Genomic DNA, 115,343 nt, shown 5'->3' on the forward strand with positions numbered 1-115,343 from the left:
GGGTAATCCAACGCAGTTCCGTAAACTCGTTAATAGCAGATTTACTACCAAAACGACCATAACCACTATTTTTAGAACCACCAAAAGGCGCCTGCGCTTCGTCATGCACGGTAGGACCATTAATGTGACAAATACCGCTGTCGATGCCTTTGGCAATGGCTAAACCACGATTAATATTTTGACTAAACACGGCCGATGACAAGCCATAATCGGTATCATTGGCTAAGCGTAGGGCTTCTTCATCCGAAGTAAACGTGGTCATGGTAACCACTGGCCCAAAAGACTCAGCGGCGTAAAGCTCCATCTCTGGGGTAATGCCATTTACCACCACCGGGTGCATCAACGGGCCCTCGACTTGTAGGGGCACAGGCAACGTTGCGCCTTTAGCCACCGCATCTTCCACTAAGGCTTTGATGCGTTGGGCGGACTCGGGGCTTTCTAGATAAGCAAAGGTGTTTTCATCGTCGTCCGGAGAGCCGGCCTTAATGGTTTTGATTTTAGCCACTAGCTTTTCTAAGAAGGCATCGGCGATATCGGCCTCTACAATCAAACGCTCCGTAGACATGCAAATCTGGCCTTGATTAAAGAAAGCCCCAAAAGCCACACCGGCTACGGCTTGGTCTAAGTCGGCATCGTTACACACCACCACCGGCGCTTTACCGCCCAGCTCTAATAATACGGGCTTGAGGTATTTAGCTGCTGTGGTGGCAATAATGCGGCCCACATGGGTGGAGCCCGTAAAGTTAATGCGCTTTACTGCGGGGTATGCAATGAGCTGCTCAACCACCTCAGCGGCATCTTTGGGGTCATTGGTGATCACGTTAATTACGCCATCACCTAAACCCGCCTCATGCAATACCTGCCCAATCAGAGCATGGGTGGCCGGGCTGATTTCAGACGCTTTAAGAATAACGGTATTACCACAAGCCAACGGCATGGCCACAGCACGTGTGGCTAAGATAACAGGCGCATTCCAAGGTGCAATACCTACTACCACCCCGCACGGCACGCGCATGCCCATAGACATATTACCCGCTACATCTGTGGGGATCAGGCTGCCATCAATTTGCGTGGTCATGGCAGCGGCTTCGCGCAAGATATTGGCGGAGAGATGCACATTAAAGCCATACCAAGAATTGGTGGAACCGGTTTCTTGGCGTGCGGTAGCAATAAACTCAGGCGCACGAGCATCCATAAGATCAGCCGCTTTGAGTAAGCGCATGCGGCGCTCGGTGGGGCCTAGGGCAGACCAAACAGGAAAGGCTTTTTCTGCCGCCTCTAGCGCCGCTTGCACGTCTTCTTTTTGTGCTGCGGCGGCTACCGTAGCTACCTCGCCGTTTAAAGGACTTAGGCGGCTGAAGGTTTTTTGACCAGCCGCGTCGCGCTGCTGGCCGTTAATGAGTAATTGAACCGTATTCATTGGTTATGCCTCCTTAAGAGAGATGTCATTCTCTAAGCTAATACCACTTTTGCCGGGGGCCAAAATATTGTTTGGATCTAAGGCTTTTTTAATGGCATGCTCAACCTGACGTTTTACGGGGCCATAAATCTCCGCCACTTTATCTTGGAAAGCCGTATTAACACGATATACCGAGTAACCCTCTTTAGCAAACTCATCAAGCAGCTCATTAAAGCACGCATTCGCACGCTCAGTTTCTTCGGGGTTAGTGCGGTCATAGAGCACATCAATCACGTGGTGCATATCACGCCAACCCACAATAAACTCGCCCACATAATCCAGGCCGTGTTTATTGAGAATCTTTTTGGCTAAGCCGCGCTGCTTATCGCACTCACTGCCTTTGGCTTGGGTAACGGGGGCAAACCACATAGAACCACCACCGCCACGCCAGTTATACAGCCCAAACTCTTGCAAATTGGGCACGCCTGACATGAGCTCAGCCCTATACTGGAAGGGCTGTGTGCCACCGGCTTCCTCTTCGGTAATCAATTTACCTTTACCGAGCTTTTCTACCGCGGCTTTAACAATATTCCAGTTAACATCTACCTGTTCTTGGGTGCCGTATAAAGCGGCATACACGTTCCAAGCACCTAAGCCTTTGTCTTTTTGAATTTGCTTCAAGATGCTATCAGGTGTGGCGCCGGGCTCAGTGGTGTACTCGCTGCGTTCGGTGTTAGCGGTGGAAGCCTCCCACAAAATATTGGCAATCACCACTGAGTTGGGAATTACTTGCGAAATACGTAAGGGACGGATCATTTCCACAATATCGGAAATATCGGACTCTTCTTCAAACTGAATTTCAAACGGCTTATATACCGGTGGCTTAGGCATGAGCCAAAAACCAAGCTTGGTACAGATACCATAATTAGACTGCGTAAACATGCCATCTAAAGTAGGACCATAGCCCCATTTGAACACCTGCCAAGCGGTATCGCCTTCTACACTACCCATACCGGTACGTAATACTTCACCATTGGCCAGTACTAGCTCCATACCGCACTGCATCATAAAATGCTCGCCGTAGGGGGTATAACCCACACCCCTATCCATGGTGTTACCTAAGGGGCCCGCAATGGCAGACGGCGCGGAGAAGGACAACATTAAGGGAATGTCATTTTCTTCTAGGTAATCATAGAGCTGCTTGTACGTCACGCCGGGCTCAACTAAAGCGGTACCTAAATCGGCATCCACATGAATGATTTTATTCATCTTTTTCAGATCTAAAATCACCTGTCCACGTGCTACCGGAGCGGCCGAGCCATAACCAAAGTTACGCCCAGTAGAAATTGTCCAAACAGGAATCTTATACTGATTACAGATTTTAAGTATGCCTTGAATTTCTTCAACGCTAGTGGCAGTTAGTGCCACAGATGGGGTGTGCTCAGCATCTGGCACTGACATCATAATTTTAACGTAAGGCTGTATTTGCGCCTTATCGTCTAACACATTTTCTGCACCCAGTAATTCAGTAAACTCAGCTACGGCTTTTTGAAAATCAGCTAGCTCTACACCTTGTGGTAAGACATCATTTTTCATAACGAATCCTTTTCTTTAGTATTTATTACGCTTCAAGCAAAAACGACACGTAGTGGCCGCCTGCTTCAGTATGATGCTCTTGCCACACCAAATGCGCACTCACATCACGGGCTAAATCAATAATCAAGGTCGCACTGGCATCATCGACTAATGCCACTAAACGCTTGGGCTGTTTATCTGCCAGTAAGGCTTGTAGCTGCGTGATAAATGGCATTTGTGTGCTGCTATGTAGCACCTGCTGCGCCGCTAAGGGTGTAGCTCTTTTAGCATTAATACCGGCTAAAAAACGCTTGCCCGCAGCATCTGGACTAATGACAGCGTATAAAGGAGCCGCTGCGCGGTGCTTAACATTGGCTTGAGCCGCAGAAGCCCAAAGCGAAGCCGAGGAGACTAAGGCGCCCCCTGCAGCCATGCCTTTGAGCACTTGCCTACGCTGCTTATTTGTATCGCTATGCATAATTGGCCTCCGCCCTATTTTTTAATGGTAGCTGCTTCTGCTTTTGCTGTAGCTGTAGCAGGTGCTTCAGAAATATACTTAGCAACCAAAGCCAACGACTCATCATCTATATGCGACTGAGGAAAAGCCGGCATGGCCTTCAAACCACTACGTGCGATGGCTGTAATATACGCTTCAGGCAAGTTACGCCCTTTGAGCTCAGGCCCCACCTGCCCTTCATCATGACAGTAAAAACAGCTGTTTTGATAAGCGCTAGGTCCATCTTTCCACAGCTTTGCCTCTTCGCTAGCGCCGGTTAAAGGCACGCTAAGCAAAGCGACGAAGGCCGCGCCTTTGCACCATGCAAATAAATTAGCTCTCATTGTTGACTCCTTTAGCTTGGTTGTCTTAAATATTAGCCTTAACTACTAATACGGCAGGCCCACGTAGTTTTCTGCTAATGCATACTGCGCATACTCTGAGTTGAGCAGCTGATTAAATTCAGCTGCCTGCATTTGGCTATCCCAACTGTCTAGATCGGGGAAGGTATGTAGCATTTGGGTCATGTACCAAGAGAAGCGCTCTGCACCCCAAATACGCTTTAAGGCACGCGCCGAGTAGCTTTCAATGCCCGCTTTGCTGTTGTTTTGGTAGAAATCAATGAAAGCGTCTGATAAATAGAGTACATCGCTGGCTGCAAGGTTTAAGCCTTTAGCACCGGTAGGTGGCACAATGTGCGCGGCATCACCTGCGAGGAAAAGGTTGTGATAGCGCATGGGCTCGGTCACAAAGCTGCGTAAGGGTGCAATACTTTTCTCAATGCTGGGGCCGGTAACTAATTTAGCCGCACGCTCAGGCCCTATACGGGTTTTGAGTTCATCCCAGAAACGCTCATCAGACCAATCTTCGATTTTATCGGTAAGGGGGACTTGTAAGTAGTAACGGCTACGCGTTTTGGAGCGTTGGCTACACAATACAAAACCACGCTCATGCTGAAGATAGAGTAACTCATCCGTCACAGGTGGGGTATCGGCCATTAAACCTAACCAGCCAAAAGGATACACACGCTCGTAGGTTTTTAGGATGTCAGACGGAATGGTTTTACGCGACACGCCGTGAAAACCATCACAGCCGGCCACAAAGTCACAGTCTAAACGATGCTCTTGGCCGTCTTTGGTGTAGGTGATGTAGGGACTGTCTGTGTCTACATCGTGCGGCACTACATTATCCGCTTCATAAATGGTGGTACCACCCGTAGCTGCACGGGCTTCCATTAAGTCACGAGTGACTTCGGTTTGGCCATACACCACCACGTGGCGATCCACCAGCTTTTCAAAATCAATGCGTACATTTACGCCATTGTATTCCAGCTCACAGCCTTCATGAATTAAGCCATGCTTTTCTAAGTTCTTAGTAACGCCAGCACGTTCTAAGCCTTCTACGGTTACACTTTCCAATACACCCGCGCGAATACGCCCTAACACGTACTCACCCGTTTTACGCTCTAAAATAACATTATCAATGCCATTTTTAGCTAAGATCTGGCCTAATAATAACCCTGAAGGGCCTGCACCTATAATTGCAACTTTTGTACGCATGGGTATCCTCGACTGAGTAGAGATTCAATAACTAACCCATTGTCGGTAATAATTAGCAATTCAGTAATGCTAAAAATGATCTAACAGCTATGCATTAATGGTCATATCGGCCGTGGGCCGACATCTACAGGGGGTGGGGCGGGTCATATCGGCCGTGGGCCGATATCTACAGGGGGTGGATTATACGCCTCCTTCATAGCCTACCTGTCGCCAGCCTTCAAACACTGCCACTGCCACGGCATTAGACAGATTCAAGCTGCGCTGCCCGGGAAGCATGGGCAGGCGTATGCGTTGAGGGGGTGCAAAGAGCGCCACTTGTTCGGGCTGTAGGCCGGCGGTTTCGCAGCCGAAGACGAACACATCGCCCTCAGCGAATTGCTGACTACCCAGTAAAGACGAGCCTTTGGTAGTAAAAGCAAAGCAGCGCTCAGCCGGAGCGCCGGTGGCGGCTAAGGCGGTGGGCAAATCGTTATGTACCTGCACCTTGGCCCATTCATGATAATCCAAACCCGCGCGCTTTAGTTTGCTGTCTTCCAGCCTAAAACCCAACGGCTCGACCAAATGCAACTGCGAGCCGGTATTGGCCGCTAAGCGGATGACATTGCCAGTATTTGGCGGGATGGCGGGTGAAACTAAAATGATGTGGAACACTGTTATCTCTCTATAAAAACCAAGGTACCCGGGCAAGGGTGACCCCATAAACCTGCTGTACGCCATGCTGCATGGCACAATGGGCGGCGCCGTGTAGGGTGCTGCCGGTGGTGTAGACGTCATCTACGATTAATAACGATGCGGGTGACGGCTGTTTGGGACTGAGACGCCAACTAAAGGCTTGCTGCGCATAGGTCCATCTATCGGCTAAATTACGGTTTTTTTGCGCCCGTTGGTTGGATTCCTCCACCACCGCAAAGGCACTATAAGCTAAACGTAACCCTAATAAACGGGCTACATAGCGGGCTAACTCAGCGGCCGGGTTAAATCCTCGACGGCGTAAAGCACTAGGCCGTGATGGTATATAAGCCACCACCGTATTCGGTGGCAAGGCACAACCATCACGCAAAATAGCCTGCACCATCATGCGCGCTAATACCGGCGCTAAACGTAATTGATGATGTGACTTAAAGCGCCAAATCAAACTATCTAAAGGCATCATATAATCAAAAGCTACTGCTAATTGCCGCAAAGCTAAGGGGTGATCCACACAACGTTGACACTGCGTCTCAACTCGTGGCGCTCCTCCCAACTGCGCTACTTTACACCGTTGGCAGCGCCAGCGCACCTGTTCATATCTATAGTGCCAATCATCTGTACACGCCGCACAAAGACCGCCTCCTTTAGTGCGACTTTTGCACAGCACACAAGCGGTAGGCACCCGCGCCCGCAGTACGTCTAACCACAATAAAAAACGCCACGTGTCGCTAGAAAGAATGAAATCAGCCATAATATGCCCTTAGGTATTAATCAATAAAGGCCCCCACATGCCCCAATCCCGCTCTATTAACGCCCAACACGTGATTGCTCAATTTAACCGCCGTGCACCTTTAGATGCGGCGCAATTTTTATACGGTGAAATTGCTCAACGCATGCTGCAGCGCCTGAGTTATATACGCCTACAACCAGAAAAAATTCTCGATGCGGGCTGCGGTGCAGGCCATGCCATCGATCCGCTGCGGGCGCGTTATGTGGATATGGAATACGTGGGGGTAGATCACAGCCCCGCGCTGCTAAAAGTGGCTGAACAGCGCCATGGCTATGAACCTAGTCTATGGCAAAGATTGCGTAAAAAGGCACAAAATAGCCCCGTATTCGTAGAAGCCGACATGGCTAAAACTGGCCTAGCACCGCAGTCTTTTGATTTGATTTGGTCGAATTTGGCCTTGCACTGGCACCCAGACCCTGAGCAGGTATTTGAAGAGTGGCGCCGTTTATTAGCGCCGGAAAGATTGGCGATGTTTTCCACTTTTGGCCCCACTACCCTGCAAGAGCTGCGCACAGCACTACACAGCGCGGATATACAAACAGCGACCTTGGATTTTGTGGATATGCATGATTATGGTGACATGATGCTGCAGCACGGCTTTAGCGATCCGGTAATGGACCAAGAAGTGATCACCCTCACCTACAAAACCGCTGAAGCGCTTATACAAGACGTGCAAGCCTTGGGTGGCAACCCTAACCCCCTACGGCACCCCATGGGCCGCGCTGATTTTCTGCGGCTACTCCAAGCCCTAGACGGCCAACGCCATATGGACGGCACCATACACCTCAGCATAGAAGTGGCCTACGGCCATGCGTGGCGCAGCGGCATTCAACGCCGAGGGAATGAGGTGTTTGTGCCCATATCAAGCATCGGTGGAAGAGGCCCCCTGTAGATGTCGGCCCACGGCCGATCTAATCACCACCAATTATTTGTTTTTCTGCTCTTCTTGCAACTGCCGACGGCGGGCGGAAGCATCTATACCTAGCTGCTTGAGCTTACGGTAGAGGTGGGTGCGCTCTAGGCCGGTGCGTTCGGAGACGCGAGTCATGCTGTAACTTTCACGCTCAAGGTGGAATTCGAAGTAGATGCGCTCGAATTCATCGCGGGCTTCGCGCAGAGGTAGCTCTAGGGAGATGGGGCCAAGGTAGGAAGGGTCTTCTGGGGTTTGGGGGATGGCGGCTGGATCGCGACCATGGGCGGCTTCCCATTGGGGGGATTGGTTAGGGGTTTTTAGGGCTCCACCTGCAGGCACTGCAGCGGCTCCGGCGAGGTCTTTGGGGACCTGTACGGTGCTGGTGAGGCCTTTGGTAACGGCATCGAGCAGCTTTTGCATGGAAATGGGCTTTTCGAGGAAATCAACCGCGCCTATGCGCGTGGCTTCCATAGCGGTATCTACGGTGGCGTGGCCACTCATCATGATTACCGGCATATCTAATAAACCCTGCATGGCCCACTCTTTGAGTAGACTCACACCGTCTGTGTCAGGCATCCAGATATCGAGCAACACAAGCTCTGGCCTACTGCGTAAGCGCGCGGCGCGCGCGGCGGCAGCATTTTCAGCCACTTCTACGGAGTGACCCTCTTCGTACAAGATCTCCGATAAAAGCTCGCGGATACCTACTTCGTCATCAACTACCAGAATTCTGGCCATAAACCGTCCCTACGTTTTTTAGGCATTTAATTTATTAACTACCCTGCTGATTTATTATGCCGATTTTCTGCCGTATTGGCTAGACACGTAAATAATATTGAGATACGCGCCCCCCCCTCTTGGCGATTGGCAATGTCAATTTTACCACCATGTTCGTCAATAATTTTTTTAACTATGGCTAAACCCAACCCCGTTCCCGTGGTCTTAGTGGTGATATAGGGCTCAAACACACGTGAAAGCATACTTTCATCAAAGCCAGGACCATTATCAGATACCACTAAACGCACTGCAGGCTGGGTATTATCTGGGCCTGTTTGCGTCAGACTAGTGCGCACCACAATACAAGGATTGGGCTGGCTTTGATCTTGCTCTAGGGCATCTGTGGCATTACTGAGTAAATTATGGAATATTTGCCGTAACTGTGTGGGGTCTCCTTCCACTAAAGGCAAACCATCAAACAAATTAATTTGTAGTTGTATATGCTGATTATACGCGGCGGTTTGTGTTTGTGGATCCCACCCGTATAAGTTTAACACGTCACTGATTAAGGCGTTGATATCCACCGCTTGCATTTGTGCTGGGGGGGTGCGGGCGTATTCACGGAAGTCTTCCACCATTTTTTTTAAGGAAGCCACCTGATTAATAATGGTGTTGGTAGACCGGGTGAGCATGCCCGCATCGCGTTCATCTAGTTTATCAGTAAGCCGCATGGCTAAGCGCTCAGCAGACAGTTGTATGGGAGTAAGTGGGTTTTTAATTTCGTGCGCCAAGCGGCGCGCCACCTCACCCCACGCCACTAAACGGCTGGCAGAGATCACATCGCTAATATCATCAAAAACCACTAAATAGCCATTGCGCTTTTCACCCACGATTAGACTGGTGCCCCGCGCTAATAAGGTGATGGTGTTGGGCTCTACGTCGTGCGTGGTGGCCACTTGGGTTTCAAACTGTTGCTGCCAATGGGCGCGCTCGGATTCCACCGCCGCATGCTCAGCAAAAGCATGCCAAATATGCGCATCAAAATCGGCCACAGCCGGGTTTTGGCTAAGACGCAGGCCCATAAGATCGGTTAAATCTACCTGTAAAATACTTTGTGCCCCTTCGTTAAAGCGCGTGAGTCTAAAGCCATCATCAAATACCAGCACACCTGAGGACAGGTGGCTAAGTACCGACTCTAAGTACACATTAGAGCGTTCCAACTGGCGACGGTTATTTTCTACGGCACGGCGCGCTTCATCTAATTGACGGGTCATGGCATTAAACGAGCGCGTGAGCTGGCCAATTTCATCACTGGCAGGCACTGTGTTTTCAGGTAGAGGCCTGTAATCCCCCACCCCTACCGCCTGCGTGCCTCCGGCTAAGGTAAGCAAGGGCCGTACTAAGCGGCGCGACAAAGCAATGGCCGCCGCCACCGCCGCAAACACCGCTAACACCAAGGCTAAGGTCAACGTAATATTATAAAGTTTACCCAAACCGGCACGAGATAACGCCAACTCTTGGTAATCTCTATAGCCTTGCTGCACTTGATTGGCTTGGCGAGCTAATTTTTCAGGTACGGGCTGCATCACTTGCAACCAACGTCTATCGGGATTCACGCCCTGTAAGCCCAAGGCGCTTGGATTGTTTTGATCTATTAAAGGCAGCACCACGCGCAGCCGTAACCCCATGTCATTGGGTACGCTTTCATCCACTTCTACTACGGCATAAGTATCGCGCACCCGCAACTGATTCATCACTGATTGCGGCGGCAAACTGGGCACTAAGGTGCCATAATCATCAGAAGAAAAAGCCACCAACCGGCCAGCAGCAGTAAAAATAATGGCATCGGCCACACCCACATTTTCACGCAACACGCTTAGCGCTGTAGCCACATCGCCATTATTTTGCTCTAAGCCCTTCACTAAACGCTGAGCGCGCTGCTCCACATCATTTAACTGATGATCTAAGGCGGTACGGCCTAAGCTCAAACCTGACTCTAAGGCCGTATCTACGCGCACGTTAAACCACGACTCAATGGATTTAGAGAGAAACTGCACCGATAAGATATAAATGACAACGCCAGGGATAATGCCTATGAGGGTGAAATACCAGGCAAAACGCGCTGTCATACGCGCACCAAACTGCCGCCTGCGTATTTGGCGCCACAGCCTTAGACTTAAAATAAGCACCCATAAAATCAGCGCAAAGGCTAACACCACGTTTAGCAGCAGTAACACATCATAATGCTGAGCAAAGCGTGAGGCATTTGCCGTAGACCACACCAATAAGCCTAATAAGGCCACCGCACTGATGCCCGCAATAATGAGAGCAAAGCGCAAGGTCCAACGAATTAGGGCTGGAGCGCGTCTACGGAGAAGCTGAAGTTTTTCCATGGGGTAACCAAAGACCAGGCGCGGCCATTGATGGCATCTACCTGTAAAGGCCTAGTGAGTAAAGAGGTGTCTAAGCGTAAGCGCAATCTACCGTGATAGGTTTTATCGGGGTCTAAATCCACCACATAGGCCACGGCCCAATTGCGTATATGACGCATGGGATAGGTAGCATCGGCTAAGGAGGGCTCAGGCAAAAGCAAATCGCCAGTGCCCACGCGCCATTGGCGAGTTAAGGTATTATAAACCACCCGCCACGTTTGGCTTTCTTTGATCTCTGTTTTATCAAACCACCACCAGCGCTCGGTGCTGATTTCTACGTCGGCCGTGAAATGCAGCGGCACGCCTTTTAGGGCGACGGCGCGCAGCTCATCGCTGAACTCAAAATCAATATCGGCATCGATGAAGAGTTTTTCATCGCTGTGATCGCGGTCATCGACCGCTCCTGCGTCACGGGAAGAGCCAGCGCCTATGAAGACGGTGATATCCTCTACCGTTTGAGGGTGTGCCACATTGAGTAGGCAAATACTGAGAATAATTACCGTGAGGTATTTAAGGCTGTTTATGTAATAACGCATAATAAAAACCATCACCGCCAGCCTGCTGGGGAGTATCAATGGCAGGCAACACTTGGCCGGGCGACTGCGGCAGTAAGGTGGCATCAGGGTGGTGTGCCATAAAGCGATCTATTTGCGCCTGCCCTTCGGCAGGAAACAAAGAACACGTAACATATAACAAATGCCCACCCGTTTTTAATGTAGACCATAGAGCCTTTAGGATATCAGCTTGTAGCGCGGCTGTAGCAGTAATATCGGTATCGCGGCGCAGCCAGCGGATATCCGGGTGCCTACGCACTATGCCTGAAGCCGTACACGGCACATCGGCCAAAATGGCATCAAAGGGCTGACCATCCCACCAACTGTCTAGGTCTTGGGCGGCGGCGGCTTGGTAATGCACTTGGTCTGAGTCTACGCCTAAACGCTGTAATCCTTCTCCCACCAAACTCAAACGCTGCTCATCTACATCTAAAGCTAACAGTTGTAAATCAGCGCGCTCTAAGAGGTGGGCGGTTTTACCGCCAGGCGCCGCGCAAGCATCTAAAACCCGCATACCATCAGCTACCGGCAGTAATTCCCCCGCAATTTGTGCGGAGCTGTCTTGCACTGACCACCACCCTTCAGCAAAGCCCGACAGCTGCTGCACCGGTTTGGGCTGCGCCAACACCACGGTGTAATTACCCGGGCTCCACGCCTCTATACCGGCCTCTTTAAATGTGGCTAAGAGCTTTTCTACGCTGCAACGGCGTCTGTTAACCCGTAGGCTCAGTGGCGGTGGCGTATTGGCGATAGTCAGAATCTCTTCCCAATTATGGGGGTACGATTTTTTGAGGCGGTTAATCCACCACTGCGGATGATTCCAGCGTGCGGTGGGCTTTTTCAGAGCCTGTGCCATTAATTTGTCATGCTCACGATCAAAGCGGCGCAACACAGCATTTAATAAACCTTTGGAGGCGCGCAAGGCGGGCTTGGATTGCGCCGCCTCTACAGCCTGGTCCACCACCGTATGTACGGTGTAGAGGGGGGCTGAGGAGTCGCGGCCATGGGCCGCTCCTACGAGTAAAATTAATTGTAGGAGGAGGGCGTTGAATAATGGGTCTTTGGGTTGTTTGGGAACCATGATGCGGCGCAGCTCTTGGGCCAAACCTAGGTGTCGCATCACATAAAAGCTATGCGCTTGCGAGGCCGCCCGCAAATGAGCCGGCGTGCGTGCAATCGCATCGCGCAGCGAGGCGCCTTCAAGCACTTCTTGAATTTGGGTGGCAGAGGCTAATAACACCTCTGATAAGGGGCTGCTTTTGGGGGTGGAATTCACTGGGGACTGCCGGAAATGGATGATGGGGGGATTTTATCATATTGGCGGGGCGTCATATCGGCCATGGGCCGATATCTACAGGGGGTATCGCCGATGATGTTGCCAATTCCCCCTGTAGAGGCCGGGCCGTGCCCGGTCTAACAACCGGTCTGATACCGGTCTGACCGCATTTATGCAATAATTACCCTTATTTACCTATTTCCCCGAAAGAGCCCTGCCATGATCCCCTTATTCTGTGCCCAAACTGTGAATGCTGAGTTTGATTTGATCACTCCTATGCAGCGGGTGGTGGAGAGTCATTGGTATGTATTAGGGAAGGAAACAGAAAGCTTTGAGAAGGAGTTTGCAGCGTATGTGGGGGTGGCGCATTGTGTGGGTTTGGGTAATGGCACAGATGCCTTGGAGCTGGCGCTAAAGGCGTTGGAGATTGGGCCAGGCGATGTGGTGGCCTGTGCGGCCAATGCGGGCTTTTATGGTAGTACGGCCATTCATTTGGTGGGGGCTACGCCGCTGTATGTGGAAATTGGCCCGCATAGGCTGGCGGTGTGTCCGGTGCGCTTAGAAAAGCAGCTGCACGCTTTGCAGGAGGCACAGCAGCCGCTGCCTAAGGCGATGATAGTGACCCATTTATACGGTCAAGCGGGGCCCATTGAGGGCTTAGTAAAAGTGGCGAAACAGTTTGGCGTCGCTATTGTAGAAGATTGCGCGCAGGCCCATGGTGCACGGGTGGCAGGTAAAAAGGTGGGCAGCTTTGGCGATATCGCCTGTTTTAGCTTTTACCCTACAAAAAACTTAGGTGCGCTTGGGGATGGCGGCGCAGTGTGCTCCGATAACACTGCCCTTATTGAGCGAGTGCGGCAGTTGCGCCAATACGGCTGGTCTACTAAATACACCGTCTCTGTGCCCGGTGGCCGTAATAGTCGCTTAGATGAATTACAAGCCGCGGTGCTACGCACCAAACTACCAAAACTGGATAGAAATAACGCCCAACGCCGTGCCATTGCGGTGCGTTATAACACCGCCTTTGCCCAAATAGCCGGTCTGACTCTTCCCGTTTCGGTGGGTGACGATTACGTGGCGCATTTATACGTGGTGCGCACGCCGCAGCGTGACGCCTTAGCTAAGCACTTGAAGGCTTTGGGTGTGGCCACCGATGTGCACTACCCCTTAGCGGATACCGCCCAGCCAGCCTACCCGGCACAGCCTGCCCTACCCATTAGTGAAGCAGCGTGTGAGCAAGTGTTGTCTTTGCCCTGCTATCCGGGCATGACGCAAGAGCAAGTGGATACCGTGATTGATGCGGTAAAAACCTTCTTTATCTCTGCCGTATGTTTTCGTTAATTATTCCGGTTTATAAAAACGAAGGCTCCCTGCCTGATTTACTGCAGGCGGTAAGCCAGCTGCATGCGCAGCTGCAGCCTTTTGAAGCGGTATTTGTGGTCGATGGCAGCCCAGATCGCTGCTATGAACTCTTAAAAGAGCAGCTCCCCTTGCAGGACTTTCCCGCGCAGCTATTATTGCTGAGCCGCAACTTCGGCTCCTTTGCGGCGATACGCCAAGGCTTGGCGGCGGCCAAGGGGGAATATTTCGGTGTAATGGCAGCGGATTTACAAGAGCCGCCGGAGCTGATTGTAGAGATGGCTCAGGCCTTACGTGCAGATGAAGCCGATGTGACCATTGGTGTGCGAGAGCAGCGCGATGATCCCTTTATGCAGCGCTTACCCGCCGAGCTATTTTGGGGAGCCTATCGCCGCTATGTGGTGCCCGCCATGCCCATGGGTGGAGTGGATATTTTTGGCTGCAACAAAGTCTTTAGAGATCAATTACTGCAATTAGAGGAGCGCCATTCCTCCTTGGTAGCGCAAGTGTTTTGGATGGGCTTTAGACGTAAAACCGTGCCTTATCACCGCCAAGCGCGTGAGCATGGCAGCTCGGCGTGGACGCTGGCAAAGAAGATCAACTATCTGATGGATAGCATTTTCTCTTTCAGTGATTTGCCTATACGTTTGCTGATACGCATTGGTGCTTTTGGCTCTATTATTTCTGGGCTGGTGGCGCTATTTGTGTTGTTTGCTCGGCTCTCGGGCGCGGTGTATGTGCCGGGCTATGCCGCTATCATGGTGATGCTCACTTTTTTGGGTTCGTTAAATTTATTGGGCTTAGGCATTGTGGGCTCCTATGCGTGGCGCACTTATGAAAACACCAAGGGGCGGCCCTTGGCGATTACCTTAAACACCCACCATTTCAAAACGGCAAAGCACCATGAGCACTAATTACTTCGTCCACGAACGCGGCTTGTGCGAAAGCCCACATATTGGTGAAAACACCCGTATTTGGGCTTTTGCTCATGTGCTGCCGGAGGCGCGTATTGGGGCGGATTGTAATATCTGCGATCACGTATTGATTGAAAACGATGTGGTGGTGGGCGATAGAGTCACGGTGAAATCCGGCGTGCAGCTGTGGGATGGCGTGCGTTTGGCCGATGATGTGTTTGTGGGGCCCAATGCCACCTTTACGAATGATTTATTTCCCCGCAGTAAGGTGTACCCCGAGCGTTTTGATCAAACCCTAGTGCAGCATGGTGCGTCTATAGGCGCGAATGCCACCATTTTGGCGGGTATTACCATTGGGGCGAATGCCATGATTGGGGCCGGGGCGGTAGTCACAAAAAACGTGCCACCCAATGCCATTGTGGTGGGGAACCCCGCGAAGATTATGGGCTATGTGAATACGCCCACTGGGCACTCCACCCGCAGCGCCGCCCCCACCGCTTTAGTGCCGGTTAGCCATCACACCCAAGTAGAAGGCGTGAAGCTGCATCAAATGCGTACCGTGCCTGATATGCGTGGCAGCCTTTCTGCTGGGGAATTCATGCGTGACATTCCTTTTACACCCGAGCGTTATTTTCTGGTGTTTGATGTGCCTACGGCCGAAACCCGCGGTGAGCATGCCCATTACCAATGCCATCAGTTTTTAATTGCGGTGCATGGCTCGGTGCGCGTAGTGACCGATGATGGCACGAATCGTCAAGAATTTGTGCTGGACTCGCCTTCTGAGGGGCTGCATCTGCCGCCCATGGTGTGGGGCATACAGTACGATTACTCGCCGGATGCCGTGTTGCTGGTGTTTGCCTCGGATTATTACGATGCCGATGATTACATACGGGATTACGACGAATTTTTACGTGCCGTTAATTCTTAGGTTTTTAGCCGCTGGGGGCGCAAACACCCTCATCACTTACGCCATTTATTTGGGCGCACTGTGGTTTTTAGGCTGGAGTTCAGTCTACAGCTACAGCCTGTCTTATGCCGTAGGGCTGGTGCTGGCCTATGTGCTGAACCGAAACTTTGTCTTTAAATCACACCGCGGCTGGCTGTCAGTGCTGCTGATGCCCGCGGTGTATGTGGCGCAATACCTGCTTGGCTTATTCATTGTGTGGCTCTGGGTAAGCCAGCTAGGCTGGTGGCCGGAGCTCGCGCCCTTAGCAGCCATTGCTTGTAGCTTACCCATTACCTTTTTGCTATCTAAATGGCTATTTAAGGCAAGGGTTTAAGCTGCTCCACAAAGGAGGCCTTACGCTGGATGGCGTTTTGAATGGCCGGCCTAATATCGGCGGGTAAAAGATCAGGGGTATCAATGGGGTGCACAGTAGGGCAGCCTATGGCTGTTTGGCCTTCGGCGTATTGCGTTTGTATGCACTCTAGCCCCTGCTGGCGCAGATTCATGGTCCATTCATAATGATTGCTGTGGTGTAGCACCGCTGTGCTGCTCAGCCAAATGACGGGTATAACCGCTAAGACTCCTATAAGACGCGATTTTTTAAGCTGCCACGCTGCCATCACTAAAAACGGCCAGATTAAGGTGAGCCAAAAATAATGAAAGCGCGCAAAACCAAACTCATACACTTGCAACGGGCTAATCACATGGTCATAACGGTAATTCGCTCGCCCCGCTGCCACAATCAGTAAATAAAGCCCTATGACTACGGTTAATGCCACCAGCAGCAAACTGGGACGGCGCCACAATAACAAACCCCATGCTCCTAACACCAGAAACGTCAGAGCCAAAGACCACACTGCATACTGCGGTGCTGGGCTTAGTAAAAAGGCACGCGACACCTTACCTAGGGCATACATCCAAAAATCAATTTGCCACGGATACGCCATACCGTACTCGGCTAAATGCATGCCTTTTTGGTAAAAGATAATCACCCACAACTGCGCCAATAAACAGATCACGGCGGGCACGACTAAAGCCCAGCCATAACGCCTGTAATTGCCGCCATAAAGCAGCAACACCGCGCTCAGCCCCACAATGGCAAAAGCCCCACTAATATAAGAGAAGCCACTAAGAAAGCCCAACAGCCCAATGCCTATATAAGTGGGCCAACTATTATCCGCTGCCGTTTGCGGGCGTAACACCAAATACAAGATGGCTAATACCGCAATTAAAGGCAGGGTTTGGTGATAGGCTAAGTTTTGCAAACCCCAATAAGAATCAGGCTGCAGCATGGGTAAGGTGAAACAAAAAGCCAAGGCACGTACCAAGCGTGGCGCTTCACTTAAACCTAAAAGCTGCCAAATTAACCACAGCAGCGCCCCCAGCACCGCCACTAAGCTCAGTAACTGATAAGCCACCGCATGCGCCCCAAAACTCCGTAGCGCCAATGAATCTAAAAACTTCCCCACCGGATATAACGTGTCATTAACCGGCGTAAATAAATAGCTCAGCTTAAAACTACCTAAGTCATTACTCCCATATTGCCGCCAATCATCCCAAAACGGCAGATCGACTCCCCAACGCACTAAAAAAAGCGCGTTTAGTGCTAGAATCACGAGGGGAATTGCTATGAGTAAGCGATAAACACCATTGCTAACAAATCGAAACATATTAAAAAATCTCAACAAAAGTCACTATGCATTACCGCCCTGAAATTGATGGCCTACGCTCATTGGCTATATTGCCCGTAATATTATTCCACGCTGATTTTGGGTGGATACCCGGTGGGCTGCTGGGTGTGGATGTGTTTTTTGTGATTAGTGGTTACCTAATCAGCTCTATTATTATTACTGAGCAACAACAAAACCGGTTTAGTTTAGCGCATTTTTATGAGCGTAGGGCACGCCGTATTTTGCCCGCTTTGTTTTTTGTGCTGCTATGTAGCAGCATTGCCGCCTGGTTTCTCTTAGCCCCGCGTGCCTTAGTGGATTTTGCCTATAGCGTGATGGCGGTAGTGGGCTTTGTGGCCAATATCTTTTTTTGGCAACACACCGGTTATTTTGATGGCGATGCGGCCCTTAAACCCTTGTTGCACATTTGGTCTTTAGGTATAGAAGAGCAATTCTATTTTCTTTTCCCCCTATTACTCTTGCTAGGCTGGGCTAAACCTAGAGGCTTAAAACTGGTGTTAGTACTGCTATTTATAGCAAGTTTACTAGCGGCGCAATTAAATGATCACGCACGCAGCAGTGCCGCTTTTTATCTGCTGCCCATGCGGGCGTGGGAGCTACTCGCTGGGGTGTTTTGTGCTTATTATTTGCAAGCCGCCGCCCACCGCCCCACTTCTCCGTCTTTGGCGCTGCAGCAAGGGGGCAGCCTACTGGGTTTGGCGCTGTTAATGGGTAGCTTCTTAAGCTTTGGGCCCGCTATTGATCACCCCAGTTTGTGGACGCTGATCCCCGTTACGGGCACCGTGCTGATTATTATTTTTGCCAAACCGGAGACGTGGGTGGCGCAAGTTTTAAGTCGTAAACCTTTTGTGGTTATTGGTTTATTAAGCTATAGCGCCTACTTATGGCATCAGCCACTATTTGCGTTTACCCGCATCAAAACCCTCAGCAGCCAGCTCAGCCTCACGCAAACCGCAGTGTTAATTGTTGCCACCTTTGTGCTGGCGGCTATTAGCTGGAAATGGGTAGAGGCACCTTTTAGAAAGCGCACGTTTTTACGCCGTAAAACGATATTTATCAGCAGTCTGCTTGGCATCATCGGCTTTATAGCGGTAGCAAGTGTGGTGGTGTATGAAAAAGGCTTTCCGCAGCGCTTTAATAATATCCAGCAAGTCCTCTTAAGCTATACCGAGGCGGCCTTAGATTTAGTGGGTGAAGACGCCTGCTTTTTGGGTGATCAAGACGATTCCTCCCAACTAGGTGAGCACTGTAAAATTAATGCTGAACAGCGCACCGTGATCTTGGGTGATTCCCATGCCTCGGCCTTGTGGTATGGCCTGATTACGCAAACCCCGGTGGCGCGTTATAGTGCCAGCGGTTGTGCGCCCCTCTTAGGCGATGAAATTAAAACTTGGCGCCCGCTATGCCCGGGGATTAATGCCTACAACTTTGACGAAGTGGCAAAGAAGCAGCCGCACACCATTATTTTGCATGCAAACTGGCTGCTGTATCGTAACCACCTCACGGGCGAGCAGCCAGATCAAATCATCGCGCAGCAGTTAGAGCAAACCGTGGCGCATTTGCATGAAATTGCCCCTGATGCCCGTATTTATGTGATAGGCGATGTGCCTCAATGGCCACCGTCTTTAGTTTCATTGTTAACGCATCATGCCAAAGACGGTATGCCCGATGCGTGGCTAGACAACAGCACCTACGCAGATTTACAGCCCTTAGATGAGATAATACGCGCCCACACCCCGGCCCCGGCACAGTTTATTAGTCTGCTAGACTGGTTTTGTAAGCCCGATGGCCAGTGCCGTGCCTTATTGCCTTTAGAGCAAGGCTGGGCCCCCACCACCTGGGATGCAAACCACTTAAGCCGTGAAGCCGCCGCCTATCTGGCCAAAGAGCAATTAAACTTTATGCTTCAAGATGTGCCTTAATGTCTGCGTCTCTGTTAAATAGAGTGCTTTACACTACAATGCTATTTGTTATTTTAATTGGCTAGAGAAGTTATGGAAAACAAGGATAAAGCGTTACAGCAACAGCTCATAGAGCGCGATAAAAAAATTGCACAATTAAACTACTTACTTTCAGAGCGCGACAGACAGCTCACTGAGCTATCTGATGCCCTAGAAAGCGTACAAAGCTCCTTAAGTTGGAAGCTCAGTTATCCCGTGCGATTTGCAGAAAATCAAGGCTTGCGCCTTAAAGCGCTTTATAGAACGGTGAGACGCACCCTAGGTTTTGGCGGTGGCTTATGGGCCACCTGTAAAAAAATTGTACGCATCTTTTCTCAAGAAGGCGTACAAGGCATAGTGATGCGTATTAAACATATTAAACAGCATCATGAGCCCATCACCCCTAAGCGCCACGGTGAGGTAAATCTAGCCAATTATCACCTAACCGATGCCAATAAAAATACCAACATCGATTACCTAGCTGAAATGCGCGCCGTCACCCTTGAAGATTACGACGTTATTTCACTTGATGTGTTTGATACCGCGCTGATACGTCTTTTTGCCACGCCCGATGGCATTTTTAGCTACATAGAAGAACAGCACCAGCTGCCGCAGTTCAAAAAACGCCGCTTAGAAGCCGAAGCACAGGCGCGCGCGGTGCATAAAAACCAAAAAGACATTTCCATAGAGCAAATCTACCAGCAGCCGCAATTAAACGGCATAGACCCACAGCTAGAGATAGAAGCGGAGTTAGTGTTCTGTGTGGTGAACCCCATTATTTATGATCTGTACGCCCGAGCCAAAATACTGCAGAAAAAAATCTACTTTGTTTCCGATATGTATTTGAAAAAAGAGCAGATTGAGCAATTACTGCATAAGCAAGGCTATAAGGAGTACGACGTCCTGTATGTGTCTTCTGAAGACCACTTAATTAAAGGCGATGGCAGCCGCTTTGTGGCCTTAAAAGAGGAATTACCGGGGGAGAAAATATTACATATAGGGGATAACTATCTGGCCGACTATGAGTGGCCGAAAAGGCACGATATAGACGCTGAACATTACCCCTTACCCGCTTCTTTTTATGAAAAAGACACCTTAGTGGGCTCCTTATATGCGGGGTTAATGAGCACTCAGTCTACTGGCTTGTCTTTTTTACTGGGTATGTATAAACGCTGGAAATACGGTGATAAATCCAGTGGCTGGGGGCTATGGCGTGATATAGGCTTTTTATTTGGCGGGCCCTTGCTGTATTTGTTTGGCAATTATATACACCAACAAGCATTAAAAAAACCCAATACCCAGTTATGCTTTCTCGCGCGTGACGGTCTCATTATTAAAAAAGTCTATGATTTGCTGTTTAAAACCCCCGAGCAAGACAGCATTTATCTGCTCGCCTCTAGACGCGCCATGACCTTCCCCTTATTTGTGATGGATCAAAAGGCCTGTGAGCAAAGTGAGCTACTCAACATTTACTTCTCCACGCATAACGCTTCTAACGCCGATGAAGTGATTGAACGTCTGGCGTATACGGATTTCACAGCACTGCATAGTGACCTCAAAGCGTTAGAAAAAGACGGCGTCATAGAAAATGAAAAAGCCCTTAAATCGTGCTTATATAAACACTACGCTAGTTTGCACGCCAAAGCCCAAGACGAGCAACGCGGTTTATTGCAGTACTTAGAAAGCCAGCAGGTTTTAGATAGCAATAAAAACGGACTGGTAGTAGATGTGGGCTGGGTGGGCACCATACAAGACAGCCTAAACCAAATGCTGGCCACTACCGGCCACAGCAAACAGTTTGAGGGCTTGTATATAGGTGTGCTGCCTATAGCGGAAAACGCCAGCACAAAGCACGGCTTCTTATTCGATAAAGAAAATCAAGACAACTACTACAAGCTGGCGCCATTTAGAAACTTTATTGAACTCTTAACCGCCGCCCCCACCGCTGGTTTAGTGCGATTTAGTGATATCAGCCCCCACACGCTATTTGATGATGAGCCTAGCCCGCAAGAAAGCCACCGCATTGACATAGCGAAAGAAATACAACACGGCATTATGGACTTTGCCCACAGCATTAAAGCGCTGGACGCTGAGCAACTACCCCGTATTGACACCACGGATTTACTGTTTTTATTTGAGCTACTACAACAAAAAGCCTCACCGGCGGTCCAAGCGGCGCTGAGCCAGACCAAACATGCACGCCTACCCTCTAACGCCTTTACGCATTCTGTGATTGAGTTTTAATGATGATGAATTCACCTTTACGTATTATTTCTGTGTTTATCAATGAAAGTATGTTTAGAAACTTTTTCACCCATAACACAGGCCTATTGCACTACGACATAATTGGCATAGATAACAGAGAGCATAACCAAGGGCTGCCCACTTTATACAATCAGATGATTGATAAATACATTGATGAGGATTGCTGGCTCTTTTTTGTGCATGAGGATTTTGAAATCAAAGGCCCCTTGGATGCTGTTTTCGAGCTAGATCCCATGGCGGTGTATGGCACCTTTGGGGTGCGTATGCAAAAAAATGCGCCAGTGGGCATTGGTCAGCATACGTGTAGTGATAAAGACGGCAGTAATGCCGCGGTGGCCGGCATCAAGGTGGAGGCGCCAGAGCCAGTACAAAGCTTAGACTGCCAAAGCGTATTACTGCATACGTCATTGTTGCGTAAGCACCCCAGCTTACGGTTTGATGAGCCCTTACGCTTTGATTTGTATGCCGAAGATTTATGCCTGCATGCGGGCTGTGAGTTAGAAATCCCTATTTATGTGTTTCCACTGGATTTCCAGCACTACTCCCACGGCCGCATTACCGAGCGCTATTACAAAGGCTTAGACTACTTAAAAGAGAAATACCCCAATGACGTGATCCCCGGCTCTTGCTCTTTTGTAGGGGGGCGTGCCGCGGAAATGGATAAAATCTTTAAGTACGATATTCAAGCCAATAGATAAGAGGGATATTATCTGGAAACACCGGGCGTATAACTTACCCCGGTCTTTAACCCCACTAAACCCGCTGTCAGCCCAAAAAACCGCTCTAAGGCATGCACTATGGAGCCGTCTTGTACTAAGGGCTCAGCCGGGTAGTCTTGCCACTCTAGCCCTAGATTAACCAAGGGTGCTAAGGCCTCAGCACGAATCCAAAACATAGAGCCCACAGGGAACTTAAAGTAGTTTACCGGGAGTAACTCGGGGTCTAAACCCATGTGCTGCATTAAGAGCTGCGCATAGTCTTTATTCTCACCCCAATCAAGGATATTAGGATCATCGGGAAACACCACGCCCAGCGTAGGATCTTGCTGCATAGCCGCCACAATGGCATCGGCCATGGGTTTGCCCTCCGTGCCCAGCACATTAGCAAATAAAAACGTCTGCCACGCGGAAATAAAATCACGCTGCGGGTGAAACAGGCTTTGCTTGGTGTGCACATGGCCAATGATGTCGTAATCCGCGATTAGTTCGGCACCAAAACCGGTTAAAAACGCCCCTATATCACGCCCACTGTTCGGCACGCTGCGTATGGTGACCGCTGCGGGGTACTGCTCACAATGCTGCTGCGCGACCTCAATATCTGCCTCACTACGCACACTGATGTATAAATCCGGCACCACGGTATTAAAACCTAAGGCCGTTAACAGATCCGGCAGATTCTCTAAGTAATAAGCATGTATATGTAAGGCCACCCGCTCGGAAATCGGCTGACTTTGAGGGTTTGGTTCTATTACCGGCCAGGCCCAAGGGCCTTCAGGGCGCCCCCGCTGTAGGTAATCCACAGCCGGGTTAGTATTACCTAATTGCGGGTGGTGCTGCTCGTAGCAAGCCATATCCAAACCGGGCACCAGCTGCCTGGCTTCAAAACGTGAACGCCAACGCAACAGAAAATTCATCATTTGATGTTTTAAGGTGCTTTGGCTGTCCCAGTGCTGAAAACCTAAGAAAAAAGTCTTATCCAACGGCTTTTGCTGCAAATACTCCGCTTGCTTTAGGAGGTCTTCATATTGCTTTAACCAACTAGCCACCTGCTCTGGCCACCAGTATTCTATGCGCTCAGCCGGACTCACCATTTGCGCAAAATCAGCAAAAGGCAGCCATTTTTTCTCAAGGAAAAAATCCAAACTAAAGGTATTGGCGCACAACACCTGCATAGACCATAAAAAACTTTGCTGTATACGCCATTTGCTGTGCATGCCAGCCCAATGCAAATGTTTCATCTCACTAATGGGCTGATCCACGCACAACACCACCGGCACATAACATTGCGCCGCCGCCACCAAAGGAGCTTGCCACACAAAAGAATCCACTAAAATCAGACCTAAGGGTGACTCGGCCGCCAGTAATTCTTGAAATCGCTGCTCACAAAGCGCCACATCAAACTGTGCCGTGAGCAAGCGTTCTATGCGTGGGGTGGCTGATAACGGTTGATGGCTGCCTTCTAAACGCCACACCACCACATGATAAAAAGCAGACAACTGAGCGATGGTGTGAGTTAAGCCACCATTATCAATAATTAAGATGGTTTTTGCAGGGGGTTTTTTGTAAATAAAATCAGGCACCATAGCCTGCACCTTGTTGAGCAATTTGCGCTTTCTACTTTGAGGCAATGGCAGTGGCGGTGGCTCTCCCTCTTGCAAAACGCCTTCGCGCTCTTCCAGTGGCAAGGCCTGTAAGGCCTCGTGACGGTAAATGGCGATTTTATCTTCTAATTGCTCAACTTCTCTAGTCAGGGCATAGAGGTCTAGTTGTTGTTCTTGTTGTTTTTTTTCTGCCAGCTGACGGGCAGATTCGGCTAACTGCGGTAGGTTTTCATTCATGGTGAGTCACAGCGCGGCAAAGAGTTAATGCAATAACCCCAAATCCACACTGGTGGTGCTGGTTTCAGCGGGGTCGGCTAACCAGGGAATTGTAACAGGTAAATCCCAATGCGCTTCTTTGGCTTTGGCCGTAATGAGACGAATGAGCTGATGCAGGTGATCACGGTCTAAACGGATGGCAAATACTGGTTGATGCGCAGCAGGCGTGGTCATGGCTTTAGGCATGGGTAAGCCTTGAAAGGCCAAAAGCGCGTAGCGCGGGTAATTTTCTAAGCTCAGACGGGTAGCAATATACAAAGCTCGCTCTTCGGGTGTTTGCGGCGTTTGCGGCTCTGCTGTTTTGGCCTCTGGGCTGGCTTTCATTTGCGCTGCCGTTAAGGGGGCCGTATAAGAAGAAGTGCTGGCCGTTGTGCCTGCAGCTTCGGCGTCGGTGTGGCTTTTACTTTGCATGGCTTGCTGATGGTCTAGTTGCAGCAGTTCTAACCAATACTGCGCCGGCGTTTTGTCTAGCTGGCTGATGCGGTGTAATTGGTGCAGTAACTGCCGCAAGACCGTGAGGGTCATGCGGCGAGTAAGCAGTAACCAAACCACCTTGCCACTGCTATTGAGTGACCGCACTACTAAGCGGTCCTCAAGGGCGCTAAAGGCGATGGAGATTTGGTTACTTAAGGGATAGGTGGTAGACATTAATTACGCAAACTCAACCGTAGTACCACCCGTAATTTGTAGATCAGCCACATCTACCCCTGCTAGTTTGACTAAAGATACATCAGCCAAGTTGCCATCTTTATGGACCAAGACGTAAGAATCATTACCTACGCCAAACACATCACCATTAACTAAAGTCCCTGCAGCGCCTGTGACTAACTGCTCTAAGGTAGCATTGGCAGGTACTGAACCTGTGCCTGTAACAATGGCTGCTGCTGTAATACCAAGTACTTGATCCCCATTGCTGAAGTCCGTAATGGTATCCATTGCACTAATAGTACCGCCGGCCACTTTCACTTTAGTATCAGCCGTAGCCCCCATAGTAAAGGTGTCATTACCGCCACCGCCTACGAAGGTGTCAATGGCGCTGGTGGCCACTAAAGCATCACTGCCTGCGCCGCCATAAACGGTGAGGTTTTGCAAAGCGCCTAGGTTTGTGCCTAAGGTCAGGGAGCTAAAGCCACCGGTTAATTCACTGCCGTCAATGGTGAGCTGCGTGAGTGCTGTGGAGCCCGCACTACCTACAGTGACTGCCACGCCAGCCGCGGCACCATTATTTAAATCTACCAGTAAGCTATCGCCTTTGGCGTTATTAGCGTTTGCAGTCACGTTATTTACGGTATTGCCTAAACCCATTTTAAGGTGTTCAATGCCGTTGGTAGTAAAGGTGAGGTTATTGCTCGTGTTTACATTGAGAGCATCATTTTGACCGGATACTGCTGCCGCAGCAAACTGGGCATTTATGCTAGTAGTGCCTGCGACCTCAATATCTAAGAGCTGACTACTCTGGAAATTCGCCCAACCACTTTTACTTAACACCACTTTTTCAATATTTTGCAAATTCACCGCATTAGCCCCAACCCCTGTAGCCGTGGTGCCGCCTAGGGTGATGACATCATTGCCGCCTAAGCCATTTACGGTTTTATTGGCTAGGTTTGCATTGGTAGAGATAAAGTGATCATCAGCAACCGTACCGTATTCCACGCCATTAGCAAAAGTCGCGCCATTTAAGTCAATAGTGTGCTCTGCTACTACCAAGTTAGCAAAACTCGCATTTACACCCGGGCGGCCTTCGCTGTAGCCGTAGGATAAGAAATGCTGCTCTAAAAGCGCTCTTTCTGCGGCGCTAGGATTAGCGGGGTTGACGATGCCAAAGGCCGCTACTAGGTCTGGGTTTTGCTGAGCGTAAGTATTAGCGCTGAAGTTATTCGGTGCTAAGGCAGGATTTGGGTTAAATATACGCGCCTCATGCACACCGTAATGGTAGTAATGGTCTAAAGCCATCCCAGCAGTAATGCCATTAGCGCCTAAGTCTGGATTACTCGTTAAGTAAAAACTCGCATCAAACCAACTGTTCGGTGCGCGGCTGGCTACGGTTAAGCTCTCTTGAGCCCCATAGGCCACATAATGCGCCCATAGCTGAGCTGGCGTTTGTAAGCCGGCGGCGGCTAAATCGGGGTTTTTGGCTAAGTAAAGATTGGCGTTAAAAAAGGGATTCATATCTAGTCTCCTGTGTGCATATACACATAGTTATTGGTAAGAATTACACACCACCAAAGTTGATGGTGCTGTCTTGATTTAAGAACTCTAGATCTAACTCGCCCCCGGCATCGGACAAGGTCACGTGCGCTTGCTCTTCTTGGATACGCTGTGCGGCTTTTTGCGCCACGGTGGGTAAGTGCTGCATAGAAAACAGCTGGCAATACACCATGGGGAGCACGCCACTTGCACGCACCGCTAAGAAGTCTTCATCAGACAAGCTATTCAGGCGCTCTTCGTTGATACGAAATAAGCCGGTCACCTGATAGCTGCCGCCTTCCTCGTTTTCCACGGTAATTTCCCATGGCTCTAACAAGTCAAACTCTTTGAGTGCAGCCGCAAACTTATGCGTTTGTACGCGATTGGCTTCCACTTGCACCCAAAAATCAAAAATGCGCTTAAGCTCAGGGCTGAGCTCGTCTTCGTCATTAAAAAAAGGCTGCTCTTTATCGGGACCGACGAGCTCACTGGCTTCATTCACACAAAATAACTGCTCACCGTCTTCGGTGGGGGCAATTAAAAAGGGATAGCCGCGGTATTGGGCTGGCACATAGGCCTGCTGCCATAAACCATCAGCGCCCACAAAGGCGTTCGTATCGGCCGTTAGGCCTAGTACTGCCACGGGAATAAAATCCTCACCGCGCTGTATAAAAGCCAAGGGTAAATCAGACGCCGCCTTGGGCATCTCTGACATCACTACCGGGCAGACTGTGTCTTTGGCTGCAAAGGCATAAGAATCAAAATTAGCCCAACGTAATGCTTTGTGCTTGGACAAACTAACCGGAAAAATTGCAGTGGTCATGATTACCTTATTTTAATGAAATAGATAACCTTTATGCTAGCACAAATAGGGGATTTGGCGGATATAGGATTTAGGGGGGAGGTATTAGATCGGGCAAGGCCCGACCTCTACGGGGGGAATTGGCAATGACCTTATGCTGCCGCTACTCCCACCAATCCACCACCTTCTTTAATGGCCAAATCTTCTACCTTCACGCCCACCAATTTCACCAATTGCACTTTAGCGAGGTCGGGGTTTTGGTGGAGGAGGAGGTAGCTGTCTGGCCCGAAGGTGAAGACGTGGCCGGTGGTGAGGCCGGTGGTGCCGGTGACGAGGTCTTCGAGGGTGGCGCTGGCGGGGGTGAGGCCGGTGGTTTGGGTGAGGGTGAGTTGGGGCAGGCTGGTGAGTAGGGTGTCTGCGGTGCTGAAGTTGAGGATGGTGTCTACGGCGCTGATTTTGTTATTAGTGATTTGAATGGCGGCGTGGTTGGCTTGGGTGAAGCTAAAGGTATCGACGGCGTTGCCGCCTATGAAGGTGTCTATGGCTTGGCTGGCGGTGAAGGTGTTTGCCGCGCTGGTGCTGCCTTTGATGGTGAGGTTTTTTACATTATTTAATTCACCAAAGGCGTTAATGCTTAAGGTGCCGGCTAAGGCGGAGCCGTCTATGAACAAGTGCGTTAAGGCCACTGAGCCTTGGTTTTCTAGAGCGCCCAGCTCAAAACCCGTTTTAGCACCGCCCTGTAACTGCACGCTAAAAGTTGAACCCTTGGTCTTATCTACTTGTAGTAGCGCCATGCTAGTGACGTGTTCGGCCATGTTTACAGTGATTTTTTGATAGCCATTGGTGATGAGGCTGGCGCCTTGGGCTTGATTGTTTATATGCAGCTCACCCAACCCTGCTGCCACCGCCTCTGGCGTAAAATCCACCTGCACTTGACTGGCCTTTTGCCCTAGGGTGATTTGTTTGATGGAGTGCTCAGAGCCAAAGTGCACGCTGTCAGCATTCGTGATTTCTACCTTTTCAATGCTGCGTAAGCGCACATGCTCTACCACGTCAGCCCCCTTAAACACCACCGTATCCTCACCCCCTAAGCCATTAATCACATTCTCCTGCCCTTCCCACCCACTGGCATCAAAGCCATCTACCATAAAGCGGTCATTCATCACCGTGCCCATTTGCACCCCACCCCCAAACTGTGGCAGCTGCACATGAATCACATTATCCCCCTGCACCACCTCCGCCAAACCCCCCGCCCCTGGTCGGTTTTCTGCGTAGCCAAAACTGAGGTAATGCTTTAATAACTGCGTTTTTTCCGTCCCTAACGCCAACACCACATCCTCATTCTCCTCCGCATACCTCTGCGCATCAAACCGCCCCACCCGCAAGGTCTCACTAAACTCCCGCCCTTCGTGTATGCCGTACTCATAATAATGCGCCAGTGCTTCTACCGCACTAAAACCGGCGCTGTTTAGGTCTGGGTTGTCTGTAAGGTAATAATACGCATCAAACCACGCATTCGGCTTCCGCTCTTCACTGGCGCCGTATTCTACATAATGCTGCCAGAGTTCGGCGCCGTTGTTTGTGGTGGTGAGGCCGGCGATGATGAGGTCGCGGTGGGTGGCGAGGTAGTAAGTGGGGTTAAAGAAGGGGTTGATTGTTGTTGTCATTTTTTGTCTCTTTGTTTTGATTTAATTTGATTTGTAAGAAAATTTTTCTAATATTAAGAGGGTATGTGCTTGTTATCTATTAGGGTTTATCACCTGCTATTTTTAGTAGGTGGTAGGGGTTGACTTTTTGAAGCTTTACACATCCAAAAGTCAAAGAATCTTAATAACATCAAGGATTGGCTATGACCGCCATTTACATTACCGAAACAACAGCTCGTGAAGTCGTCGTTCCCGCGAAATTTAAGTCTATTCGAGTGCCTGATATGGAGTTACCCGGCTTCGCCATTCAGAAAACACAAACGGGTAATACCACCTACATTGTTCGGTACCGCAATGCGGAGGGTAAAGAGCGTCAAGAAAAAATCGGCAAAGTGGGGCAAATTTCTCACCAAGCCGCTCGTGCCATGGCCCGTGTGATGCTCAAACAAATAGAGGAAGATAAAGGCGGTAGTGCGATGCATACCCACGGCGCATTGGCTCCCCTCATGAATGATTTTTTCTATCAGACGTTTTTACAACGGGTACGGCTCGAATCCCGTTCGTACCAAACCCACGAGGCCCTGTTTCGCAACCACATTGCCCCTGTTTTTGGTAAAAGTCGTTTGACGGATATAGAGGAAGAGGACGTGGTTCGGTTTGCGAACCAGTTGAAAGCTAAGGTGGTGGCCGCGGGCCGTTGGAAAAAACAAGCAGACCGCACCTTAGCCGATGGCACAGTGAAGCGAATATTGGTGCTTTTGCGTCATATCTTCAACACCGCCATTGGCTTACCCCGCACCCGCGTTCACGAGAATCCCACCAAAGGCGTCAAACTCACCACCGAGCGCCATATCGTCGGGCTCTTTCTCACGTCTGAGGAGCTAAAAGCCATCCTCAACGCCGCCGAGCGTTCTGAGAATACGGACTTAGCGGATATGCTGCGGGTGCTGATGGGCACCGGGCTGCGCCGCAGTAACGTTTTCCGTATGAAATGGCAATGGTTTAATGAGCAACGCGGTACGCTTACTATTCCCGCTGAAGAGGACAAAGGAAAAAAGGGAATGGTTTTGCCGCTCTCTGAGGGTGTAAAAACGCTTCTCACCGTTCGGCGGAAAACAGCCACAAGCGCTGAGTGGGTTTTCCCCAACCCAAAAACAGGCAAGCCCTACCATTCCTGCCGTAACGCCTGGGTCACCATACGCAACCTCGCCGGTCTACCCACCTTACGTATCCATGACTTGCGTCACACCTACGCTTCGATGATGTTGGAGTCTGGTTCAAATCTGATTGATGTGCAGCAAGCCTTAGGTCATGCGAGTTTGACGACGACTCAGGTTTATACTCATGTGAGTCCGAGTCGTAGGCAGGAGCGAGCTGATATCACGGCCAGCGCTCTTGGCATCTTCGCCTAAAATGATAAAAGCTCCCTAGTCTGATTAGGGATAGTAATCCTTAGCGTTTGGTCTTTTTTTGTTAATCAAATCTGCAACCATCGTGGTGGCTGGCGTCTTTTGGGCAAGCTGCCACGCAATGACTTGTTTAATAGCCACAGCGGTAGTTTCTTCCAAAACCCCTTGTTCTTTTAAGAAGTCGTCAAAGTTACTGCCTATATGTGCGTTCATGCTGGGCTCCATTTCTGAGTGAACGGTGATTAGTCTAGGGTTTATGGCTATGCGGCTAAGGTCTAAACCGTTTGAAATAAGGTTTTGTAAAAAGGTTCCTTTTCTATATAGCCATACTAGTGTAGAGGATTTCAAATTGTCTGGGTTTATATTAGTTAAATCAAAGAGTTAAGGGAGGTGATATTAGACCGCTCACTACAGATATCGACACAATCAATGGTACTTCTGGCGATGATACTTTTATTGCGTTTGCAGCAAGCTCATTGAACACGGGTGACGTATTAAACGGTAAGGGTGGCAATAACGTCCTAGAGATTTTCAATGGTGGTATTAATGGTCTTAATAATGCCCCAACCCTCAGCAATATCCAAACCATCAATAACGCGGATACTGCAGCGCTAGACCTAGCCAACGCAACCGGTGTTAAGCAGATTAACACCACGGGTGCTACTGGTACTTACACGAACGCTGACTTGTCCACGGTATTTGGTGTTAAGGGCGCGGTAGGTGCTGTTACTGTAGGCTATGCAGATGTGGCTGGTGCCAATGACGTTGCCAATTTTGCGGTAGCTAGCAATGGCGCAGTTGCTGGTACTCTTACAGTGATGGGTGGTGTCGGTATCGAAGGCGTAGTAATCAACGCCACAGGCACAGCTAACACGGCTAATGTAGATGCTCTTACAGCCTTAAAATCCATTGAGGTAACAGGTGAAGGGAACGTAACAGTTTCTAGCGCTGCTTCTTTAGGAACGCTTACCTCCTTCGACGCAAGCGCTGCTACAGGTAACGTGAGTTTCACATCCGGTATACTTACAAGCGCTGTAGTAACGGTTAAAGGCGGTTCAGGTAACGACACATTGGATTTCGTTTCAGCTACAGGCAAAGTGGTTGTTGACGGCGGTGCCGGTAACGATACCATTAAAGTGGGTACTGGTGGTTCCACGATTACTGGTGGTACCGGTGCTGATACCATTACCCTAGGTACTGGTGAAGATACCCTCGTTTATACCGCCCGCACGGATTCAATTGCGACCGCTTTTGACTCCATTACGAACTTTACCTCTACTACCGACAAAATTGATTTGTCTGCCTTGAACCTTGCAGGTGACGCTGGTGTAACGACAGTTACTGGAGCAAACTTGAATGCAATTTTAGGAACTGGCGCTGATAATTTATTTGTATCGGCTGGTACTACAAATGCGGTTGCTTTCTTAGATGATGGCACTAACACAGGTGTGTTTGTTGATACGAACGGTGACGGTAACTTCAACTCAGCTGATGATATGTTCATTCAGTTGGTTGGTACAAGTTTGACGTTAGATGCAGATGACTTCATCTTTGCTTAATCTATAAGCTAAAACAGAAGTAACCTGCTACACGTTTAATCGCGTTTAGTAAACAAGAAGCCCGATATCGCGAGATGTTGGGCTTCTTGCTTTTGTTTGAGTGGGTTGGTTTGCTTTTGTGGTGGCGTGTCTGCCGCCTCAAAAGCTACGGCGAAATCCCGCCATTCCTAACTCCCCAGATTGAACCAACAGAAACGGGGTTTTGCGGTTATCTTGCGCAGCAAGATCACCGCGGGCTTGCCCGGGGTGAGTCTTGCCGCCCTGTTAGCAATAGGCCATTTAAATTCAGTGCCTATACCTACCATGACGTTTGGAATACGCCATAAATGAAAGTGTGTCTAGTAAAAGGGGGTTGGTTTAGTAAATGGCCGTCATGCTCCCTTTATAGCGCCTAACTTCGGTTGGGCGTTTTTTTGTGCCTGGTAGGCTTGTTTTAAGACCAGAACTGATTTGGAAGAAAAACCCTCCGTTGCTCCGAGTGCATGGTAAAGACCGAGTCACCCACCGACGCGTCAATGACCTCCCTCGCTAAAACAAAGTCCGTGACGCGGCGCCCGCAGGGTGCTGCGACAAGGACGCCAGTGAACTTGGATAACTAGGTTAAGTTTTCCGGGCACTGCTTTTTTTTGGCAGATTTTAAGGCCGAAAAAAAGGTTCGGGCTGCGATTTCTCGATAATACTCATTGAAATCGAAGCCAATTGCTTAACAAGAAATTAAAACACCACTCCCTTTACTCAGAAACTCTGAAATAACGGAAACGACTGAGTCCTTAACGAAAATGACCCACCACAAAGCCCCTCACGAGCTAAGCAGGTAAGGGTAAGGGGTGAGTCTTAAAAAATCGAAGTAGGGTTAGTAGTCTTTGGGCGTCTTGCCATTCAGGGCCACGAGGAGCTCGGCGAGCGTTGGCAATCCATTAACCGTGATTTACACGCCGCGAACATCGGCATCTCTGGCTTGCGCGTGGTGGAAGCCCACATGGACAGCTGCCCACACTGGCACATCTGGCTGTTGGCTCGCGCCGATGCCATTGCCTTAATTCAGCAAACGATAATGAAGTATTTTGGTAATAAGCTCAAGGTCTCTGACCCAAGGCAGGCTCTTGAGGCGGACAAAGTCCGTTTCTACGATAACCGCAGTGACTTAGTGGCCGAAAGCCCTCGCCCCGCCACCTACGCGAAGGAAGGCGCCCAAGTCGACTGGCGCTGTATTGACCGCTCGCTTTCCAATGGCTCAAGTTACGTGATGAAATACCTCTTTAAAGCCTTGAAGAGCAATGAACTCGTTGCCTCAGAGGAAGACGACCTCTCTGATTCGGACCGTAAAGCGCAGAAAGACGAAGCCCAAGGCCTAGCCGCGTACCGTTGGCTCTGGCGCATCAATGCCAGCCAGCTTTTTGGCGTGGCAAGGTGCCTGACCGCTTGGGACGAGCTACGTAGGCTGCAATCGCCGCCCGAAAGCCCAGAACTGAAAATGCTCTGGATTTACGCCCGTGGCTCAGATAAGAGGGGTTATCTCAGAAATACCCGAGGAAATCCAAAAGCGTTCTTACTTGCCGTGGGAGGCTTAGCGGCCTGCAAAGAGCCCAAGACCCCGTCCACGGACGAAACGCTCGTGCTAGGCCGAATGACCGAGGCCGGTATCAACGAGTACAACGAAGGCACCAAGCGTACCGTGGGAATTACGATTAAGCGTCGTGCCCGAGTGCAAGTCGAAATGCCGCGCACCGATAAAAAGACCGGCAAAACTCGGATGGTAAAACGGTGGCGTTATGTGTCAACGGTCATCGAGGAAGTAATGACCCGAATTGAGAAATGGGAATTCGTTCCGATGACCGAAGAGCAGCAGAAAGAAAGACGTCAACAGACACTGGAAGAAGAAAGGAAGCTGCGGGAAGCCAAGGTAAGTAAACTCAAGGCCAGAACCAAGCCCCGTGGCAAAAAAGCGCCGACTAGCGCCTCTGCCCCGACGATTCTCGTTCCCAGCGACTCCGCCGAAAAAACCGAATTGGGCATCGAGGTAAAAGTAGAAGAGGAAGCTCCCCGTCACATCGACAGCGATTTTATTTCTAGCACCGAGGTAAACGAAGCACCGCCCGCTCTACCGCAAGGCCTTAGCATTGAACAGGCGGAAATGGACATGCTGATACAGCAAAGCCTTAGCTCAGAAGAAAGCGTCTTTTACTACTAACTCTCCCTTCGATTTTTTAAGACTCACCCCTTACCCTTACCTGCTTAGCTCGTGAGGGACTTTGCGGTGGGTCATTTTCGTTAAGGACTCAGTCGTTTTCGTTATTCCCAGGTTTCTGAGTAAAGGGAGTGGCATTTTAATTTCTTGTTAAGCAATTGGCTTCGATTTCAATGGGTGTTACCGAGAAATCGCAGCCCGAACCTTTTTTTCGGCCTTAAAATCTGCCAAAAAAAAGCAGCGCCCGGAAAACTTAACCTAGTTATCCAAGTTCACTGGCGTCCGTGTCGCAGCACCCTGCGGGCGCCGCGTCACGGACTTCGTTTTAGCGAGGGAGGTCATTGACGCGCCGGTGGGTGAATGGGTCTTTACCATGCACCCGGAGCAACGGAGGGTTTTTCTTCCAAATCAGTTCTGGTCTTGAAACGGAAGCACCAGGCACAAAAAAGCGCCCAACCGAAGTTAGGCGCTAGAAAGGGGGCATGACGGTCATTTACTAAACCAACCCCCTTTTACTAGACACACTTTCATTTATGGAGCTATTCAGGCTTCATGGTATGTATAGGCACTGAATTAAAACCGCTTATTGTTGAAAGCTGACGTGTTAACAGGATTTTGAAAGCGCGACAAGCATCACCCCGGGCAAGCCCGCGGTGATCTTGCTGCGCAAGATAACCGCAAAACCCCGCTTCTGTTGGTTCGTCCAATAGAAACTGCCACGATGGGCGCGTTGTGACTATTCACTCTTAATTGCAGCCCTCAGGTTTGCGCAGCTTTTGTGGCGCGCTCACGCAAACACCAAAAAAAGAAAAACGCCCGACCGAAGTCAGGCGTTTTATTGCGCGTCTAGCTAGTAAAAATACAGTAGCTTTTTAATTCTGCCTAGAACGTTATGTTGTTTATACAAAGTAACGCACAACTACCGTAACAATACTAAATATACTACTTAACTAACTCGATTAGGCAAAGTTAGCAGCACTGAATGCATCAAAAGTGGCTCCAGTGACGTTATCCACTTGACCTACTAATGACAATGAAACAGCAGCACCATTAGCATCAGTTGTTAGGTAGTACACATCAGCATTTGTAGCAGATGCAGTTAAGTTTTCATAAACAAAGGCAACTTTAGCATCTGCATCAAACGCGAGGCTACCTGCAGTAATCGCTGCATTCATTTCACTTAAAGACACGATTTCATCAGAGTCTGCGTCTAAAACACCGGCACTGTTTTTCAGTGTTACAACGTTATATCCTGACAAGTTGGCATTAGCAGTATATTCTGCAGCAGTAACTGCTTCAAAGGATACACCAGCACCTAGAAAATTAGAGAAGTCAAGAACATCCCCACCTGTCGCAATTGCACCGGTCTGAAAACCATAGATGGTATCAACACCATTGGCAGTGGCAGTAGCTTCAAATACAACTGTGTCGCTATCTGTACCACCCGCAGCAGCAGTGTCAGCCAAAATATTAGTCAAAGTAAGAGCTTCGGTTGCGCCTACAGCGGCGTTTAAAGCAATATTATCATTGCCTGCACCACCTATTAGAATATCATTGCCTGCGCCGCCAGTAATATTATCATTACCTGCGCCACCATCAATAGTATCGTTACCTGTGCCGCCAGCAATCGTGTCACTTCCAGCGCCACCGTTGAGCACGTCATTACCGGCTCCACCATTGATGAAGTCATTACCGGCTCCACCATTGATTGTGTCTGCACCATTTGCACCAGTCAATGTATCACCACCGCTACCACCGGTAATTGAAAGCGCCGCTGTGCTAGTTGAACTAGTGAAGTTTACTGTCACGCCGTTCACTGCACTAGTCATGCCTGACGCATCAACTGTAGTGATACCGCTTGCTTGAATACCATTTGTGGTAATTGCTGCTGCGGACGCACCTTCAATTGTTAGGTTTTTAGCGCCTGTAACATTTGTAAAATCCAGAGCACCTGAAGCTGTGTTAGCGCCAACAGTAACATCGATATTCTCGATATTAGCGATAGTAGCAGCACCCATTGCAGCACCTGCTCCTAACGTAATATTTAAAGTGTCGTTGTCAGTCGTGCTGCCATCAAGCAAAGTATCACCTGCACCCAACGTCAAGTTCGTCGCATTTACAACTTCGTCCTGACCGGTGAACTTGAAATCTATACCAGGCAGGGCAACACCACCGATAAGACTTACGGCACCTGTTGTATCGGCAAAGTCGGTACCATTAGTGAGCGTGAAAGTATCACCTTGGTTTACATCAGGCTGAGCAACTACTGTAGGAGCAGCAGGACGGCTCTCGTTGTAACCGTATGTGTAGAACTGAAGAGTCAAATCATTTTTCTGAGTATCAGTTAACTCAGTAGCATCTTCTTCAATACCAAAAGCAGTTAGCAAATCAGGGTTTGCTTTAGCGTATGCTAATAAACCAGCTTCAGTAATAGGATTAGCGGCAACAGCTGCATCAGGAGCACGACCTTCAATAGCACCGTATGTTAGGAAGTGATCTAGAGCTGTTTCAGGAGTTACGCCACCGGCGATTAGATCAGTATTCTGTGTTAAGTAGTACTTAGCATCGAACCATGGGTTTGGTGCACGAACGAAACCACCAGCAACATAAGCTTCGTCAGCGCCGAACTGCGTGTAGTGATCATAAGCAGTATCAACTGTATAACCAGCAGCAAAAACGTCAGGGTTCTGTGTTAAATAGTAAACTGCATTAAATAATGGATTAGCCATTGTATTTCTTTCCTTTGTGTTACGGGATTACACCCATCGATGGATGTTGCTGAAAGCATCTCTGAGCCGAGTATTTAAATGACGCGCGTCTTAATATCGGCGCCAGGCATTCAGTAACAATGTTGGCAAGCATAAGCTAAAGCAAGACCGCCTGTCAAACGAAGACAGTTTAAATAAGCAACACCTATGCCTAAACTCAACAACTCACTTAGAACCATATCGCAAAAAAAAATCCACCGCCACGAAAAAAGTATTAACAAAGGAAAAGAACACCTAAAGCCCGTAGGTCCGTTGTTAATATACAACAATCTCAGCAAAGCCACAAAAACACACAACCGTGCAAAGCCACCTAAAGGCCATTACAATCGCAAAGCAGATACGCGCAATCAATGAAGACGCACTAACAGGAGAGGCGTAGTGACAGGAATGAAAACGTTGTGGACACAACGGGCCCTAATAAAACAACTGGCATGGCGAGACGTGCAAAGCCGTTATAAAGGCTCAGCAGGGGGATTGCTGTGGGCGTTGATTACGCCCATATTATTACTCGCGGTATATACCGCCGTATTTAGCGGCATCTTCCAAGCCCGGTGGGGCCAAGACGGTGGGCCAATTGAATACGCGCTGCAACTCTTTGTGGGCCTCACCGTACACGGCCTGGCAGCCGAATGCTTAAACCGCTCACCCGCACTAATGTTAAATAACATTAGTTACGTAAAACGTGTGGTATTCCCGCTACAAGTGCTAGCCCCCGTGAGCATGCTCTCCGCCCTCTTCCACTTTTTAATCAGCCTAGGCGTACTCATTGTGTTTTACGTCATTGTGTACCACCAGTTACCCCTGCTGGGTATACTTTATATGCCACTCGTCATCTTGCCCTACTTCATCTTATTAATCGGCGTCTCCTATCTCTTAGCAGGCCTAGGCGTTTATCTACGAGATATAGGGCAAATCATGGGCTTAGTCACCACCATATTATTATTTTTATCACCGGTGTTTTACCCGGCCTCTATGCTGCCGCCTAAATTGCAGACTATATTTATGGCGAACCCATTGACCCTCATTATTGAACAGACGAGGGCTGTGATTATTGAGGGCGTGGCCCCTGATCTACAAGCGTTAGGGGCGTATACCGTAGGGGCGTTTGTGGTGTTTTTTTTTGGCGTGTGGGCCTTTAATAAAATGCGAAAAGGATTTGCGGATGTGCTCTGATATTGCCATTGATGTAAAAAACGTGGGCAAGCAATTTAAATTATTTAAGCGTCCTAAAGATCGGCTGCTACAAGCCATCTTTAAAAACAAACGCTACTACACCCCCTTTGACGCCCTGCAAAACATCAGCTTCAACGTCAAACGCGGAGAAACGGTGGGCATAGTGGGGCGCAATGGCTCCGGTAAATCCACGTTATTACAAATGATCTGTGGCACCTTAACGCCCAGCAGCGGTGAAATTACGGTGCACGGGAAGGTGGCAGCCCTCTTAGAACTAGGTGCCGGTTTTAACCCGGAATTTACCGGGCGAGAAAACGTCTACCTGAACGGTGCCATTATGGGGCTCACGCGCGCTGAAATGGACGAACGCTTGGACGACATCTTGGCCTTTGCCGAAATTGGTGACTTCATTGACCAGCCAGTAAAAACCTACTCCTCCGGCATGTACGTACGCCTCGCCTTTGCCGTCATCGCCCACGTAGACGCTGACATACTCATCATTGACGAAGCCCTCGCGGTAGGCGATGCGCTGTTCACGCAGAAATGCATGCGCTACTTACGTAACTTCAAAGAAACAGGCACCATTCTCTTTGTGAGCCACGACAGCGCGGCGGTCACAAACCTGTGTGAGCGCGCCGTTTGGCTTAATAAAGGGGAAATGCAGGCCTATGGTTCGGCCAAAGAAGTGAGTGAAGCCTATTTAGCGGATTTATTTGGCAGCCAAAACACCCAACAAGAAGCCGTAGCCACCATTAACCCCGTAGAAAACTGGCGCGATCAACGCGAAGATTTCATCAACCACAGCAACTTACGTAATGACTTAGAAGTCTTTGCCTTTGACCCCAACCAAGCCGGCTTTGGTAAAGGCGCGGCGCGCATTGCTGATGTGCACCTCACAGACAGCGCGGGTAATGGCTTGCACTGGGTGGTGGGCGGCGAACTGGTGCGTTTGGTCATACAAATCCAAACCGCCCAAGCCCTAGACCGCCCCATTGTGGGCTTTTACGTCAAAGACCGCCTCGGCCAAACCCTGTTCGGTGACAACACCTACCTCAGCTACCTAGAGCAACCCGTCGCCGTAGACGGCGGCCAACTACTGCGGGTGGAATTTGAATTCGCCATGCCCACCCTACCCCAAGGCGACTACTCCATCGCCGTCGCCATCGCCAACGGCAGCCAAGAGGACCACGAACAACACCACTGGATACACGACGCCCTGCTCTTCAAATCCCACAGCAGCGCTACGGCTACCGGCCTCGTCGGCATCCCCATGAAAACCATCACCATGACCCCCGCGAGCCCCTCGCCCCACCCGTAAGAGCCGGGCCACGCCCGCGATATATATGAGATACCACTACACCTTCGACCCCAACGATGAAAGCACCGCCGCCCGCGTCTGCCGCCTAGTCGGCGCCAATCAAAAAGTGCTAGAACTCGGCTGCGCTGCCGGCGCCATGACCCACGTACTCCAACAGCACTATAACTGTGACGTCACCGGCGTGGAGTTTGACGCCGCCGCCGCCGAACGCGCCCGCCCCTACACCACCGAAATGATCGTAGGCAACCTAGACGACCCCAACTGCTTAGCCGGCCTACACCAAAAAGGCAGCCGCTTTAACGTGATTATGATGGCGGACGTCTTAGAGCACCTACGCGACCCCGAAACCGTCTTACGCAACGTACTGCCCCTACTACACCCCCAAGGCCACGTAGTGATCTCGGTACCCAACATAGCCAACGGCGGCGTCATCGCCGCCCTCTGGTGCAACGCCTTCGACTACGCCGACACCGGCCTACTCGACCGCACCCACATCCACTTCTTCACCTCCAAAACCCTCATCGCCATGCTAGAGCGCGTAGGCCTCACCGTAGACACCATCGAAAACGTAGACGCCGGCGCCTGGCACCCCGAGTTCGCCCACTACTGGGACCAACTCCCCCCCCAACTCCGCCACCTCCTAGAAACCCACCCCCCCGCCCAACCCTTCCAAATCGTCGTCAAAGCCACCCCCACCCCGTAAAAAGCGGCCCACGGCCGCGATCCCCGGGCCGGCCCACGGCCGCCCGCCTACACCCCAGCACCACCACCCCCTACACCCCCACACCCGCCCGCCTACACCCAGGCACCTCACCACCCACCCCCACACCCGTAAAAAGCGAGCCACGCTCGCGATCCCGGGCCGGCCCACGGCCGCCCGCCTAGGCATGAGCAGGAGCCTAGGTGCCGTGGGCGTGGGCTAGGGTCGTGGCCGTGGGTGCAGGCCGTGGCCGTGGGTGTGGGTCGTGGGTGTAGGCCGTGGTCGTGGGTGTAGGCCGTGGCCGTGGGTGTAGGCCGTGGGTGTAGGCCGTGGTCGTGGGTGTGGTCGTGGGTGTGGGCCGTGGTCGTGGGTGTGGGCCGTGGTCGTGGGTGTGGGTCGTGGGTGTGGGTGTGGGTCGTGGGTGTGGGTGTGGGTCGTGGTCGTGGGTGTGGGCCGTGGCCGTGGGCCACGGGGAGATCGCGGCCGTGGGCCGCTTTTTACGGGGCGTGGGCTGCTTTTTACGGGGAGGGGGGGAGGAGGCTGACTACTGGGCCTTGGAGGTGTTGGTGGGACTGGGTTTGGACGGTTTGGTGGAGGTCGTCGCCGAGGGCGCTGTGGAGGCGGAGTTGGGCGAGGAGGAGGTCGAGGCGGGCGGCGTAGTAGTCGTAGCGGGTTTGGGCGAACTGGTCTTGGGCGTCAAGTACGTCTAGGTTGCTGGCGGCGCCTACGCTGAAGCTTTTTTCGGCGGAGTCTAGGCTGAGCTGGCTGGATTCCATGGCGGTTTTTAGGGCGGCTACGCGCTGCTGGCCGCTGGTGTACTCGTTAAACTGCTTTTGTACTTCGGCCTGTACGGCGGCCACGGTGGCATCGTAACGGTGTTGGGCGGCTTGCATTTGGTAGCGGGCTTGGCTAGTGGCTGCCGTGGTGTAGCCGCCGGTGAAAAGGGGAATGTTGATGTTTATGCCGACGGCAAAGGTATTGCTGCGCTGGCTAAGGGTGGCTAAATCCTCGCTATCGGCCCTACCTACGCTCAAGCCTAAATCTAGCGTAGGGAAATACTGGCTGCGGGCCGCATCAAGGCGGGCCTCATACACTGCCACCTGCTGCTTGGCAGCTTGTATGTCTTTGTTTTGCCTCAAAGCCAGCTCTAAGAACTCGTCTACGCTTTGCGTCAGCGGCTGGTAAGACCAGGCCTCATTCAGACTATAGATGGCCTCGGGTGCCACGCCTATGTGGGATTGCAGCTGGCGCGCACGGGTGCGTACCTCATCTTTGGCTTTTAAGAGCTCGGCCCGGGCCGTATCTAAGCGCGCTTGGGTTTCTGTGAGCTCTAATTGGGTGGCATCGGCGTATTTAAGGAGCTGCTCAAAACTCTCAACCCGGCGCTCTAAAAACGCCACACGCTGCGCTTGGGTTTGCATATCGTCTACAGCTAAAACGCTAGCAAAATAGGCCTGCGCGATGCGTAGACTAATCTGCTGCTTATCAAGCCCAAACTGCGCCACTCCAAAGCGCGACACCGCTTGCCCGCGCCGGTACTCCGCATAGCGCGGGTAATTCAACAAAGGCTGATCTAATTGCGCGTAGATATTAGTGGAGTCATAGCGTAAGTCTGAACGCTGCATTTGCCCCATAAACCCGGGCTGCTTGCGCCAGCCATGAATACGGCTGCGGCTATAACCGGCATTAATGCGCGGCAGCAGCCCACCCCGGCTGATTTTCTCTTGCTCTTGGCTAGAATTAAAACGACTCACGGCAGCTTTGTAATTGGCATCAAAGCTAAAACCCTGTTGCCATACGCTATACAGGTCTAGCGGCTGCTGGGCTTGCGCTGCTCCCGCGGCTACTGTTAGCGTTAAAGCAGTCAACAATCTGGGGCTAAAAGGGTTCATAGAGGTCAAAAAGTAGGGGGGGCAACAGCAAAGCAGCCATCATACCATTTAGGCCCGCGGCGCTGCTAGTCAGCAGGCACGAAAGTGGTAGAATTAGCGCAATAGCTAATCTTGCACCCTTACCGTTCTAGGTGCAGAAAACCACAAGGATATAAACATAACCATGGGTAATATTTTAATATTAGGTAAAAATGGCCAAGTTGGCTCTGAGCTAGCACGTAGTTTAGCTCCCTTAGGCCCCATCACCGCCTTAGGTCATGAAGAAGCCGATTTAAGCCAGCTAGGCGCCCTACGCAGCACCTTAGAACGCGCCCAGCCCAGTATTATTGTGAATGCAGCCGCCTACACCAAAGTGGATCAGGCCGAAAGCCCCGAGCACTACGAGCGCGTACACACCATTAATGCCAAGGCCGTAGAAACCATTGGTCATTATGCGTATGAGCACAACGCCTTAGTGGTGCATTACTCTACCGATTATGTATTTGATGGTGAAAAAACCACGCCTTACACCGAAAATGACGACACCAAGCCCATCAATGTGTACGGGCAATCCAAATTAGACGGTGAAATCGCGCTGCGCCACACCGGTGCCAAGCACTTAATTTTTCGCACCAGCTGGGTGTATGCCGGCCATGGCAATAACTTCCTGCGCACCATGATGCGCTTAGCCATGCGCTTGGATCAGTTAACGGTGGTGGATGATCAGTTTGGTGCCCCCACCTCGGCGGAGCTTATTGCCGATGTCACCGCCTTAGCCATTTGGGCGCACCAGCGCGGCGAACTGGAGTCGGGGCTTTATCATCTCACCGCCACTGGCCAAACCACGTGGCATGGCTTTGCCCGCTACATTGTGCAGCAAATGCTAGCCCAAGGCCTGCAGCCCACGGTGCAGCCCGATGCGGTATTGTCTATTCCATCGGCGGATTACCCCACGCCGGCCCAGCGCCCCACCTATTCGCACTTAGACACCAGCAAATTAGAGCAGCAACTGGATTTACAGCTGCCACATTGGCAATACCATGTACGCCGTGCGGTGCAGCAACTGCTGTCTTCCCCCTTATAATCCTTATAACTCTTCAATACGCAGGAGCGGGCTCCGCCCGCCATCTTTACTATGCATAAAGGTATTATTTTAGCCGGCGGCTCCGGCACTCGATTACACCCGGCCACGCTGGCCATTAGTAAACAGCTGTTGCCTGTTTACGATAAGCCCATGATCTACTACCCGCTTTCCACGCTCATGCTAGCGGGCATACGCGATATTCTCATTATCTCCACCCCCCAAGACACCCCGCGCTTTGAGCAGCTCTTAGGCGATGGCAGCCAATGGGGGCTGAATTTGTCTTATGCGGTGCAGCCTAGCCCGGATGGTTTGGCCCAGGCCTACACCATAGGGGCAGATTTCGTCGGTAATAATCCCTCCGCCTTAGTGCTGGGAGACAACATTTTTTATGGCCATGATTTCCATAAACTACTGATCAATGCCCAACAACGCCCCGCCGGTGCTACGGTTTTCTCTTACCACGTGAATGACCCCGAGCGCTATGGCGTGGCCGAGTTTGATAGCGAAGGCAAAGTGCTGTCTTTAGAAGAAAAGCCAGCCCAACCTAAATCTAACTACGCCGTCACCGGTTTGTATTTCTACGATAATCAAGCCGTAGACCTAGTACGTGAGCTCAAGCCCTCAGCACGCGGTGAATTAGAAATCACCGATTTAAATAAACTGTATTTGGCTCAAAATCAGCTGCACGTAGAAGCCATGGGCCGTGGTTACGCGTGGCTAGACACCGGCACGCATGATTCCCTCTTAGATGCCAGCCAATTCATCGCCACCATCGAGAGCCGCCAAGGCCTTAAAGTCTCCTGTCCGGAAGAAATCGCCTACCGCCAAGGCTGGATTTCTGCCGAACACCTAGAAAAACTCGCCACCCCCTTAGCTAAAAATGGCTATGGGCAATACTTATTGGGACTACTATGAAATCCACACCTTTAGCCATACCCGAAGTGGTACTGATTGAACCCAAAGTCTTTGGCGATGAACGCGGCTTTTTCTTTGAAAGCTTCAATCACCAACAGTTTGAAGCCGCCATTGGGCGCGAAGTGAGCTTTGTACAAGACAACCACTCCAAATCCGCCAAAAACGTCTTACGTGGCTTGCACTTTCAAACCCAACAGCCCCAAGGCAAGTTAGTTCGCGTCACCGCCGGCGAAGTCTTTGACGTAGCCGTAGACGTACGCCACGGCTCCCCCACCTTCGGCCAATGGGTAGGCGCCCACTTATCGGCTGAAAACAAACACCAACTGTGGGTACCCGAAGGCTTTGCCCACGGCTTCGTCGTCCTCTCCGACAGCGCCGAGTTCCTCTACAAAACCACCGACTACTACGCCCCCCAACACGAAGCCGCCATCCTCTGGAACGACCCCACCCTCGCCATCACCTGGCCCCTCACCACCGAACCCATACTCTCCACCAAAGACGCAGAAGCGATGACCCTAGAAGAGTGGCGCAGAAACGGCAGGAGCTAGACCAGACGCGGGAGTCAGGTCAGACGCAGGAGTCAGGTCAGGCAAGGCCTGACCTCTACAGGGAGTATAGCCACCACCCGTAAAAAGCGGCCCACGGCCGCGATCTCCCCGTGGCCCACGGCCACGCGGCCCACACCCCCGCACAGCCCCCTCCCACGCCGGCCACGCGGCCCACACGCCCACGCGGCCTCCACCCCCGCACAGCCACACCCACGCCGGCCACCAGCCCACACCCCCTCGGCTCACCCCCCCACCCGTAAAAAGCGGCCCGCGGCCGCGATCTCCCCGTGGCCCACGGCCACGCGGCCCACACCCCCGCACAGCCCCCTCCCACACGCCCACGCGGCCTCCTCCCCCTGCACAGCCACACCCACGCCGCCACCAGCCCCTCGCGCTCACCCCCACCCGTACAAAGCGGCCCACGGCCGCGATCTCCCCGTGGCCCACGGCCACGCGGCCTCACACCCCCGCACAGCCCCCTCCCACACGCCCACGCGGCCTCCACCCCCGCACAGCCACACCCACACCGCCACCAGCCCATACCCCCTCGCGCTCACCCCCACCACACCCTAGCCGTACCTCCTAGCCCGGCACCCCGCGAGCCCGACCTCCCCTAGGCGGTAGGCGATGGCTGGTGGCGGGGCCTGAGCGGCCGGCCCTGGGCCGACCGGAGATCGCGAGCGTGGCTCGCTTTTTACGGATGGGGGGTTTTGTCCTGGTGGGAGTTTTTGGGTGGGGGTTTTTCGTATATTACATAGGTGTCAGACTTTTAGTGTATGGAGGATAGCGATGAGACAGCGAGTATGGATGAAGGGTAGGCAGCAGTTGCGGGTGGGGCGGCAGTCTTATGGTGGGCAGGTGTATATGGTGACTACTATTACGCAACATAGGCGTACGATTTTTACGAATGATAGCTATGCGCGGGCGGCTATTCGTGCTTTTACCTTACCGGCTTTACTAAAAGAGCATCAGTTGCTGTGTTGGGTGTTGATGCCGGATCACGTGCATTGGCTCATACGTTTGGGCCCGCAAGGCAACTTGAGCAACTTAGTGGGTAGCATGAAGTCAGCAGCTTCCCGCCACGTACGCCAGACCGGCTATAACGGCACCGTGTGGGTCAAAGGCTTTCACGATAGACTGCTACAACACGAAAGAGACATCCCCCTAGTCACCCGCTACATACGCAACAACCCCGTAAAAGCCGGCCTCACCACCCACCCCCACCACTACCCCTACCTCAGCCCACCCCCGTAAAAAGCGGCCCACGGCCGCGATCTCCGGCCGGCCCACGGCCGGCCGCCTAGGCCCCGCCACCAAAACACCCCACGGTCAGCCGCCTAGGCCCCACCACCATGCCCACGCCCGGCCACCCACGCCGTGCCACCAGCCATCGCCTACCGCCTAGGCGAGGTCGGGCTAGGGGTGCCGGGCTAGGAGGCTCGGCTAGGGTGTGGTGTGGGGGTGGGCGCGAGGGGGTGCTGGTGGCCGGCGTGGGTAGCGGCTGTGCGGGGGTGTGAGGCCGCGTGGGCGGCGTGGGTAGCGGCTGTGCGGGGGTGTGAGGCCGCGTGGCCGTGGGTAGCGGCTGTGCGGGGGTGTGAGGCCGCGTGGCCGTGGGCCACGGGGGGATCGCGGCCGTGGGCCGCTTTTTACGGGTGGTGCCATGGGTGGCGGGGGCTGGGTGGACGGCCGTGGGCCGTCCGGGGATCGCGAGCATGGCTCGCTTTTTACTACCGAGTCCGACTCCTCCAACCCCTACTGTACCGTTAGTGGCTGGTCGTTGAAGAAGAGGTGGGTGGTTTGTTCGATGAGGGGGCCGTTGAGGCCGTTGGCGACGGCGGCGAGCATGAGGCGGGACATGACGTATTCGAGGCGGGCTTGTACTAGGTCTAGTTGGGCTTGGTAGAGGCGCTCTTGTACGTCGAGTATATCGATGATGCTGCGTACGCCGCCTTGGTAGCCGCTTTCGGCGGCTTTGACGGCGAGTTGGTTAGATTCTACGGCTTTTTGCAGGGCGATGATTTGTTCTACGCCACTGATAACGCCTTGGTACTGGCGGGTGACTTCTACGGCGATTTCTTCGCGCATGGCCTCGAGTTCGTGCTGGCTACGATCACGGTTGTGTTGGGCTTGGCGTACGCCCGCTTGGGTGGCGCCGCCCGCAAAAATAGGCACTTGTACTGACACCCCTATGGAGCGCGTGGAAGACTCTTGAGCGCGGGTGGAAATGGATTCGCCTTCGGTTTTACGCAAGCTGCCCGTAAGAGCGATGGTAGGTAGGTGGCCACTAAAGGCGCGTTGAATTTCTAAGGCATTCACGCGTACATCTTGCGTGGAAGCCTGTATTTGTGCATTGCGCTCTAAGGCCAGCAGCATCCAGCCGTCTAAGGTTTGAGGCTGTAGCTCAGCTTGAGCAATTTCAGGGCGTAAGCCGTAAATACTTTGCGGATCGCTGCCTATCATCTCCTGCAGCTCACGGCGCGCTACTACTAAGTTATCTTTGTCTCTTAACCAGCGCGCATTGGCAATATCGTGGCGTGCTTGCGCTTCGTGCACTTCGGTAATGGTGCCTTCGCCCCTCTCAAAATAATGCTTTGCAATGTCTACGTGCTGCGCAGTGGCGTCTAAATTATTTTTGCTAATCACCACCTGCTCATAACCTAACAACACTTGAAAATAGCGATTAATCAGTCGCTCGGAGGTGTCATTGGCATGCACATCAAAGGTGGCTAAGGCTTGATCAGCTTTGGCGTGGCCTTGGCGGTAGCCGGTGACGCGATCCCAATCAAACACACTTTGCTGCAGGCTGATATCGTTAGTTTTAGAAGTGTAATGCAGGTCTTGGCGCACCATATTGCCTCGGGCATCGGGCGTGTCTAGATCACCGCGCATACGAGTGCGCCCCACTGAGCCGCTAATTTGAGGCAATAAAGGCGCTAAACCCAAGGCGCGCTCCGTTTGACCGGCTTCGCGCTCAGAAATAGCCGCTTTGTAACTGGGATCATGCAGGCGCGCGGCCTCCCACGCGGTGCTCAGGCTAACGGGGTTGGCCCAAGCGTTAGCGCTCAGTAAACTCAGTGCGAAAGAAGCAATAAAAGTGCGCCACATAATTAATCTTCAGTAAATGACTTGTCTAAACGCTCTAAGAAAGGCTTGAGTATATAACTCATCATCGTACGCTCACCCGTGCGAATAAGTACAGCCGCGGGCATACCGGGGCGTACATTATTAAAGCGCAGTAACTCCATGCCTTCGGGAGTGACCTCAATTTGCGCTAAATAATACGGCATACCGGATTTTTCATCGGTTAGGCGGTCAGCAGAAACGGTAAGCACCTTGCCCGGGATATTTGGGGTGCGGGCATGGTTAAAGGCAGGAAAGGTAATCTCCACCTCTAAGCCGGATTCTACTTTATCAATACTTTGTACCGGCACTTGGGCTTGGATAATAAAGCGCTGGTCTTTGGGCACAATTTCCATAAGCTGCTCCCCTTGGCCTATAACTCCCCCTTCTGTATGCACTGTCACGTCCTGCACAAAGCCTGCAATAGGAGCGCGAATTTCCGTTTCTCTGACGGTGTAATCTAAGGCCGCTAGGCGCTCAGCCAAGGAAGAGGTTTCTTTTTGAATATCAGAGAGCTGAGTTTGCACCTCTTTTTGAAATTCTTGCTGGCGCTGCAAAATACGCAACTTTAGCTCAGCGATTTGGTTACGCGTGCGGCCTGCTTCGACCACATCATTCGATAAAGCCGCTTCTAATTGTGCAGCATCACGCTCTAAATTAAGCATACGGTTACGCGGTAAGTAACCTTCTTTAGCCAACTCACGCACGCCATTTAGCTCTTGGCGGGCAAAATCAATTTGAGAGCGGCGGCTTTTTTGTACTTCTTCTAAACCACGTAATTGCTGCTGGGCCCCACGTAAGTTTTCCTCAAGTATCTCTACTTCCCCCTTGAGGGCACTGCGACGCGTTAAAAACAACTGCTCTTGCACTTTTCTGGCTTCTATAAAGCGGGGATCATTCCCGTACGAGGCCAGCAACTCAGGGGAATAATGAATCTCATCGCTGCCATCACGCTCAGCCTCTAGCCGGGCTTCTATGGTTTTAGACACTATATACTGCGCACTGGCCACGGCTTGCTCAGACAAGGCACGCGTGCGGTTAAGGCGAATTAACACCTGCCCGGCTTCTACGTAATCGCCTTCTTGAACTAAGATTTCATCAACGCTGCCACCTTCTAAATGCTGTACGGCTTTACGGTTACCAAACACTTGCACCGAGGCTTCAGCGGTGACCCCGGCATCTAAGGGAGCAAAGGCAGCCCATAAGGCAAAGCCACCAAAACCGAATAACAGCACCAAAATACCCCAACGCAACGGTGAGCTGGCATTGGTGTCTACGCCGGCATCGGCTTGATCTATATCAGTAGAAGAAAGTTTGTTTTTTAGCCTTTTGAGCATAGTATAAAAGACGCCTAGTATTAGTGAACTTGGGGTGGGTTTTGTGCTTGGCTGCGCTGCTGCTGCAATGCTTTCAACACATCTTGACGCGGACCAAACATGGTGACCGTACCCTCACGCATAACCAGTAATTTATCTACGGCTTGCAAAATATTCATGCGATGCGTAATTAAAATAACGGTGGTGCCACGCTGTTTGAGATCGGCGATGGCTTGTACCAAGGCCGCCTCACCCACATCATCCAGATTAGAATTGGGCTCATCTAAGACCACCATAGCGGGATCGCCATACATGGCGCGGGCCAAGCCTATACGTTGCTTTTGCCCACCAGAAAGTGCAATACCGCCAGCACCTAAAGGCGTGTCGTAACCATTTTGAAAGCGTAAAATCATTTCATGCACGCCCGCACGCTGCGCGGCTTGGATGATTTTCTCTGAATCCGGTTCACCAAAACGGGCAATGTTCTCCGCGATGGTGCCATCAAACAGCTCAATGTCTTGAGGTAAATAGCCTAAATAGGGGCCTAATTCGTCTTTATTCCACAGATAAATATCAGCACCATCTAAGCGCACACTGCCCGCCCTAGTGGGCCACACGCCAACTAGCAATCGAGCTAGGGTGGATTTACCCGATGCCGAGGGCCCAATCACCCCCACCACATCACCGGCATTAGCGGCAAAACTCACGCCGCGCAATATGGCCACTTGCTGACCGGGCGCACCGGCGATGACGTTTTCCACCAGTAGATCTCCCTTAGGTCTGGGTAGACTTAAGGTTTCGCCACGAGCCGGGGCATTTTTAAGGATTTCTTCCAAACGATCGTACGACTCACGGGCAGACAGCATAGTTTTCCAGCCACCAATCACCTGCTCTACCGGTGCCAGCGCTCTACCCATTAAGATAGAACACACAATCATCATACCGGCGGTAATTTCATTGGCAATCACCAGCAGCGCCCCCGCACCTAATATCAGCGACTGCAAAAACATACGCACAAAACGCGTCAGCGTGCTCAGACGCGCGGCGCGGTCTGAGGCTAGAGTCTGCAGAGATAAGACCTGCATGTGTTGCTTCATCCAGCGCTGACGTAATCCGGGCAGCATGCCCATGGACTCAATGACTTCGGCATTACGCAAGTGATTATCGGCAAACTGCGCGGCACCAATGGCGGCACGGTTGGCTTCAGCCAAGGGTTTTTGAGTGCTGACGTTATTTATGTAAGCCAAAATAATTAAGACAATGGACCCACCCAACATAATAAAACCTAATATGGGGTGTACCATAAAGCCCACCGCCATGTAGATGGGGGTCCAGGGTGTGTCAAAAAAGGCAAAGAGCGCGTTGCCCGTTAAAAACTGACGCACATTGGTGAGATCATTGAGGGCTTGAGAAGGGTTGCCACCGGCTTTTCTGAGGTTGCGCTCAAAGGCGGCATCAAAGACGCGCTTATTTAGCATGACGTCTAAACGATTACCCACGCGAATGAGCACGGTAGAGCGCGCAAACTCTAAGGCGGCAGACAATAAGTACAAGCCTGCTACCAGTAAGGTGAGCATCAAAAGCGTGGTTTCATTACGGCTAGTTAAAACGCGATCATATACTTGAAGCATATATAATGACGGCGTTAAGCCTAATATATTGATCACACAACTAAAGGCAGCTAGGCTGTAAAAGGTTTTTCTAAACTGGAAAACAGCTGTGGCCAGTTCGGTACGACGGGTAGGCTTCATAGCAGACCTAAAAGACAACTGTAAAGTTTTCTGTAGCAAAAAGTTATTAATTATAGCATGCGAGCTTTGATATTATGGGCCCGTTTGTTTCTTAAAAACGATAGGATTAGTTATGCGCATTTTAGTTACTGGCGGTGCCGGCTTCATCGGCTCAGCGGTTATTCGTCATTTAATCAACCACACCTCATACGAAGTCGCCAATTTAGACATACTGAGCTACGCAGGCAATTTAGCCTCTTTAGCTAATAGCGCTCAGTCTGAGCGTTATCGATTCTATCACCATGATATTTGTGATGCAGCCGCTTTAAAGAAGATATTTGCTGAATTCCAGCCTACGGTAGTTATGCATTTAGCGGCAGAATCTCATGTGGATCGCTCTATTACTGGTCCTGCCGCCTTTATTGAAACCAATATTGTAGGCACTTACCAGCTATTAGAAGCTGCGCGCGCCTATTGGAGTGGCTTAAATGCTACGCAACAAGCGGATTTCCGCTTTCATCACATTTCTACTGATGAGGTGTATGGTGATTTGGACGGCACGGATGACTTATTCACCGAAAGCACCTCTTACGACCCTAGCTCACCCTATTCGGCTTCCAAAGCCAGTTCAGACCACCTAGTGCGTGCCTGGCAGCGCACCTACGGTTTACCGGTTTTAGTCACAAATTGCTCAAATAATTACGGCCCTTATCATTTCCCTGAAAAGCTCATTCCGCATATGATTCTGAGCGCGCTGGCAGCTAAGCCCTTACCTATTTACGGTGATGGTCAGCAAATTCGTGATTGGCTCTATGTGGAAGACCATGCCCGCGCTTTAGTTTTAGTGGCGCAAAAAGGCGTGCCGGGTGAAACCTATAATATTGGCGGCCATAATGAATTGGCAAATATTGATGTGGTGCAGCAGATTTGTGCGCTTTTAGACGAGCTGCGCCCTTGGCAAGTAGACGGTAAACAAAAGCCCTACGCCGATCTGATCACTTTTGTTACAGACCGCCCGGGCCACGATGTGCGTTACGCCATAGATGCCGCAAAGATTGAGCGTGAGCTAGGCTGGGTGCCGGAAGAATCCTTTGAAACCGGCCTACGTAAAACCGTGCAATGGTATTTAGATAATGAAAGTTGGTGGCAAGATGTACTCAGTGGCGATTATCGCCTTGAGCGCATTTAAGCTTTTCTGTAGCCACTACTCATGACACCTGTTTATCCTGCTATAGATGTACTGCTGCCCGCCTATAATGGGGCGGCGTACATAGGCGAGCAAATCCAGTCCATCATTGATCAGGATTACGCCGGACTGCTGCGTATACACGTGCGTGATGATGGTTCTAGTGATGACACCGTTGCTGTGGTGCAACAAATGCAGGCTCTACCCCTGCCTACCCAGCGGCAACTGCAGCTGCTGCAACGTACCCAAGGTGAGAGTGGTGTATCCACTAATATCTCGGCATTACTGCAGACGGTACAGGCGAAAGCCAGTTATATTGCGCTGGCAGACCAAGACGATGTGTGGCTGCCGTATAAGTTGCGCGTGCAAATGGAGGCCATGCTAGCAGCGGAGGCTGCACAGTCTACGGCTTCCGCTCGCTCACCCTTATTGATTTGCACTGATTTAACCATAGTTACTACGCAGTTAGAGCCCTTGCATGCTTCTATGTGGCAGCTGCAAAAACTAGACCCAAAGTGGGCCAAGCGCTGGCAAGATTTGCTGGTGCAAAACATGGTTACAGGTTGCACCACCTTATTTAATCAGGCGGCACTAAAGGTGATTTTACCTCTGCCTACTACGGCGGGTATTTTTCATGATCATTGGATAGCCACGGCAGTGGCGTATTATGGTCAAGTTATCCCCCTAGCAGAGCAAACTGTGCTCTACCGACAGCATGATGATAATGTAGTGGGAGCGCAGGCATTTACCGCCCAGCGCGCTGGGCATAAGCTCAAGCAACTGCGGCTAATTGCTCAGCGCAGCCAAATCATGGCACACGCTTTAGGGCACTCACCGTCTCTCAGCCGTTTAATTTGGCATAAGTTACGATTAGGGCTGAAACGGCTATTTTTTTAAGCATCCTATTATTGCGCTATGCACAAACGATTATTAATTTTAGGCACCCGAGGCGTGCCCGCGCAGCACGGCGGCTTTGAAAGCTTTGCCGAAGCGCTTTCTCAATACCTAGTCCAAAAAGGCTGGCGCGTTACCGTGTACTGCCAAGAAGACTGGGAGCGCACCACTTTGTACGAAACCATGTGGGGGCGTGTGCGGCGCGTACACATTCCGGTTAAGCAAAAAGGGGCGCTGGGCACCATGGTTTTTGATCTAAAAGCCGCCCTGCATGCCCGTAACCAAGCCAGTCTCACGCTCACTTTGGGTTATAACACTGCCATTTTTAATTTACTGCAAAAAATGCGCGGTAAAGCTAATGTGTTTAATATGGATGGCTTAGAATATGAACGCGATAAATGGGGCACTTTTGCCAAGTTGTGGCTAATTCTAAACGAGCGCATTGCTGCCTGGTCTGGCACCCATTTAGTGGCCGATCACCCGGATATTAAAGCTCATCTAGCCAATCGCACCGATGAAAAACGCATCACTATGATTCCTTACGGTGCACCGGTAATTAGCGATGCAGCCACCGAACCCATACGTGAGCTGGGCTTAGAGCCGGGCAAGTATTCCACCGTGATTGCCCGCCCCGAGCCGGAAAACTCCATCTTAGAAATTGTAGAAGGCTTTAGCCGCGAGCCGCGTGGCCATACCCTAGTGGTTTTAGGAAGTTTTAAGGAAGACAACCCCTATCACCAACACGTGCTGGCCGCTGCCAGTAACGAGGTGCAATTTGTGGGCGCTATTTACGATAAGCCTACCCTCACGGCCCTGCGTTATCACAGTTATTTATATGTGCACGGTCATAAGGTGGGCGGCACAAACCCTTCATTGGTAGAAGCCTTAGGCGCGGGTAACCCTATACTGGCGCATGCGAACCGCTTTAATCGTTGGGTAGCAGGTAATGAAGCCGCTGAATACTTCACCGATGCTGACAGCTGTGCGGCGCAGTTCACCACCTTATTAGCCAAGCCGGATTTAGCCCATGCCATGCGTAAAGCAGCCCGCTTACGTCACGCTGAACAATTCACCTGGGAGCAAGTCTTAGCCGATTACGAAAAAATGCTGAATCGCTATAATCCTTATGCGCCGGAACCTGAGGGCTGGGAAAAGTATCTTGATGAATAATAATCTGCCCCCTTCCATCTTCGCTGAGCGCTATCCCGTGGCTTTTTTCACGGGGGTCATTGATTTGTTATTACTCTTTGGCGCGGCAACGCTGGCATATTGGCTGCGTTTTGATCAGTGGCAGATGAATGAATGGTATTTATTTGCCGCTCTTATTTTTAGCCTCACGGTGGTGTTATCGCAGGTGGGCACTCGGTGTTATGACTCATGGCGTGGGCAGGCGCTAAGCCATCCTTTACGGCGTATTTTTTGGGCCTGGGTAGTGGCTTTGTTTATCTTAGCGCTGGTTGTGATTGGCGCCAAAATGGCGCATTACTTTTCCCGCTACTGGATATTTTATACCGTCAGCTTAGGCTTTATAGCCATTGTTAGTTTTAGGCTACTGGTTTATCTGCTGCTCAGTCACCTACGCAGCCAAGGGAAAAACCAAAAAAATGTGCTGGTTATTAGTGATGCCGCTAAGCAGCACCGCGTCTTTCGCATAGCAGAGCAACTACCGGCGCATGGCTTCTCTATATCTCAAACCATCCCCGCCACCGATGATGCCCATTTTTTGGTGGAACTAACTAACACCCTTAACCAACTGACTCCCCACGAGATTTGGATTTGCCTCCCTCTCACTGATGGCGATCGCATTAAAGAAATACTGCATGTGTTGCGCCATCATTTAGTGGAAATCCGTTTCTTGCCGGATATGTCGGATTTGTCTTTACTCAATCACCAAATCAGCCAAGTGGCGGGTATGTATTCCATTGATATTAGCTGCAGCCCAATGGGGGGCAGCAGCCGCATCATCAAACGAGCTGAGGATCTGATTTTAGGCAGTCTAATTAGTTTGCTCATTTTGCCTGTTTGTGCAGTGATTTATATTGCCATTAAACTCACCTCTCCGGGTCCCGCTCTCTTTAAGCAGCAGCGCTTAGGCTTTAATGGCAAAACCTTCAAAGTCTATAAATTTCGATCCATGGAAGTGCACAATGAAGCGGATGGTCAAGTCACACAAGCGGCCATGAATGATCCGCGTGTTACGCCCTTGGGCGCTTTTTTACGCAAGACCAGCTTAGATGAGTTGCCGCAATTCTATAATGTGCTGCAAGGCCGCATGTCTATCGTGGGCCCGCGCCCTCACGCCTTGGCGCACAATGAGCATTACAAAGATTTAGTAGAATCGTATATGCAACGCCATAAGGTCAAACCCGGCATTACCGGCTGGGCGCAAGTCAATGGTCTACGCGGCCAAACCGATACCGTAGAGAAAATGCAAAAACGCGTGGAGCACGATCTTTGGTATATCAATAATTGGTCTGTGCTCTTAGATCTTAAAATCATAGGGCGCACCCTGCTCACCGGTTTTATTAACGATAAACCCTAGACACCGTCATCGCAAAAAACGATGACAGCATCATCAATCATTGTTTTGCACAAAGCAAAATCTATTTTATGATGACACTGTTAATTTACAGGAGACATGAAAATGAAAACATATCGTATTGGTCAAATCGTACCTAGCTCTAACACCACCATGGAAACCGAAATCCCCGCCATGCTTAATGCCCGCGCGGAGCTTTTCCCTGAAGAGCGCTTCACCTTCCACTCTTCCCGCATGCGCATGATGAATGTGACACCTGAAGAGCTCAAAGCCATGGATAACGCCAGTGACCGCTGTGTGGTTGAGCTAGCCGATGCCCGCTGTAGCGTAATGGCCTATGCTTGCTTAGTAGCAGTGATGGCTCAAGGCAATGGTTATCACCGCAAATCCCAAGAACGTTTGGAAGCCGCAGTGAAAGAAACCGGTGTAGACATTCCCGTACTTAGCTCCGCTGGTGCCTTAGTTAACAGCATGAAAGAGTTTGGCATTAAAAAAGTGTCTATCATCACCCCCTACATGAAGCCCCTCACAAAGCTTGTGGTGGATTACATTGAGCACGAAGGCATTGAAGTCAAAGATTCCATCAGCTTAGAAGTATCTGATAACTTAGAAGTGGGTCTACTCAATCCTGAAAACTTACTTGAGCACGTCAAGCGCCTAGATCACGAAGGCGTAGATGCTGTGGTGCTATCTGCATGTGTGCAAATGCCTTCTTTGCCTGCTATTCAGCGCGCTGAAGACCAAATCGGTAAGCCTGTATTATCGGCTTCGGTGGCCACGGTGTACCAAATGCTCAAAACTTTAGGTTTAGAGACCAAGGTGCCTAACGCGGGTTTTTTATTATCTGGAAAAACCTCCATATAATCCATAATCCATAATCCATAATCCATAATCCATAATCCATAGATTATCAATGGATCTGATCAGTCTGCGGTTATTTGTGCGGGTGGTAGAAGAAGGCACGATTAGCTTGGCTGCCCAGCGCGAACACATCGCCGCGGCCGCCATCAGCCGCCGCATTGCAGACTTAGAAGAGCAACTTAACACGCCCTTATTACGCCGCACCAATAAGGGCGTGCACCCCACTCAAGCCGGCTTAGAGCTGCTGTACAGAGCACGCAGCGTATTAAATAGCGTGGCCGACATCAAAACCCATATTCAAGGCTACTCCCAAGGTCAGCAAGGGCATATTCATTTATTGACTAATATCTCTGCTATTGCCCAAGACCTGCCTAAATTACTGGCCGATTTCATCGCCTTACACCCGGCTATTCATTTAAAAATAGAAGAAAAAAACAGCACCGATATTGTGTATGCTATTGCAAAATCACAGGCAGACATTGGCATCTACACCGATTTACCGCACGACGCCGATATTCAACACGCTTTATTTCGTCATGACTCCCTAGGTTTACTTGTACCCAAGGATCACCCCTTAGCCTTGGCCGATACGCAGGCCTTATTTTTTAAAGATTGCTTAAACTACGAGCAAATTGTGTTGCGCAGTGGCACGCAAATTAATTATCAGCTCACCAAAGTGGCCATGGAAGCGAACCGCAGCATCCCCATACGCGCTGAGGTCGATAATTATGAAACCATGTGCTTACTCATTAATGCAGGCACCGGTTCGTATGTGGGTGTGCTGCCGTATCAAAGCAGCTTGACCTTTAATTTGCCTAATACGCAATTCATTGCCCTCAAAGACAGCTGGGCACAGCGCAAGCTACTGATTGCCGTGCGTAATAAAAATGAATTATCTGGCAGCGCAGCGTTATTATTTGAATTTTTACAACAATAATGCACTAAAGCGTTATTTACCTTGACTGCGATGTGAATGTGGTCTACAGTCTGAAAGTAGGTTATCAAGTTCGTCGAAGTTAGTTCAATAAAGTTTGCTAGATAGTAAATCGCATTGCCAAATTTTGTACCTTGAGAATCTGTTCTTTAGAGCTCAGGCTCATCATTATTTAGGAAATGCATATCATGCAAACAGAATACGGCACAGTTAAATGGTTTAACAACGAAAAAGGTTTCGGTTTTATTTCCCCAGAAAATGGCGGTAAAGACCTTTTCGTACACCACTCCGATATCCTCGGTACCGGTTACAAGTCTTTAGACGAAAACCAGCGTGTTTCTTACGAATCGGCTCAAGGTCAAAAAGGCCCACAAGCCAAATCCGTACAAAAAATCTAATTGTAATACCGGGCATAGCCCCGGTATCTACTGTAGATGTCGGGCCACGCCCGATATAAAAAACCCGCTAAGGCGGGTTTTTTTGTGTTTGACCGATATAACCATCGCCGCTGGGTGTCAGATCGGCCATTATTGGACGCACCGCAGCAGCCGGAGGGGATTAGCCACAGCCGTGCTGTCCCAGCACCTCATTAATCCCCGTCATCACTCGCTGCACGGAGCCGCTGTGTTTTTGGACCCAGTGGAGGCTGGCGTCGGCCATGCGTTGGCGTTGGGTGGGGTCTTCTAGTAGCTGCATGGCGTGTTTGAGGGCGGCGTCGGGGCTGCTGGCGCGTAAGGCGGCGCCTTCGGCAAGGGCATCATTTACGGCTTGCTCAAAATTACGGGTATGGGGGCCTACGATGACGGGCACGCCTAGGGCACAAGCTTCGATGAAGTTCTGGCCGCCTAAGGGAGCAAAGCTACCACCTATGATGGCCACATCGGCCTGCGCATAGTACCAAGGCAATTCACCCATGGTATCGCCCAGTAGCACATCGGCTTTTTCGCAGCAAGACAAGCTCATACTGGTGCAATCTCCGGTTTGCAGTAACTGAGAACGTCTGATGAAGTTCCAGCCCTCGGCTTCTAGCAATACAGCGGCGGACTCAAAACGCTGGGGATGACGCGGAATTAAATAAAACAAGGTGCGCTGTGAAGGGTCTAAGTCTTGCTGCTGCTCACGCCGAATATATCTACGCATCGCATCTATAAATAACTGATCCTCCCCCTCACGCGTGCTGGCAATAACCACGATCTTGCGCCCTAAGCGCGAAGCCAGCTCTTTACCGCGGGCAATTTGCTTTTCAGACAACTGCACATCAAATTTAAAATTACCCGACACCCGCACCCCTCGCCCACCCGCACGCTCTAGCAGCTGCGCATCTTGAAAGCTTTGCGCATAAATGGCGGTAAATCGGCCCAGGGCACTTTGCATCAAGGTCCCGATGCGCAAGGATTGACGTAAGGCTTTAGCAGAAAAACGAGCACTTACTAAAAGCAATGGAATGCCTGCTTTGTGTGCTTGATACAATAAATTAGGCCAAGTTTCACGCTCTATAACAATAATCAGACGTGGCTGATAATGTGCATAAAAGCGCTTTGCAGCTCCGGGGAAATCATAAGGCAGCCATTGTTGAATTAGCCGCCCTTCGGCAATGGCAGTATTGAAAATGCGGCTGCCTTCGGCATAGCCGGTATTGGTGAGGTGGGTAAGTAATACCTTATGCCCCTCATTGAGTAAGGCGGCAACTAAGGGCTGAGCCGCCCGCATCTCACCTAAACTTACTGCATGCACCAAAATATAAACCCCGCCTTTAGGCCGGGGTGTTTTAGCGTAAAAACCAAAACGCAGAGGGCTGAATACCTGCCAATCACCCCCCGCGCGTCTGGCACGCAAAGCCATCCACGCTAATAGCGCGGGTGATAATAGTCTTAACAGTAGGGTATATATAAAACGATTCAACCGAACCCCTATCTAAGTTTTTACTAGGTATAATTACTCATTGTACTGTTAAGTTTGCTGAAAGGCTTGCTGCACTGCACTAAGCACCACCTCTGCCGTGGGCTCATGCCCTCTTTCACCTAAGCTAGCCACATAGGCTGTGCTGACTAAAGGAGTGCGTACCGGCGTAGAGGCTTTGTAAATCCCTATGGTGGGTCGCTCTAAGGCGGCAGACAAATGAGTAAGACCACTATCTAAGCCAATCATAATGCTTGCTTTGGCCAACTCATGCGCTACTTCAGTTAAACCCATACGCGGCAGCACCAAGGCATTGTCACGGCCAGCGATCAGTTCTTCGGCACGCGCGGTTTCAGCGGCACTGCCCGCTAATAAACGTAAACCCAGACCCTTTGCCTGCAAAGCGTCAAACACCTGATGCCAGTTAGCTACCGGCCAAAGCTTATCGTCACGGCTGGCCGAGGGCATAATCATGGCCACGGGTTCTACCTCTACGCTACGCGTAATACCTTGTAAACCGTAATTGGGCTTACCGCTGTATTCGTAATCAAAAGCTAATGAAGCTAATAAGCGCTGACGTGTAATGGCTGGCTGCCAAAACTCCACTCGGTGCTTGATATTAAAAAATAGCGAAGCCAGCGGCTCCCGGGCGGATTTCCAATCTAAACCATGCTTCACACCGCGCGCCATACGCGTAATCCACACGGTTTTTAACAGCGCCTGCATATCTAAGACCACATCATACGGCGTTTGCTGTAATCTAGTCTTAAAGGCTGCTCGCTCGGCTTTAGACTGCGCAGACCACCAGCTTTTACGCCAACGCCTGTGCGCCACCGGTATGACGTCATGAATAGCCGGGTGCCAAGTGGGAATTTGGGCAAAAGACTCTTCTACCACCCAATCAATTTGTGCCCCAGGCAAATGCGTGGCCAAATCGGTGATAGCAGGTAGCATATGCACCAAATCACCCAATGATGAGGTGCGAACTATTAGTATTTTTGTACTCATTGGCAGATTATAATGCGTAAAGTGAAGACGGCCCAGTTATCATGAGCTCTTATAGCAATTCCTCTTCTTTAGCTTTCATTTATGATTGATTTTAAACAAATCGAAGCCTTCATCTGGGTGGCTGAACTGGGTAGTTTTAGCGCGGCGGCTGAAAAGCTCAACACCACACAGCCCTCCATCTCACAGCGTATTGCCAGCTTTGAGCAACAGGTGTCTGCCCGTGTTTTTGATCGGGGAGTACGCGGTATTAAACTAACCGATAAAGGCCAAGAATTACTGTCTCATGCGCAGCGTATGCTGGAGCTACACACCGAAATGCTGCGCGTAGCCCAAAGCCCGAATGTGATCCGAGGCACCTTTCATTTAGGGGTAGCTGAAACCCTAGTACACACCTGGCTGCATATACTTATTGAGCAGCTACACATGCAATACCCCGCGTTAATTATAGAAATACACGTAGATACCAGCCAAGTCTTACGTGAAAAGCTACTTAATTATCAGTTAAATCTTGCTTTTTTTGTGGGCAAAGACATAAGTGCCCAAAGTGAATGTTTAGCGCTGGGCGAATACCCTTTAGCTTGGGTAGCCAGCCCTAAACTCAAATTGCATGGCCGTCTTTTGGAGGTAAATGAACTAAGTGTTTACCCTATTATCACCTACCCCGTAGGTAGTTTACCGTATCGTATAGTAAGTCAACTTTTACATGATGCCAAGGTGCCTGCACCACGTATTTACGGCAGTGCATCGCTCAGTACTATTTTGCATATGGCAGAGCGTGGCATGGGCCCTAGTCTACTGGCTAAAACCTTAGTCAAACCCGCATTAACACAAGGAAAATTAAAATTACTAGAGGTAAAAAGTACGCTGCCTAATTTGGCGTTTTATGCCCATTGGCTAGACTCACCAGACAGTCATATAGCACGCACGGTAGCCCGAATGGCGCAAGACATTGCGCTCGATTTTCAACCCCACCTATAAGAAATCCTTATACCTAGATATCCAAACATACAATTGGACAGTACGCAGCCAATACGGTGCAATCCATTTGATACGCTCTGACCTACTTTTTAAGTAGACAATTCTGTTTTACTTAGGAGATTTCAATGAAAAGACTGTTAGCGACTTCCCTGTTAGTAGGTTTTGCCGCTTTTGGGGTCCAAGCCCAAGAAGTCGTCAAAGACCTACCCAAAACTAAACTCACCGTAGTGGGTGGTTTGAGTAACCTCACCGCCTACCAAAATGGCGAACTGCCCTTCTGGTCTGAAACCATTCCTGAGCTTTCCGATGGTCAAATCACCGTAGATATCAAAGGCTATAATGAGATGGGTCTCAAAGGTCCTGAGGTATTGCGTTTAGTAAGCCAAGGTGTGATTCCTATTGGTAGCGCCACCTTAGCCTACTTTGCTACAGACAACCCCATTAACGAAGCCATTGACCTCGCTGGCCTCGCCCCTGATATAAATACCGCACGCCAAATTACCGATGCCTTCTTACCGGCCTATGAAGAACATTACGCCAAAAACAACGCCAAACTCTTAGGCATGTCTACCTATCCCGCGCAGGTGTTGTTTTGCAATGGTAGCTTTTCGGGTTTAAGTGATCTTAAAGGCAAAAAAGTCCGTACCAGTAGCCGCACTCAAGCCGAATTTGTACAAGCTTTTGGTGGCAGCAGCGTAACCATTCCTTTTGGTGAAGTCGTGCCAGCACTGCAAAACGGCGTAGTGGATTGTGCCATTACAGGCTCTATGTCGGGTTATTCAGCCAAATGGTATGAGGTCAGTGATCATTTATACGCCCTGCCCATTAACTGGAACCAGCAGCTCATCGTGGCGAATAAACCGTTCTGGGAAAAGCTTGACCCCAAAGTGCAAGATTTCTTAGAAACCAACGTGGCTCTACTCGTAGATAAGGTTTGGGAAGCTGCCGCAGTAGAAACCCAGCAAGGTTATGACTGCAACACCGGTGCTGAAGCCTGCACTTTAGACGTTAAAGGCAATATGACCTTGGTTGAGCCCACTGCTGAAGACCAAAAACTCCTCAAAGACGTGATGAATAACACCGTGATCCCTAGCTGGGCTAAGCGTTGTTCCGCCGATTGTGTAGATAACTTTAACGAATACATTGGTCCTATTGTTGACTTAAAAGCAAGCAAATAATTCGCTATTTGTTTTGACTGCCACTATGTAGTTCAAAACGAGGGCGTTTGATTGCTTAGCCAATCAAGCGCCCTTATTCCTTTCAGGTTTAGGTGCATATTCATGACAACCTCCACTTCTTTTTCTTTACTAGGGCGGTTACTGCAAGGCGCAACCACGCTATCGCGTATTGCTATTTGGATTGCTGGCAGTCTGACCCTCCTTAGTGCGCTTTATATCACTGCAGATATTATTGCGCGCCGCTTCTTTAGCTCTCCCCTTGGCGGCTCTGATGAGCTCGCGGGCTATGCCTTTGCCATTAGTGTGTCTTGGGCGTTGTCTTTTGCCACCCTAGATAGAGCCAATATACGTATTGATGCCATTTATCAACATTTACCGGTACGCATCGCTGCCTTCCTGGATTGGGTGGCTCTTATCGGTTTAGCTGTTTTTATTGTGTATCTCACCTATTACGCCGCCAATGTGGCCGTGGATTCCTGGCATTATAACTCCACCGCTAACTCCATATTAGCCACCCCCTTATGGATACCACAAGCTTTATGGGTAACGGGTTTGATTTGGCTTTGCGTGGTTTTAGCCTTAATGCTATTACGCGCCTCTTTAACCCTAGTTACAGGCGATATCGATCAAGTCAGGGCCATTTGCGGTATACGCACTACTCGTGAAGAAGCCAGCGAAGAAGCCGAAGCCGGTAAACGCTTAGTTCAAGAGGATAGAGCATGATTACCACCTCCTTAGTTTTATTATTGGTATTAATCGGCATCAGTATCCCTGTGGGTGCCGCCTTGGGTGTATTAGGGCTCATTCTCGATCCCATTTACTCCTTTTTGCCTTTAAGTCGCGCCATTGGTGAAGTCTCTTGGGGCACCAGTAATGAGTTTTTACTGGTGGCCGTACCCCTATTTATTATGCTGGGCGAGATTCTTTTACGTTCCGGCCTTGCCGAGCGTATGTATAACGCCATGAGCCTTTGGCTGTCTTGGTTACCCGGCGGCTTAATGCATGCCAATATTGGGGCCAGTGCCTTATTTGCCGCTACCTCAGGCTCTAGTGTGGCCACTGCCGCTACCGTGGGCACCGTGGCCTTGCCGCAGATTGAAAAGCAAAAGTACAACGAGCCCTTATTCTTAGGTAGTTTGGCAGCCGGTGGCACCTTAGGTATTTTAATTCCACCTTCTATTAATCTGGTGATTTACGGGGTGCTGACTAATACCTCAGTGCCTAAATTGTACTTAGCGGGCATTATTCCCGGTTTAAGCATGGCGGCTTTATTTATTGCAGCCATTGCGTTGGCTTGTATTATCAAGCCCGAATGGGGTGGGAAAAAAATTAGCGCTACCTGGGCCGCTCGCCTCGCCAGTTTGGTGCATTTAATCCCCCCACTAGGTATTTTTGCCTTAGTGGTGGGTTCTATTTATGCGGGTATTGCCACGCCCACCGAAGCCGCCGCCTTAGGTGTGGTGGGCGCTTTAATTCTGGCCGCTTTTAGTGGCAGACTGAGCCTACGCATGCTTAAAGAAAGTTTTGAGGGCACCATGAAGTCCACCGCCATGATTATGCTGATTATTTTGGGCGCGGCTTTTTTAAACTTCATTATGTCTGGCATTGGGCTCACCTCGGCCATTACCGGTGCTATTACAAACTTAGGTGTGTCACCTACCGTAATGTTGTTAGTGTTGGTGGTGTTTTATTTGGTGTTGGGTTGCTTTATGGAAACCCTATCCATGATGATTACCACCATTCCTATTGTGGCGCCGGTAATGATTGCACTGGGCTATGATCCCATTTGGTTGGGTATTACCATTATTGTGCTTATAGAAGTGGCCTTGATTACGCCACCTGTGGGTTTGAATTTATTTGTGGTGCAAAGCTTACGCACCTCCGGCAGCATGAATGACGTGATGCTCGGCAGCTTCCCTTTTGTGTTGATGCTGCTAGGCATGGTGTTTTTGTTAGCCGTTTTCCCTGATATTGCCCTTTGGCTCCCTCGTTTATTTGGTTAAAAACATGAAATTACACTTTGAATTACATACAGAAAACTCAGCTAGCGCGCCTAGCTCCACTGCCATTAACCTTACCGCTAAGCGATGCGTAGTAGCCGGGTGGGCCGGGCGGGATTCGGCCGCCATTGAACATCATATTTTAGAGTTGGCTGAATTGGGTGTGCCGCGCCCTAGCGCTGTGCCCTTGTTTTATTTAGTGGCTGCGAACCAATTAATCCAAGACTCTCACGTACAAGTAGTAGGCCCGCACAGCTCGGGTGAGGTGGAAGTGGTGGTCTTTGATTATGAGGGTGAGCTTTGCCTAAGCATTGCTTCCGATCACACAGACCGCGCTTTAGAAGCACACAGCGTGGCGCTATCCAAACAAATTTGCGTAAAGCCTACCGCCACCACCGCCTGGCGCTTTAGCGATGTGGCCGATCATTGGGATCAATTAGAATTGCGCTCTTGGATTGTAGAAAATGGCAAAGAGGTGCCCTACCAAGACGGCACCGTAGCCACCTTACTCAACCCCTTAGATCTCATCAAAAAACATTTCAGACAAGAGGGCATGCCCGCGCACGCTGTGATGACTTGTGGCACTGTGGCTACCATAGGCCCTATTCGTCCCTCATCTACCTTTATTATGGAGCTGTTTGATCCCGTACTAAAACGAAGTATTCGTCATCAGTACGAGATTGAGTTTTTAGCTGAAAACAATTAATTACTATTAATACAATCACCAAAAACCCAGAAATAGGAATACATATGTCTACCTCTTTTTCTACCATCGCTACGCTACAGCAAGCCTTAGATGCCGGTGAAATTAACGCCGTACGCTTAACTGAGCAGGCCTTGGCCCGCATTGCAGATCCTGCTGGCGAAGGCGCCACGGCTTTTTTATCCGTCTATAAAGAGCAAGCCTTAGCGGCTGCTCAGGCTTCTGACCTATTGCGCCAGGCCGGTTTAAAACGCTCCGCCTTGGAAGGTATTCCTATTTCTATTAAAGATTTATTTGATTACAAAGGCGATATTACTAAGGGGGCTTCGGCGCTGCTAAACGAAGCGCCTGCCGCCACAGAAAACGCAACCCTAGTGCAGCGCTTAATCAATGCAGGCGCCATTATTATTGGCCGCACTAATATGACAGAGTTTGCCTTCTCCGGTTTGGGCATTAATCCTCATTACGGCACACCCAAAGCGCCGTGGCAGCGTCATGAAGGCAGTGGCCGTATTCCGGGTGGCTCTTCTTCCGGTGCGGGGGTATCTGTATCCGATGGTATGTCAGTAGCAGCCATAGGCACCGATACCGGTGGCTCCATACGTATTCCAGCGGCATTTTGTGGCATTACCGGTTTTAAACCCACCGCTGATCGTATTCCTACCGATGGCGTCATGCCGCTATCCCATTCTTTAGATTCCAGCGGCCCCTTGGGGCTCTCTGTGGCCTGTTGTGCCACCGTAGATGCCATACTCAGTGGGGAGCCGGAGCCAGAGCTGCAAACGCTGCCCTTCGCCGAGCTACGCTTTTTATTACCCACCAATTACGTGATGGGCCATGCCGATGAGACGGTGCGTCAGCATTTTGAAGCTGCGGTAGCCAAACTAGAGGCCCAAGGTGCGCAAATTGACCGCGCAGAAATCCCTCAGCTAGACCACCTCGCGTATTTAAATCGTTTGGGTGGTTTTGTGTGTCCCGAAGCCTTTTACTATCACAAAGCGCATATAGAAGCCCACCAAGAGCGCTATGACCCGCGCGTGGCTTCACGCATTTTACTGGGCGCCAAACAAAGCGCCGAAGAATACATTAGCCTCCAACAGGCCCGTAAAGAATGGATAGCCCAAATGGAAGCCCTTTTAGCGCCTTACGATGGCTTAATTATGCCCACTACACCCGTGGTTCCTCCCACTATTGCCGAACTGGCCGATGAAGACGCCTATTTCACTGCCAATGGCCGCATTTTGCGTAACCCCGCCATTATTAACTTTTTAAATGGCTGCGCGCTGTCCATCCCGTGTCATCCAGCAGATAGTGCGCCGGTAGGCTTTATGCTGGCAGCTCCCGCGCACCACGATGCACATTTATTAAATGTAGGCCATACTATAGAATCTATTATCTCTATGACAGCTGCCTAAAACCCTATGTCTTATGCGACCCCTCGCCCCCTGCTCGGTATTGTTTTACTGGTGCTTTCCACTTGGTCTCTTTCTTCTCTAGACGCAAGTGGTAAATGGATTATGGCGGCGGGGTTGCCTTTACTGGTGATGTGTTGGGCACGTTATGTGATTCATATTATTTTAGTGGCAGGGGTGATGATACCCCTCAAAGGCTTAAAGATTCTAAAAGCCAAACGCCCCGTAGATCAAATCTTGCGGGGCTTTATTATGCTCTTTGCCACGTTATCGTTTTTTTCTGCTCTACGTTATTTACCCCAAGCCGAAGCCACCGCCATTAATTTTTTAGCCCCTTTATTAGTACTGGCACTAGCCCCTATGCTACTCAAAGAGCCGCCCAAGCTATCGCGCTGGATAGCGGCCATTGTGGGCTTTATGGGGGTGTTGTTAATTATACGGCCTAGTGCGGGCTTACACCCTTTAGGGGTGGTATTTGGTCTGATTACAGCGGTATTGTTTGCTACGCAATACATTGTGACGCGCCGCCTTGCAGTAGATAACTCTATGACCACCTTAATTTGGAGTGGCATGGTGGGCACAGTATTTATTACTTTACTGATGCCTTTTATTTTGCCCGAGGTGTGGCCCTTATTACGAAGCTTTGATACTAAGCATTGGCTAATTTTAAGCGCTACCGGGGTGTTTGGCGCCTTAGGTCATTTGCTGCAAATCCAAGCCTATCAGCAGGCCCCGGCTTCGGTGCTAGCGCCTTTTGTGTATTTACAAATTATAAGTGCAGCTGGCTTAGGGTGGTTAGTGTGGGGGCAATTCCCCGATGCGCTCAGCTGGTTAGGTATTAGTATTGTATGCGGCAGCGGCATAGTCATTGCCACCCTAGAGTGGCGCCAACAGCAGCGGGCTAATAGGGCTGCTAAGGCAACTGCCAACCTTGCACAAAACTAGCCACCGGCTGGCGACGACTACCGGCACGTTGCAACTCCGTGAGGCGTAATAGGCCATCGGCGGTGGCCACGTCAATCCCTTCAGAAGATACAGCCACCACCGACCCGGCCAACTCCCCCTGTAGAGGTCGAGCCACGCCCGATCTGACTATAGCCTCAGCCCCCCACACTTTCACCGGTTGCTCTAAACCAGGTAGCATCAAGGTGCAACCGGGCACGGGGTTAAACGCGCGTACGCGGCGTGCTAGAACTTCCGCCGATGCGTTTTCCACATCTAAGGGCGATTCGGAACGATGCAGTTTCTCAGCGTAAGTTACGCCTTCGGTGGGCTGAGGAGTGCTGTCTAAGGGCGCTTGCGTTTGCGCTAAACGCTGTAAGGTTTCTACAATGGCTTCCGCCCCCACTACAGCTAATTCATCATGCAAACTACCCCCCGTGTGCTCTGGCGTAATACCTACAGTGCGTACATGCACCATATCGCCAGTATCTAAACCGGCGTCCATTTGCATAATGGTAATACCGGTTTCAGCATCGCCGGCATCAATGGCGCGCTGAATGGGCGCTGCGCCGCGCCAGCGCGGTAATAAACTGGCATGAATATTTAAGCAGCCATATTTAGGCAAGTCTAATACCCACTGGGGCAGTATCAAACCATAGGCCGCTACCACCATCACATCGGGCTGCACGGCTTGCAGCTGCTGCTGCGCCGCCAAAGCCTCTTCGGGGTGCTTACCATCTAAGCGCAAGCTCAATGGCTGGGCTACGGGTATAGTAGCGTCAAGCGCAGCCTGTTTAACCGCAGAAGGGCGCAACTTCATGCCCCGCCCAGAAGGGCGATCTGGCTGTGTGAGCACCAAAGGCACCTCAAAACCGGCCGCTAAAATGGCATCAAGAGCAAGCTTGGCAAACTCAGGGGTGCCAGCAAACACCACTTTTAAGCTCATACTAAGACCTCTTGCTGCGCTTTTTTCGCTTCGCGCTGCTGTTTACGAATACGCGTCAAAATACGGCTTTGTTTTAATATTGATAAGTGCTCTACAAACACTTTACCTTCTAAATGATCTAGCTCGTGCTGCACGCACACCGCTAATAACCCATCTGCATGAAATTCAAACTCGTCGCCGTTTTCATCTAAGGCTTTAACTTTGATCTCAGCGGCACGCTCGACTTTGTCATACACTTCAGACACCGATAAGCAACCCTCTTCAAATACTTCGGTTTCTTCGCTGTACCAGGTGATTTCGGGGTTAATGAGCACTAGTAAATCATCGTTATTTTCAGATATGTCTATGACGACCACGCGCTCATGCACATCCACTTGCGAAGCAGCTAAACCTATGCCGGGAGCTGCGTACATGGTTTCTGCCATGTCTTTAACTAACTGGCGGATGCGATCATCTACCTGCGCCACGGGCTTTGCCACCGTGTGCAGACGCTGGTCTGGGTATTGGAGTATTGGTAATATGGCCATAATAAATTATCTATCTATAAGTATTTATGTGTTTATGTGTTACGTGTTTGAGTGTTTGGTTATCTGCATAAAATCCGCATGAATATACTTCAATTATACAAGCTTCCTACGTATTTCACGCAATAGGCGCGCACCGCAATTAGGATTACAATTGGCGCCATGACTTCCTCCGCTTCCTCTTCTGAGCTTTATGCTTGGCTGCGTCTATCTTTAGAGCCTAATCTAGGCCCTGCCACCGCGCGTAAGCTTTTGGCACACTTTGGCTTGCCCCATCAGCTTTATGAGCAGTCGGTGGGCACGCTAAGCCGTTATGTACCCACACAGCTTGCGGCTCAACTGCACGCGGCCCCTACAGATGAGCTAGAGCAGCAGATTCAGCAAACCTTAGCTTGGTCGCAGGTACCAGATCAGCATATTTTATGTTTGGCAGACAGTGCCTACCCCACCGCTCTGCTTAATCTGCATGATCCACCATTGGTGCTGTATGCCAAAGGCAATCTTTCCCAGCTGCAGCATCAAGGCTTAGCCATTGTGGGCGCGCGTAGTGCCACCACTCAGGGTTTAGCCAATGCCCATGATTTCGCCCTGTTTTTAGCCTCTGAGGGTTGGTGTATTGTGAGCGGCTTGGCCTTGGGCATAGATAGCGCTGCACATCAGGGCGCTTTAGCGGCGGCGCAGCCTAATAGCACCATAGCGGTATTAGCTACCGGCATGGATAGAGTGTATCCGGCACGTAATCGTGAGCTCGCCCATCAAATTGCTGAAAAAGGCGTGTTATTGTCTGAGTTTCAGCTAGGGCAAAGCGCCATGCGCCATCACTTTGTAAGGCGCAACCGCTTAGTGGCAGCTTTATCGCGGGGAGTCTTGGTGGTAGAGGCTGCGCTGAAAAGTGGCTCATTAAGTACAGCGCGTTTAGCGGCAGAAATTGGCCGTGAGGTCTTTGCCATCCCCGGTTCCATTCACTCACCTTTGCATAAAGGTTGTCATCAGCTGATTCGTAGTGGCGCTAAACTAGTGGAGTCGGCTGAGCATATTTTGGAAGAAATGGGTCATAACCTACCTTTGCCTTTGCAAAACTCTGAGTCTACATCTACTCCTAGTCTTAGGCTTTTACCGTCTGATTTATCTGCAGAAGTACAGCATGTGGTTGAAGTCATGGGAACGGAGGTGCTCAGTGCTGATCAAATTCAAAATCGTTGTACGGGTTTAAATGCGGCGCAAGTAGGTACTGCGTTGGCGCAATTGGAACTTTTAGAGCTAGTCAGTCTCCAAACCGGTGGCCTCTATGTACGCACCTAATTGTTTATAAGCCTTTTATTTATGTCCTCAGAACCCATCACCACTGAAAACCTCTTTGACACCATTGGCCCGCTGCCTTTACGCGGGCGTTCGTGGCCTAAGCCTATAGCGGTGATGGCCTGGGTGTTGTTAGCGGTTATTGGTGCTCGTTTAGGCTTTCTGGCTGCCAATTACGGTGATCAAATCGCCATGCCGATTATGGCGAGCGTTATGTTGGCTTATACCGGCATGGTGGTGGTGGCTTTTTTCATGTGGACTGCCCACACCACCATCACCGAAGAGGGCATTCGCCAAGACTGGATACTAAAGCGCGAAATGCGCTGGGATGAGCTAAAATACGCCAAATTCATCCCACTCTTCTACTCCAAGCGCTTGCTCTGCTTCACCAACCGCGGCCGCCCCATGGTGTTTCAGGGGGCGAGTGAAGAGTTGCAAATTGCCTTTGCGCATATATCATTGGTAACGCTCCCCAAACAACGCTGAGCCCACCCGAATATCCGTCGCCCCTTCGGCAATGGCGAGCTCAAAATCACCACTCATACCCATCGATAGGCGTTGAATATTGGTAAAACCGGCTTCCTGCGCTTGATCGCGCAGCTGACGTAGGTGGGCGAAGCAACGGCGGATTTCGGTTTGATCTTCGGTTTGGGTGGCCATGGTCATCAGGCCAATCACCTTCAATTTATCTAATTCCTCTAATTGGGTTAGAAACTCCAATAGATCCTCAGGAGCCAACCCGAATTTTGTATCTTCAGCCGCCGTTTTAATTTGTATATACACCGGTAATACCCGCTGCTCTATTTGAAGGCGGCGGTGCAGGGCTTCGGCTAGGGACCAGCGGTCTAAAGACTGCAGTTCATCGGCGTAGCGGGCGATTTCTTTGGCTTTGTTGGTTTGCACATGGCCTATCATTACCCACTGCAAGTCCGGGCGTTGTAAGTTCGGGCATGGCCCGGACTCTACGGGGGGCGTTTCAGCAGCTGGGGGGTTGAAATGCTCCACGCGCGCTCGTAGGTCTTGGGCGCGGTTTTCACCAAAACGTCTTAGGCCTAGATCAATGGCTTGTTGAACCTGCTCGTGACTGAAGGTTTTACTCACGGGTAATAAGCGCACACTGTCTGGATTACGACCATTTTCAGCACACGCTTTAGCGATGCGTTGTTGAAGGGTTTGCAAACGTTGATGCATGTATTTCCTCTTTTTTGGGCTTTTGCGGTATGCTACAGTCTGTCATAACAGCGGCAAACATTACAGTTTGTGGCTGTTTTTTATCGATTATTGTCGATATTTCTACTTATTCACCCCATTATTTCAACGAGAGGATTGATTAAATGAATCAACCAGCTCAACACGCTTTGCCTTCTTATTTAAACCCCGAAGACCTAGGCCCTTGGGGCATTTATTTAGAACAAATAGAACGTGTTAGTCCTTACTTGGGTTCCCTAGAAAAATGGGTTGAAACCCTAAAGCGCCCTAAACGTATTCTTACCGTCGATATACCTGTAGAGCTAGATAACGGTCGCATTGCTCACTTTGAAGGTTATCGCGTACAGCACAGTTTAGCGCGTGGTCCCGGCAAAGGGGGTGTGCGCTACCATCAAGACGTGAGCTTATCTGAAACTATGGCCTTATCAGCGTGGATGTCTGTGAAGTGTGCGGCTGTAGATGTGCCCTTTGGTGGTGCCAAAGGTGGCATACGTATTAACCCACGTCATTATTCTGAGCGTGAAATAGAACGCGTTACCCGCCGCTATATCCATGAAATCAGTATGATCATTGGCCCGGATCAAGATATACCGGCACCTGATATCAATACGAACTCACAAACCATGGCATGGATGGCTGATACCTATGCCATGCAAACTGGCCGTCTAATCACCGGAGTGGTTACCGGCAAGCCCATTGGTCTGGGTGGTAGCTTAGGTCGTGTAGAAGCCACGGGCCGTGGTGTATTTGTGACAGGTGCTGAAGCGGCTCGCGATGCAAACATTGACCTCAATGGCGCTCGAGTAGTGGTACAAGGTTGTGGCAACGTAGGTAGCGTAGCCGCTAAACTTTTCCAAGAGGCCGGTGCTAAAATTATTGCTGTCCAAGATCATAGCGGGACCGTGTATAATCCCAACGGTTTGGATATGGATACGCTATTAAGCAGTTGCAATAGCGAAGAAGGCCTAATTAGCAGTACCGCAGGCGAGTCTATTTCTAATGAAGAGTTCTGGGCTTTAGAGTGCGAGATTCTTATCCCTGCTGCCTTAGAAAAGCAAATTACGGCTAAAAATGCTGATAGCATTCGCGCTAAAATTATTGTAGAGGGCGCCAATGGCCCCACTACACCTGAGGCCGATGATATTCTGACTGCAAAAGGCATCACCATTATTCCAGATGTGATTGCTAATGCCGGTGGTGTGACGGTGAGCTATTTTGAGTGGGCTCAAAACTTCTCCAGCTTTTTCTGGGAAGAAGACGTTATTAATCAGCGTTTAGAAAGCATGATGCGTAAGGCTTACCAAGCCACAGCCGCCACGGCTAAACAGCACAACATCACTTTGCGTACAGCTGCTTTTGTCACTGCCTGTACACGTATACTAGAAGCACGTGAATTACGTGGTTTATATCCCTAATGTCGGTTTCCACCTCTGTAAATACTGCTTACGCAGTACAAGTATTAAATATCCATAAAGCCTTTGGTGATCATGAAGTCCTTAAAGGCATTTCCTTTCATGCGCAGCAAGGCGATGTGCTTTCTATTATTGGCGCCTCCGGTTCGGGTAAAAGCACCTTATTGCGTTGTGTGAACCACCTAGTGGTACCCGATCAAGGCGAAGTCCATATAGGGACGGATATATTACGCAGCCATGCCAAACGGGATGGCAGCATGATAAGCAGTGATCCCAAGCTCCTAGAGCAAGTGCGGGCACGCCTTGGAATGGTATTTCAAAACTTCAATCTGTGGTCACACCGCACCGTGGTGCAAAATGTGATTGAAGGCCCCATACAGGTGAAAAAAATTGCCAAGGCGCAAGCCACCGAATACGCCTTACACTTATTAGATAAGGTAGGTTTGGCGCATAAAGCCAATGCCTACCCGTCTGAGCTATCTGGCGGTCAGCAGCAGCGCGTGGCCATTGCCCGCGCACTGGCCATGGACCCCGCCGTTATGTTGTTTGATGAGCCCACCTCTGCCTTAGATCCCGAAATGGTGGGCGAAGTGTTGCGCGTTATTCGGCAACTGGCCGAAGAGGGTCGTACTATGATTTTAGTCACCCATGAAATGCGCTTTGCACGTGAAGTGTCTAATCATGCGATTTTTATGCATAATGGCATCAGCGAAGAGTCAGGAACTCCGGCAAATGTGTTTGATAACCCACAGTCCACACGTTTGCAGCAGTTTTTACAACCTTTGGTTTAACATTTAGCTTGTTTTTTATGTTCAGGAGAACAACAATGCGTTTCAAAAAAACAATCATGGGCATTACTGCCAGCTTCGCCTTCGCTGCCATGAGCCTAAGCACAGCTGCCCTAGCCCAAAATTCTTATAAAATTGGCACCGAAGGCGGCTATCCACCATGGAGTATGGTTGATGCCAAAGGTACCGTGACCGGTTTTGATGCTGATGTGGGCGCCGCACTCTGCGCCAAACTTGATGCTGATTGCACTTTTGTGGTGCAGTCTTTCGATAGCCTTATTCCTTCTTTGGATGCTAAGCGCTTCGACCTCATCATTTCAGGCATGTCTTATACTCCAGAGCGTGCCAAACGTGTTAATTTTAGTATCCCTTATGCTGTAGAAGATGCTATTTTTATCCTCAAAGCTGATAGCCCTATCATTAAAGCCGATTCTTCTGAGGCGATTTTTAACGCCCTAGATGGTAAATCTATTGGCGTACAAGGGGGGACCACGCACGGCGCTTATTTAGCTAAAATGGCACCTAAGGTTAATATTAAAGACTACGAAACCCTAGACCAAATGCAAATTGATTTGGATTCGGGCCGTTTAGATGGTACTTTTGCTGACTTGACCTCACAATCTCGATTCCTTGATGAGATGGATAACAGCGATTACGCCCTCACTGAAACCGTCATCAAAGGTTCCTCAGACCCTGAAACCTTAGGCTACGGCATTGCCATTGGTATTCATAAAGACGCGGCAGACCTCAAAGAAAAGGTAGATGCTGCCCTGTGTGAGCTGATCGAAGATGGCACCGTTAAGTCTGCCAGTGAGAAATGGTTTGACATAGACATTGCTAACTACGAAGCCTGCGAAAATAAAAAATAATTCTGAGTAATTCTGAGTATTAACTACACCTAAGCATGTTGGAAACCTTTATACGCATCCTCAACGACGGTTGGGGCGGGATGTTTTTGCGCGGCACGGCCATGACCTTATTCATCGCCGTGTTTGGCATGGCTTTAGGTGTAGTTATAGGTGTTGCAGGGGCTAGCCTCAAACGCTCAGGCCCGTGGTGGCTAAGCGGACTGGTTAGTCTTTACACCACCATTACTCGCAGTATTCCTGAGCTACTGATTATTTATTTGCTGTTTTTTGGCGCCATTCATCCGGTAGCGCAGTTGGGTGATTGGTTTCAGGCCGAAGAGCTCATTAATAGGTGGTTTCCAGCGCTTGTCGGCATAGTTGCCATTGGCCTCATTGCCGGCTCTTACAGTGTGGAAGTTTTCCGTGGTGCTTTAGGCGCTATACCCGAAGGCCAAATTGAAGCCGCTAAAGCCATAGGAATGTCAGCTTGGCAGCGCCTCAAACGTATTATTCTGCCGCAAATGTTGTGGTATGCACTGCCCGGCTGTAATAACGTTTGGCAAACGGCCCTTAAAGACACGGCCTTGATTTCTTTAGTCGGTTTAGTAGAAATTATGCGTGCCGCTCAGCTGGGTGCTGCCGCCATGCGTGAGCCCTTAGCCATGTATTTAATCGCCGGCTTTTTGTTTTTTAGTATAGGCATTGCCAGTCAAGCCTTATTTGTAGTGGCTGAGCGCTATGCTGGCCGCGGCATGCGGGCGGCTATATGATGATTAACTGGTCTGAATTTAGCACCACTCTACACACGCTTTGGAAAGGCTTTGGCCTAACCTTGCATATAGGCTTATGGGGTATTGCCCTCTCTTTAGTGCTAGGCCTATTGCTTGCACTCATGCGCCAATCCGGCAACCGGCCACTAGCGTATTTCGCTTTTGTTTATAGCACCATTTTTCGAGGCACCCCGCTGCTGGTACAGCTGTTTTTACTGTATTACGGCGTAGGCATGATTGGCTGGGTTAAAGATGTGCCTTTCTTATGGTGGCTATTTAGTGATGGCACTCGCACGGCAATTCTCGCCATTATGCTTAATAGTGGCGCCTATGTAAGCGAAGTGTTCCGTGGTGGTTTGCAGTCTGTGCCTAAGGGTCAAGTGGAAGCGGCCCAAGCCATTGGTATGTCTGCCTGGCAATGCTTTACGCGCGTGCGCTTACCCCTGGCCATACGCCAAGCGCTACCCGCTTATAGTAATGAAATTGTGATTGCCATCAAAGGCACGAGCCTAGCCTCCACCATTGCCGTCTTAGAGCTCACCGGCTACGCCCGCCGCATCATGAGCCAAAACTACGCCATCATGGAAACCTTTGTGATTGCGGGGTTATTGTATTTAGCCATTAATTTCAGTCTACTGGCGGTTATTTATTTGATTGAAAGGCAGTTGAAACTTCGATAAGAATTAATCGCGGGCAAGGCCCGACCTCTACGAGGTGGATTTCCACCAACTACTTATGAACCACCAAAAGCACATTGCCATCGTTGCCACTGGCGGCACCATCGCGGCCCAAAATACCGATCAAACCGCTCTGGGGGATTATGCGGTGGATCAGCCTATAGAGGCGCTGCTGGCGGCCATCCCCGCTCTAGCCGATATTGCTCGCATCAGCAGTCACGAAATCTGCAACATTGATAGCCGCGATATGTCTTTTGCGCTGCAGCACCAGCTCATTAGCCAAGTGCAGTTGTTATTAGCTAATCCAGATATAGACGGTGTAGTGATTACCCACGGTACCGATACCTTGGAAGAAACGGCGCTGCTGCTGCATTGGTGTATAAAAAGCACGAAGCCAGTGATAATTACGGGAGCGATGCGGCCGGCTTCCGCGCTGAGCGCCGATGGCCCACTAAATTTATATAATGCCGTACTGGTTGCGCGCAGCGCCGATGCCCATGGTTTAGGTACTCTGGTGGTGCTGAATGATGAAATTCACAGTGCGCGTTTTGTACAAAAAATGCACACCTCCACTCCCAATGCCTTTGCGGCACCCACTACCGGCGCCATGGGTTTAGTGAGTAATGGCCACGTCTACATTAACACTGCGCCGCGCCGTCCTTTTGGGATGAATAATGCCTTAAGCTTGCCTAAAAACGTGGATTCTTGGCCGCAGGTAGATATTATTTTTGATCATGTAGACGCTAACCCAAAGCTTTACACCGCTAGTGTATTATCGGGCGCTCAAGCCATTGTGATTGCGGCCCTAGGTAATGGCAGTCTCAGCCCAGCCGCCCGCGCCGGTGCTCAATACGCCGCTAGCCGAAACATACTTTGCTTACGCGCCAGCCGTATCCCTACCGGGGCTATTACTCCCTCCCAGCAAGACGATGATTTCCATACCCTAGCCGCACACCAATTTCACGCCACCGCCGCCCGTACTTTGACGGCTTTGGCACTAGCAAACAAAGCGTCTAGGGCGGAGATTGCGTATTATTTACGGCATTACTAAATTACTAAATTACTAAATTAAGGCGGTACTTAAAATTGGAAAGTAACTTAAGGCCACAATCACTAAAGCCGTAATTATCAGGAAGGGAAATAACATTTTTAGTAATTGACCAATACTTACGCCGGTCAAAGAAACCGCTACGAATAGCCCCGTGCCTACTGGTGGAGTTAGTAGACCTAATACCAAAACCAAACAAATGAGCACACCAAAATGGAAAGGATCAATACCAAAATCATTGATTGCTATGGGTAGTAATATGGGTACTATTAAAATTAAAGCAGCAATACCATCAAGCACCATCCCAATTAACAGCAATAACACACAAACAAGCAGTAAAAACACAAAAGGACTTGAGGTGCTTTTACCTATCCAAACGGCTACCATTTGAGGAATTTGCTCAAAGGTAATTGTCCAACCAAAAACACCTGCTGCTGCTACTAAGAATAAAACCATGGCGGTGCTAAATACCGTGCGCTCTAGTATTTTTGGCACCATAGACCAGCTCAAGTCTTTATAAAAAAACAAACCCACTAATAAGGCAACAAAAGACGCAACAGCCGCTGACTCCGTTGGTGTGGTTAAACCAGATAAAATGCCCCCAATAATAATAAATGGGATAGACAAAGCAGGCAGGGCTCTAACCGAAGCCTGTAGCATCGCTCTGGGTTTTAACCATTCTCCTTTTGGATATTGCTGCTTGATACCCATCAGAAAAACAATCAATAAAATGGATAAGCCCATGAGCACGCCAGGAATAATACCTGCAGTAAACATGTCTCCAATTGAGATTTGGGCTAAAACACCATAAATAACAAACATCATTGAGGGGGGAATAATCGCCCCCATTAAGCCTGAAACCGCAGTTAATGCCGTAGCAAAGCCCTTGTCATACCCTTCTTTTTCCATTTCAGGCACTATTGACTGCGACATAATCGCAATCTGTGCTACGGCAGACCCTAAAATAGCGGCCATAAACATATTGGCCAATAAGTTTATATAAGCTAATCCTCCACGCAAACCACCAAAAAATATACGTGAAAAATTGATTAGCCGTTGCGTTAAGCCACCGGCATTCATAAGCTCGCCGGCTAAAATAAACAAAGGTATAGCCATCAGACCATAATTTTCAATGGAGCCAAATAGCTGTTGAGAAAAAGATGAAAATAAAACTATATTCCCTGATGACCAAATATAATAAATTGAAGTTAGTATTAGCGAAACACCAATAGGCACACTCAACAAAAGCAAAACTATAAATAGAATGAAGGTCATTTAACTCACCTTTTATGAGGTTATTTTCTGCGCTGAGTCACAATAGATAAGATTAGCTAGAGAATGTATAAAAACAGAAAAAGAAAAATAAGGAATAATTAACCAAATCCAAAATTTATTAATTGGAACGGTATTTCCTCTCTCTGTATAAATAAAGTTAAATGTATTAGCACTAAATATATTTAAATCAAACCCAGCTAAAAAAACCTCAAATGGCTGATACCAATACCAAGAAAAAATAATTAACAAAATACTAAACAATAAAACAATAACATCTACTATTTTATTTATAACTTTACTTACAGAAGCTGGAACTAAATCAACCACGATGGTAACGGCTACAGCGCGACGTTTTTTTAGTAAAAACGCCGTAGCAAAAAACAGCATCCAAACCATTGCATAAATAGCCAATTCATCTACCCAAAACAAGGCTTGATTTAGAGCTCTGGTCACCACATTCAGTCCTATTAAGATCGTAATGGCAGCAACACAAACTATGGCTCCATAACGCTCAAAAGTAGCTAGTGTGTTTGAAATAGCTCTCAGCATCTGACTCTCTCCTCGTTACTTATTTATGGATTTTTAATTTTTTCAGACACTGCGCGTAACGCTTTTAAAGACGTAGCCTTAGTACTCCATTTGTCTTCCCAGACTTGTAAGCTTTCACCAAAAAACTCTGGCCCCACTTCTTTAATATGAGTACCCGTAGCAGCTAAATCTTGCTTCCATTGCTTCTCTTTTTCTGCATATAAAGGCAATGTTTTAGCTAGACTCTCTTTCATGAGCTCTTGGATTTTCGCTTTATCTTCATCACTTAAGGTTTGCCATACGCGGGCTGACACCACACCCACAACTGGGAACATCATATGATCAGAGACTAAAACCGTTTCCGCTTTATCATAAAACTTCAGGCCTAAAATAAGCTCCAAGTCCATATCCGTTGCATCTACCTGGCCATTATTAAGCGCATCGTACACCGCTGAAAGTGGGAGGGCAGTTGGTGCCGCGCCTAAACCCCGATAGAAATCTTGTAAAGGCTCTTGAGGGGTAATTCGTAACTTTTGCCCCTTTAAGTCTTCCACTTTATCTATACGTTTAGTGCTCACAATTTGACGTAAGCCACCTGTGCCATACGCCACGCCCACTACACCTGCTTTAGCGGGTAAGGCAGCTAAAACCTCCTGAGCGGGGGCTGATTCTAAAATTTCCCCCACTTGATCTATGGATTCCACTAAATACGGCGCATATAAAGCCCCCACATTAGGATCACGGTTGCTTAACTCCGCAATGGTTAAAAAGGCCATATCTAAAGCACCAGTTTGCAACTGTTGCAACATCTGTGCTTCATTGCCTAATTGCGCTGCAGGGAAAATTGATACCTTATGCTCATTATTTGTGACCTCTTGAAAGTTTCCTGAAAACTCCTTAGCTGCTTGAGTCCAAATATGACTTTCAGGCGTAATTAAACCTAAACGAAAATCTTTAGCGGCCACTGAGGTAGATAAACCTAAAGCACAGCTTGCAAGACTTAGGGCCAAAACAACTTTTTTGCTTAATTTAAACATGACTGTCTCCTCATTTATACTCAAAGATTAAATCAAAGATTAAAGAAATTTTGAGCATTTTTAAATAAAAGTTTTTCTTTTTGAGCCAAACTAAAAGTAGAGTCGGCAATTAAAGCACCTATGCTTTGCTCGCCTAAAGGAAAGGGATAGTCAGACCCCATCATCACCCGATCCTCACCCATTACTTTTACCAACATGCTTAGTGCATCCTCATTAAAGACGGCACCATCCGTATATAATCGATTAGCATACTCAGAGGGTGGGCGCGGACAATCTTGCCGCACTATATCTCTTTCTCGCCAGGCATTATCTACTCGTCCTAATAAATAGGCAAAAGAACCGCCGCCGTGAGCAAAACAAATCTTGGCTTTTTCCGGTATTTTTTCTAATGCACCAGATAGTATTAAAGATAGCATGCTTAATTGCGTTTCAGCCGGCATGGCAACTAACCAAGGCAACATCCATTTTTGCATTCTATCTGGGCCACCCATCATGTCCCAAGGATGCACAAAAACCGGAATATCCTCATGAGCGCAGTGAATTAAAAAATCAATCATTTCAGGATGATCTAAATCTTTATTCCCAACGTGATTGCCAATCTGCACACCCACACACCCTAGTCGCTTAGCGCGTGAGGCCTCATCACACGCCAATTTCACGTCTTGCAAGGCCACCTGCGACAAAGCTTTCAAACGTTCTGGGTGATTTGCACAAAAAGCCACTGCCTCCTCATTTAAGCGCTGCGCCCAGTCATTCGCTACCGAAGCTTCCCAGTCATAACCAAATAGCACGGGGGTAGAGCATGTGACTTGCACATCTATGCCCTGCTCATCTAACTCTTTAACACGATAGTCTGCATCCCAGAGCGCTCTATAAACCGGTCTAAAACTCTCATCACCAATCATGATGTTACCGGTTTGCCCATCGTCGTTAATCGCTAACCACGCAGCACGTTGTGAATCTATACGATGTGCCACTTCTTTACTTAATGCTGGGAAAAAATGAGAATGAATATCAATACGCATAATAGTTACACATCTGGAAAATAGGTTTTAAGGGTTTGGTGCCAAGCAACATAATCTTTGCCAGGGTGCACCTCACCGCAGCCAGAGCAAGTACGCTCGGCTTCGCTGCTACTATAAAAAGTGTCATAAACTGGGGGCAGATCTTTAACGATGTCGGTTAAAGCCATTTCATAACGTCGAATCAAGGTGCCACATTTTGCGCAATACCACTGCAAAGCATCATTTTTGTCTTTAGGCCGTTTCGTTTCAACCACTAGGCAACGACTATCGGCTTGGGGACGCTGTGGCGAATGATGCACATGGGCGTCCATTAAAAACATGTCGCCCTCTTTAAGGACCACCCGATCAAATTTGCCCCTATCCCAAATCAAAAGACTGGCATCGCCTTTAAATTGATAGAAGTATTCTTCTACCGGATCATCATGGAAATCAGAACGCTCATTAGGCCCCGCTACAACCGTCACCATAAAATGCGCGTCTTGCCAGATTTGTTGATTTCCTACAGGGGGTTTAAGTAAATGATCGTTATCTGCTAACCATTTATCAAAGTTAAGTGGTAAACCGTACTTAAAACTCATGATTGTCTCCTTTAGACTTTTGTCCAGGCTCTTTTACTCAGGTTTATAAGCAATTGCTTTTATTTCTATCAGCAAATGAGGGTGCGGCAACTGATGCACCGCAACGGTGGTTCGTGTGGGGGCGCTGTCATAGTCAAAGTACTCGGCCCAAACCTCATTAAAACCACCAAAATCATTCATATTGACTAAGAAGACGCTCATTTCTGTAACATCTGTTAACTCAGCCCCTGCTTCTTCCAAAATACCTCTGATGTTTTCTAATACAGCACGTGTTTGTACTCGGATGTCGAGGTTAGTGACCCCCATTTCATTTACTTCCACCCCTTCAAAACTGTTATCACTACGTCGTGAACTGGTTCCGGAGACAAAAATAAAATCTCCTGCTCTGCGATAATGAGGAAAACGACCGCGCGGTTTAGCTCTGCCTTCAATGACTCCCGCTGTAGTACTTTTCTTAGCCATAATTAACTCACTGTAAAAAAGCCACTTTTTCCTAAACCACTTACCTCTACTTCTATATGGGTATTAGGTTCTAACGCTTCTGCAGCAGTCGCTGCTCCCGCCATAATGAGGCTACCAGCCGGCAAGCTCTGACCACTTTCACCTAACAGGCGCGCTACCTCTGTAATGGCGCGTAGCGGATTACCTAAAATGGCTGCCGTGGTACCTTGCTCTATCGCCACACCATTTTTATTTAAACTCACAAACGCATTGCTTAACCCATCGAAACGGTGAGACCAGCTACCCACTATGACGCCTGAGGAAGAACAGTTGTCAGCCACTACATTATTAAGATCGAATTTAAAATTAGTGAATCGTGAGTCAATAATCTCTAAAGCGGGGGCAACGGCTTCTATATAATTAACCGCCTCTAACGCCGTAAGTGGCCCCGTAATTTCGCGTTTTGTTAAAAAGCACACCTCGGGCTCTACGCGTGGATGCACAAAATTAGATAAACTTATCTCACCGCCTTCGCTAAACAACATATCCGTAGTGAGCCAACCCCAAATTAAATCGTTAACTCCCATTTGCTTCATCTTGGCACGGCTAGTAAATCCCAGCTTTACCCCACAGATAGGGTGGCCACGCGCAACGCGTAAGGCAATAGAAGCCCGTTGAATTTCATAAGCCTGCTGTAAATCAAAGGTTTCAGGCGCATATTGTTCCGTTGCCTGTCGTAATAACGCCGCTTGATCTAAATGCGTAGCTATTTCGTTAATATTCAGTGTCATCGAGTTTCTCCTTTTTTGAGCATGTCTAGCGCCACATCCACAATCATGTCTTCTTGCCCACCCACCATTCTGCGTCTGCCAATTTCAACCAAAATATCAAAAGCAGGAATGCCATAGCGCTCAGAAGCCTGCTCCGCATGTCTTAAGAAACTAGAGTAAACGCCGGCATAGCCTAAGGCTAAGGTTTCTCTATCCACGCGCACTGGCCTTTCTTGCATTGGGCGTACAATATCCTCAGCGGCATCGATGAGTTTTTTGGTATCACAATCATGCTTTAAACCTAAGCGTGTAATGGCGGCTATGAACACCTCAAGTGGGGCATTACCCGCACCTGCCCCCATACCAGTTAGGCTGGCATCAACTCGATCACAGCCATATTCAAGTGCAGCCAGACTATTCGCAACGCCAAGACTTAAGTTGTGATGCGCATGTATACCGATTTCAGTTTCCGGATTTAACACCTCACGGAAAGCTTTGACACGATCAGCTACGTCATACATATTCATGGCACCGCCAGAATCCACCACGTAAACACACTGAGCACCATAACTTTCCATTTTTTTCGCTTCCTGAGCTAAGGCCTCAGGGCTATTCATGTGGCTCATCATTAAAAAACCGACTGCATTCATGCCTAAGTCACGGGCATACGCAAGATGCTGTTTGGAGATATCCGCTTCTGTGGAATGCGTAGCAACACGCACCACACTCACACCTGCCGCGTGTGCATTGCGTAAATCCTTAATGGTGCCAATCCCCGGTAAGATAAGCGTAGCGATGGCAGCCTGCTTCACCACATCATTAACCGCCTCTATCCACTCCAAATCTTTATGCGCACCAAAGCCATAATTGAAGCTAGACCCTTGGAGCCCATCGCCGTGCGCTACCTCAATACTATCTACGCCGGCCTCATCCAATGCTTTGGCAATACGCTGGGCATCCGCCAAACTGTATTGATGGCGTATGGCATGCATACCATCGCGCAACGTTACATCAGAGACATACACTTTTTTATCTTTACTAAAACTCATAATTAGCCCCTAGCAGTTAAGCTGTCTGTTGCATAGTTAATGCAATGCGATCAGCAATACTCATTGCCGCACTAGTAATGATGTCTAAATTACCTGCGTACTCAGGTAGGTAAAAGCCAGCACCCGTTACTTCTATAAATACCGATACCTTCTTCGCTTTGGCTGTGGTAATAGCGGGTATATCACCGGTTTTAGGCACAGTGAAAGTATCAAACTGAGGGGCTTGTTTAAGTACAAAGCCCGGCACATAGTTAGCCACTTCGGCCACACGTTTTTCTATAGCTGCTGTAATTTTGGCCTCATCCGCATCTTCGGGCACACAGCAATACACGGTATCTCGCATCACCATAGGTGGCTCAGCGGGATTTAATATAATGATGGCCTTACCACGCTGCGCACCCCCAATTTCCTCAATGGCTCTGGCAGTGGTATCTGTAAACTCATCAATATTTGCTCTGGTACCTGGTCCAGCTGATTTACTAGAGATTGAAGCGATAATTTCCGCATAATAAACGGGGGCACATTCAGAGATAGCATGCACTATAGGTATAGTGGCCTGACCACCACAGGTCACTAAATTAATGTTTTGCTTATCTAAATGCTCTTCCATATTGACTACTGGCACCACATAAGGCCCTATAGCGGCAGGTGTTAAATCCACCATCACTATGCCTTTTTCTTTTAAAATTTCATTATGTTTATGATGTGCATAAGCACTGGTTGCATCAAAAACAATACGAATTTCAGATAGCTCGTCTAACTTTAATAAGCCATCTATGCCTTCATGAGTGGTAATTACGCCGGCTTTTTTAGCTCGTTTTAATCCTTCCGAATTCTCATCAATACCCACCATTGCAATCAGCTTTAACTGCTTACTTTTTCGCAAAATTTTAAACATGAGATCAGAAGCGATATTGCCTGAGCCGATAATTGCTACCCCTATAGGTAGAGCTGTGTTATCTGTCATTGTTATCTCTCTTTAGTTGGACTACTTAGCTGTAGACACAAAATTAGTTTTAACCTGCCCTAAGCCCTCAATCTCTACCCACAGGGCATCACCAGATGATATGTTCACCATTTGCCCCAAGGCTCCTGTCAACAAAATATCTCCAGCTCGTAAAGGGGTATCTAAGCGCGCCATCATATTAGCTAGCCATACTGCCGCATTTAAGGGATTGCCCAAACAGGCAGCCCCGGCACCTACAGAAGCCTCTTCACCATTACAGGTCATGATCATGCCGCACCTAGCCAACTCTAACTTCTCCAACTTCACGGGTCTGGAACCTAAGACAAAGGCTGCTGATGAGGCGTTGTCCGCCACCGTATCAAAGAGGCTAATTTCCCAATTACGGATACGGCTATCTACAATTTCAATGGCTGGTAAGGCATAAGCGGTGGCGGAAATAATATCGGCGAACGTGTTTTGCTCATGCGGCAAATCTCGCTCTAAAACCAACGCAATTTCTGCTTCTGCTTTAGGTTGAATCCAGGAGCTAATGTCTATTTCTTCAGAGCATCCGTATGACATATGCGCCAATAAACTGCCAAAATCAGGCTCATTAACCCCTAACTGCGTTTGTACGGTTTTAGACGTTAGGCCTATTTTACGGCCCACTAAACGCGAGCCTTGCTGCAACCGTTGAGCAGTTACTGCATGTTGTATGGCGTAAGCCACATCCAGCGCTTTTTTGTTTTCCTGTTTTGCCAGACGTTCTATGTCTTGCTTTATTGGGTCTATAGCTTGACCGGTAGACTGGGCGTTTAATAAGGCTTCTGCCACTGCATTAATAGTTTGATAGCTCATTCTGCTGCCTCAAGTAAATTAAATACGAATACTGATATTTGTCGTTTCCGAATAGAAATCTAAGGAGAAGTCTCCACCCTCTCTTCCTAAGCCTGACAATTTGCTGCCGCCAAACGGTGTGCGTAAATCACGAGCAAACCAGTGGTTAATCCAAACAATTCCGGCTTTAATTTGTGGACTAACACGATGAGCTCTAGATAAATTCTGCGTCCATAGCACAGCGGCTAAACCATATTTAGTATTATTGGCCCGCTCAATGACTTCTTGCTCATCATCAAAAGGAGCAATGTGACACACCGGCCCAAAAACCTCCTCTTGCATACAACGCGCCTCATCACTGAGCCCCGTCCAAATGGTAGGCTGAATAAAAGCGCCGTCGTCACGCTTATCATTAAAGACCGGAATAGCACCCCCGGTAACTACTGTGGCACCTTCTTCTACTGCTAGATCCAGATAAGACAACACTTTTTCACGGTGCCCTTTCGATATCAATGGCCCCATAAAAACAGCTTCTTCATGCGGCCAGCCTATGTTTAATTTTTCTGTCTCTTCTTTGAGGGCACTGAGAAAGCGATCGAAAATAGAACGGTGAACATACACACGTTCTGTGCACAGACAAACCTGACCCGTATTGGTAAAGCTAGAGCGCACTACACCTTGAACTGCTGCCTCTATGTCTGCATCTTCAAAAACAATGGCCGCGTTTTTACCGCCTAGCTCTAAAGAAACGGGTTTCACACCATCAGCAACCGCTTTCATAATGGCACTGCCTGTGCCCGATTCACCAGTAAAGGTGACCGCATCTATGTCTGGGTGTTGAGTTAGAAATTCACCCGTGGAGTCTTTACCAAAACCATGCAACACATTAAAAACCCCTGGAGGGACTCCTGCTTCATCAAAAGCCTCAGCAATTAAGGTGGCAGAGGAAGGGGTTTCTTCAGAAGGTTTACAAATTAGGGTATTACCACAAATTAAGGCAGCACCCGCTTTCCAAGTTAAGGAAAGTAAGGGCAGATTCCACGGCGAAATACTTACCACCACGCCTACGGGATTGCGTTTAGTTATGTTTAATAACTGTGAGCCGTCGGGCAGGTGAGTTTCATAACATTTATCTGCCGCTTGGCGTCCTAAGTCTGCAAAGGTACGTAAGTTATGGATGCCCCTATAAACGTCTAAGCGTCTCGCCTGCGCTAGAGGACGGCCGGTATCTAGCACCTCAGCGCTAATAAAATCATCAAAACGCCGTTCAATAATATCGGCCACTTTATGCAGTAAATCAGCACGCTCATTTACATTCATTTTGCCCCAGGGGCCATTTAAAGCTTGTCGAGCAGCGTTTACCGTTTCATTGACTAAATTTTTATCCGCCTCGCACACTTCTCCAATACACTCACCAGTCAGTGGGCTAATGTTTTCAAAAGTTTGAGGGGTGGCAACAAAGCGCCCATTCACATAGTTACGTGATTTTTTAAGATTAACAGGCAAGGCATAAGAGAACACAGCGAACTCCCCGTTTGGAATTGAAAAAAGTGCTACTCTTAGTGTATACAGCTAGTATTAATATGAATAATCAAATAAAACGCCCTCCGTATAACTAATTCGAATATTAGCAATAACCCTCATGCAATACTCAATCTCTAGTCTATCTAAGCGTTTACGCATGTCTCAATTTTATATATTTGAGACGGTCTTAACTCATGGGTCGATTTCTTCAGCCTCTAAAACTCTGCATTTGAGCCAACCAGCAGTTACCAAAACTATTCAAGATCTAGAAGAAATATTAGGACAACAACTCTTCATACGCACCACTCTAGGTGTGCAACCCACAGAGTTTGGATTAATGCTTGAGCAGCATGTAAAAAAACTAACCACAGATATACGCCACTTAGTCGATGATTTAAATCAGTGGAATACAGGGATTTCAGGCCGAATTGTAGTGGGCACTATGTTGACGGCCTCAGCGGATTTTTTACCTAGAGCGATTCTACGCTTAAAGGATTTAGCGCCCAATGTCACTATTGAAATCAAAGTGGGTGTTAATACCAAACTGTATCCAGAATTGGCCAATGGTGAAGTAGATATAGTATTAGGGATTTTGCCGTCTGATTCTGCACCACAAAACTTATTACATACGCCGCTATTTGAAGAAACCTTATGCGCGGTAGTGGGAAGAGAAAACCCTTTAGCCACTCAATTAAATGAGAACTGGTTTAAGAGCCAAAGCTTAAGTTGGCTGATTCCACCTATTGCTACTGCTGCCGGTAAGGCCGTACAGCAATTCTTTAACGATTTAGATATTAAAACCCCGTTACGAGTCATTGAATCTGTTTCTATCATGACAAACTTAGCCATATTGACTGACTCTAACTTTGTTGCCCTAATGCCTAGCTCAGTAGCACATCGCTTTATTCAATTAGGGTTATTGAATATGCTACCTTTAAAAAACCCCATTCCGTTAGGGGAAATTGGCTATACCCTACATACAGACAGACCCATCACACCAGCTTGTCAACGTTTTATAGACACTTTGAAAACTGTGAGACCTGCTCCCAATCGCGAGCATGGGCTAAATTAACTGCTAAACGCCCCAGTGAAGATCGGGCCATGCCCGCTCTGAGACAAACTCCCTCTCTAGCCCCGAAACCGGGTCCACAAAAGCTATGCTCCTTGCCAATAACTGCAGCGGCTTACTGTAATCATCAGGCTGCGGTTCGGCGGGACGTTGGGGGTAATAGCTATCGTTAAAAATAGGGGTGCCTAGGGCATTGAGGTGCACGCGCAGCTGGTGTTTACGCCCCGTCAAAGGCCTTAAGCGATAAAGACTATATTGTAGCGGCGAGCCAGACCCGCGATAAGTTTCCAGAACTTCAATATCTGTAAAACTATTGGGCTCCCCAGAGACTTCCTCCACAAACAACTGATCTTTAGGTTGCTCTAGACGGCTGCTGTAGCGCAGTGGGAATTGTATAGACGGATCAGGCTGTGCGGGGGCGATGGCTTCGTACACGCGCTGTATTTGCTGATTTTGAAATAAGGTTTGATAGGCGCCGCGTAATTCTGGTTTGCGGCAAAACAATAATATACCGGCGGTTTCACGATCTAGGCGGTGCAAAGGGCTAATGGCCACATCATTAAAGTGCTGCCGCACACGCGTTAAGGCGGTATGCTGCAAGTATTGGCCCCCGGGGGTAGAAGCTAAAAAATGCGGTTTATCGACTACGATAAGACTATCATCGGCATAGAGAATAGGCATCTCAAAAGGCACCGGCACCTCATTGGGTACATGACGATAATACCAAAGCCACTGTTTACTTTGCGGCTGATACGGCATATCAAAAGCCATGGGCTGGCCAAGGGTATTTACAATATCACCGCGTTCTAAGCGCCAGCGTAGATCAGTCTCAGTCACATGAGGAAAGCGTTCAACTAAAAACTGCCCGATGGTGCTCCAGCTGCCTTCGGCTAACCAAACGCGGCTAGGAGCAATGCCATTACGGGCCGGCAAAGGCGCTATGGCCTTTGCCTTTTTCTTTGCCTTAATCATATCTATTATGCTATTTGCCCTGCCTGCATAATGGGCTGCGGCTCATTACGTAAACGCGGCCCTTGGCGTAACCACACAAATAACAGGATGAAAAAGGCGGGGAAATACACCCAATAATCAGACGGACGATTTGGATTAAGCTGCTTGACGGCAATCACATCCCAGCCTTGCTCCCAACCGGCTCTACGGGCTTGGCTACCAAAACTAATGCTTGAGATCTGCACCATATCACCAAAAGCCATAATACCTATACCCGCATCAGAAAGACGCTTACGGCCGGCGGCCTCCCCTGTTAAGTCTGAGCCTTCAGGTAAAGGTGGCAAAATAGTGGCTACGGTTTTAGTGAATTCATCACCCTCTAAATTCATACCATTGATCACCGCTACAAAACGTTTGCCTTCGGGTAAGTCAGCAGCTGCCTGATAAATCTGTGCTGCCGGTAAATCAATGTACTCTTCCTGATAATGGTTCATAAACCAATCCGGGCGAAACATCATAAAAGTCACCAGCAAGCAAAGCACCACCTCAAGCTTAGACGACTTCACCCGCATCCACGCCATCGTGGCCGAGGCAAAAGCTAAAGACCCCGCTATGGATCCCACCACTACCAGCACCAAACCATACCAAGTTTCAATGCCGATTAATAACAGCAGCGGATTAAAGATAAACATGAAAGGCAACACGGCAGTACGCAAAGCATACTTCACCCCTTGTAGACCAATACGTAAGGGATCTTCTTGCGCAATAGCCGCTGCCGCAAAAGTAGCCAAACCTACGGGAGGGGTGATATCTGCCATCAGACCGTAATAAAACACAAACATATGGACGGCAATCAGCGGAATAATCAGGCCATTTTGCGCGCCTAACTCTACCACCACAGGTGCCATCAAGGTGGCCATTAAGATGTAGTTAGCCGTGGTAGGCATGCCTAAACCTAACACCAAACACACCAAAGCGGTAAAGCCCAGCATAATAAGCACATTACCCATAGAGACAATCTCTACGAAGGCTGTCATGCGTAAGCCTAAACCGGTAAGGGTCACCGCCCCCACAATCAACCCCGCCGTCCCACACGCTAAAGCAATACCCACCATATTACGAGCGCCAGACTGCAAGCCGTCTACGGTATCTTTAATACCTATCGCTAAGGCAGCAGCGATATTTTGTTTACGGAATAACGCCTGTAAGGGTTTGCGCGTGAGCATTAAGGTCAGCATACAAATCACGGCCCAAAATGCTGATAAACCCGGCGATAAACGTTCTATAGTCAGGCTCCACACCAACACACCCAGTGGGATTAAAAAGAAAAGCCCAGTACGCACTGTGGGCCAAATCTGTGGGCGTACAGGATCAGTGACGCTAATAGTTTTAGGTAAATCTTCATGACGTGAAGCCGCCGCCACCAAGCTCACATATAAAATAAGCAATAAACTGGCTAGTATTCCAAAGGCATACTGTGGGAACAGCAATTGTGTACCCACTCCTACCCAGTAGATAAGTGCAACTACAATAAGCGTGCCGGATATCCCCATGCCCACTCTAGCCACCTTTTGCACCACCGTACGTGAAGTAGCAGCGGCTTCCATGGGCTGTAAACCCAGCTTCAATGCCTCTAAATGCACAATATAAAACAGGGAAATATACGACAGCATAGCGGGTAGCAGCGCATGTTTAATGATGTCAGTATAAGGAATACCTACGTATTCAATCATTAGAAAAGCGGCTGCGCCCATAACGGGTGGCATAATTTGGCCATCGGCTGAAGCCGCCGTTTCAATCGCCCCCGCACGCACGCCCCCATAACCAGAGCGTTTCATTAAGGGAATGGTAAAAATACCGGTGGTTACTACGTTGGCAGTAGAAGAGGCTGACACCACCCCATTGACCGCTGAAGACAAGACTGCCACTTTGGCTGGTCCACCGCGCAAATGCCCTAAAAGGGAAAAAGACACCTGCATCATGTAATTACCCGCACCGGCTCTATCTAAGAGCGAGCCCAACATGACGAAAATAAAAATATAGGACACCGAAACGCCCAATGCCACCCCAAACACGCCTTCAGTGGTTAACCACATGTGCGACATTAAACGCTCTATAGAGGCCCCTCTATGCGCCAAAGCGTCTGGCAACCAAGGCCCTAAAAACACATACAAAATCACCACGGTGCCTAGTACCGCCATGGGTGATCCCAAAGCGCGGCGCGTGGCTTCAAGCAACAAGATAATACCTATACTGGCGGTGACCACATCCAGGGTGGTGGGTATACCAGGACGAGTGGCTAACTCATTGTAGAAAATATAAAGATAAGCACCACAAAATCCTGCCATCAGCGCCAAAACCCAATCATGAATAGGAATACGCTCTCTGGGAGAGCGTTTGGTGGCAGGATAGGCCAAATACGCTAAAAACATAGCGATACCTAAGTGCAAGGCACGCGCTTCGGTATCATTAAAAATAGCAAAGTGAAAAGTAAATGGTAGCGGGGAGGCATACCACAGCTGGAAAAAAGCCCAGCATAAGGCAACAGTGAAGACGATGGCACCAGCAACGCCACCGACGTTACGGCCACCACGATCCACTTCCTCAACGAGCTTATGCAGATCTTGCTCTGTAGGCGTGGTGCTCATAGGAATCCTTTTGGTTATTAGCGATGCAGTGAGCTTGAGCTAAAACGGACTACCCTTTTGGGGCAGCCCGCTAAGTTAATCAAACAAATAAGTAATTATGATTTATAGCAGGCCCTGCTCTTTATAGAATTTTTCTGCACCAGGGTGTAAGGGGGCAGATAAGCCATTTTTCACCATGTCTTCTTTAACGAGGTGACCTAAAGCGGGGTGTAAGCGTTTGAAGTCGTCGAAATTATTAAATACGGCCTTCACTACTTCGTACACTACGTCGTCATCTACGTCTGCAGAGCTCACAAAAGTCGCCAACACACCGTATGTGGGGATATCATTTTCATTATTGGGATACAGACCACCCGGAATATCTACCTTAGCGTAGTAAGGATACTTTTCTACCAACTCATCTACAGCCGGACCGGTGAGCTCAACAATCTGTGCACCACATGTGGTGGTAGGATCTTGAATGTTTGCGGAAGGATGGCCTACACCGTAGAAAAAACCATCAATTTTGCCATCACACAGCGCTTGGCCATGCTCATCAGGACGTAACTCAGATGCTAAGGAGAAGAAGCTATTATCAAGGCCCATGGCGCCAAGTAGCTGATCCATGGAGGCTCGGGTACCAGAGCCGGGATTACCCACGTTAAAGCGCTTGCCTTTAAGGTCTTCAAACTTTTTTACACCGCTATCTTTACCTACTACTACGGTAAAGGGCTCAGGGTGAATAGAAAACACAGAGCGTAATTTATCATAAGCGCCAGACTCTTTAAACTGGCCCTCACCATTATAAGCGTTATAACCTACGTCTGATTGCACCACGCCTAGATCTAACTCACCCGCTTTAATGGTATTGACATTAAATACAGAACCACCTGTGGACTCTACCGAGCAACGTAAACCGTGATCTGCCCGGTCTTTATTTACCAAACGACAAATAGCACCACCGGCACCGTAGTACACACCCGTCACACCACCGGTACCAATACTGATGAACTCTTGTTGTGCAGCTGCGGGCAATGGCGCTAGCATCATGGCGCTAAGTGCTGCACCTAAGCTTAATGTGAGGCCTTTAGTACGCAGGGTTTGTTTTAAAGTCTTACGCATATTTGTATCTCCTATATGGCAGTAAACACCAAAAAAGCGTTACTGCCCCTATTGTTTACTAGCATGATGTTACATTACTGCATGCAAAGTAGCACCGGTGATTTCCCTAGGGAAAACCTCGTTATTTTTTATTTTTCACACCAAAACAATGCTCAAGGGTAGGAAAATCTCCGCTACGCACATCATCGGCGTAGGCTTGGGCTGCGTCACGTATTACGCTCGCAGCATCGCCAAAGTTTTTCGCAAAACGAGGAATACGATCACCACTCAACCCTAAAATATCTTCGGTGACTAATACCTGCCCATCACAAGCAGGTGAGGCGCCAATACCTATGGTGGGTATGGCCAACTCTTCAGTAATGTGACGCCCTAAAGACTCGGCTACGCCTTCAATCACTACTGCAAAAGCCCCTGCTTCTTGATGCGCTTTGGCATCCGCCAAAATGCGTTCTGCGGCCTCTTCACTCATGCCTTGGGCTTTGAAGCCGCCCATGGTGTTTACGTATTGTGGCATGAGTCCTACGTGCGCTAATACCGGCACACCGCGCTCGGCTAGAAAACGAGTAGTATCGGCTAAAGGCGATCCCCCTTCAATTTTTACGGCAGTAGCACCACTGTGAGCCAATAGGAAAGCGGCATTTTCAAAGGCTTGTTGGGGTGAAACTTGATAACTACCAAAAGGCATATCAATGACTACACAAGCGTGTTGAGTAGCACGCACCACCGCGGCACCGTGATCAGCCATCTGCTGCAGAGTAATGCCCAGCGTGTCTGTCATGGCATAACCTACCATGGCTGTGGAATCCCCCACCAAAATCAGATCTAAGGCAGGATCAATTAAGCGAGCAATAGGCGCACTATAGGCAGTCAGGCAAACAATTTTTTTGCTACCTTTATAAGCCATTAGCTCAGGAACTGTACGGCGTTTGATTTCAGAATGTACACTCATGTATTCGACCTTTAAAAACTATTATCTTTGAAAATTACTAAAACACTAAACCTTACCATGCCAAATATAGACAATAGCACCTTAAATGACTGGCTATATGAAACCGGCTCACTGACTGCGCGCTTGAAAAAGCTCAGTAAACAAAATTTTGAGGTACAACCTCTACGCGAAGGCTGGCTGCCCCTACGCCTAGACGAAGCTGAAGCGTTAAACGTACCCTTAGATACCCCAGCTTGGGTGCGCGAAGTGTATTTAAAAGGTCATGGTACCCCTTGGGTGTTTGCTCGTAGTATTGCCACCAAAGACTCTTTAGAAAAAAGTGACTTTCCGCTGGCCGCCTTAGGCACAAAGCCTTTAGGTGAAGTCTTAGCCTTGCATAAAGCCTTTGTGCGAGGGCGGTTACATATATGGACCTACCCCGCTCGGTTATTACCTGCTCCCTACCAAAACCAGGACTGCTGGGCCAGACGCTCCTGCTTTAGTAAAGGGGATTTGCACGTATTGGTGTGTGAAGTGTTTTTACCCGATCTATGGCGCTTTGAAAGCCAATCGCGCCGCCCGTGATGCAAAAATAAGCAATACCGGTAGCATAGCAAAAAGCATAAACAATAAGCGCGCACTAAGCTGCGTATAAGTACTATCTATATCCAAACCCACCTCAGTGGTAATCACACCGGCCACCGCTATGCCTATAGACACCGCATAAAGCTGCATAGTAATCATAGCCGCTGAAGTGAGATTTTCTTGGCCTGAAGGTGCCACTTGAAAAATACGCGTCACTAAATGTGGCCCCACCACTCCCAGACCTAAACCCACACTAAACAAAAGTATACCTAGCACCCAGCATAATTCTATGTAATTACTTAAAGCCGGTAACGGTAAAAACAGGGCTAACAATGCCAAAGATAGAGCAGAAAATAGCGGCCCTATAATAAAAAACTTATTTGCTGATGTGGGCACTAATCTTACCGTGCTTAGTGCCCCTAAAGCCCACCCCGCTGGAATAAGTGCTGTCATATAACCCGCCCAGACTGGCGACAGACCATGAATATCTTCTAAATAATACGGCACAAACACCGCAATACTTAGCACCATGCTCATTAACGCAAGGCTGGCATAGAGACTGCCTAAAGGCTCACTTAACTTATAACTATTAGGAGGGAATAAGGCGGTATGGGGATGGTTAATATCATCACGTGAAATACCATACAAAATGGTTAATACAATCACTAAAGATAAGGCCGTTATGAGCAAAGAAATGCTTAAACTTCCAAAGGCAATGACCACCACAGACCACACCAACAGAGCCGCTTTGAATAAAGGCACATGAGGTAGAGGCTGCTCATAACTTTCCTCGCGCGGCTTAAGGCTCATAAACACTAAAAAAGCTACCACTACCGCAACCGGTATAGTAGCAATAAAAGCCAGACGCCACTGGCCACTTTGAGCAAACATTCCACCCACCGCAGGCCCTGCTAACGCTGCCACACCCCACATACTTGATATAAGAGCCGTCACACGCAACCACAAAGACTCTAAAAACACCATGCGTATCGCAATATAACTTAACCCTAACAGTAAACCACCGCCTAAGCCTTGGATGCTGCGCGCACCTAATAAATAATAAATATTTGTACTAAGCGCTGTGCTTATAGAACCAATAATAAACACTAAAATTGCTAGTAAAAAAGCACCTCGTAAGCCAAAAAAACTAATGAAACTGGTAGATAAAGCCACGCTTAAGATAGAGGCAGCGATAAACAAGCTGGTGGCCCAGTTATAGAGCATTAAGCCACCTATGTCTTTAATTATGGAGGGCAAGAGGGTGTTTATGGCATTTACATTAATGGCATATAAAGCAACACCACCACATAAGGCCAACACACGCAAACTATTAAGGCCGCAAAATAAAGTGCCCCAAGAGGCTGACTGCTTTGTTGTTGTCATTTTTACTCCCCCTGCATGGAAACAAAAACCCGCCGTAGCGGGTTAAGGAAGCTGCAGCGAGTTGGGTGTTACAGCGCTTCTTCTAAATACCCACGTAGTTTTTTTAACGCAGCAGACTCAATTTGACGAATACGCTCAGCTGAGACACCGTATTCAGCTGCTAATTCATGCAAAGTTAAGCCTTTATCATCTTGGAGCCAGCGCATTTCTATAATACGGCGTGAGCGCTCATCTAGCCGCTCTAAGGCATTCTCTAAGCCCGGGCCTTGTAACTGTATATTAGCACGCTGCTCTAGAACTTCGGATGGCTCTAGCTGATCACTATCAGATAAATAAGAAATGGGCGCAAAGTTAGCATCGTCGTCGTCATCACCGTAAGGAGACTCTAATGCCATTTCAGCGCCTGACATACGTAACTCCATTTCAGCTACGTCTTGAGGACGCACATTAAGCTCACGCGCAATATCATCCACTTGATCTGGGTCTAAAGTTTCACCATCTGTAGGACGCATGCGGCGTAAATTAAAGAACAATTTACGCTGTGCTTTAGTGGTGGCTATTTTAACTAGACGCCAGTTACGAATCACAAACTCGTGAATTTCAGCGCGAATCCAATGCATCGCATAAGACACTAAACGTACACCACGCTCAGGGTCAAAACGTTTCACGGCTTTCATGAGCCCAATATTACCCTCTTGGATAAGATCAGCATGTGGCAAGCCATAACCCAAATACTGGCGCGCAATAGAAACCACCAAGCGCAGATGCGACATGATGAGATCGCGGGCAGCATCTAAATCACCGTCTTTTTGTAAACGACGGCTTAACTCTAACTCCCGCTCTGGGGTGAGCATGGGCTGCTGGTTTACGGCCGTAATATACGCTTCTATAGTACCCAATGCTCCGGGGTTGGATACAGCAGCCGCTAATTGATTATTTGGGATTGCCAATGTATTTGTGCTGTTGGTCATGTTGTGTCCTTTCAAATAGCTTACTCCTTAACCTAAACGTATTTTGCTTTTTAATGCTTTTTAACTGTGGTGATTATTCTAATTTTACCACTATATATGCTATATTAGACCTAAAAAGCCGCTTTAAGTTCAATTAATACACTTTTTTACGCTTAACTAACTAATTGTTTGGCATGATGCGCAATGTGATCTTTGATAAAGCTCATAATGAAAAAATACCCATGATCAAAGTCGTCGTGGCGGCGTAAATTAAGAGGCTGATCGACTTTAAGGCACGCTTCTTCAAACACATGTGGATACAGTTCACGCTCTAAAAACTGATCTGCCAAACCTTGATCTATAAGAATGCCATTGGGAAAAGGCGCTTTAGTCTGCTGACCCATAAGATGGCTGGCATCGTAAGCCTCCCACGCGCTGCGATCAGTGCCTAGGTAACCAGTAAACGCTTTTTCTCCCCACGGGCAACGCGTGGGTGCAGCAATGGGCGCAAAGGCCGATACCGACTTAAACAGTTCAGGATGACGCTGTGCCAGTACCAAAGCCCCATGCCCCCCCATAGAATGACCAAAAATGCCTACGCGGGCCGCATCACCGGGTAAATCGGTGGTGACCACTTTTAATAGGTCTTTGGTAATATACGATTCCATACGGTAATGCTTGGCAAAGTCCGGTGTAGTAGCATCTAAATAGAAACCGGCACCTGTACCAAAATCCCAATTATCGTCTTCACCCGGGGCACCCGCACCACGGGGGCTGGTGTCAGGCATGACTAGCATTAAGCCATGCTCAGAGGCGTGCTGCTGTGCAGCGGCTTTCGTGGTGAACGTGTCTTCGGTACACGTTAAGCCAGCTAAAAACATGAGCACAGGTAAACGGGCTTCGGCCGCATGATCAGGTACATACACCGCAAACTTCATGGGCAAACCAATCTCGGCGGAATGATGCTGATAATAACGCTGCCAGCCATTAAAACAGCGGTGCTCGTTAAGTAGTTCTAATCCCTGTGTCATGTAAATCTCCTTATTAATACATCACCACGGAGCGAATGGATTCGCCACGCTTCATCATCTCAAAGCCTTCGTTGATTTGATCTAAACGTAAGTGATGTGTAATTAAATCATCAATATTAATTTTGCCTTCCATGTACCAATCAACAATTTTTGGTACATCGGTGCGGCCACGTGCGCCACCAAAGGCAGAACCTTTCCACTCACGACCTGTAACTAACTGGAAAGGACGCGTAGAAATCTCAGCGCCAGCCTCTGCTACGCCAATAATTACGGACTGACCCCAACCACGATGCGTACACTCTAAGGCTTGACGCATGACCTCGGTATTACCAATACACTCATAGGAGTAATCAGCACCGCCGTCTGTAAGTTGAATGATGTGATCTACCACGTTTTCTACTTCGTTGGGATTAACAAAATCTGTCATACCAAACTGGCGACCTAAGGCTTCGCGGGCGGGGTTAATGTCTACACCGATAATTTTATCTGCACCCACCATCTTAGCGGCTTGAATAACGTTTAAACCAATACCGCCTAAGCCAAACACCGCCACATTTGCGCCTGCCTCAACTTTGGTGGTGTATAAAACCGCACCTAAGCCAGTGGTTACGCCACAACCAATATAGCAAACCTTATCAAAAGGGGCGTCTTCGCGTATTTTGGCTAGGGCTATTTCGGGTACCACGATGTGATTAGCAAAAGTGGAAGTCCCCATGTAGTGATGAATGGGCTGGCCATCAATGCTAAAACGTGAGGTGCCATCAGGCATTACCCCCTTACCTTGCGTGGCACGAATAGCGGTACAGAGGTTTGTTTTCTGAGATAAACACGATTTACATTGTCTGCACTCCGGCGTGTAAAGCGGAATTACGTGATCACCCGGCTTCAAACTAGTAACGCCAGCACCCACTTCCATCACTACACCGGCACCTTCATGACCTAAAATAGCGGGAAACAAGCCTTCAGGGTCAGCACCGGATAAGGTGTATAAATCAGTATGGCATAAGCCCGTGGCTTTAATTTCTACTAAAACTTCACCGGCTTTAGGGCCTTCAAGCATTACGTCTTCGATGGTGAGAGGAGCGCCAGCTTTCCAAGCGACTGCGGCTTTGGTTTTAATCATTGTTAATACTCCTGATAAGGAATGAATTTATATTTATGGTAATTCTAATTCTGCAAAAATAGGGGCGTGATCGGACAATTGCGTCCAGGGACTACCTTGTAATACGCGAGCATTACGTACGGCAAAACCGCGTTGATAAATACGGTCTAAGCGTAACCAAGGAAATACTGCAGGGAATGTGCGCGGTGGCGGGATCATACGGGCCGCACCATGTGCACCTAATTCAGGGGTGGGTGTAATAATTCTACTGTCTTTGCGACCACCCATGCTGTCTCGTAACCAGCGCACTGGTTTAGTGAGCTTAAACATACGCCGCTGATCAGCATTGGGGGAAAAAGCAAAGACTTCATATAAATTTAGTTGTTCTACAAACAGCGGTGCCAGTTTATTGCTCCAGTCATTAAAATCACCCGCAATGATAAGTGGCTCATAAGGCGGCACCATATCTTTGATACGTTGCACCAACGCCTGCGTTTGACGAGTACGACCTTTAGCAAATAAACCCAAGTGCACCACTATGCAATGCACTGGCTGACCACCCACCTCTATGACAGCGTGCAATAAACCACGCTGCTCAAGACGATGATCAGAGATGTCTTGGTTTTCATACTGCAATATGGGAAAGCGCGACACCAAGGCATTGCCGTGATCCGTATGCTCACGCATAGCGTTAAGACCATAAACGGCCTGCATATCAAGAGCAGCCGCTAAGGACTCATGCTGCGCATCTAAGGAGCTTTGCTGCTGGTTACGCCCTTGCACCTCTTGAAGAAACATGAGGTCGGGCGATAAGTTGTAGAGTCCGAGCCGTAAGTCTTCTAAAGATTCACGGTTGCCAGTGGCAGTACGACCTTTATGAATATTATAACTAACGACTCGAATTCTGGACACAAAGCACCTTTAAAGAAGAGCAACTAGGCAGTAGGTTTAGGCTCCGTAGGGCGTAAACGAATGTGCAACTCTTTGAGCTGCTTTTCATCTACTGCAGAAGGCGCATCAGTGAGCAAACACTGGGCGCGCTGGGTTTTGGGGAAAGCGATTACATCACGAATAGAGTCTGCCCCTGCCATCATGGTCACCATACGGTCTAAACCAAAGGCTACACCACCATGCGGAGGCGCGCCATATTGCAGCGCATCAAGTAAGAAACCAAACTTTTCACGGGCTTCTTCTTCACTTATGCCTAAGGCAGCAAACACTTTGTTTTGTACATCAGCGCGATGAATACGTACAGAGCCACCACCCATCTCCCACCCATTTAACACCATATCATACGCTTTAGCTAATACCTGCGTGGGATCAGTGGCTAAGAGGTCTTCGTGCCCCTCTTTAGGACTGGTGAAGGGGTGGTGTGCCGCCACATACCGTTTGGCCTCGGCATCGTACTCAAACATGGGGAAATCAACCACCCATAAAGGCTTCCAACCCGCGGTGTACAGACCGTGCTTACGACCGTGCTCGCTGTGGCCAATTTTGATACGTAAGGCGCCCATGGCGTCATTCACTACAGTGGTTTTATCAGCACCAAAGAAAATCAAATCACCATCTTGGGCACCGGTGCGCTCTATCAGCTTAGTGAGGGCTTCATCGTGGATATTTTTAACAATAGGAGACTGTAAACCGGTGGGGATGGCCGTGGCATCATTCACTTTAATGTAAGCCAGGCCTTTGGCTCCATAAATACCTACAAATTTGGTGTACGCATCAATTTCACCCCGGGTGAGCTCACCACCGGCGGGCACACGCAAAGCCACTACGCGGCTGTTAGGATCATTTGCAGGAGTAGAAAACACCTTGAAGTCCACATCAGCCATCAAATCTGCTACATCGGTAAATTCTAAATTAACACGCAGATCTGGCTTATCGGAACCAAAGCGGTGCATGGCTTCTTGCCATGTCATAGTGGGGAACGGCTTAGGTAGCTCTACTTCCATGACGGTGCTAAAGACATGGCGCACCATCTGTTCAAAAATCTCGCGGATTTCTTCCTCATTGAGGAAAGACACCTCACAATCAATTTGGGTAAATTCAGGTTGGCGATCAGCACGTAAGTCTTCGTCACGGAAGCATTTGGTGATTTGATAATAGCGATCAAAACCCGATACCATCAGCATTTGTTTAAATAGCTGTGGGGACTGGGGTAAGGCAAAGAATTCACCGGCATTGGTACGTGAAGGCACGAGGTAATCACGGGCGCCTTCAGGCGTGCTTTTGGTAAGCATAGGAGTTTCTACATCGATGAAGCCTAGATCATCTAAATAGTTACGCACGGCTCGCGTGACCTTGTGGCGCAAAATCAGATTTTTTTGCATCTGCGGGCGACGCAAATCCAAGACACGATGTGTTAAGCGCGTGGTTTCGGAGAGATTCTCATCATCCAGTTGGAATGCGGGCGTTACGGAAGGGTTCAGAATTTCAATCTCTGTACACACCACCTCCACTTCACCGGAGGGTAAATCTGGATTAATGGTGCCCTCGGGGCGCTCACGCACTTCGCCCGTAATACGCAGACAAAACTCATTGCGGATGCGCTCAGCAACAGCGAACATCGCCTCATTATCGGGATTGACCACCACTTGCGCTAGGCCAGCACGATCGCGTAGATCAATAAAAATAACACCACCATGATCGCGGCGGCGATGCACCCAACCAAATAATGTGACGGTCTGACCCAGATGCTGGGTGTTTAAGTCGCCAGTGTAACAAGTACGCATCTAAGATAACTCCAGTAGATATATAAATTATTATGTTTTATCAGCAGGGCTAGACGAGGCCGGTGAAGGCGCATCGCCTCCTTTAAAATCCGTCTCGTACCAACCCGTACCTTTAAGCTGAAAACCTGCCGCCGTCACCTGTTTTTCATAGGTGGACTGATGGCACTTAGGACATTCCGTTAAAACGGGGTCAGACATTTTTTGCAATACGTCTTGCTCGTAATTACAAGCACTGCACTTATACGCATAAATAGGCACAGCTTTTTATCCTTTTCTTTTCATTTTATATTAAGAACATAATAGCGGATACAGTGGTAGGTACTGCGGCCGCTAATAACAAACGTAAAGGGGAAATCGCCCCATCCGGAAAGCAACCTTTCAAAATAGAAAAGCCAGCGGGGTTTGGGGCGTTAGCAATCACGGTTAAACCACCACCGGTAACCGCACCTGCTACCAGCATATAACGCCACATCTCATTGGTGCCCTCAACCAAGGAACCTAAATACGTAAGAGCGGCATTATCAGTAATAGCGGTTAAAGCAGTAGAACCTACAAACAGTACATAAGGTGACATGCCACCGAGTAAATCTTGCAGCCACCATTTTTGCAAACCACCTAAAATGACCAAGCCGGCTAAGAAGAAACCCACCATTAGCCCCTCACCAATCATAAGGGGATTTTGGTATTTACGATAGGCAGTGGCATAACCAATAAACATCATCAGTAAGCCTAAGAAAATCACCACATGGTGCGCCGACAGCACAATAGCCACTAAAAACATAACGTGAATGGCCATCACCACTAAAGGCACATCGGGACGCTTTTTCTTTTCAAGTGGCTCCGGAATAGAGTCGGGTGTTTGAGCTAATACACTACGGCTTATAAAAGTCAGCAAAGCCGCATTAATAATAACCGCAACCGCAGCACGCCAACCAAAGTGTGTGGCCATGTAGGCGGTATCCCAATTAAAGGTTTGAGCTACCATTAATACTGGTGGCGCCGCATAAGACGTGAGCACCCCACCAATGGAAACGTTTACAAACAAAACGCCTAAGGTTATGTATTTAAAAAAAGCGCGACCACTTTGCTTGAAATATTGATCGCGTAACATTAGAGCGGCTAGCGTCATGGCGGCGGGCTCAGTAATGAGCGAACCAAATAGCGGCACCAAAGACATGGTAATAAAAAACAGGGCGTATTCATTACGCAGTGGCATGATGTTTGCTACCACTTTCACTATTTTTGTGACCATTTCTAAAATCGGTCTACTGGCGGCCACCACCATAATGGCAAACACAAAAGCCGGCTCAGTAAAGTTACGGGAATCCATGTACTCAACCGCATTATCTAGGCCCACAAACACCGAGATAAATACAATTAATACAAAAGCCCACACTCCAAATACCGCTTCCACCTCGGAAAGCAAATGCCACAAACCTGAGTGTGCACCTCCCTTATTTGCTAACCGGGCAAACACAGGGACTGAAAAGGTATGAATAATAGCAACCGCAAAGAGTATAGTTGCTACGAGTTCCATGGTGGTTGGCATCTTATCTCCATTTTTTTTAACGCCTAAACAAGCTAAATGTTGATGACTTCTCTATGAAAGGGAAAAATTATAACAGCGTTCCGGCTAAGGCTGCGACTACTAACAACACGCCTACCGTCATATTGGCTCTAAATAAGGGTAAACCTGATTCTCTGCGCTGCGGATCAAACTGATGAATTTGCCAAGCTAAATGAAGTCCTATAGCCACCATCACTACAAAATATCCCCAGTGCATTTGCATGGCATACCCGGCCCACAGCCATAACAACAAGGTGATGGCATAAAAGCTACCCAACCACTGTTTGCCATTATCACCAAAACGTATAGCCGCCGATTTTAAACCCAGTTTTAAATCATCTTCCATGTCTATGTAACCGTAAATAGCATCATAAGCAATTTGCCACGTAACGGCCCCTGCCCACATGGCAATGGCCGCTAAGGGCACCATGTTTTGGGTATCAGACCACGCCATTAACATACCCCAATTAAAAGCAATGCCCAATACGGCCTGCGGCCAATGGGTGAAGCGTTTGCATAAGGGGTAAATCACCACTAAAGGCACCAGCAACAAAGCCAACCAACGGCTATAGCTATTAATAGCAAACAACAACAGCCCAGCTACCAGCAACTGCGCAAAAACAAAAATAAGCGCATTGCGCATACGTAACTGCCCACTAGTGAGCGGTCTAAAGCGCGTGCGCTCGACTTGATGATCGAAATCACGGTCAAAAATGTCGTTAAAGCAGCAACCTACGCCGCGCATTAAAAGCGCACCTAGGGAAAAAATGAACAAACGCCATAAATCAGGCCAGCCTCCCGCCGCTTGAATCAGCGCCGCAATACAAGGCAATAAGGTAAGCCACGTCCCTACCGGTCTATCTAAGCGGCAAAGACGAGCATAAGGCCCCCAGGACTCAGGCAAATACTTTGCCACCCAATCATCTGGGCGCATATCTGCTAAGTCTGGGCGTGCGGCAGTAGTATTAAACTTGCTCACGAATCAATGCACCTAAAATAGCAATGCCTTCATCGATACGGTCTTTGCTCACCGTAACAAAACTCAAACGGAAGGTATTAGTTTGGGGCACGCCGGTGGCATAAAAAGGCTCACCTGGCACAAAGGCCACATGCCGCGCTATTGCCTGATGAAGCAACTCTTGAGCATTGATGTGCATTGGTAAGGTAACCCAAATAAACATGCCGCCTTCGGGCTTAGTCCAAGCCACCTCAGCGGGAAAATGCGCATCCATTGCATCTAGCATGTATTGGGCTTGTTTTTTGTAAAGCTCTCGCACTTCTGGCAAATGTTTTTCTAAAAAATTATTTTTAATGGCTTCATAGACTGCCATCTGCGTTACCGTAGGAGAATGTAAATCTGTAGCTTGTTTAATTTGCACAAGCTTATCAATAATAGCCACCGGTGCAATTACATAGCCCAACCGCAAACCTGGCGCTAACACCTTCGAAAAAGAGCCTAAGCGTATAACAGTAGCACCCACTTTACGGCCTAAATGCAGCAAACTTGGCTGAGGCTCACCCACATAGCGCAGCTCACCGTAAGGATCATCTTCTACAATAGGAATACCTGCAGCTGCACAACGCTCAACCAGTTCTTGGCGGCGCTCATTACTTAAGGTGCGGCCAGTGGGGTTTTGAAAATTAGGCAGGGCATAAATAAAACGAGCCTCTGCGGCTTTAGCTTCAGACACCTCAGCAGGAATCAAACCCCCTTCATCGGTATTAATAGACACATACTCGGGTTCAAACACAGAAAAAGACTGCAAGGCACCTAAATAAGTGGGAGATTCAACTAAAACCTTGCTGCCGCTATCGATAAACAACTTGCCGAGCAAATCTAAGGCTTGCTGTGAACCGGAAACAATAAGCACTTCATTAACATCAACTTTGACATCGTCTGTGCTGAGATCTTCAGCCACCCACTCACGTAAAGGCGTATAACCTTCAGTGGGGCCGTACTGCAAAGCTTCACGACCTTCATTTTCTAAAACCGTATTAAAGGCTTGCTGTAACTCGGATATAGGAAAACCGTCAGCTGAGGGTAAGCCACCCGCAAAAGAAATGATTTCTGGTCTAGTGGTGACCTTTAGGATTTCTCTGATAGCAGAACTGGTGAGCTGATTGGCCCGATTAGAAAAGGTATAAGCAGTATGAGAATCCATGACGTGACGAGAACCCTAAATAAAAAACAATAGATATAAAATAGCAACGATGGCTAATAGATTACAGTAATAATCTTGAAGCGTGAATAGCGATGCTATTTTTGCTGCACGGCCTGTTCAGCACGAATCTTTTCACTCATACGACGGCGGAACAACAATGACCCCTTATCAGAGGGTAAACTTAAACGCGCGCCCTTAGCATCCATCCCTTTTTGCACCGCTTCTAGCACGACCTTATCTTCACTAAAGGCCGCGCGTACATCGTGATTAAATACCTTAGAAACGCTCTCATCATTAGGACTGAAATTACGCAACTGAAACCAAAAATAACGGGTGTTTTTCTCATCAATAGGCGTGAGAAAATTATAGGAATCCATTAAAAACACATCAGGGTGCGATACCGCGTTTTCATCGCCTGTACCAGCAGGGGTGAAAATAGCACGAATGACGGCATGGCCTGGGTAGCGCATTTCGTATTGCTGTTTACGATCACACTTACCTTCAAATTTCACAAATTTTTTATAAAAAGGCGATACCTCAATATTACGTAACCAACGTGAAACCGTAACGCCATTATCTGCCTCTTCGACTTCTAAAGGCACCCCAATAAGATCATCACTCCCAAAAGAAGATTGATGCACCCAAGTAACGTGCGAGGGATCTAAGAGATTGTCTGTAATATAAAGGTAATTACAGGCCATTTCCATGGCATCACCACTGTTAACGCCCCAGGCGGGATCATCCCACTCTTTAATCTGCAGAATTTCATCTGTATTGGCTTTTTCAGGAGCGCCCATCCAAACCCAAATTAAACCATAACGCTCTATCGCTGGAAACGAACGCACCATAGCTGCTGCCGGAATCTCAGTGGCAGTTGGGGCACCCACACACGTACCTGAACAGTCAAAACGCAAGCCATGGTAACCACATTCAATGCTATCGCCCTGCACGCGCCCCATAGATAAAGGCAAACGACGATGCGGACAGGAATCTTCCAACACCACCACGGTGTTGTCTTGCTTTCTGAACAACACTAAAGATTGATTAAGCATTTTGACAGCAAAAGGCTGACGGTTAATATCCGTAGCTAAGGCTGCCACATACCAGGCATTTTCTAAAAACATAATAGATTACGACTATATAAAAGATAAGGTACTTAGATATTAACTAGGCAGAGCACCTATATGCAACCGCTTTTGCCGCCACGCAGTGGGAGAGGCGCCATAACGGCGTCTAAAAGCATGACTAAAGGTGGCAACATCTTTGAAGCCATGTTGATAGGCTAGTTCTGAGATAGGACGATTATAGTTGGGATCTGCTAGATGTTGGCAGCTGCTCTCAAGACGTTGACGTTGTATGTAATCAGCAGGCGTTAAGTCTTGACTGCTAAATAAATTATACAAATAACGTCGTGAACAGTTAAACACCGTACATAACTTTTTAACTGTTAACTCAGAACTATCTAAATGCTGTTGTATATAGTGCTGTATTTTCAACAGCTCAGCCTGATGTAAAGTCACGGGGTCTGCATGAGCACTGGCATCTAGGGCTTCAATAATTTGTGCGCCAATTAGCTGTAAAATAGCATTTGACACCACTTCAGAAGCCACTCCAGACAGCACATTACGCTGCGCTAAGGCCGTTGTTAATAGTTGGAGTAATAAACTACCACAGCCCTGAGTACTATCAAAGGCTTGCGCCAATGCTGCCTGTAAATAGGGCTGCTCTAGAGAAAGTAAGCTGTGCTCTATTTGCAAAACTAAAAAATGTGAGCCATCCCCTACCTGCACACTGTAAGGCTGATTTGCATCGTAAATAGCCCATTGGCCGGCTTTGAGTGTAGTACGCCTATTTTTTTGAATAATCACACTCGTGCCTGCAAGCTGTAAAGAGGCTTTATAAATGGCTTTTTCAGAACGTGCCACTAAGGCAGAAGTGCGGGTTACGGTAGTGGCATTCATGTGCAAATTAGAAATCACCAAATCACCAATCTTGGTATTGGCAGCCCTATACGAAAAAGGAGCCGTATTGCCAATTTTAATTTCTAAAGGTAAGAAGGTCTGCTCCACAAAATCACGCCACGAGCCTACAGTTTGAAATTGAGTGAGAGCTGTATCGAGTGTCATATTTTCCTCGCATGTCTAGCATGTAACTGACATCTATCGACCCACCCTACCATAAAGATAAGTAGAAGGCTCTAGGCCTTTTCCCTGTAATTTTTCTGTTAGTTTCTGCCGCTCTACCGCTACATCATCAAAACGATGAGGCCTAGAGGCACCTACCTCAGCAGCTGTAAATAAACGGAAATTATTGTTTTTATATTCTTCCGCACTATATTTAGCCACAATCCAGTTTAAGACTTCAGCTAACTCTGCATTATTAATTTGTGATTGCGAGGCACCCGGCACGCGTATCATATAAGAACGCCCTTCTGCTAGGCGAGTAAATAAGCCAATAGAGTTTACAAAACTAGGAATACCTTTAGTTTCAGCGCCTTCGCCATCAAAGCGATGACAGCCAGCACACTGCAACATGTAATCTTTAAAGGCTGACTCATTATTCAAATAGTATTTTAATTGCTCAGCATTAGTGGCTGGTATGGGTTTTTTGGCATGTGTAACTCCGCTTATCAACGGCAGCACACTAAAAACTGCCACCAAAAAAAATGACTTCATTATTATTAACTCCCATGAAAATAGGGTGGAATCGTTCTAGCACACAAACCATTCCACCCAACGTTTAGTTTTTAGCTAAACCAATCAACACGGAGGTGGTGCAATGGAACGTGCTGTTCTCATTAGACATACACCAGTTCACATCATTGTGTAAGAAAAACTCATAACCAGGGCGTTCACGAACGTGAGTCGCACAACTACAGCGACTGCATGCTGTTTTACCGCAGCAATCGTTATAACTGATTAAGTAATCTTTTCCATCATGCGGGTTATGACATGTGCCCACCCAAGAAAGTGGTGACGGCGTAGAACCTGGAGGGCAGGTATTTACGGTACCACCACAACATGAGCATAAAAACCCATCTACAGCGCAATAACGCCAGTAATCACAAGACTCCAACTCTTCACGGCTTGCTTCCTCTATATCCAAGCCTGTTCTTGTATTAGCCGCAGCACGTGATACCGGTAACACCGGTAAAATTGCTGAAGACGCCACCATCACTTTACCTAGGGTGCTGAGCACACTACGGCGTGAGGACCGATGCGCTAAATGGCGCGAAATCTTCTCTCCTACGTTATCCAGCCAATGCATTTTCTTTCTCCTTACGTGAAACATTCACCTCAGTAAGCTCAGCGGTTTGGGACTCTGTGTTACGTAAATATTCCTGTACAGAACCCACGTTTAAGTCTTTAGCGGTAAATAAACTTTCTAATTGTTCGCGTGAATTAATTAAACCTTTGGCGTTAATTTTGCCGTTTTCATCCATTAACACCGCATAAGGCAATTTACTTATATGAAAGCTCATGCCTAAATTTGTGGATAATAAATACGGAAAAGGATCTAAATTTGCTTGTTTATAAAAGGCTAAATGCTCAGGCATTTCACCATCACTGGCCAACACCACGCGCAACCAAGATTTTTCTTTTTTGGCAATAGAACGCAAAATAGGTATGAGTTTTTTGCATACTGGACACGTAGGCGATATGAAAAACAACAGCTGACTGTGCTCTGTACGCATACCTATGGTTTGAGGGCGTCCAAATAGATCATTTAATTCAAAGGTGGGCGCCGCATCGCCCACCTCCGGACCACTATCCATAGATAATGCTCCCATAGGGGCCACGCGCTCATAGAGCACGCCAATTTGGCGCGATAACGCCAACACCACGAGTATTAATGCTATTAGAACTACCCACAGCACCACATTAGAAATAACTAACGCTCCCATTTACATCTCCTTCAGTTTTTGTAATTTTACGTGGGACTCAATTAGCTGATTGACAGCAAAATACAAGCCCAGCATAGCCAGAGTAGAACCAAAAAAAGTGAATCCATCTACCCAGCTTAAATGGCGTTCAGTAAAAAAATGTGAGGGAATAAAAAATAAACCAATCACACTTAACAATAAGCCATTGCGTACCACTAACCACCACGATAAACCTGCGCTCTGCTCTTTAAGATTGCCACAACCGCAGGCTACATTGGTGTGGCCGCGTAATAAGTTGAGTGCCACTCCTGCTGTAGCACAACCCACCACAAATAACGCCAATAACGCACCATAGAAACGTAACTGCGGAATCAGTAACAGCACCGCAGCCGCTAGCTCTGCCACCATAAAAAGTATGGCAAATGGCTTACTCAAGCTAATAGGTAAAAGCCTATACGCCAATATGGCGCCTTCAAATAAATCAAGATGACGTAATTTGTCTATGCCACCAATCAGCAATAGGGCTGACAAGCTAGCTGCTGCCATATATATGAGTAAAGGGTCCATGGCCTACCCTCCTTGGACTGCAGGGTGAGGCTCGGCCTGTAAGGACGTTTCCCCGGCGTTTTCTATGGTTTTAATTAACTTAGGCTCGGCACTGCTAATATCAAAAATACTCACATTACCGCCGTCAATGCCGATAAGACGATTACCCGGCTCATCAATAGAGATAGACAGCAAATCTAGCCCCGGTACCCGAGCAATGCGCTCTTTGCTCTCTAAATCAAATACCCAAATTTCAGCTGCTGGATTTTTATGTGTGCCCTCTTCACCATCTGGGTGCATAAGCACATACATACGATTACTGCCCGCGTGCGTGGCAAGTAAGTTATATCCACCCGGCGTCCAGCCAGCCGCTCTGTCTTCTTCACTTAAAATGGACCAAGATGGCTTCAAACTAACCTCTTCACCTTCAAAACTAGCTGGATAAATATTGCCGTAAAAAGAGACAAAATAGGCATCGCTACCTACAAAGCCTGGCGTAATGAAAATGGGGTCATCTTGGGTAGAGAACATTTTCTCACTACGATGTTGCTTAGCAATTTGGCCCTTGTCATCAAGGTCAATCGTTAATAAAGTGCCATCACCGCAAATAGTGGTAAAGCTACGGGGTTTATTGGGCAAGGGATTTACACTCCAGCAGCCCGCGGTTGACGTTAGCTCGGCGACGTGCTCCCCTTTTTCTATGTCTACTATTCCTACTGACGTGGCAGGGGTGGCATTTTGGAAAATAATTAACTTACCATCGCTAGACTGACGGAACATACCACGGTAATTTAAACCTTGAATGCGGTTATTTGGCAAAATAATTTCTTTTTCAAAATTTAACCCTAGGGCATCCCAGATCTCTACGGTATCGGTACGCTTACCACGAGTGACGCGCTCATGATAGGTGGTCATGGTGTAGATTTTCTTACCGTCGTGGGAGACTTGCATGTGGCCATTAAAACTGGTGGGTATCATGCCTAAAAACCGCCCGGTGTCACCATCAAAAATATGCACTCGGCTTTCCGATAAATGATTAAACACCGCATCCATCACATAAATACGGTTTTCAGCATCTTCTGATAACTTATGGCCTCCGGTAAGGGTTTCTTGAGGAGCGATGGTGGTTTCTACGACTTCTACGTTTTGCGCGTTGGCAGCAAAAGCGAAAGTTCCCACTGCCGCAGCTAATGTGAGCTGCAGTCCGCGTTTTTTTATGCGTTTCAGTTGCATGTTTTTCTCCTTTTTTGGCAGATTGACTCTACCGACTTATCTATTTGCTTATTTGTTTATTTATTAAAAAATAAAGGCATAACGTAATTGCACGCCGCTCATCTTGGGTCCATATTTAACCTTTAGATCATGGGCATAACGCAGCTGTAACTGATTTTGATTGTTAAGCTGATGGGTTAAATCTAGCGCTAGCTGATGATCATTGGCGGCACCAGAGACTTTTTCACCATTGATTTTTTCATCGCCCCCTGTCTCGTAGCGATAACGCAAACCAATCACCGTATCAGGCGTGATATTGGTAGAAGCAAAAGCCATTAAGCGTACGGAGGGATCTTTTTTTAAGGTGGTGCCGTAGTAATTTTTGTTTTTGCCATAAATCTCAAACTCCGCCATGGCTTCTAAGTATGAGTTTTTACCTATACCTTGAGAAAAAGCAAAATCTTGAATAGTGCTCCAACGGTTCGCCCCCGGTGATACGTCTGCTCGTGAAGCTTTGTAACGCCCAGTAGGGGCTACGATAAATGGCTCCCAAGCAAAGTACGTACGCGTTTCATCATTGTTGTAAAGCCAAACCGCAGCGCCTAGGTTCACATCGCCCACACCCGTCAGACTTTCTCGAGGAAAGCCATTGCCTTTTAAAGTGGCTTTACTCATGGGCACAATAATTTCGTACTGTACAGTTTTACCGGCAAGCTCACCGTAATACATCTGCCTATAGATGCCGTAATGCACATCCAACTTAGGTGCACCCTCAATACGGTGGCCGTTGTCATACATGCGGGTGGCTTTTTCATAGCCTGCATAGCCGGCGATTATATGAGTACCTACTGGCGCTGGTAGCCAATCACGAGTGCTAGGATCTGCCCAGCTCACCGCACTACTTAGCATTAGCGCTGACCCCACCAGCGCTATTCGTTTTTTATGCTTCATTTCTGTCTCCTGGTGGTTGTGGGCTACTTAGGTTTTATTGGCGTAAGCCACACAAACGGATTTACTTTCTAGATAAGACTCCACTGCAGCCTTACCATGCTCACGCCCCATGCCAGACTGTTTAAAACCACCAAACGGCATATGTGGATCCAGCACATTATGCGCATTAACCCAAACCGTACCGGCTTTTATACCCGCCACTAAACGGTTTACGCGGCTAATATCATTACTCCACACACTAGCACCTAAGCCATACTCAGTTTGATTAGCCAACTGCAGCGCTTCTTTTTCATCAGTGAAGCGATTTGCCACTAATACTGGCCCAAAGATTTCTTCTTGAGCAATACGCGCTCCAATATCTACATCCGCAAATACCGTAGGGCGTACAAAGAATCCCTCTGTAGGACGATCAGTATTACGGGTTACTTGGCGGCCTTCGCTTTGGCCTATTTTTATGTACTTTTCTACACGCTCTTTTTGACGTGCAGAAATTAAGGGAGCAATTTCAGTGCCTTCTTGCGCACCAGCACCCAACACCATTTTATCTGCTAGGGCGGCTATACCATTTACTACTTCTTCGTAAATACCGTCTTGTATATAGAGTCTGGAGCCGGCGGTACATACCTGTCCTTGGTTAAAGAAGATGGCATTGGCTGCTCCTTGTATGGCTTGCTCTACATCGCAATCATCAAAAATCAATACGGGTGATTTGCCGCCAAGCTCTAAAGCCACACGTTTAGTATCTTTAGCCGCTTGCTGGGCAATGATTTTCCCAACCTCAGTGGATCCAGTAAAAGAAATCTTATTAACTAAAGGATGGGCGGTTAAAGCTGCTCCTGTTACATCGCCTGTACCAGTAATTACGTTAAATACACCTGCTGGAAAACCGGCTTCTATGGCTAACTCAGCTAAACGTATGGCGGTTAAAGGGGTTTCTTCAGCTGGCTTTAGAACCAAAGTACAACCTGCGGCTAAGGCTGGGGCCATTTTCCAAATAGCCATCAATAGGGGGAAATTCCACGGCACAATAGAGGCAACCACGCCCACCGGCTCTAAGCGCGTGTAAGCGTGGTAACTGGTATCGGGAGGAAAGGGAAAAGATAAATTAAGTACATCACCACCCACCTTAGTGGCCCAGCCTGCCATGTAGCGCAGCCACTGGGCGCTGGAATAGACTTCTAAACCATAAGAGAAACTTAATAGTTTGCCGTTATTTGTGGTTTCTAAGAGCGCTAGCTCGTCTGCATTTTCTTCTAATAAATCGGCTAATTTCAACAACAAGCGTTCGCGCTGCGCGGGTAGCATGGATGCCCATTCGGAATCAGTAAAAGCGTGATGAGCTGCAGTTACTGCTTGGTCAACCCCAGCCGCTCCGGCTTCACCTTGGTGGGCAATGACTTCGCCGGTGGCGGGATTATATACGGGTATGCGTTTAGCATCTGGTAACTGTACTGCTTTACCATTAATGATCATGTGCTCGCGTACACCTTGAACCGTGTTCTCTGCCATATCTTTGTCTCCGTGTTAGTTATAAATTTCAATTATTAACACTTAGTATAGGTAGGGCTGAGTTGGCGAGTTGTTTAGTTGTGCACGAGCTTTTGTCTATTTACGCATATTTCATCTAATTCAAGGGTATTTACTTAGACACCACCGCTGCCAAACTTTGCGCGTAATATTCTACATTCATGGTATTTAAACCAGGAACGCTAATACGCCCCGAGTCCAGCATATACACCCCAAACTCATCGCGTAAACGGCTAATTTGCTCAGGACTAAGGCCGGTATAACTAAACATGCCTTGCTGTTTAAGCATATAACTAGCATCGTACTGCGGCGCTAGGGTTTGTAATTTGTCATACACGGTTTGGCGCATCGTATGTATACGATTACGCATAGCGTCTACATCCGCTACCCAACTGTTATATAACTCCGGTGTATCCAAGACTAAGGCGATGGCACTGCCGCCATGCACGGGCGGATTCGAATAGTTTTTACGCACCCACGCATTGAGTTGCCCCAACACTCGCTCAGCCGCCTCAGCCGACTCACAAACCACAGATAAAGCGCCACAACGTTCGGCGTAATAAGCAAAGTTTTTAGAGAAAGAATTCGCCACAAAAAACGTTAAACCAGTTTCTGCCATCGCCCGTACCGCATAGGCATCTTCTGCTAATCCCTGACCAAAACCTTGATACGCCATATCTAAAAATGGAATCAGCTGTTTATCTTTTAGAACCGCAATGAGTCGTTGCCACTGCTCATTGTTTAGGTCTGCGCCGGTAGGGTTATGGCAACAGGGATGCAACAACACCATGCTGTGTGCAGGCAAAGCAGAGATATCTGCCAACATACCGTCAAAGTCTACGCCTTGGGTTTGGGCATCAAAATAACGGTATTTATTGGTTTGAATACCACAGCCACCAAAAATATCGTGGTGATTATCCCACGCTGGATCACTAATCCACATTTGGCTATCAGGATAGCCTTGATGCAACAAGTCTCCCCCCACCTTCAAAGCCCCTGTACCCCCTAAGGTTTGAATGGTAGCAATGCGCTTGGACTGATAGGCTTCGCTTTGCTCACCAAATACCAAACGTTGTACTGCATCCCTATAACTACTTAAACCTTCCATAGGCAAATAGGTACGAGGGGTTTTTTGTGCCGCCCACAAAGCTTCTGCTTTTTGTGTAGAAGCTAATAGCGGTACACTGCCATCATCTTCAAAATATAAACCTATAGTAAGATTTACTTTTTTATCTCGGGGGTCAGCTTGAAACTGGGCGGCAATCCTAAATATGGGGTCGCCAGCATAATGTGCTACGTGCTCAAACATAAAGTTTCCTATAATGTGTTACATAGATGCATGTGTATGTATATATATGTATACGTGTACTTGTAAGTTTTTGTTTAATGGTATCTATTTTCAATGGCTTTCCTAAAAAAATCTAATTTACGTCAACTTATTTTAGTTCTGGCCTTACTAGGTACCTTAGTAACGGTGGTGAATATGTATTTCACCAGCTCTAAAATTCAAAAACAGACCTTAATTGACACTACCTTACAAAACAACGAGGCCTATGCCTCTAAACTAGCCGATAGTACCCAAGTTTTTTTAGAAAGCATAAAATTAGAATTAGCTTATAGCGCGGATGCTATTGCGCGCCATTGGCACGACCCCAATTTTCTCAAGCAAGAAATATTTAGAATTGCTAAGCAAAACCAAATCTTTAACTCGGTAGTCATAGCCAATGCAAAAGGGGTTATTTTAAACAGCTCAAATGCAGCCATAGAGCTCGTAGGCAGTCTACTCACTACTGAAGGCACCTTAGCCTCATTAAAAAGCCAACAAGCGCATATTAGTCAGCCTTATGAATCAGCATTAAACAATTTAATTATTATGATATCTCACCCAATATACACTGAGGGTGGTACTTATTTAGGTTTCGTCGCCGGCACCATTTATCTGAAAGAGAAAAACATTTTAAATCGCTTACTGGGTGAGCATTATTACGAGGATGGCTCCTATACTTATGTAGTTGATCAACAAAAGCGCCTGCTGTTTCACCCCGACGCCGAACGTTTAGGCACGCCTATAGAGTCAAATCCCATTATAGACAAAGTCATTCAAGGGGAAAAAGGCCACGCACGTATTCATAATAGTAAAAATATAGAAATGTTAAGTGGTTATGCTCACATTCCAGCGGCCAATTGGGGGGTGGTTTCACAGCGCCCCATTGAAACCACCTTAAAAGCACATGAAGGGCTAATGGAAAAAATATTTTTTAATAGTCTACCTATTAACCTACTCGTACTGGCTTTAATTTGGCTATGCGCTTGGCTGATCTCGAACCCACTACGAAAACTAGCCGCTAACGCTAAAAACATGCGTGCTATTAGTACTATTAAACACGTGCAAGACATAAAAACATGGTATTTAGAGGCAAATGAGCTAAAAAGCGCGTTTTTGTTTGGTTTGCAAAATATACATGATCAAGTAGGGCAATTACGCCAAGATGTGCGCACCG

General features: G+C 48.6%; 109 protein-coding genes (2 of these 109 cut by a window edge). 44 read left to right on the forward strand and 65 right to left on the reverse strand.

Translation table 11 applies throughout. The annotated features are described in order from the left end of the window. The 7 genes from AC2UZJ_RS06875 to AC2UZJ_RS06905 all read right to left on the reverse strand — a co-directional run. Positions 1-1,420 carry the 5' portion of an aldehyde dehydrogenase gene (locus AC2UZJ_RS06875; protein WP_486949396.1) on the reverse strand. It extends 32 nt beyond the left edge of the window, so the window shows 1,420 of its 1,452 coding nt (coding positions 1-1,420); the start codon lies at positions 1,418-1,420; the stop codon falls past the left edge of the window. 3 nt (positions 1,421-1,423) lie between these two features. Next, a complete protein-coding gene (locus tag AC2UZJ_RS06880; RefSeq protein ID WP_486949397.1) occupies positions 1,424-2,995 on the reverse strand; it encodes an FAD-binding oxidoreductase in 1,572 nt (523 codons plus the stop codon). A 25-nt stretch (positions 2,996-3,020) separates the two neighbouring features. Beyond that, positions 3,021-3,452 carry a hypothetical protein gene (locus tag AC2UZJ_RS06885; protein ID WP_486949398.1) on the reverse strand — a complete coding sequence of 144 codons (432 nt, stop codon included), beginning with the start codon at positions 3,450-3,452 and terminating at the stop codon, positions 3,021-3,023. A gap of 14 nt (positions 3,453-3,466) precedes the next feature. Then, positions 3,467-3,814, reverse strand: coding sequence for a c-type cytochrome (locus AC2UZJ_RS06890; RefSeq protein WP_486949399.1), 348 nt, complete (start codon positions 3,812-3,814; stop codon positions 3,467-3,469). 45 nt (positions 3,815-3,859) lie between these two features. Beyond that, entirely contained in the window at positions 3,860-5,029 is a 1,170-nt protein-coding gene (gene pobA / locus AC2UZJ_RS06895) for a 4-hydroxybenzoate 3-monooxygenase (RefSeq protein WP_486949400.1), read from the reverse strand. A 180-nt stretch (positions 5,030-5,209) separates the two neighbouring features. After that, positions 5,210-5,680: a tRNA (cytidine(34)-2'-O)-methyltransferase gene (locus AC2UZJ_RS06900; RefSeq protein ID WP_486949401.1), complete on the reverse strand. Its 471-nt coding sequence runs from the start codon at positions 5,678-5,680 to the stop codon at positions 5,210-5,212. Between the two features lie 10 nt (positions 5,681-5,690). Continuing rightward, positions 5,691-6,470: a ComF family protein gene (locus AC2UZJ_RS06905; RefSeq protein WP_486949402.1), complete on the reverse strand. Its 780-nt coding sequence runs from the start codon at positions 6,468-6,470 to the stop codon at positions 5,691-5,693. Positions 6,471-6,507: 37 nt separating this feature from the next. On the opposite strand from AC2UZJ_RS06905, the gene AC2UZJ_RS06910 reads away from it, so the two are divergent. Beyond that, entirely contained in the window at positions 6,508-7,401 is an 894-nt protein-coding gene (locus tag AC2UZJ_RS06910) for a methyltransferase domain-containing protein (protein WP_486949403.1), read from the forward strand. Positions 7,402-7,434: 33 nt separating this feature from the next. On the opposite strand, the gene AC2UZJ_RS06915 is transcribed toward AC2UZJ_RS06910, so the two are convergent. From AC2UZJ_RS06915 to rsmB, 4 genes are read right to left on the reverse strand one after another with little or no spacing between them, the layout of a single operon-like run. Then, a complete protein-coding gene (locus tag AC2UZJ_RS06915) occupies positions 7,435-8,160 on the reverse strand; it encodes a response regulator (RefSeq protein WP_486949404.1) in 726 nt (241 codons plus the stop codon). 38 nt (positions 8,161-8,198) lie between these two features. Then, the gene (locus tag AC2UZJ_RS06920; protein ID WP_486949547.1) at positions 8,199-10,490 is read right to left on the reverse strand and encodes a sensor histidine kinase; all 2,292 of its coding nucleotides are present in this window, start codon (positions 10,488-10,490) and stop codon (positions 8,199-8,201) included. Further along, positions 10,490-11,107: a DUF4390 domain-containing protein gene (locus tag AC2UZJ_RS06925; protein WP_486949405.1), complete on the reverse strand. Its 618-nt coding sequence runs from the start codon at positions 11,105-11,107 to the stop codon at positions 10,490-10,492. The genes AC2UZJ_RS06920 and AC2UZJ_RS06925 overlap by 1 nt, the downstream gene beginning before the upstream one ends. Then, positions 11,082-12,401, reverse strand: coding sequence for a 16S rRNA (cytosine(967)-C(5))-methyltransferase RsmB (gene rsmB, locus AC2UZJ_RS06930; RefSeq protein ID WP_486949406.1), 1,320 nt, complete (start codon positions 12,399-12,401; stop codon positions 11,082-11,084). The genes AC2UZJ_RS06925 and rsmB overlap by 26 nt, the downstream gene beginning before the upstream one ends. Positions 12,402-12,620: 219 nt before the next feature. On the opposite strand from rsmB, the gene AC2UZJ_RS06935 reads away from it, so the two are divergent. From AC2UZJ_RS06935 to AC2UZJ_RS06950, 4 genes are read left to right on the forward strand one after another with little or no spacing between them, the layout of a single operon-like run. After that, a complete protein-coding gene (locus tag AC2UZJ_RS06935; RefSeq protein WP_486949407.1) occupies positions 12,621-13,742 on the forward strand; it encodes a DegT/DnrJ/EryC1/StrS family aminotransferase in 1,122 nt (373 codons plus the stop codon). Beyond that, positions 13,730-14,674, forward strand: coding sequence for a glycosyltransferase family 2 protein (locus tag AC2UZJ_RS06940; protein ID WP_486949408.1), 945 nt, complete (start codon positions 13,730-13,732; stop codon positions 14,672-14,674). The genes AC2UZJ_RS06935 and AC2UZJ_RS06940 overlap by 13 nt, the downstream gene beginning before the upstream one ends. Next, positions 14,664-15,602 (forward strand): WxcM-like domain-containing protein, encoded by a 939-nt coding sequence (locus AC2UZJ_RS06945; RefSeq protein WP_486949409.1) that lies wholly within the window; start codon positions 14,664-14,666, stop codon positions 15,600-15,602. Before AC2UZJ_RS06940 ends, AC2UZJ_RS06945 begins: the two co-directional genes overlap by 11 nt. Then, positions 15,586-15,954 carry a GtrA family protein gene (locus AC2UZJ_RS06950; protein WP_486949410.1) on the forward strand — a complete coding sequence of 123 codons (369 nt, stop codon included), beginning with the start codon at positions 15,586-15,588 and terminating at the stop codon, positions 15,952-15,954. Before AC2UZJ_RS06945 ends, AC2UZJ_RS06950 begins: the two co-directional genes overlap by 17 nt. Here AC2UZJ_RS06950 and AC2UZJ_RS06955 read toward each other — a convergent pair. Then, positions 15,938-17,290: a hypothetical protein gene (locus AC2UZJ_RS06955; RefSeq protein WP_486949411.1), complete on the reverse strand. Its 1,353-nt coding sequence runs from the start codon at positions 17,288-17,290 to the stop codon at positions 15,938-15,940. The two genes, AC2UZJ_RS06950 and AC2UZJ_RS06955, sit on opposite strands and share 17 nt — an antisense overlap. Before the next feature lie 26 nt (positions 17,291-17,316). Between AC2UZJ_RS06955 and AC2UZJ_RS06960 the strand changes: the two genes are divergently transcribed. The 3 genes from AC2UZJ_RS06960 (at position 17,317) to AC2UZJ_RS06970 (ending at position 22,214) form a co-directional block, all read left to right on the forward strand. Continuing rightward, positions 17,317-19,233, forward strand: a complete 1,917-nt coding sequence (locus AC2UZJ_RS06960) for an acyltransferase family protein (protein ID WP_486949412.1) — start codon at positions 17,317-17,319, stop codon at positions 19,231-19,233. A gap of 72 nt (positions 19,234-19,305) precedes the next feature. After that, on the forward strand, positions 19,306-21,495 hold the full coding sequence (locus AC2UZJ_RS06965) for a hypothetical protein (protein WP_486949413.1): 2,190 nt from the start codon (positions 19,306-19,308) through the stop codon (positions 21,493-21,495). Next, complete coding sequence (locus AC2UZJ_RS06970) at positions 21,495-22,214, forward strand: hypothetical protein (protein WP_486949414.1); 720 nt, start codon at positions 21,495-21,497, stop codon at positions 22,212-22,214. The genes AC2UZJ_RS06965 and AC2UZJ_RS06970 overlap by 1 nt, the downstream gene beginning before the upstream one ends. Before the next feature lie 8 nt (positions 22,215-22,222). Here the strand turns inward: AC2UZJ_RS06970 and AC2UZJ_RS06975 are convergent, their stop codons facing one another. From AC2UZJ_RS06975 to AC2UZJ_RS06995, 5 genes are all read right to left on the reverse strand, one after another. Next, positions 22,223-24,073, reverse strand: coding sequence for a rhamnan synthesis F family protein (locus tag AC2UZJ_RS06975; RefSeq protein ID WP_486949415.1), 1,851 nt, complete (start codon positions 24,071-24,073; stop codon positions 22,223-22,225). Positions 24,074-24,097: 24 nt separating this feature from the next. Then, positions 24,098-24,760, reverse strand: coding sequence for a hypothetical protein (locus AC2UZJ_RS06980; protein ID WP_486949416.1), 663 nt, complete (start codon positions 24,758-24,760; stop codon positions 24,098-24,100). A 3-nt stretch (positions 24,761-24,763) separates the two neighbouring features. Further along, positions 24,764-26,281 (reverse strand): autotransporter outer membrane beta-barrel domain-containing protein, encoded by a 1,518-nt coding sequence (locus AC2UZJ_RS06985; RefSeq protein ID WP_486949417.1) that lies wholly within the window; start codon positions 26,279-26,281, stop codon positions 24,764-24,766. 43 nt (positions 26,282-26,324) lie between these two features. Continuing rightward, positions 26,325-27,122 (reverse strand): SapC family protein, encoded by a 798-nt coding sequence (locus tag AC2UZJ_RS06990; RefSeq protein WP_486949418.1) that lies wholly within the window; start codon positions 27,120-27,122, stop codon positions 26,325-26,327. A 131-nt stretch (positions 27,123-27,253) separates the two neighbouring features. Next, the gene (locus AC2UZJ_RS06995; RefSeq protein WP_486949419.1) at positions 27,254-28,768 is read right to left on the reverse strand and encodes a hypothetical protein; all 1,515 of its coding nucleotides are present in this window, start codon (positions 28,766-28,768) and stop codon (positions 27,254-27,256) included. 263 nt (positions 28,769-29,031) lie between these two features. On the opposite strand from AC2UZJ_RS06995, the gene AC2UZJ_RS07000 reads away from it, so the two are divergent. Then, positions 29,032-30,159: a tyrosine-type recombinase/integrase gene (locus tag AC2UZJ_RS07000; protein ID WP_486949548.1), complete on the forward strand. Its 1,128-nt coding sequence runs from the start codon at positions 29,032-29,034 to the stop codon at positions 30,157-30,159. 24 nt (positions 30,160-30,183) lie between these two features. Here the strand turns inward: AC2UZJ_RS07000 and AC2UZJ_RS07005 are convergent, their stop codons facing one another. Continuing rightward, positions 30,184-30,369, reverse strand: coding sequence for a hypothetical protein (locus AC2UZJ_RS07005; protein WP_486949420.1), 186 nt, complete (start codon positions 30,367-30,369; stop codon positions 30,184-30,186). 263 nt (positions 30,370-30,632) lie between these two features. Here AC2UZJ_RS07005 and AC2UZJ_RS07010 point away from each other — a divergent pair, with 263 nt between their 5' ends. Both AC2UZJ_RS07010 and AC2UZJ_RS07015 read left to right on the forward strand, forming a co-directional pair. Further along, entirely contained in the window at positions 30,633-31,715 is a 1,083-nt protein-coding gene (locus AC2UZJ_RS07010) for a M10 family metallopeptidase C-terminal domain-containing protein (RefSeq protein WP_486949421.1), read from the forward strand. Positions 31,716-32,592: 877 nt separating this feature from the next. Beyond that, entirely contained in the window at positions 32,593-33,906 is a 1,314-nt protein-coding gene (locus tag AC2UZJ_RS07015; RefSeq protein WP_486949549.1) for a replication endonuclease, read from the forward strand. Between the two features lie 956 nt (positions 33,907-34,862). Here AC2UZJ_RS07015 and AC2UZJ_RS07020 read toward each other — a convergent pair. Then, a complete protein-coding gene (locus tag AC2UZJ_RS07020) occupies positions 34,863-36,632 on the reverse strand; it encodes a calcium-binding protein (RefSeq protein ID WP_486949422.1) in 1,770 nt (589 codons plus the stop codon). 426 nt (positions 36,633-37,058) lie between these two features. Here AC2UZJ_RS07020 and AC2UZJ_RS07025 point away from each other — a divergent pair, with 426 nt between their 5' ends. From AC2UZJ_RS07025 to AC2UZJ_RS07040, 4 genes are all read left to right on the forward strand, one after another. Further along, positions 37,059-37,844 carry an ABC transporter permease gene (locus AC2UZJ_RS07025; protein ID WP_486949550.1) on the forward strand — a complete coding sequence of 262 codons (786 nt, stop codon included), beginning with the start codon at positions 37,059-37,061 and terminating at the stop codon, positions 37,842-37,844. Continuing rightward, positions 37,834-39,162 carry an ABC transporter ATP-binding protein gene (locus tag AC2UZJ_RS07030; RefSeq protein ID WP_486949423.1) on the forward strand — a complete coding sequence of 443 codons (1,329 nt, stop codon included), beginning with the start codon at positions 37,834-37,836 and terminating at the stop codon, positions 39,160-39,162. Before AC2UZJ_RS07025 ends, AC2UZJ_RS07030 begins: the two co-directional genes overlap by 11 nt. Positions 39,163-39,187: 25 nt before the next feature. After that, positions 39,188-39,865 carry a class I SAM-dependent methyltransferase gene (locus AC2UZJ_RS07035; RefSeq protein ID WP_486949424.1) on the forward strand — a complete coding sequence of 226 codons (678 nt, stop codon included), beginning with the start codon at positions 39,188-39,190 and terminating at the stop codon, positions 39,863-39,865. A gap of 313 nt (positions 39,866-40,178) precedes the next feature. Continuing rightward, positions 40,179-40,406, forward strand: coding sequence for a hypothetical protein (locus tag AC2UZJ_RS07040; protein WP_486949425.1), 228 nt, complete (start codon positions 40,179-40,181; stop codon positions 40,404-40,406). Here the strand turns inward: AC2UZJ_RS07040 and AC2UZJ_RS07045 are convergent. Continuing rightward, positions 40,381-41,754 carry a TolC family outer membrane protein gene (locus AC2UZJ_RS07045; RefSeq protein ID WP_486949426.1) on the reverse strand — a complete coding sequence of 458 codons (1,374 nt, stop codon included), beginning with the start codon at positions 41,752-41,754 and terminating at the stop codon, positions 40,381-40,383. The two genes, AC2UZJ_RS07040 and AC2UZJ_RS07045, sit on opposite strands and share 26 nt — an antisense overlap. Positions 41,755-41,917: 163 nt before the next feature. Between AC2UZJ_RS07045 and rfbD the strand changes: the two genes are divergently transcribed. Genes rfbD through rfbC form a run of 3 tightly spaced genes read left to right on the forward strand, consistent with a single transcriptional unit; the run spans position 41,918 to position 44,280 of the window. Continuing rightward, on the forward strand, positions 41,918-42,817 hold the full coding sequence (gene rfbD, locus AC2UZJ_RS07050) for a dTDP-4-dehydrorhamnose reductase (RefSeq protein WP_486949427.1): 900 nt from the start codon (positions 41,918-41,920) through the stop codon (positions 42,815-42,817). A gap of 51 nt (positions 42,818-42,868) precedes the next feature. Next, the gene (gene rfbA / locus AC2UZJ_RS07055) at positions 42,869-43,732 is read left to right on the forward strand and encodes a glucose-1-phosphate thymidylyltransferase RfbA (protein ID WP_486949428.1); all 864 of its coding nucleotides are present in this window, start codon (positions 42,869-42,871) and stop codon (positions 43,730-43,732) included. Beyond that, the gene (rfbC, locus tag AC2UZJ_RS07060; RefSeq protein ID WP_486949429.1) at positions 43,729-44,280 is read left to right on the forward strand and encodes a dTDP-4-dehydrorhamnose 3,5-epimerase; all 552 of its coding nucleotides are present in this window, start codon (positions 43,729-43,731) and stop codon (positions 44,278-44,280) included. The genes rfbA and rfbC overlap by 4 nt, the downstream gene beginning before the upstream one ends. Here rfbC and AC2UZJ_RS07065 read toward each other — a convergent pair. Continuing rightward, a complete protein-coding gene (locus AC2UZJ_RS07065; protein ID WP_486949430.1) occupies positions 44,248-44,703 on the reverse strand; it encodes a hypothetical protein in 456 nt (151 codons plus the stop codon). The genes rfbC and AC2UZJ_RS07065 overlap by 33 nt on opposite strands. Before the next feature lie 366 nt (positions 44,704-45,069). On the opposite strand from AC2UZJ_RS07065, the gene AC2UZJ_RS07070 reads away from it, so the two are divergent. After that, entirely contained in the window at positions 45,070-45,534 is a 465-nt protein-coding gene (locus AC2UZJ_RS07070) for an REP-associated tyrosine transposase (protein WP_486949431.1), read from the forward strand. A gap of 176 nt (positions 45,535-45,710) precedes the next feature. Here the strand turns inward: AC2UZJ_RS07070 and AC2UZJ_RS07075 are convergent, their stop codons facing one another. The 4 genes from AC2UZJ_RS07075 to AC2UZJ_RS07090 form a co-directional block, all read right to left on the reverse strand. Continuing rightward, positions 45,711-45,899, reverse strand: coding sequence for a hypothetical protein (locus AC2UZJ_RS07075; RefSeq protein WP_486949432.1), 189 nt, complete (start codon positions 45,897-45,899; stop codon positions 45,711-45,713). Positions 45,900-46,032: 133 nt separating this feature from the next. Then, the gene (locus tag AC2UZJ_RS07080) at positions 46,033-47,385 is read right to left on the reverse strand and encodes a TolC family outer membrane protein (RefSeq protein ID WP_486949433.1); all 1,353 of its coding nucleotides are present in this window, start codon (positions 47,383-47,385) and stop codon (positions 46,033-46,035) included. A gap of 2 nt (positions 47,386-47,387) precedes the next feature. Beyond that, positions 47,388-48,737, reverse strand: a complete 1,350-nt coding sequence (locus AC2UZJ_RS07085; RefSeq protein WP_486949434.1) for an HlyD family type I secretion periplasmic adaptor subunit — start codon at positions 48,735-48,737, stop codon at positions 47,388-47,390. Between the two features lie 20 nt (positions 48,738-48,757). Then, a complete protein-coding gene (locus AC2UZJ_RS07090; protein ID WP_486949435.1) occupies positions 48,758-50,467 on the reverse strand; it encodes a type I secretion system permease/ATPase in 1,710 nt (569 codons plus the stop codon). 112 nt (positions 50,468-50,579) lie between these two features. Between AC2UZJ_RS07090 and rfbB the strand changes: the two genes are divergently transcribed. From rfbB to AC2UZJ_RS07125, 7 genes are all read left to right on the forward strand, one after another. Further along, positions 50,580-51,635, forward strand: a complete 1,056-nt coding sequence (rfbB, locus tag AC2UZJ_RS07095; protein WP_486949436.1) for a dTDP-glucose 4,6-dehydratase — start codon at positions 50,580-50,582, stop codon at positions 51,633-51,635. 21 nt (positions 51,636-51,656) lie between these two features. Further along, positions 51,657-52,529, forward strand: a complete 873-nt coding sequence (locus AC2UZJ_RS07100) for a glycosyltransferase (RefSeq protein ID WP_486949437.1) — start codon at positions 51,657-51,659, stop codon at positions 52,527-52,529. Positions 52,530-52,547: 18 nt separating this feature from the next. Continuing rightward, positions 52,548-53,696, forward strand: a complete 1,149-nt coding sequence (locus AC2UZJ_RS07105; RefSeq protein ID WP_486949438.1) for a DUF1972 domain-containing protein — start codon at positions 52,548-52,550, stop codon at positions 53,694-53,696. Further along, positions 53,689-55,068 (forward strand): undecaprenyl-phosphate glucose phosphotransferase, encoded by a 1,380-nt coding sequence (locus AC2UZJ_RS07110; protein ID WP_486949551.1) that lies wholly within the window; start codon positions 53,689-53,691, stop codon positions 55,066-55,068. Before AC2UZJ_RS07105 ends, AC2UZJ_RS07110 begins: the two co-directional genes overlap by 8 nt. Before the next feature lie 102 nt (positions 55,069-55,170). Continuing rightward, positions 55,171-55,929 (forward strand): maleate cis-trans isomerase family protein, encoded by a 759-nt coding sequence (locus AC2UZJ_RS07115; RefSeq protein WP_486949439.1) that lies wholly within the window; start codon positions 55,171-55,173, stop codon positions 55,927-55,929. A 49-nt stretch (positions 55,930-55,978) separates the two neighbouring features. Continuing rightward, positions 55,979-56,863, forward strand: coding sequence for a LysR substrate-binding domain-containing protein (locus AC2UZJ_RS07120; RefSeq protein ID WP_486949440.1), 885 nt, complete (start codon positions 55,979-55,981; stop codon positions 56,861-56,863). A gap of 185 nt (positions 56,864-57,048) precedes the next feature. Next, complete coding sequence (locus tag AC2UZJ_RS07125; RefSeq protein ID WP_486949441.1) at positions 57,049-57,258, forward strand: cold-shock protein; 210 nt, start codon at positions 57,049-57,051, stop codon at positions 57,256-57,258. Between the two features lie 160 nt (positions 57,259-57,418). On the opposite strand, the gene AC2UZJ_RS07130 is transcribed toward AC2UZJ_RS07125, so the two are convergent. Next, positions 57,419-58,762, reverse strand: a complete 1,344-nt coding sequence (locus AC2UZJ_RS07130) for a 3-deoxy-D-manno-octulosonic acid transferase (protein WP_486949442.1) — start codon at positions 58,760-58,762, stop codon at positions 57,419-57,421. A gap of 48 nt (positions 58,763-58,810) precedes the next feature. Continuing rightward, positions 58,811-59,767, reverse strand: coding sequence for a lipopolysaccharide heptosyltransferase I (gene waaC, locus AC2UZJ_RS07135; RefSeq protein WP_486949443.1), 957 nt, complete (start codon positions 59,765-59,767; stop codon positions 58,811-58,813). 81 nt (positions 59,768-59,848) lie between these two features. Between waaC and AC2UZJ_RS07140 the strand changes: the two genes are divergently transcribed. From AC2UZJ_RS07140 to AC2UZJ_RS07170, 7 genes are all read left to right on the forward strand, one after another. Beyond that, entirely contained in the window at positions 59,849-60,745 is an 897-nt protein-coding gene (locus AC2UZJ_RS07140; protein WP_486949444.1) for a LysR family transcriptional regulator, read from the forward strand. Positions 60,746-60,870: 125 nt separating this feature from the next. Next, positions 60,871-61,923 carry a TRAP transporter substrate-binding protein gene (locus tag AC2UZJ_RS07145; RefSeq protein WP_486949445.1) on the forward strand — a complete coding sequence of 351 codons (1,053 nt, stop codon included), beginning with the start codon at positions 60,871-60,873 and terminating at the stop codon, positions 61,921-61,923. Between the two features lie 102 nt (positions 61,924-62,025). Then, complete coding sequence (locus AC2UZJ_RS07150; protein ID WP_486949446.1) at positions 62,026-62,646, forward strand: TRAP transporter small permease subunit; 621 nt, start codon at positions 62,026-62,028, stop codon at positions 62,644-62,646. Next, entirely contained in the window at positions 62,643-63,926 is a 1,284-nt protein-coding gene (locus tag AC2UZJ_RS07155) for a TRAP transporter large permease (protein WP_486949447.1), read from the forward strand. The genes AC2UZJ_RS07150 and AC2UZJ_RS07155 overlap by 4 nt, the downstream gene beginning before the upstream one ends. Before the next feature lie 4 nt (positions 63,927-63,930). Next, positions 63,931-64,629, forward strand: a complete 699-nt coding sequence (locus tag AC2UZJ_RS07160; RefSeq protein ID WP_486949448.1) for a DUF2848 domain-containing protein — start codon at positions 63,931-63,933, stop codon at positions 64,627-64,629. Positions 64,630-64,673: 44 nt separating this feature from the next. Then, complete coding sequence (locus AC2UZJ_RS07165; RefSeq protein ID WP_486949449.1) at positions 64,674-66,041, forward strand: amidase; 1,368 nt, start codon at positions 64,674-64,676, stop codon at positions 66,039-66,041. A 6-nt stretch (positions 66,042-66,047) separates the two neighbouring features. Further along, positions 66,048-66,983, forward strand: coding sequence for a DMT family transporter (locus AC2UZJ_RS07170; RefSeq protein WP_486949450.1), 936 nt, complete (start codon positions 66,048-66,050; stop codon positions 66,981-66,983). On the opposite strand, the gene fmt is transcribed toward AC2UZJ_RS07170, so the two are convergent. Both fmt and def read right to left on the reverse strand, forming a co-directional pair. Further along, positions 66,952-67,926, reverse strand: coding sequence for a methionyl-tRNA formyltransferase (gene fmt, locus AC2UZJ_RS07175; RefSeq protein WP_486949451.1), 975 nt, complete (start codon positions 67,924-67,926; stop codon positions 66,952-66,954). The genes AC2UZJ_RS07170 and fmt overlap by 32 nt on opposite strands. After that, a complete protein-coding gene (def, locus tag AC2UZJ_RS07180; RefSeq protein ID WP_486949452.1) occupies positions 67,923-68,453 on the reverse strand; it encodes a peptide deformylase in 531 nt (176 codons plus the stop codon). The genes fmt and def overlap by 4 nt, the downstream gene beginning before the upstream one ends. A 159-nt stretch (positions 68,454-68,612) precedes the next feature. On the opposite strand from def, the gene dprA reads away from it, so the two are divergent. Together dprA and AC2UZJ_RS07190 are read left to right on the forward strand one after the other, a co-directional pair. After that, the gene (gene dprA, locus AC2UZJ_RS07185) at positions 68,613-69,752 is read left to right on the forward strand and encodes a DNA-processing protein DprA (RefSeq protein ID WP_486949453.1); all 1,140 of its coding nucleotides are present in this window, start codon (positions 68,613-68,615) and stop codon (positions 69,750-69,752) included. A 21-nt stretch (positions 69,753-69,773) separates the two neighbouring features. Beyond that, the gene (locus tag AC2UZJ_RS07190; RefSeq protein WP_486949454.1) at positions 69,774-70,235 is read left to right on the forward strand and encodes a hypothetical protein; all 462 of its coding nucleotides are present in this window, start codon (positions 69,774-69,776) and stop codon (positions 70,233-70,235) included. Here the strand turns inward: AC2UZJ_RS07190 and AC2UZJ_RS07195 are convergent. Next, the gene (locus AC2UZJ_RS07195; protein WP_486949455.1) at positions 70,206-70,940 is read right to left on the reverse strand and encodes a YggS family pyridoxal phosphate-dependent enzyme; all 735 of its coding nucleotides are present in this window, start codon (positions 70,938-70,940) and stop codon (positions 70,206-70,208) included. The genes AC2UZJ_RS07190 and AC2UZJ_RS07195 overlap by 30 nt on opposite strands. Before the next feature lie 143 nt (positions 70,941-71,083). Here AC2UZJ_RS07195 and AC2UZJ_RS07200 point away from each other — a divergent pair, with 143 nt between their 5' ends. From AC2UZJ_RS07200 to AC2UZJ_RS07225, 6 genes are read left to right on the forward strand one after another with little or no spacing between them, the layout of a single operon-like run. Then, complete coding sequence (locus AC2UZJ_RS07200; RefSeq protein WP_486949456.1) at positions 71,084-72,373, forward strand: Glu/Leu/Phe/Val family dehydrogenase; 1,290 nt, start codon at positions 71,084-71,086, stop codon at positions 72,371-72,373. Beyond that, positions 72,373-73,161 (forward strand): ABC transporter ATP-binding protein, encoded by a 789-nt coding sequence (locus tag AC2UZJ_RS07205; protein ID WP_486949457.1) that lies wholly within the window; start codon positions 72,373-72,375, stop codon positions 73,159-73,161. Before AC2UZJ_RS07200 ends, AC2UZJ_RS07205 begins: the two co-directional genes overlap by 1 nt. A 35-nt stretch (positions 73,162-73,196) precedes the next feature. Next, positions 73,197-74,027, forward strand: a complete 831-nt coding sequence (locus tag AC2UZJ_RS07210; RefSeq protein WP_486949458.1) for a transporter substrate-binding domain-containing protein — start codon at positions 73,197-73,199, stop codon at positions 74,025-74,027. A gap of 35 nt (positions 74,028-74,062) precedes the next feature. Continuing rightward, entirely contained in the window at positions 74,063-74,776 is a 714-nt protein-coding gene (locus tag AC2UZJ_RS07215; RefSeq protein ID WP_486949459.1) for an ABC transporter permease, read from the forward strand. Beyond that, the gene (locus AC2UZJ_RS07220) at positions 74,773-75,456 is read left to right on the forward strand and encodes an ABC transporter permease (protein ID WP_486949460.1); all 684 of its coding nucleotides are present in this window, start codon (positions 74,773-74,775) and stop codon (positions 75,454-75,456) included. Before AC2UZJ_RS07215 ends, AC2UZJ_RS07220 begins: the two co-directional genes overlap by 4 nt. Positions 75,457-75,511: 55 nt before the next feature. Further along, on the forward strand, positions 75,512-76,504 hold the full coding sequence (locus AC2UZJ_RS07225) for an asparaginase (RefSeq protein WP_486949461.1): 993 nt from the start codon (positions 75,512-75,514) through the stop codon (positions 76,502-76,504). 12 nt (positions 76,505-76,516) lie between these two features. Here the strand turns inward: AC2UZJ_RS07225 and AC2UZJ_RS07230 are convergent, their stop codons facing one another. The 11 genes from AC2UZJ_RS07230 to AC2UZJ_RS07280 are packed head-to-tail and all read right to left on the reverse strand — an operon-like array spanning position 76,517 to position 86,508. After that, positions 76,517-77,776 carry a TRAP transporter large permease gene (locus AC2UZJ_RS07230; protein ID WP_486949462.1) on the reverse strand — a complete coding sequence of 420 codons (1,260 nt, stop codon included), beginning with the start codon at positions 77,774-77,776 and terminating at the stop codon, positions 76,517-76,519. Between the two features lie 12 nt (positions 77,777-77,788). Further along, positions 77,789-78,325, reverse strand: coding sequence for a TRAP transporter small permease (locus AC2UZJ_RS07235; protein WP_486949463.1), 537 nt, complete (start codon positions 78,323-78,325; stop codon positions 77,789-77,791). Positions 78,326-78,348: 23 nt separating this feature from the next. Then, positions 78,349-79,341 carry a TRAP transporter substrate-binding protein gene (locus tag AC2UZJ_RS07240; RefSeq protein WP_486949464.1) on the reverse strand — a complete coding sequence of 331 codons (993 nt, stop codon included), beginning with the start codon at positions 79,339-79,341 and terminating at the stop codon, positions 78,349-78,351. A 32-nt stretch (positions 79,342-79,373) separates the two neighbouring features. Next, positions 79,374-80,366: an amidohydrolase family protein gene (locus AC2UZJ_RS07245; protein WP_486949465.1), complete on the reverse strand. Its 993-nt coding sequence runs from the start codon at positions 80,364-80,366 to the stop codon at positions 79,374-79,376. 5 nt (positions 80,367-80,371) lie between these two features. After that, the gene (locus AC2UZJ_RS07250; RefSeq protein ID WP_486949466.1) at positions 80,372-80,944 is read right to left on the reverse strand and encodes a 3-hydroxyanthranilate 3,4-dioxygenase; all 573 of its coding nucleotides are present in this window, start codon (positions 80,942-80,944) and stop codon (positions 80,372-80,374) included. 33 nt (positions 80,945-80,977) lie between these two features. Next, positions 80,978-81,406: a RidA family protein gene (locus AC2UZJ_RS07255; RefSeq protein WP_486949467.1), complete on the reverse strand. Its 429-nt coding sequence runs from the start codon at positions 81,404-81,406 to the stop codon at positions 80,978-80,980. Between the two features lie 2 nt (positions 81,407-81,408). Further along, positions 81,409-82,176, reverse strand: a complete 768-nt coding sequence (locus tag AC2UZJ_RS07260; RefSeq protein WP_486949468.1) for a 2-keto-4-pentenoate hydratase — start codon at positions 82,174-82,176, stop codon at positions 81,409-81,411. Continuing rightward, on the reverse strand, positions 82,173-83,204 hold the full coding sequence (gene dmpG, locus AC2UZJ_RS07265) for a 4-hydroxy-2-oxovalerate aldolase (protein WP_486949469.1): 1,032 nt from the start codon (positions 83,202-83,204) through the stop codon (positions 82,173-82,175). The genes AC2UZJ_RS07260 and dmpG overlap by 4 nt, the downstream gene beginning before the upstream one ends. A 16-nt stretch (positions 83,205-83,220) precedes the next feature. Beyond that, the gene (locus tag AC2UZJ_RS07270) at positions 83,221-84,171 is read right to left on the reverse strand and encodes an acetaldehyde dehydrogenase (acetylating) (RefSeq protein WP_486949470.1); all 951 of its coding nucleotides are present in this window, start codon (positions 84,169-84,171) and stop codon (positions 83,221-83,223) included. A 21-nt stretch (positions 84,172-84,192) separates the two neighbouring features. Next, positions 84,193-85,008, reverse strand: coding sequence for a 2-keto-4-pentenoate hydratase (locus tag AC2UZJ_RS07275; RefSeq protein WP_486949471.1), 816 nt, complete (start codon positions 85,006-85,008; stop codon positions 84,193-84,195). An 18-nt stretch (positions 85,009-85,026) separates the two neighbouring features. Continuing rightward, positions 85,027-86,508, reverse strand: a complete 1,482-nt coding sequence (locus tag AC2UZJ_RS07280; RefSeq protein ID WP_486949472.1) for a 2-hydroxymuconic semialdehyde dehydrogenase — start codon at positions 86,506-86,508, stop codon at positions 85,027-85,029. A gap of 160 nt (positions 86,509-86,668) precedes the next feature. Between AC2UZJ_RS07280 and AC2UZJ_RS07285 the strand changes: the two genes are divergently transcribed. Continuing rightward, complete coding sequence (locus AC2UZJ_RS07285) at positions 86,669-87,583, forward strand: LysR family transcriptional regulator (protein WP_486949473.1); 915 nt, start codon at positions 86,669-86,671, stop codon at positions 87,581-87,583. A gap of 3 nt (positions 87,584-87,586) precedes the next feature. Here the strand turns inward: AC2UZJ_RS07285 and AC2UZJ_RS07290 are convergent, their stop codons facing one another. From AC2UZJ_RS07290 to panB, 4 genes are all read right to left on the reverse strand, one after another. Further along, positions 87,587-88,552 carry a pseudouridine synthase gene (locus tag AC2UZJ_RS07290; RefSeq protein ID WP_486949474.1) on the reverse strand — a complete coding sequence of 322 codons (966 nt, stop codon included), beginning with the start codon at positions 88,550-88,552 and terminating at the stop codon, positions 87,587-87,589. 5 nt (positions 88,553-88,557) lie between these two features. Further along, positions 88,558-91,185, reverse strand: a complete 2,628-nt coding sequence (locus AC2UZJ_RS07295) for a TRAP transporter permease (RefSeq protein WP_486949552.1) — start codon at positions 91,183-91,185, stop codon at positions 88,558-88,560. A 96-nt stretch (positions 91,186-91,281) separates the two neighbouring features. Continuing rightward, the gene (locus AC2UZJ_RS07300; protein ID WP_486949475.1) at positions 91,282-92,280 is read right to left on the reverse strand and encodes a TAXI family TRAP transporter solute-binding subunit; all 999 of its coding nucleotides are present in this window, start codon (positions 92,278-92,280) and stop codon (positions 91,282-91,284) included. A gap of 121 nt (positions 92,281-92,401) precedes the next feature. Beyond that, positions 92,402-93,229: a 3-methyl-2-oxobutanoate hydroxymethyltransferase gene (gene panB, locus AC2UZJ_RS07305; protein ID WP_486949476.1), complete on the reverse strand. Its 828-nt coding sequence runs from the start codon at positions 93,227-93,229 to the stop codon at positions 92,402-92,404. A 57-nt stretch (positions 93,230-93,286) separates the two neighbouring features. Here panB and AC2UZJ_RS07310 point away from each other — a divergent pair, with 57 nt between their 5' ends. Next, complete coding sequence (locus AC2UZJ_RS07310) at positions 93,287-93,793, forward strand: chorismate--pyruvate lyase family protein (RefSeq protein ID WP_486949477.1); 507 nt, start codon at positions 93,287-93,289, stop codon at positions 93,791-93,793. Here the strand turns inward: AC2UZJ_RS07310 and AC2UZJ_RS07315 are convergent. The 20 genes from AC2UZJ_RS07315 to AC2UZJ_RS07410 all read right to left on the reverse strand — a co-directional run bounded on the left by AC2UZJ_RS07315 (position 93,758) and on the right by AC2UZJ_RS07410 (position 114,151). Beyond that, entirely contained in the window at positions 93,758-95,176 is a 1,419-nt protein-coding gene (locus AC2UZJ_RS07315; protein ID WP_486949478.1) for an MFS transporter, read from the reverse strand. The two genes, AC2UZJ_RS07310 and AC2UZJ_RS07315, sit on opposite strands and share 36 nt — an antisense overlap. 68 nt (positions 95,177-95,244) lie before the next feature. Next, positions 95,245-96,147 (reverse strand): RNA polymerase sigma factor RpoH, encoded by a 903-nt coding sequence (gene rpoH, locus AC2UZJ_RS07320; RefSeq protein ID WP_486949479.1) that lies wholly within the window; start codon positions 96,145-96,147, stop codon positions 95,245-95,247. Positions 96,148-96,299: 152 nt separating this feature from the next. Next, positions 96,300-97,157 (reverse strand): S-formylglutathione hydrolase, encoded by an 858-nt coding sequence (fghA, locus tag AC2UZJ_RS07325; protein WP_486949480.1) that lies wholly within the window; start codon positions 97,155-97,157, stop codon positions 96,300-96,302. 13 nt (positions 97,158-97,170) lie between these two features. Then, the gene (locus AC2UZJ_RS07330; protein ID WP_486949553.1) at positions 97,171-98,277 is read right to left on the reverse strand and encodes an S-(hydroxymethyl)glutathione dehydrogenase/class III alcohol dehydrogenase; all 1,107 of its coding nucleotides are present in this window, start codon (positions 98,275-98,277) and stop codon (positions 97,171-97,173) included. Positions 98,278-98,313: 36 nt separating this feature from the next. Then, positions 98,314-99,171 carry an endonuclease/exonuclease/phosphatase family protein gene (locus AC2UZJ_RS07335; protein WP_486949481.1) on the reverse strand — a complete coding sequence of 286 codons (858 nt, stop codon included), beginning with the start codon at positions 99,169-99,171 and terminating at the stop codon, positions 98,314-98,316. Positions 99,172-99,194: 23 nt separating this feature from the next. Further along, positions 99,195-100,994, reverse strand: coding sequence for an aspartate--tRNA ligase (gene aspS / locus AC2UZJ_RS07340; protein ID WP_486949482.1), 1,800 nt, complete (start codon positions 100,992-100,994; stop codon positions 99,195-99,197). Between the two features lie 30 nt (positions 100,995-101,024). Beyond that, positions 101,025-101,252, reverse strand: a complete 228-nt coding sequence (locus AC2UZJ_RS07345; protein ID WP_486949483.1) for an FmdB family zinc ribbon protein — start codon at positions 101,250-101,252, stop codon at positions 101,025-101,027. A gap of 25 nt (positions 101,253-101,277) precedes the next feature. Further along, positions 101,278-102,543 carry a putative Na+/H+ antiporter gene (locus tag AC2UZJ_RS07350; RefSeq protein WP_486949484.1) on the reverse strand — a complete coding sequence of 422 codons (1,266 nt, stop codon included), beginning with the start codon at positions 102,541-102,543 and terminating at the stop codon, positions 101,278-101,280. 67 nt (positions 102,544-102,610) lie between these two features. Beyond that, positions 102,611-103,495: a 4-hydroxybenzoate octaprenyltransferase gene (gene ubiA, locus AC2UZJ_RS07355; RefSeq protein WP_486949554.1), complete on the reverse strand. Its 885-nt coding sequence runs from the start codon at positions 103,493-103,495 to the stop codon at positions 102,611-102,613. 31 nt (positions 103,496-103,526) lie between these two features. After that, entirely contained in the window at positions 103,527-104,723 is a 1,197-nt protein-coding gene (locus AC2UZJ_RS07360) for an aminotransferase-like domain-containing protein (protein WP_486949485.1), read from the reverse strand. Between the two features lie 95 nt (positions 104,724-104,818). Further along, the gene (locus AC2UZJ_RS07365; protein ID WP_486949486.1) at positions 104,819-105,847 is read right to left on the reverse strand and encodes an aromatic ring-hydroxylating dioxygenase subunit alpha; all 1,029 of its coding nucleotides are present in this window, start codon (positions 105,845-105,847) and stop codon (positions 104,819-104,821) included. Positions 105,848-105,886: 39 nt separating this feature from the next. Further along, positions 105,887-106,849 carry an AraC-like ligand-binding domain-containing protein gene (locus AC2UZJ_RS07370; RefSeq protein ID WP_486949487.1) on the reverse strand — a complete coding sequence of 321 codons (963 nt, stop codon included), beginning with the start codon at positions 106,847-106,849 and terminating at the stop codon, positions 105,887-105,889. 33 nt (positions 106,850-106,882) lie between these two features. Continuing rightward, positions 106,883-107,398 carry a c-type cytochrome gene (locus tag AC2UZJ_RS07375; protein WP_486949488.1) on the reverse strand — a complete coding sequence of 172 codons (516 nt, stop codon included), beginning with the start codon at positions 107,396-107,398 and terminating at the stop codon, positions 106,883-106,885. Between the two features lie 64 nt (positions 107,399-107,462). Then, a complete protein-coding gene (locus AC2UZJ_RS07380) occupies positions 107,463-107,990 on the reverse strand; it encodes a methylamine dehydrogenase light chain (protein ID WP_486949489.1) in 528 nt (175 codons plus the stop codon). Beyond that, the gene (mauD, locus tag AC2UZJ_RS07385; protein ID WP_486949490.1) at positions 107,974-108,627 is read right to left on the reverse strand and encodes a methylamine dehydrogenase accessory protein MauD; all 654 of its coding nucleotides are present in this window, start codon (positions 108,625-108,627) and stop codon (positions 107,974-107,976) included. The genes AC2UZJ_RS07380 and mauD overlap by 17 nt, the downstream gene beginning before the upstream one ends. Next, on the reverse strand, positions 108,628-109,173 hold the full coding sequence (locus AC2UZJ_RS07390; RefSeq protein ID WP_486949491.1) for a MauE/DoxX family redox-associated membrane protein: 546 nt from the start codon (positions 109,171-109,173) through the stop codon (positions 108,628-108,630). It abuts the gene before it with no gap. A gap of 3 nt (positions 109,174-109,176) precedes the next feature. Further along, a complete protein-coding gene (locus AC2UZJ_RS07395; protein ID WP_486949492.1) occupies positions 109,177-110,385 on the reverse strand; it encodes an amine dehydrogenase large subunit in 1,209 nt (402 codons plus the stop codon). A 63-nt stretch (positions 110,386-110,448) separates the two neighbouring features. Continuing rightward, positions 110,449-111,315, reverse strand: coding sequence for a transporter (locus tag AC2UZJ_RS07400; protein WP_486949493.1), 867 nt, complete (start codon positions 111,313-111,315; stop codon positions 110,449-110,451). Positions 111,316-111,342: 27 nt separating this feature from the next. Further along, positions 111,343-112,824, reverse strand: a complete 1,482-nt coding sequence (locus AC2UZJ_RS07405; RefSeq protein WP_486949494.1) for an aldehyde dehydrogenase family protein — start codon at positions 112,822-112,824, stop codon at positions 111,343-111,345. 130 nt (positions 112,825-112,954) lie between these two features. Continuing rightward, positions 112,955-114,151, reverse strand: coding sequence for an amino acid aminotransferase (locus AC2UZJ_RS07410; protein ID WP_486949495.1), 1,197 nt, complete (start codon positions 114,149-114,151; stop codon positions 112,955-112,957). A gap of 93 nt (positions 114,152-114,244) precedes the next feature. Here AC2UZJ_RS07410 and AC2UZJ_RS07415 point away from each other — a divergent pair, with 93 nt between their 5' ends. Continuing rightward, a protein-coding gene (locus AC2UZJ_RS07415) for a sensor domain-containing diguanylate cyclase (protein ID WP_486949496.1) crosses the window boundary here: on the forward strand, positions 114,245-115,343 show its 5' portion. It continues 482 nt past the right edge of the window; the window shows 1,099 of its 1,581 coding nt (coding positions 1-1,099); the start codon lies at positions 114,245-114,247; its stop codon lies off the right edge, out of view.

Source organism: Paenalcaligenes sp. DL 309, assembly GCF_057475285.1.

Coding starts and splice junctions, on each gene's coding strand:
- AC2UZJ_RS07205 (WP_486949457.1), top strand. CDS start 72,373: ATGTCGGTTTCCACCTCTGTAAATACTGCTTACGCAGTACAAGTATTA.
- rfbB (WP_486949436.1), top strand. CDS start 50,580: ATGCGCATTTTAGTTACTGGCGGTGCCGGCTTCATCGGCTCAGCGGTT.
- AC2UZJ_RS06885 (WP_486949398.1), bottom strand. CDS start 3,452: ATGCATAGCGATACAAATAAGCAGCGTAGGCAAGTGCTCAAAGGCATG.
- rfbA (WP_486949428.1), top strand. CDS start 42,869: ATGCATAAAGGTATTATTTTAGCCGGCGGCTCCGGCACTCGATTACAC.
- AC2UZJ_RS06970 (WP_486949414.1), top strand. CDS start 21,495: ATGATGATGAATTCACCTTTACGTATTATTTCTGTGTTTATCAATGAA.
- AC2UZJ_RS06965 (WP_486949413.1), top strand. CDS start 19,306: ATGGAAAACAAGGATAAAGCGTTACAGCAACAGCTCATAGAGCGCGAT.
- rfbC (WP_486949429.1), top strand. CDS start 43,729: ATGAAATCCACACCTTTAGCCATACCCGAAGTGGTACTGATTGAACCC.
- AC2UZJ_RS07105 (WP_486949438.1), top strand. CDS start 52,548: ATGCACAAACGATTATTAATTTTAGGCACCCGAGGCGTGCCCGCGCAG.
- AC2UZJ_RS07125 (WP_486949441.1), top strand. CDS start 57,049: ATGCAAACAGAATACGGCACAGTTAAATGGTTTAACAACGAAAAAGGT.
- AC2UZJ_RS07150 (WP_486949446.1), top strand. CDS start 62,026: ATGACAACCTCCACTTCTTTTTCTTTACTAGGGCGGTTACTGCAAGGC.
- AC2UZJ_RS06985 (WP_486949417.1), bottom strand. CDS start 26,281: ATGAATCCCTTTTTTAACGCCAATCTTTACTTAGCCAAAAACCCCGAT.
- AC2UZJ_RS07085 (WP_486949434.1), bottom strand. CDS start 48,737: ATGCTCAAAAGGCTAAAAAACAAACTTTCTTCTACTGATATAGATCAA.
- AC2UZJ_RS07290 (WP_486949474.1), bottom strand. CDS start 88,552: ATGATTAAGGCAAAGAAAAAGGCAAAGGCCATAGCGCCTTTGCCGGCC.
- AC2UZJ_RS07395 (WP_486949492.1), bottom strand. CDS start 110,385: ATGCAACTGAAACGCATAAAAAAACGCGGACTGCAGCTCACATTAGCT.
- AC2UZJ_RS07380 (WP_486949489.1), bottom strand. CDS start 107,990: ATGCATTGGCTGGATAACGTAGGAGAGAAGATTTCGCGCCATTTAGCG.
- AC2UZJ_RS07370 (WP_486949487.1), bottom strand. CDS start 106,849: ATGACACTCGATACAGCTCTCACTCAATTTCAAACTGTAGGCTCGTGG.
- rpoH (WP_486949479.1), bottom strand. CDS start 96,147: ATGACCAACAGCACAAATACATTGGCAATCCCAAATAATCAATTAGCG.
- def (WP_486949452.1), bottom strand. CDS start 68,453: ATGGCCATATTACCAATACTCCAATACCCAGACCAGCGTCTGCACACG.
- rfbD (WP_486949427.1), top strand. CDS start 41,918: ATGGGTAATATTTTAATATTAGGTAAAAATGGCCAAGTTGGCTCTGAG.
- AC2UZJ_RS07140 (WP_486949444.1), top strand. CDS start 59,849: ATGATTGATTTTAAACAAATCGAAGCCTTCATCTGGGTGGCTGAACTG.
- AC2UZJ_RS07000 (WP_486949548.1), top strand. CDS start 29,032: ATGGAGTTACCCGGCTTCGCCATTCAGAAAACACAAACGGGTAATACC.
- aspS (WP_486949482.1), bottom strand. CDS start 100,994: ATGCGTACTTGTTACACTGGCGACTTAAACACCCAGCATCTGGGTCAG.
- AC2UZJ_RS07155 (WP_486949447.1), top strand. CDS start 62,643: ATGATTACCACCTCCTTAGTTTTATTATTGGTATTAATCGGCATCAGT.
- panB (WP_486949476.1), bottom strand. CDS start 93,229: ATGAGTGTACATTCTGAAATCAAACGCCGTACAGTTCCTGAGCTAATG.
- AC2UZJ_RS06945 (WP_486949409.1), top strand. CDS start 14,664: ATGAGCACTAATTACTTCGTCCACGAACGCGGCTTGTGCGAAAGCCCA.
- AC2UZJ_RS07410 (WP_486949495.1), bottom strand. CDS start 114,151: ATGTTTGAGCACGTAGCACATTATGCTGGCGACCCCATATTTAGGATT.
- AC2UZJ_RS07245 (WP_486949465.1), bottom strand. CDS start 80,366: ATGCGTATTGATATTCATTCTCATTTTTTCCCAGCATTAAGTAAAGAA.
- AC2UZJ_RS07120 (WP_486949440.1), top strand. CDS start 55,979: ATGGATCTGATCAGTCTGCGGTTATTTGTGCGGGTGGTAGAAGAAGGC.
- AC2UZJ_RS06990 (WP_486949418.1), bottom strand. CDS start 27,122: ATGACCACTGCAATTTTTCCGGTTAGTTTGTCCAAGCACAAAGCATTA.
- AC2UZJ_RS07260 (WP_486949468.1), bottom strand. CDS start 82,176: ATGACACTGAATATTAACGAAATAGCTACGCATTTAGATCAAGCGGCG.
- AC2UZJ_RS07005 (WP_486949420.1), bottom strand. CDS start 30,369: ATGAACGCACATATAGGCAGTAACTTTGACGACTTCTTAAAAGAACAA.
- AC2UZJ_RS07165 (WP_486949449.1), top strand. CDS start 64,674: ATGTCTACCTCTTTTTCTACCATCGCTACGCTACAGCAAGCCTTAGAT.
- AC2UZJ_RS07255 (WP_486949467.1), bottom strand. CDS start 81,406: ATGGCTAAGAAAAGTACTACAGCGGGAGTCATTGAAGGCAGAGCTAAA.
- AC2UZJ_RS07225 (WP_486949461.1), top strand. CDS start 75,512: ATGAACCACCAAAAGCACATTGCCATCGTTGCCACTGGCGGCACCATC.
- AC2UZJ_RS07235 (WP_486949463.1), bottom strand. CDS start 78,325: ATGCTGAGAGCTATTTCAAACACACTAGCTACTTTTGAGCGTTATGGA.
- AC2UZJ_RS07250 (WP_486949466.1), bottom strand. CDS start 80,944: ATGAGTTTTAAGTACGGTTTACCACTTAACTTTGATAAATGGTTAGCA.
- AC2UZJ_RS07160 (WP_486949448.1), top strand. CDS start 63,931: ATGAAATTACACTTTGAATTACATACAGAAAACTCAGCTAGCGCGCCT.
- AC2UZJ_RS06905 (WP_486949402.1), bottom strand. CDS start 6,470: ATGGCTGATTTCATTCTTTCTAGCGACACGTGGCGTTTTTTATTGTGG.
- AC2UZJ_RS07400 (WP_486949493.1), bottom strand. CDS start 111,315: ATGAAGCATAAAAAACGAATAGCGCTGGTGGGGTCAGCGCTAATGCTA.
- AC2UZJ_RS07285 (WP_486949473.1), top strand. CDS start 86,669: ATGTCTCAATTTTATATATTTGAGACGGTCTTAACTCATGGGTCGATT.
- AC2UZJ_RS07110 (WP_486949551.1), top strand. CDS start 53,689: ATGAATAATAATCTGCCCCCTTCCATCTTCGCTGAGCGCTATCCCGTG.
- fghA (WP_486949480.1), bottom strand. CDS start 97,157: ATGACACAGGGATTAGAACTACTTAACGAGCACCGCTGTTTTAATGGC.
- AC2UZJ_RS07310 (WP_486949477.1), top strand. CDS start 93,287: ATGCCAAATATAGACAATAGCACCTTAAATGACTGGCTATATGAAACC.
- AC2UZJ_RS06880 (WP_486949397.1), bottom strand. CDS start 2,995: ATGAAAAATGATGTCTTACCACAAGGTGTAGAGCTAGCTGATTTTCAA.
- AC2UZJ_RS07080 (WP_486949433.1), bottom strand. CDS start 47,385: ATGTGGCGCACTTTTATTGCTTCTTTCGCACTGAGTTTACTGAGCGCT.
- AC2UZJ_RS07365 (WP_486949486.1), bottom strand. CDS start 105,847: ATGTTTTTAGAAAATGCCTGGTATGTGGCAGCCTTAGCTACGGATATT.
- AC2UZJ_RS06955 (WP_486949411.1), bottom strand. CDS start 17,290: ATGTTTCGATTTGTTAGCAATGGTGTTTATCGCTTACTCATAGCAATT.
- AC2UZJ_RS07270 (WP_486949470.1), bottom strand. CDS start 84,171: ATGACAGATAACACAGCTCTACCTATAGGGGTAGCAATTATCGGCTCA.
- dmpG (WP_486949469.1), bottom strand. CDS start 83,204: ATGAGTTTTAGTAAAGATAAAAAAGTGTATGTCTCTGATGTAACGTTG.
- AC2UZJ_RS07070 (WP_486949431.1), top strand. CDS start 45,070: ATGAGACAGCGAGTATGGATGAAGGGTAGGCAGCAGTTGCGGGTGGGG.
- AC2UZJ_RS06960 (WP_486949412.1), top strand. CDS start 17,317: ATGCATTACCGCCCTGAAATTGATGGCCTACGCTCATTGGCTATATTG.
- AC2UZJ_RS07035 (WP_486949424.1), top strand. CDS start 39,188: ATGAGATACCACTACACCTTCGACCCCAACGATGAAAGCACCGCCGCC.
- AC2UZJ_RS07300 (WP_486949475.1), bottom strand. CDS start 92,280: ATGCGTAAGACTTTAAAACAAACCCTGCGTACTAAAGGCCTCACATTA.
- AC2UZJ_RS06890 (WP_486949399.1), bottom strand. CDS start 3,814: ATGAGAGCTAATTTATTTGCATGGTGCAAAGGCGCGGCCTTCGTCGCT.
- AC2UZJ_RS07025 (WP_486949550.1), top strand. CDS start 37,059: ATGAAAACGTTGTGGACACAACGGGCCCTAATAAAACAACTGGCATGG.
- pobA (WP_486949400.1), bottom strand. CDS start 5,029: ATGCGTACAAAAGTTGCAATTATAGGTGCAGGCCCTTCAGGGTTATTA.
- AC2UZJ_RS06995 (WP_486949419.1), bottom strand. CDS start 28,768: ATGACAACAACAATCAACCCCTTCTTTAACCCCACTTACTACCTCGCC.
- AC2UZJ_RS06940 (WP_486949408.1), top strand. CDS start 13,730: ATGTTTTCGTTAATTATTCCGGTTTATAAAAACGAAGGCTCCCTGCCT.
- dprA (WP_486949453.1), top strand. CDS start 68,613: ATGACTTCCTCCGCTTCCTCTTCTGAGCTTTATGCTTGGCTGCGTCTA.
- AC2UZJ_RS06910 (WP_486949403.1), top strand. CDS start 6,508: ATGCCCCAATCCCGCTCTATTAACGCCCAACACGTGATTGCTCAATTT.
- AC2UZJ_RS07190 (WP_486949454.1), top strand. CDS start 69,774: ATGTCCTCAGAACCCATCACCACTGAAAACCTCTTTGACACCATTGGC.
- AC2UZJ_RS07315 (WP_486949478.1), bottom strand. CDS start 95,176: ATGACAACAACAAAGCAGTCAGCCTCTTGGGGCACTTTATTTTGCGGC.
- AC2UZJ_RS07360 (WP_486949485.1), bottom strand. CDS start 104,723: ATGGATTCTCATACTGCTTATACCTTTTCTAATCGGGCCAATCAGCTC.
- AC2UZJ_RS07405 (WP_486949494.1), bottom strand. CDS start 112,824: ATGGCAGAGAACACGGTTCAAGGTGTACGCGAGCACATGATCATTAAT.
- AC2UZJ_RS07220 (WP_486949460.1), top strand. CDS start 74,773: ATGATGATTAACTGGTCTGAATTTAGCACCACTCTACACACGCTTTGG.
- AC2UZJ_RS07020 (WP_486949422.1), bottom strand. CDS start 36,632: ATGGCTAATCCATTATTTAATGCAGTTTACTATTTAACACAGAACCCT.
- ubiA (WP_486949554.1), bottom strand. CDS start 103,495: ATGCGCCCAGATGATTGGGTGGCAAAGTATTTGCCTGAGTCCTGGGGG.
- AC2UZJ_RS07230 (WP_486949462.1), bottom strand. CDS start 77,776: ATGACCTTCATTCTATTTATAGTTTTGCTTTTGTTGAGTGTGCCTATT.
- AC2UZJ_RS06975 (WP_486949415.1), bottom strand. CDS start 24,073: ATGAATGAAAACCTACCGCAGTTAGCCGAATCTGCCCGTCAGCTGGCA.
- AC2UZJ_RS07195 (WP_486949455.1), bottom strand. CDS start 70,940: ATGCATCAACGTTTGCAAACCCTTCAACAACGCATCGCTAAAGCGTGT.
- fmt (WP_486949451.1), bottom strand. CDS start 67,926: ATGAGCTTAAAAGTGGTGTTTGCTGGCACCCCTGAGTTTGCCAAGCTT.
- AC2UZJ_RS07145 (WP_486949445.1), top strand. CDS start 60,871: ATGAAAAGACTGTTAGCGACTTCCCTGTTAGTAGGTTTTGCCGCTTTT.
- mauD (WP_486949490.1), bottom strand. CDS start 108,627: ATGGGAGCGTTAGTTATTTCTAATGTGGTGCTGTGGGTAGTTCTAATA.
- AC2UZJ_RS07090 (WP_486949435.1), bottom strand. CDS start 50,467: ATGAAGCCTACCCGTCGTACCGAACTGGCCACAGCTGTTTTCCAGTTT.
- AC2UZJ_RS06925 (WP_486949405.1), bottom strand. CDS start 11,107: ATGCGTTATTACATAAACAGCCTTAAATACCTCACGGTAATTATTCTC.
- waaC (WP_486949443.1), bottom strand. CDS start 59,767: ATGAGTACAAAAATACTAATAGTTCGCACCTCATCATTGGGTGATTTG.
- AC2UZJ_RS06980 (WP_486949416.1), bottom strand. CDS start 24,760: ATGTCTACCACCTATCCCTTAAGTAACCAAATCTCCATCGCCTTTAGC.
- AC2UZJ_RS07215 (WP_486949459.1), top strand. CDS start 74,063: ATGTTGGAAACCTTTATACGCATCCTCAACGACGGTTGGGGCGGGATG.
- AC2UZJ_RS07275 (WP_486949471.1), bottom strand. CDS start 85,008: ATGAGCTATCAAACTATTAATGCAGTGGCAGAAGCCTTATTAAACGCC.
- AC2UZJ_RS07390 (WP_486949491.1), bottom strand. CDS start 109,173: ATGGACCCTTTACTCATATATATGGCAGCAGCTAGCTTGTCAGCCCTA.
- AC2UZJ_RS07045 (WP_486949426.1), bottom strand. CDS start 41,754: ATGAACCCTTTTAGCCCCAGATTGTTGACTGCTTTAACGCTAACAGTA.
- AC2UZJ_RS07240 (WP_486949464.1), bottom strand. CDS start 79,341: ATGTTTAAATTAAGCAAAAAAGTTGTTTTGGCCCTAAGTCTTGCAAGC.
- AC2UZJ_RS07375 (WP_486949488.1), bottom strand. CDS start 107,398: ATGAAGTCATTTTTTTTGGTGGCAGTTTTTAGTGTGCTGCCGTTGATA.
- AC2UZJ_RS07210 (WP_486949458.1), top strand. CDS start 73,197: ATGCGTTTCAAAAAAACAATCATGGGCATTACTGCCAGCTTCGCCTTC.
- AC2UZJ_RS07200 (WP_486949456.1), top strand. CDS start 71,084: ATGAATCAACCAGCTCAACACGCTTTGCCTTCTTATTTAAACCCCGAA.
- AC2UZJ_RS07100 (WP_486949437.1), top strand. CDS start 51,657: ATGACACCTGTTTATCCTGCTATAGATGTACTGCTGCCCGCCTATAAT.
- AC2UZJ_RS06915 (WP_486949404.1), bottom strand. CDS start 8,160: ATGGCCAGAATTCTGGTAGTTGATGACGAAGTAGGTATCCGCGAGCTT.
- AC2UZJ_RS07030 (WP_486949423.1), top strand. CDS start 37,834: ATGTGCTCTGATATTGCCATTGATGTAAAAAACGTGGGCAAGCAATTT.
- AC2UZJ_RS06935 (WP_486949407.1), top strand. CDS start 12,621: ATGATCCCCTTATTCTGTGCCCAAACTGTGAATGCTGAGTTTGATTTG.
- AC2UZJ_RS07350 (WP_486949484.1), bottom strand. CDS start 102,543: ATGCCAACCACCATGGAACTCGTAGCAACTATACTCTTTGCGGTTGCT.
- AC2UZJ_RS07170 (WP_486949450.1), top strand. CDS start 66,048: ATGTCTTATGCGACCCCTCGCCCCCTGCTCGGTATTGTTTTACTGGTG.
- AC2UZJ_RS07115 (WP_486949439.1), top strand. CDS start 55,171: ATGAAAACATATCGTATTGGTCAAATCGTACCTAGCTCTAACACCACC.